The following is a 115,343-nucleotide window of genomic DNA, read 5'->3' on the forward strand; positions in this document are numbered from 1 at the left end:
TGATCGAGCCGACCAAGGGCCGAGTGATGTTCCAGGGCATCGACATCACGACCGCGGGCGAGAAGGAATTGCGCGAACTGCGCCGCCGCAAGATCTCGATGGTATTCCAGCACTTCGGCCTGCTGCCGCACCGGCGGGTGCTCGACAACGTCTCTTACGGTCTCGAGGTTCGCGGTGCCGACAAGAAGGACCGGATGAAACGCGCCGGCGAGGTCACCGAGCTGGTCGGGCTGGCCGGATACGAGCAGTCCTATCCCGATCAGCTGTCCGGCGGCATGAAGCAGCGCGTCGGGCTGGCCCGCGCGCTGGCAAGCGATCCGGACCTGCTGCTCTTCGACGAGCCGTTCTCCGCGCTGGACCCGCTGATCCGGCGCGACATGCAGAACGAGGTGATCCGCCTGCACCACGAGATGGGCAAGACGATGGTGTTCATCACCCATGATCTGTCCGAGGCGCTGCGGCTGGGCGACCGGATCCTGATCATGCGCAACGGCGAGGTCGTCCAGGTCGGCACCGGCGACGAGCTGGTCGGCGCGCCCGCGGATGACTACGTGCGCGAGTTTGTCAGCGACGTCCCCCGTTCCCGCGTGCTGACGCTGAAGTGGATCATGCGCGAGAAGCGCCCCGAAGACACGCTTGACGGACCAGAGATGTTGCCCAGCACCGTGATTCGTGACGCCGTCGACCCAGTACTGGCTGCCGACAGGCCCATCAAGGTGGTCTCGGACGGCAAGCTGCTGGGCATGGTCGGCCGCGACGAAATCCTCGCGGTGATCGGCAAGGTCGACGAAGGCGGTTGGTAATGGCCGCACCCGCAGTCAACGCAACCCGGTTGCCGTCGGCTCCGCGCCCCGCCCGCTCGTTCGGCGTGCGGTGGGCCGGACTCGGCTCCAAAGCATCGATCGCGGCCATCGTCGCGATCGCGGTCGTGTGGGCCGTGCTGTTCAGCGTGCTACGCGGCCGCGACACACACGCGCTCGGACCGGCCGACACCACAGCGCTGCAACGGTGGCTGTCGGCCCAGCAAACCTGGATCGCCGAGTCACGCGCCACCAATCCCCTGTTCACCTTCGTGCTCAACCCGATCCGGTCCGCGATCGACGCCTTCGGTTCCACGATCCAGGATCTGATCGCGCACCCGGTCGACGGCCGCCCTGTTCCCTATATCGGCTGGCTTGGCGTGGTCGTCGTGTTCACGTTCGTGGCCTGGATGGTCGGCAACGGAAAGACCGCGTTGCTCACGTGCGGCTCCCTGTTGTTCATGGGCCTGCAGGGTCTGTGGCAGGAGAGCATGCAGACGCTGGCGCTGACCATTGCCGCGGTTGCGATTTCACTGTTGATCGGGATCCCGCTGGGCATCTGGGCGGGGCTGTCGAATGCGTTCAACCGCGTGATCACGCCGGTGCTGGACTTCATGCAGATCCTGCCGTCGTTCGTCTACCTCACGCCACTGACGCTGGTGTTCCTGATCGGCCCGGCCGCGGCGATCATTGCCACGGTGATCTACGCCGCGCCCCCGGTCATCCGGCTCACAACGCACGGCATCCGGTCCGTGCCGCAGGAGTCACGCGAGGCCGTCGAGTCGCTGGGAGCGACCCGGCTTCAGGAGCTGTTCGGCGCGCTGTTGCCGATGGCCAAGCGCACCATCGTGCTCGGCGTCAACCAGACCATCATGGCGGCGCTGTCGATGGTGACGGTCGCGGCCCTGATCGCGGCGCCGGGCCTCGGGCAGGTGGTGGTCCAGGCGCTGGCCAGCCAAGACGTGGGCACCGCCTTCAACGCCGGCCTGGCCATCGTGCTGCTGGCCATCATCCTGGACCGGACGACGACGGCAGCGAGCGAACGCGTGGATGTCCATCGGCGAAGGTCGGCTGTTGTCAACAGGTTTCGGCGTCCACTGATCGCACTAGGGGCGGTTGTGACCGTCGTGGCGATCTGGCTGTCGTACACCTACCAGCTGGTTGCCATCTTCCCGTCGTCGCTGCAGATCGGTTCGGTCCACGTCGGGCTCGACATCGGCTCGCACATCGTCGCTGCCGCGAATTCCGTAACAAGTTGGGCGCAAACCAGTTTCGTCTCGGCGACCAGCGGGCTCAAGGACGCCGTCACAGCGTCGATGCTCAACCCGCTGCAGACGCTGCTGGACGGCTCCCGTGGTGGCTCAGCTTCGTCGCGCTCACCGCGATCGCGGCCGTCGTCGGAGGTCGCATGTCCGCGCTGATCTCGATGGCGTGTCTTGCCCTGATCATCATGATTGGCCTCTGGCAGGACACCATGGACACCCTGGCCGCGGTACTGGTGGCCACCGCGGTCGTCGTCGCGCTCGGGGTGGTGCTGGGCGTCTGGATGGGCCGTAATTCGCTGGCGGATAAGCTCATGCGGTCCTTCCTGGATGCCGCTCAGACCATCCCGACATTCGTGTACCTGGTTCCGTTCCTGTCCTTGTTCGCTGTGTCGCGATTCACCGGCATCGTCGCGGCGATCGTCTACGCCGCCCCTGGGTCGATCAAGATCGTCGCCGACGGGATTCGTTGTGTCCCACCTGAAATCGTCGAGGCGGCCCGCTCCGCGGGCTCCAACTCCTGGCAGATCATCACCAAGGTCCAGCTGCCGGGCGCGGCTCAGTCGTTGACGCTGGCCACCAATCAGGGCCTGATCTATGTGCTCGCGATGGTGGTCGTCGGCGGCCTGGCAGGTGGCGGGGCGCTGGGTTACCTTGTGGTCGCTGGCTTCTCGCAGGCAAGCCTGTTCGGCAAGGGCCTGGCCGCGGGTCTGGCCATCGTTCTGCTCGGCACGATTCTCGACCGCACGACGGCGGCCGCGTCGAAAAAGGTTGGGAGAACGGCCGAATGAAGCGGATCTTGAAGCTCGTCGCGGCACTCGGGCTAGCCACGCTGTTCCTGATCGTGCTTGTCGGTTGCAATGCGACCAAGGTGGCGGACCTGGGCCACGGACGCCTGCGGCCGGGCAGCAGACCGTGCGGCGCCTTCAACCTCGCCGTCTTCTCGTGGGTTGGGGCCGAAGCCAATGCCGCGGTGATCAGCTATGTCGCCGAGGAAATCCTGGGCTGCTCCGTCAAACAGAAACACCTCGCGGAGCAGGTGTCCTGGCAGGGCCTGTCCACCGGGCAGGTGGACGCGATCGTCGAGAACTGGGGCCACGACGACCTCAAGAAGCAGTACATCGACACCATGGGCGCCGCGCAGAGCGCCGGTTCCACCGGCATCAAGGGGCGGATCGGTTGGTACGTCCCGCCCGCGATGGTCGAGCGGTACCCGGACATCACCGACTGGCACAGCCTGAACAAGTACGCGGATCTGTTCAAAACGTCCGAGTCCGGCGACAAGGGGCAACTGCTGGACGGGGACCCTTCCTACGTCACCAACGACGCTGCCCTCATCGCGAATCTCGGCCTGAACTACAAGGTGGTCCAGGGTGGCAGCGAGTCAGCATTGATCTCCAGCATTCGCCGGGCGCAGCAGCAGCGGACTCCACTGCTCGCGTACTTCTTCTCGCCGCAGTGGCTGTTCAACGAGATCCCGATGGTCAAGGTAAACCTGCCGCCCTACACGCCGGGATGCGATGCCGATCCGGCCAAGATCGCCTGCGACTACCCGGTCTATGACCTGGACAAGATCGTCTCGAACACGTTCGCCAAGTCGGGCAGCCCGGCGTACACCCTGGTCAAACAGTTCCACTGGACGGAACAGGACCAGAACTCCGTCGCGCGCATGATCGTCGACGGGATGAGCGACTACCAGGCCGCCAAGAAGTTCGTCGACGCGCACCCCCAGCAGGTCGCCGCGTGGCTGGCCGGCACGGGAGCCGAACACCCCAAGGAGGGACAGCAATGACATCGACACGGTACGACTTCGTCATCGTCGGCGGCGGATCGGCCGGCTGCGCGCTGGCCAACCGCCTCTCGGCCGACCCGTCGAACAAGGTCCTGGTGCTCGAGGCGGGACGCAACGACTCGCTGTGGGACGTGTTCGTGCACATGCCGGCGGCGCTGCCGTTTCCCATCGGCAGCCGGTTCTACGACTGGAAGTACGAGTCCGAACCGGAGCCGCACATGCACGGCCGGCGCATTTACCACGCCCGGGGCAAGGTCCTCGGGGGCTCAAGCAGCATCAACGGGATGATTTTCCAGCGCGGCAACCCCATGGACTACGAGCGCTGGGGCGCCGACCCCGGCATGGGCGACTGGGACTTCGCGCACTGCCTGCCGTACTTCAACCGCATGGAGAACTGCCTGGCCGCGGCCCCCGAGGACCCGTTCCGCGGGCACGACGGGCCCCTGCACCTGGAACGGGGCCCATCGAAGAGCCCGCTGTTCGAGGCATTCTTCACCGCGGCCGAGCAGGCCGGCTACCCGCGCACCGACGACGTGAACGGTTACCGGCAGGAGGGTTTCGCGAGGTTCGACCGCAACATCCGTAACGGTCGGCGCCTCTCGGCGGCCCGCGCCTACCTGCACCCGGTCATGCGGCGCCTGAACCTGGATGTGATCACGAGGGCGTTCGCCGAGCGGGTCGTGTTCGACGGCGCCCGCGCGGTCGGCGTCGACTACCGGCGCGGGTCTGGCGCCACCCAGCGCGTCAGCGCCGGGCAGGTCATCCTGTGCGGCGGCGCCATCAACAGCCCCCAGCTGCTGCAGCTCTCCGGCATCGGCAACGCCACCGATCTCGGTGCGCTGGGGATCGACATGGTCCAGGATCTGCCGGGCGTGGGTGCGAACCTGCAGGATCACCTCGAGGTGTACATCCAGTACGCGTGCAAGCAGCCGGTAACCATGCAGAAGTACATGAAGTGGCGGTACCGGCCGTGGATCGGGGCAAACTGGCTGTTGCTGCGCCGCGGGCCGGGCGCGACGAACCACTTCGAGGGCGGCGGCTTCGTGCGCAGCAACGACACCGTCGCCTACCCCAACCTGATGTTTCACTTCCTGCCCATCGCGGTCCGCTACGACGGCTCGTCACCCGAGAGCGGCGAGGGGTATCAGGTCCACGTCGGCCCGATGTACTCCGATGCCCGCGGCACACTGAAAATCGTCAGCCGCGACCCGAAAGTGCACCCGGCGCTCCGGTTCAACTATTTGTCGACCGAACAGGACCGCCGGGAGTGGGTGGAATCGATTCGGGTGGCGCGCGACATCCTCAACCAGCCCGCCCTGGCGCCGTTCAACGGCGGCGAGATCTCACCGGGCCCCCGCGTGGAAACCGACGAACAGATTCTCGACTGGGTCGCGCGCGACGCCGAAACCGCCCTGCACCCGTCGTGTACCGCCAAGATGGGCATCGACGCGATGAGCGTGGTCGACCCGCAAACCATGGGCGTGCACGGTGTCGAGGGACTCAAGGTAGTCGACGCGTCCGTGATGCCGTACGCAACGAACGGCAACATCTACGCCCCGGTTATGATGGTCGCCGAGAAGGCGGCGGACCTAGTCCTCGGCAACCAGCCGTTGGCACCTGTCACGGTGCCGTTCTATCGGCACCGGCCCGAGGCTCCGCAGCCCGTCAGCTCGAAAGCGTTGGGCCGCAACTGAAAAGACGCCCGCGCCGGGTGCGGTGGTTCAGCCGTGAAAGCCGAGCCGGTGGCCGATTTCGATGGCGGCCGCGATCACCGGCGACATGATCTCCCGTTTGCGTTCCGCGGTAACGCGGAACGCGGGACCGGACACGCTCAGCGCGGCGATCACCACGCCCGCGTGGTCACGCACGGGGGCGGCGACGGCGTTGAGTCCGATCTCGAGCTCCTCGCAGGTGGTTGCATAGCCGTCCCGCTCGGCCACGGCGAGCTGGCGGTCGAGTTCCTCCATCGAGGTGATCGTCCGGTCGGTGAACCGCGACATCCCAGCCTCTCCGAGTAGGCGTTTGCGTTTGTCCGCGGACATGGACGCCAACAGGACCTTGCCGCTGGAGGTCGCGTGCAGGGGCGTCAGCTCCCCCACCCAGTTGTGCGTGCCGATTGCCGACGGGCCCCTTGCCTGCTCCACATTCACCGCAAAGTGCGAGCGCAGTACCGCGAGGTTGACCGTCTCGCCGACCTGCGCGGCCAGCCGCTCACAGACGTCGCGGGCCTGCTCAGTGAGGTCCAGACGGCCCGGCACCGCGTGGGCCAGCCGCAGGATTCCCAGACCGAGGTGGTACTTCCCCCGCCCGTGGAACTGTTCGACGAGGCCACGCTCCTCGAGTGAGCCGAGCAGCCGCGATGCCGTCGACTTGTGCACACCGATGGCAGCGGCCAGCTCCGTGACGCCGGCCTCGCCCTCACGCGCGAGAAGCTCGAGCATCTGCAGCGCGCGGTCGACCGACTGGACTCCGCCGATGCCGGTGTCGGAGCTCGCTTTGCTCATCCCTGCGACCCTACTCATTGCGAACGTGACCTATTGCCAACGTGTTCGGTCGTTGCCCCGCAGGTGATCGGTTGCGCCGCGCGGCGCCTCACACGACTGCCCGGATCGCTTTCTCGAACCCGATGACGTGATCTGCGGCCAGCGCAGCGGCCGCGTCGGAGTCGCCGTCGGCGATGGTCCGCAAGAGGGCCGCGTGCTCTCCGACGTGGCGGGCCACCGCGGGTAGCCGATCGAGGAAAATGCAGAAAATGCGGGTGGCGAGGTTGTCATAACGCACCAGGACGTCCTCGAGGTGCGGATTGCCCGCCGCGCGGTAGATCGCGCGGTGCGCCCGCAGGTCCCACCGCATTAGCTCGCTGCGGTCGATCGTCTCGACTTCTAGAGCACTCGTGCAGTCCGCGAGCTCGAGAAGGTGTGACCGCACCGCGGCCGAGGTGTTCTCGGCGGCGGCGCGCGCCGCGACGGGTTCGAGGTTGACGCGGATCTGCGAGATATGCCGCAGGTCGGCGACGTCGACGCCGGTAGCAAACGTGCCCCTGCGCGGGAACGACACCACCAGCCGGTCGGCCTCCAGCCGCTTGAGGGCCTCCCGTACGGGCGTCCGGCCCGTCTTAAGCTGGGCGGCAAGCTCGCTCTCGACGATGGCCTGGTTGGGCCGGATCTCGAGCATGATGAGCTTGTCCCTGATCACCAGGTAGGCCTGGTCGGCAAACGACATGTGCTCCGGGGCAATCTCCTCGAACGCATCCATCCCCGCCACGGTCATGGCCCGACGTTCCCTTCACGACTTTTGATGTTGCAGATAGACAACTGAACTTGCTATGTGGCGCCAATGATATATCGAATGGCCCTTTGGTCGGTCCAGCTTTGCTCCGTGGTGGGTGGGAGTCGCGCGACCACGGCCCCGGAGGGTTCAGAGAAGTGCGCGGTGCTCGCGGGCGTGGCCGGCCACGCCGGCGATCCGATCGAGAAACACGCACCAGATCCGGGTGGCGTGGGCGTCGAGGCCGACCAGGATCTGCTCTAGGTGCGGGTTGCCTGGCGCGCGGTAGATGTCGCCGTGCACCCGCACGTCGAAACGCAACACCTCGCGCGCGTCCTGGCCGTCCTCGATCCGTCCGATCTCGTCGGCCAGAGCGGCAAGTCGACCCCGCATGCCGGTGGTTGCCATGCGCGCGGCACGAGCGGCCGCCAACGGTTCGAGTTGTTTGCGGATCTCCGAGATGTCGGCGAGGTCGGTCATGTCAACCGGGGTAGCGAAGGTGCCGTGGCGCGGGTAGGCGACCACAAGGCGGTCGCGCTCCAGTCGCTTGAGCGCCTCGCGGACCGGCGTCCGGCCGACACCGAGTTCGGCGGCCAGACGGTCGTCGTTGATGGGTTCACCGGGCCGGACGTCGAGAATCGCGAGGCGCTCCCGCAAGATCTCGTATGCCCGGTCTGCGCTGGTTTCCGGACCAGCGCCGGGCAGCGATAGCTCGGTCAGCATGGTCGTGACATCCTTCCTCGCCCTTCCTGTCGACCGGCTTCCCCGGCTATTGACGTGGCCGCCGCCGGCCCTTACTATGCCGTACAGTTAATATATCAATAGCATTGTACTGGAATGTCAGGAGCGCGCATGACTCTGGACACACCGCAGCGGCTCACCGCGGCACCGGCCAACCCGGTCCTGGACGAGCCGCTGGTCAGCCTCGACCCTGAGGTTTACCGGGCGATCGCCGACGAAGTGGCGCGCCAGCAGGGCACCCTCGAAATGATCGCCAGCGAGAACTTCGCGCCGCTGGCGGCGATGCAGGCGCAGGGCTCGGTGCTGACCAACAAGTACGCCGAGGGCTACCCGGGCAAGCGCTACTACGGCGGCTGTGAACACGTCGACGTCATCGAACAGCTCGCGATCGACCGTGTCCGGAGTCTCTTCGGCGCCGGCTACGCGAACGTCCAGCCGCATTCCGGCGCGCAGGCCAACGCCGCGGCGATGGCGGCCCTGCTCTCCCCCGGCGACACGATCCTGGGCCTGGCGCTGGCCCACGGCGGCCATCTCACGCACGGGATGAAGCTCAACTTCTCCGGCAAGCTCTACGACGTCGCCGCCTATCACGTGTCCGAGGAGGACCACCGGGTGGACATGGCCGAAGTCGAGAGGCTGGCACGCGAGCGGCGGCCCAGGCTGATCCTGGCCGGTTGGTCGGCCTACCCGCGTCACCTCGACTTCGCCGCATTCCGGCGCATCGCCGACGAGGTGGGCGCCTACCTCATGGTCGACATGGCTCACTTTGCCGGCCTGGTCGCGGCCGGCCTGCATCCCTCGCCGGTACCGCACGCACACGTCGTGACGTCGACCACGCACAAGACCCTCGGGGGCCCCCGCGGCGGCTTCATCCTCACCGACGACGAGGCGCTGGCGAAGAAGTTCAACTCCTCGGTGTTCCCCGGCCAGCAGGGCGGCCCGCTGGAACACGTCATCGCCGCCAAGGCGGTGGCGTTCAAACTCGCCGCGCAGCCCGAGTTCCGCGAGCGGCAGCAACGGACGCTGGCCGGCGCGCGGATCCTCGCCGAGCGCCTCATGCGGGACGATTCGCGCAGCGCGCAGGTCAGCGTGGTGTCCGGCGGGACCGACGTGCATCTAGTTCTGGTGGACCTGCGCAATTCCGAACTCGACGGCAAGCATGCCGAGGACCGGTTGCACCGCGCCGGAGTCACGGTGTACCGCAACGCCGTTCCCTTCGACCCGCGGCCCCCAATGGTTAGCTCGGGAGCGCGGATCGGCACCGCCGCGCTGGCGACTCGCGGGTTCGACCTCGACTGCTTCCGGGAGGTCGCCGACATCATCAGTTTGACGCTGCGGCCCGACGCCGTCGACGACGCCACCCTCGACGCGCTCCGCGCCAGGGTCGATGTGCTCGCCAGCCGGTTCCCGCTCTACCCCGGCCTGACGGGACACGCACTGTGACGGCCGTCAGCCCACCCGGCGCCGAGCTACCGGATCATCCCGAATTCCTCTGGCGCACACCGGAACCGAAGAAATCCTACGATGTCGTCATCGTCGGCGGCGGCGGCCACGGGCTGGCCACGGCGCACTACCTGGCCAAGAACCACGGCATCACCAACGTGGCTGTGCTGGAAAGAGGCTGGCTGGCCGGCGGGAACATGGCCCGCAACACCACCCTGATCCGGTCCAACTACTTGTGGGACGAGAGCGCCCGCATCTACGAGCACTCGCTGAAGTTGTGGGAGGGCCTCGAGGAGGACCTGGACTACCCGATCCTGTTCAGTCAGCGCGGCGTGCTCAACCTCGCGCACAGCCTGCAGGACGTCCGCGACGGTGTCCGGCGGGTGGAAGCCAACCGGCTCAACGGCATTGACGCGCAGTGGGTCGATCCCGACGAGGTAAAGAAACTCTGCCCCATCGTCAACGTGTCGAGCGAATTGCGCTACCCCGTGCTCGGCGCCACCTATCAACCCCGGGCCGGCATCGCCAAGCACGACTACGTAGCGTGGGGATTTGCCCGACGCGCGGACGAGCGCGGCGTTGACATCATCCAGCACTGCGAGGTCACCGGGTTCGTCACGGACGGCGATCGGGTGACGGGCGTGTGCACCAGCCGCGGCGACATCGCGGCCGGACGCGTCGCGCTGTGCGCGGCCGGACACACATCCACGCTCACCGACATGCTGGGCATCCGCACGCCGCTGCAGAGTCACCCCTTGCAGGCGTTGGTCTCCGAGCTGCTCGAACCCGTCCATCCGACGATTGTGATGTCCAACGCCATCCACGTGTACGTCTCGCAGGCGCACAAGGGCGAACTGGTCATGGGCGCGGGTATCGACTCGTACAACGGCTATGGCCAGCGGGGAGCGTTTCACATTATCGAGCGCCAGATGGCCGCGGCCGTCGAGCTGTTCCCGATCTTTGCGCGGGCTCATCTGTTGCGCACCTGGGCCGGCATCGTGGACGTGTGCCCGGACGCCTCGCCGATCGTCGGGCGGACGCCCTACACCAACCTGTACCTCAACGCCGGTTGGGGCACCGGCGGATTCAAAGCCACACCGGGGCTCGGCTGGTGCTTTGCCGACACCATCGCCAACGACGAACCGCACGAGTTCATCGCGCCGTTCGGGCTGGACCGATTCGTCAGCGGCGCGCTGGTCGACGAACACGGCGCCGCCGCCGTCGCCCACTGAATCCGATCACCGGCGATACCGACCCATTCCGACCGCAGGAGCACGCCATGCAACTCATCGAATGCCCGTGGTGCGGGCCGCGTGAGGAGACCGAATTCCACTACGGCGGTGAGGCACACGTCCCCTACCCGCCGGACCCGCAGGCGCTCACCGACGAGCAGTGGGCGCATTACGTGTTTTTCCGCGCCAACACCAAAGGGCTCTTCGCCGAGCGGTGGAGTCACAGCGCCGGCTGCCGGCGCTGGTTCAACGCCATCCGCGACACCATCACCTACCGATTCCACGCCGTGTACCGCATCGACGAGCAGAGGCCAACGCTGCCATGAACGCTTCCTTCCGCACCCGGCACGGTGGTCGTATCGACCGGGAAGCGTTGCACACCTTCACCTTCAACGACCAGCAACTCACCGGCTACGCGGGCGACACGTTGGCATCGGCCCTGCTGGCCAACGGCATCCACCAGGTCACCACCAGCATCAAACTGGGCCGCCCCCGCGGATTCACCGCCGCGTGGGCCGAGGACACCGGCGGCCTGGTCCAGATCGAACATCCCTTCCCTGAGCCGATGCTGCTGGCCACCACCATCGAACTCTTCGAAGGCCTGGTGGCGCGCGGCATTCCGGGCCAGGGTCGGCTCGCCGACGTCGCCGACACCGCGCAGTACGACCAGATGCACTGCCACGCCGACGTTCTGGTGGTGGGGGCGGGGCCGGCGGGCATCGCCGCCGCGCTCACCGCCGCCCGTGCCGGGGCGCGGGTCGCGCTCATCGACGAACAGACGGAGGCCGGCGGATCGCTGCTCGGCACGGCCGAGACCATCGACGGCCGGCCCGCGCTGGAGTGGGTCGCCGCGGCCGTCAGCGAACTCCACGCCTGCCCCGACGTCCTCCACCTGCAACGCACGACCGCCTTCGGCCACTACGACGACGGCTTCGTCCTGGCCCTACAACGTCGCACCGACCACCTCGGCGCCGAAGCGCCCGCGTCGGTGAGCCGGCAACGGGTCTGGCGAATCCGGGCCCGGCGCTTGGTTTTTGCCACCGGCGCCCATGAGCGCCCAGTGGTATTCACCGACAACGACCGCCCCGGGATCATGCTCGCGCACGCCGCCCGGACGTTCCTGCACCGCTACGGCGTCAGGGTCGGCACCCGCGGCGTCGTCTTCACCACCAACGACAGCGCCTACCTGGCCGCGCAGGACCTGCACGACGCCGGGGTCGAGATCGCCGCGATCGTCGACGCCCGCGCCGCGGTCTCCGACGATCTGCGCCACGCCTGCGCGCAACGCGATATTCCGCTCCGCACAAGGGCTTCGATTGCCGGAACGCTCGGCGACGCCCGAGTTACGGCCGCACTGGTGTCTTGCGCCGAGGAAGCCACCGTGGAGGCGTTGCCCTGTGACGTACTGCTGGTCAGTGGGGGCTGGAATCCCGCCGTTCATCTGTTCAGCCAGGTGGGCGGCAAGCTGCGCTACGACGACATCCTCGGCGCGTTCGTACCGGGCGAAGAGCTCGAGAGAATCGACATGGCCGGTTCGGCCAACGGCGCCCTGGCCCTACCGGACTGCCTGCGTCAGGGACGCCGGTCCGGGGCTCGCGCCGTCACCGAACTGGGTTTTAAGGCCGCGTCGAAACCGCTTCCCGGCGAATCTGATTCGTTCCGCGAAGCGGCGACCGGCCTGGTGATGTGGCGGGTCGCCGACCCCGCCGGCGCGGCCCACCAGTTCGTCGACGTCCAGCGCGACGCCACGGTAGCCGACTTGAGCCGGGCCGTGAGAGCGGGGACACGCTCGATGGAACACATCAAGCGATACACCACGATCGGCACGGCACACGATCAGGGCAAGACGTCCGGCGTGGTGGCGTCGGGCATCACCGCCGAACTGCTCTCGGAACTGCAAGACGTGCCGATCCAGAGTCTCGCGGTAACCACCTTCCGCGCGCCCTACACGCCCGTGGCATTCGCCGCACTCGCCGGCCGCAACCGCGGGCACCTGTTCGACCCGGAACGCATCACCGCCGTGCACGACTGGCACGTTGAGCGCGGCGCCGTGTTCGAGGACGTCGGACAGTGGAAGCGACCGCGCTACTACCCGCGGCCCGGCGAAGACATGGAGACCGCGGTCCTGCGCGAATGTGCCGCTGTGCGAAGCGGAGTGGGCATCCTCGACGGCTCGACGCTGGGCAAGATCGACGTCCAGGGCCCGGACTGCGGCGCATTCCTCGATCTGCTCTACACCAACATGATGAGCACCCTCAAAGTCGGCATGATCCGCTACGGCGTCATGTGCGGTGTCGACGGCATGGTCATCGACGACGGCACGGTCATGCGACTGGCCGAGGACCGCTACCAGGTGTTCACCACCACCGGTGGCGCCGCCCGCATCCTCGACTGGATGGAGGAGTGGCTGCAGACCGAGTGGCCCCACCTGAGGGTACGGCTCACCTCGCTCACCGACCAGTGGCACACCTTCCCCGTGGCGGGACCTAAGTCACGCGCTGTCATCGGAGCCGTCTTCCCGGACCTGGACGTCAGCAATGACGCATTCCCGTTCATGGCATGGCGGGACACCGAGTTGGCCGGAGTGCACGTCCGCGTCGGCCGGGTCAGCTTCTCCGGGGAACTCGCCTACGAGGTCAACGTCGACGGTTGGCACGCACTTGCGGTGTGGGAGCGGCTTATCGCCGCCGGCGCGCCCCGCGGGATCACCCCGTACGGCACCGAGACCATGCACGTGCTGCGCGCCGAAAAGGGCTACCCGATCATCGGGCAGGACACCGACGGCACCGTGACCCCCCAGGACCTCGGCATGGGCTGGGCGGTGTCGAAGAAGAAATTCGATTTCGTAGGCAAACGCTCATTCACCCGCAGCGAGAACCTCAGCCCGAACCGCAAACAGTTCGTTGGCCTGCTGCCCGTGGACGCCGAAACAGTGTTGCCCGAGGGCGCCCAGATCATCGAGGCCGACAGCACAACGCTAGGACCCGTACCCGTCCCGATGCTCGGACATGTCACCTCCAGCTACCGCAGCGCCGAACTGGGCCGGCCGTTCGCCCTGGCGCTCGTGAAAGGCGGCCAGGCCCGCAGCGGCGACACCGTGCACGTTCCGGTGGGCGGCACCTTGGTGGCCGCGGAAATCACCAGCTGTGTCCTCGTTGACCCCGAAGGAGAACGCCGCGATGGCTGAAACCCTCACCCGCCGAGGCCCTCTGCACAGTTGGCAGCCCCGTCTCGCGTGCCTGCCCGAGACGGCAAGCGTCAGCGAGGAACCGTTAATCGCGATGGTCGACCTGTGGGCGGATCCGGCCGGCCTGTGCGGCACCGCCGCCGCGACCGTGCTCGGAATCGACTGCCTGCCCACCACCCCGTCGACTCTGCTCGCGGGCCCAAGCCTGGACGTAATCTGGGCGGGGCCGCAGGAGTGGTTGGTCATGTCGACCGATCGGACCGGCGAACAGCTTGAGACGCAACTACGTGCGGTGATCACCGAGCTCGGCGGCGCGGCAGTCGACGTTTCGGCACAGCGCACGGCAGTCCGGCTGCGCGGCGAGCACGCCCGCGACGTCCTCGCCAAGGGTTGCTCGCTGGACTTGCATCCCCGCGTGCTCGGACCCGGTGCGGCCGCACAAACCGTGCTGGGATTAGCCGCGGTGGTGCTGATCCCGTTGAGCGACAACGGAACCGACTACCGAATTCTGGTCCGCTCGACGTTCGCCGGCTATCTGGCCGACTGGCTGATCGACGCCGCCGCGGAATACGGCGCGGTACAGTAGCCGGCCCCTACCGGGTGGCACCGTGTTCGTGGACCCATCCGGCGGTGGCACGCAGACCGCCAAAAGTGTAGAAGTGCACCAGCACCTCGCCGAGGTCCGCGGTTGTGCTGCGTTGGGCCAGTTCGGTCACGAACGCCTCGGGCCCAACGGTACCCAGCAGGTTGGTGAGCGAAAACCCGAACTTTCTGGCGATTCCCGCGCTCGCGGATACGCCGAATCGTGTTGCGTAGGAAAGTAATCGGCGGATACCGGCAGGACCGGGCACGCCGATCCTAACGGGAAGATTGATGCCGCGCTGACGCAGCTGCGTTAGCCAGGCCACGACGCGATCCACATCGAACCCGAATTGCGTGGTGATGCTGCCGGCCAGGCCCTGCGCGGCGAGCGCGGCGGCCTTGTCGTCCAGGGCGGTCCACAGTCGCGCGGCGGGGATGCCCGGGTGACCGTCCGGGTACCCGCTGATGCCGACGCTGCGCACCCCGGCCCGGCCGAGCAGTCCGCTCTCGATGAGCGCCAGGGCGCTGTCGTAGGGACCCTCCGGAGTTGCCGGGTCGCCACCGACGACGAAGACGTGCGCACTTGCGTTGAGCCGCTGCAGGGCCGCCAGGTAACGTTCCAGCTCGGATCGAGACGTGAGTCGGCGTGCGGCAATGTGCGGAATAGGTTGGAAGCCAGCCTCTTTTACTGCCGCGGCCGCACGCAGCCTGACATCGAAGCCTTCGGTGCCCAGATAGGTGATGTTGACCTTCGTGCCCGCAGGGATGACGGGCCGGGCCTCGGCAAGTTCGGCGACGTCTTTGCCCGTCATCTCCAGCGAAAAGTCCTTGAGCAGCCGCGGCACCGCTTCGGCACTGATCACGAAAACGTTCCTCCCGGTCGATCGTTCAGAGCGCCGTTGCTCGGGTGTGGGTCAGTGACCGCGGGCGATCCAGGCGGCGAGGTAGGGAGCCTCAGCGCCGACGGAGGTGTGCCCGCCGTGGCCGGTGTGGACGAGCGTCTCCTCCGGCAGTGTCAGCACCGATGATCGGATCGAGTCGATGATCGTCGGGAAGTCGCTATAGCTGCGGCCCGTGGCCCCCGGTCCGCCCTCGAACAACGTGTCGCCGGAGAACAGCACGCCGGCCTCGGGCAGGTACAGACACACCGATCCCGGCGAATGGCCCGGCGTGGGGATGATCTCGATCTCGGTGCCAGCGAACCCGATTCGCACATCGGCGTCCAGGTCCCAGTATTTTTCCTCGGGATGACTTGCTTTCCAGAGCATGTCGTCTGCGGGATGCAGTAATACCGGCGCCTGCAACGTGATTGCCAACTCGGGCGCCACGGTGACGTGGTCGTCGTGACCGTGGGTGACCACCACGGCCACCACGTTGCGGCCGCCGACGGCCTCGACGATGGGCCGCGCGGTATGCGCGGCGTCGACGATTACTACCTCGCTGTCGTCGCCGACCACCCAGACGTTGTTGTCGACCTCCCAGGTCCCGCCGTCGAGGCTGAACGTGCCAGAGGTGACAACCCGATCGATGCGCAGCGGCCCGCTCACAAGACGACCACCGATCGCAACACGGCACCGCGATGCATCGTGTGGAACGCGTCTTCGACTTCGTCGAGCTTGATCCGTTCGGACACGAACCGTTCGAGCGGCAGGCGGCCCTGCTGGTACAGGTTCACGAGCATCGGGAAATCCCGCTCGGGCAGGCAGTCGCCGTACCAGGATGACTTCAAAACCCCTCCGCGAGAGAAGAAGTCGACCAGCGGCATCTGTAGCTGCATGTCCGGAGTCGGGACCCCGACCAGCACGACAGTTCCGGCCAGGTCGCGGGCGTAGAACGCCTGGCGCCAAGTCTCCGGACGCCCGACCGCGTCGATCACGACGTCCGCGCCGAACCCGCCGGTGAGTTCCTGTACGGCGGCTACCGGATCGGTCTCGGCCGCGTTGACGACATGGGTGGCGCCGAGTTCGCGCGCCCATTGAAGCTTCCGCGGGTCGCGGTCGACGGCGATGATGGTGCCCGCCCCCGCCATGCGCGCCCCCATGATGGCGGCATCGCCGACACCTCCGCACCCGATGACGGCGACCGAGTCGCCGCAGGGAGACGTTGCCGGTGTTGACCGCCGCGCCGAGGCCGGCCATGACACCGCAGCCGAGCAGCCCCACCACAGCCGGGTCAGCGCCGGGGTGCACCTTCGTGCACTGCCCGGAGTGGACGAGGGTCTTCTCGGCAAAGGCCCCGATGCCCAGCGCCGGCGTGAGCTCGGTGCCGTCCGCGAGGGTCATCTTCTGGGTGGCATTGAAGGTGTCGAAGCACAGGTGCGGCTTGCCGCGCTTGCACGCCCGGCACTGGCCACACACCGCGCGCCAGTTCAGGATCACGAAGTCACCCGGGGCGACCGACGTCATCCCCGGCCCGACCGCCTCGACCGTGCCCGCAGCCTCATGGCCGAGCAGGAAGGGGAACTCATCGTTGATCCCGCCCTCGCGGTAGGTGAGGTCGGTGTGGCACACCCCGCAGGCCTGCACCTCCACGACCACCTCGCCCGGTCCCGGGTCAGGGATCGTGATCGTGGTGACCTCGACCGGCGCTCCCTTGGAGCGGGCGACGACGCCCCGAACTTGCTGTGGCATAAGGACTCCTTCGTGATGCGACAGGTCCAGAACGAACCCAAAAACGTTGATTTACTGCGACTTACCGGGTCTAGATGACAACGCACAACCGGAACGCGTCGTAGATGGCGGCGTGGATGTTGCGGCTGGCGACGGCGTCGCCAATCCGGAACAACTGGTACCGGCCCTCGGGATTACTCGCGATGTGCTGGCTGCCCAGCCGCAGCAGGGCGTCCTGGTCGACCGCGCCGAGATTGGTTGAGCCCGGGACCAATTCGAAGTAGAGCTGATCCTGCGGCCGGGTCCCGTGCTCGACCACGACGTGGTCGACGAGCCGGTGCCGGGTGGCGCGCGCGTACTCGTTGTAGAGATCGACCTCGAAGCGGCCGTCCTTGCGCCGCACTGCGGTGAGTCGCTCGTTGAGGGTCACCCGGACGTCGTGCTCGGCGAACACCTTGAAGTAGCCGGGGTAGTTCACCCCACCGACGTCGGGCGCAAGAATCCGTTCCGGAGTGACGAACTCGACCTCGGCGGCACCGCTGCGGACCAGCACCTCGACCGCGTCCAGGCCCGGGTGACCGCCGTTGTCGTCGTAGAACAACACCTGCCCGCGCGGGTGTACCGCACCGCAGAGCACGTCCCACCCGTCGACCACCAAATGCGCTCCCTCGTTCAGAAATTCGCTGCTGGGTGCCCCGCCGGTGGCGATGATCACCACGTCGGGGTCCGCGGCGAGCACATCGTCGGCCTCGGCGTAGCAGTTGGTTCGGATGTCCACGCCCAGCAGCTTGCACTCGGCGAGCCGCCACTCGATGATGCTGATCAGGTCTCGCCGCCGCAGGGAGGACGCCGCGAGGCGGATCTGTCCGCCGGGCGCGTCGGCTGCCTCGAATACCGTCACCCGGTGTCCCCGCTCACCGAGCACCCGCGCGGCCTCCAGGCCGGCCGGTCCCCCGCCGACCACTACCGCCCTGCGCGGCGGGCCCGTGGTCGCCGGAATATGGTGTGGCATACGGTCTTCGCGGCCCGTCGACGCGTTGTGCACGCACTTGGCGTCGCGATTCTGGTAGATCTCGTCCAGACAGTAGCTGGCACCCGCACAGGGACGAATCCGGTCCTCTTGTCCCGCTTGAATTTTGGCGACGATGTGAGGGTCGGCTATATGGGCGCGGGTCATGCCGACGAGGTCGATGAGCCCGTCGCGAATGGCGTGGCGCGCGGTGGCGACGTCGTTGATACGGGCAGCATGCATGACCGGAATGGACAACGCCTGCTTGACCTTGCCGGCGAACTCGAGATGGGGCGCGACGGGAGTGCCCATCGGGGGAATGACTCGCGAGAGCGCCTCGTCGCTGGCCATGTATCCCTTGATCACGCTGATGAAATCGATGCCCTCGGCCACGATTCGCTGCGCGATCTGCATGCCCTCGTCGAGCTGCAGGCCGCCGGGCAGGTCCTCATCCAAGGACATCCGGATACCCACCGCGAAGTCGGGGCCGGCGGCCTGGCGAACCGCCCGAATCACCCTGAGCGGGAAGCGAAGTCGGTCTTCCAGGCTGCCCATGCCATACTGGTCGTCGCGGTGGTTGGTCAGCGGCGACCAGAACGAGTCCAGTAGGTGCGTGTAGGCCTCGATCTCGATGCCGTCGAGGCCCGCCACGCGGCAACGCTCGGCGGCGTCGGCGTACGCACGCACGATCCGGTCCATGTCCCATTCCTCGGCCACCTTGGGAAAGGCGCGGTGGGCGGGTTCACGAATCGCCGACGGCGCGATGACGGGCAGCCAGTCCCCGTCGTAGTTGCTGGTACGTCGGCCAAGGTGAGTGATCTGGCACATCACGGCCGCGCCGTTCTCGTGCACGCCGTAGGCGAGCTCGCGCAACCACGGGACGATCTCGTCCTTGTAGATGTGCAGGTTTCCGAATGCCGCGGGACTGTCCGGCGCCACCGCCGCCGAGCCGCCCATCATCGTCAGCCCGACGCCGCCCTTCGCCTTCTCCTCGTGGTAACGGCGGTAGCGACGCTTGGGCATGCCCTCTTCGGTGTAGGCCGGCTCGTGAGAGGTGCTCACCACGCGGTTGCGCAGCGTGCAGCGTTTGAGCACAAACGGCTGCAGGAGGGGATCGGTGAGCTGCATTGCCATCTTGGCAGATTAATATATTAGTGATTACTTGGCGATATATTAATACTCAGGGCTACGGGGATGAGCCTTGACCTCGGCGTACGTCGGGCCTAGCCTTCACAACGATTGATCTTTAATGCACGGTGCCGTGATGCCGTGACCCATTTTCGACCTCTGCTTCAGGATCGGTGATCGCATGAGCGTCAGCGTGTTCGACCTGTTCTCGGTGGGCATCGGCCCCTCGAGTTCCCACACCGTCGGGCCCATGCGGGCCGCCGCGAGATTTGTCGCCGACCTGGACACCATGAACGCACTGGGAGCCGTCGCCGACGTCCGCGTCGATTTGTACGGTTCGCTGGCCGCCACTGGGGCGGGACACGGGACAATGACGGCGATCCTGCTGGGCCTGGAGGGCTATCTGCCCGAACAGATCGACACCCAATGCATAGAATCGCGGATCGACGCGATGCGGCGCACCGGTCACATCGCTCTCGGCGGAGCCCAAACGATAGCGCTCACCGAACAAGACATGGTCCTGAGGCCGCTGACCGTGCTGCCGTTTCATCCCAACGGCATGCGACTGACCGCACTCGACGCCGATGGCGCCCAGCTACACAGCCAGACCTACTTCTCCATCGGCGGCGGCTTCGTCGTCACCGAGGCCGAGACCGTCGAGCAGGTTGCCCGGGCCGACACACCGAGCGGAACCGGATTCGGCTCGGCGAAGGAATTGCTGGAGATGTGCCGCCAATACCAATGCAGCATCAGCGATCTCATGCTGTACATCGAGAGCCGGAATCACCGAGCGGCGACGGAGATCCGCGAGAGTCTCCTGCACATCCGCGACGTGATGGTAGAAAGTGCGAATAGCGGCATCCGGCGCGAAGGCTTCCTGCCGGGCGTCCTACGGGTACGGCGCCGGGCGAAGGCATGGTACGACCGGCTCAACCAGGAGGACCCGGACCGGCGACCCGAATTCGCCCAGGACTGGGTCAATCTCGTGGCCCTGGCGGTCAACGAGGAGAACGCGTCGGGCGGACGCATCGTCACCGCGCCCACCAACGGGGCCGCGGGGATCGTGCCCGCCGTTCTGCACTACGCATTGCACTACACGCCGGCGGGACAACGCGATCCGGACGACACCGCGATCCGATTTCTGCTCGCCGCAGCCGCCATCGGGTCACTGTGCAAGGAACGTGCCTCGATATCGGGCGCGGAGGTCGGCTGCCAGGGCGAGGTCGGTTCCGCGGCGTCGATGGCCGCCGCCGGCCTTGCCGAAATCTGCGGCGGCACACCCGAACAGGTTGAGAATGCGGCCGAGATCGCCATGGAACACAGCCTCGGCCTCACCTGCGACCCGATCGCGGGCCTGGTACAGATTCCCTGCATCGAGCGCAACGCCATCTCGGCGGGCAAGGCGATCAACGCCGCCCGAATGGCGTTGCGAGGCGACGGCGCACATCACGTCACGCTGGACCAGGTGATCGAGACGATGCGGGCGACCGGCGCCGACATGCATTCCAAATACAAGGAGACCTCGACCGGCGGACTTGCCGTGAACGTCACCGTGAACTACGTGGAGTGCTGACCGCGCGCCGCAGTCCATGAAAAATGCCCCCGGAGGATCTCCGGGGGCATTCCTACTAGTAGCCCTGAGTCGGATCATTTTTAAACATAAAATTGACTGATGTGCAAGTCAATGTTTCTGTGAAAGATGCGACGTCACGGTACGTTTCCCCAGCCCGGAGGCGACAGCGGATCACAGCCCAGTTGTGCGACAAAGTGGTTGCAGCCTATGAGTCCGGGCAGACCAGCCGGCAAGTTGCCGAGGAACTAGCGCTAGGGTGGACGACTGTCCTGAAGATATTGAAGGCTGCCGGGGTGACGGTCCGGCCACAGGGGCGTAGGCATTATAAGGCGGTTGGAGCCGCGCCGAGCCGTGCCTCAAGAAGCCGGCCTTCCACGTAGCGATACAACCGCTCAAGTTCCAGTACGTAATTGGTCGGGTTACTGCGGGCCGATCCGAACGCGCGCTCAGACCTGGTCGTGCACTTGGCTGTAGACGTCGAGGCCGATACTCGGCGCTACCACAGCGATACGGCGGCCGCGCAGTCAATTCCGCGGTCAGACAATCCGCCTGCCTGTTCGTAGCACTTCACACAAAATACTCATCTGCGAGACCTGTCAGACGCTCTATCCATTTCCCCTGTTCTGACGCTGCACATTTGTGTCTCTAGTACCGCAATACGGTACGATCAGCGTACTATATATCCGTACGACAGAGGAGGTCAGATCCGCTCATGGCCATCAGTGCAAGTGAAGCTCGACAGCGCCTCTTCCCGCTCCTCGAACAGGTCAACAACGACCATGAACCTGTGCGCATCACCTCCAAGGCCGGCGAGGCGGTGCTCATGTCAGCCGCCGACTATGACTCGTGGCAAGAAACGGTCTATCTACTCCGTTCGCCCGAGAACGCACGCCGACTTATGGAGGCCGTGGCCCGAGACAAGACCAGCCTCCTTGCCCCAGCCAACTACACGAAGTCGATCGACGAACTTGAGGAGATGGCCGGCGGCCGGGAGTGAGAAGCATCAACTTCGATCCTGACGCCTGGGAGGACTTCTTGTACTGGTTGGCCTCCGACCGCAGGGTGGCCCGTCGGATCACCCGACTCATCGGAGAGATCCAACGCGACCCGTTCGCAGGAATCGGGAAACCGGAGCCGCTCAAGGGGGAGCTGTCGGGCTACTTGTCGCGGCGGATCGACGACGAACACCGTCTCGTGTACCGAACAGGCCACAACGAAGTCAAGATCCTGAAAGCCCGCTACCACTACTGATCGGCGCTTCTGCTCGTCGTCAGCCAGATCCGTTGAGAATGACCCCGATTCAGCGCGGATGGCCAGGGACTCGGCCGAAAATCGCTTCGACAGAAGGTGACTCGCGTCAGCAATGACCTGGCAACGTGTCCAGTCGGTCAAGCCAGGTAGGTCACGGTGAAGTAAGTGCCGGCGAATTGGGTGCAATCGCCAAGCGAGCAGGAGCCGCGACGCGAGCCAGCAGGCGAAGAAAAGTCCGGTTGACGGCCCTGCGGCGCTGTTGTGCGGATGCTGCCCGCTCAGCGCCATGACATGTATTGTGCAACCCTCAAAGCCAATTGAGGCTGTTTTATCCGAAATATACAGTGCAGAACATGTTCCGATAATGTAGGTAATGCGAATACGTCTGCGTATGATACTTCCCGCCTCGGACGGACTTGCCTTGTCTCCCAGTCTGATTCGCTCTAATAGAGCGGCATGTCGCCCGCCTAGTTGCATTGTCTTCAGCCGGCTTCTCTGGCTGAGCCTGGCGCACGCGGGTCAGCCGCCACGGAGCGACGACTATCCCGCGGTCACACCCCAGGTCGACGAGACCAGCACCGCCGACGACGCCGTACAGCGCCGCGTCGATGCCTTCCTGCTCGCCCTACCCGGCACCGCAACAGCCCTTGCAGCGTTGTGGCGCCGCACCATGGGAGTGCGCTGCGTGGCGGCCGGGTTACTGCTCATCGCAGTTTCTCTGGTCCCCGTCTGCGGTTTTGTCGCTTTGCTGTCGCTCAATTATTAAGGACATTTACGTCCTGTGTCGGCAATCTGCTCGTTTCGAGTTCACTCAGTCCGCCCCAAGCCTCCGAGACGTCGTCGCGCGACCCGTCAATCCTCGGATGGACTAGAACGTCGCGTTGCCTTACGTCCTGCGCCGTTGTGCTCGAGAGTCGATCTTGTAGCGCCGATCCAAGACCCACTGCCGACGCCAGAAAGGCACATGATTCGCCACGGAGACGATCTGCTCATCGGTGAGCCCCGCTGGGTTTCCGCGGAAATCATGTGCAGTCAGATGCTTCTCCGATCATCGGTGAAAGCGATTGTTGTGCAATGAAATTTCATATCACATATTGATATTCCTATCCCAGAGAATCTGAGAAGTGATTACCGTGGGAACAAGTGGTTAATTCGGCGGTGCATTTTAATTCTTTAATCCGCTGAAAATTTCGCAGCCCCGCCGTTGCATCGAGAGCGCTGTTCATTGGTGGAGTTGGTACCGGCGGAAAGTCCTCGCGGCGGATCGGATGATCGATAAACGGATTGACTACGCCGGACTCCTGTCAAGCTTTTAGAGAATTCTGCCCCGTCGTTGATGGTCGTAGAGCAGGAGCAGGCTCCTCCCATTTGTCAAATTCCGCCGTCAATAAATTTGCTGGCTTCAAACCGGCGACCACATCGAAATACAGTGATGTGAGCAATGTGCTACCGGCGATGGCAGCGGCAAAATCCCGCCGCTCATCCCAGCGCTCTGGAGCCGCGACCCGCAGAGTGCTCTCGTAGCCGGGCATCATCAACCCGTCACGGCCGCGCCAGTACTCGCGTAGACGTTCGTCGAGCGCCACGGGGTCATCGATGACTGGCGAAACCAGACCAACCAGCAGTTCGGCCTGAGCAATGGCATCCGTGATCCCACGCGCGGTTATCGAGTCCTTGTGATGACCACTGTCGCCCACCAGTGCCCATCCCGGCCCAGCCGCCTGGCGGAAGTAGTTCTGTTGATCGCCTGTGCCCCACATGCGCTCCACGCGGCACGCTGACGCCATCCGATCGGCCAGGTCAGGGGCATTGGTACACACCGCCTCCTCAAGGGCATGCACCGCGTCGCATTTGATTTCTTTGAATCGATCTTGTGAAAAATACGCGGCGACCAGCACAGCATCGTGAGTCGGCACCGCGCCCACCCATGCCCGCCGCCCGTCGTACAACTCATAACCCGCGTCAAGACCATTCCAAAACGAATAGTAAACACACGTGATCCGTGGGTCCGCGCGAGTTACCGGTGCATCAACGAGCCGTGCGACGGTCGACCGGATCCCATCAGCACCAACCAGTAGGGAAGTCCGTACCGAAAACCGGCGCGGGCCCTCACGTAAAACGATACCGATCGGGCGGTTATCATCGGCACGCACAATATCCTGGGCAATAACTCGGTGACGCACCTCCGCGCCGGCACGCTCAGCGGCAGCCGCCAGGAGCGTGTCCAAGACGTAACGCCGTGGAGCAAACGACTGCGTCTCATAGGAATCCGCCGACACGCTGCCCTTGATAACTACGTCACCAATCTGCAGGCGGGTGTGAGAAATCTCTGGGCACCCGCTGTTGACCAAGTCTTCCAGCACGCCCCACCGACGCAATCGCGCAATGCCCGGCTGATGAATGTAGTTCGTAGACAAGGTGTCAGAGGGAAAGTCCGCGCGATCAACAAGTAGGACGCTATGACCTTGGCGAGCTGCTAGAAGAGCTACTGAGGCTCCCGCCACGCGGGAACCCACTACAACGACGTCGTAGTGGTCCTCCAATGCAGGCCTCCTCAGCAACTCAAGTCCGCGATCCGTCTTAGCGAGACCCCGAGCGCCACAAATGATATGAACTCTGAGCTGCGGCGCCTGCGCAAGACTGCACATTCCGCTTCCATTTTTCGCGGCCCGACCCAGCTCGGTTAATCCACGTGATCTGGACCCGGGTTGTAAGGCTCCGCTCAGAGAGTCGATGGACCATGATCCCCCGAAGGGCATACGTCCCGCACGTAACCGGCGGCCGTGCGTCGGTAGATAGTTCAACGGCCACCATCGGACGAATCTGTCGCTACGGTTGCAGCCGAAACCGACATCGCTCCGGCGACCGGCCAGGCCTCGTCCAGGATTGTAGGCTTGACTTCCTCCCTCCGGCTGGAGCCGGGGATTCCAACTCGTTCATGCTGCGGGTGCAGTGTGGGCGGGTTGGGGCACTGATCCCTCGCGGTTTCCTGCTGGTTCTTGCGTCAATGTCTGCTCAGCGCGCGGGCGCGGAGGAGTCTCGGCAGGCGGTGACCGCAAGCCCTGCGGCCAATATGTTTGTGGCGGCGTTAACGTCCGCATGCCCAGTGAACGAGCAAGTGGTGCACCGGAATACCGCTTGGCTCAGGGGATTTCGGATCCACCTGCCACACTTCGAGCCGCGTTGCGACGTGTACGCACCACCACCACGGCGGTCCCGGTGTAGCGCCGCCGAGGCCAGCGCCAACGCGAACTGTGCCATCCCTTGGCGAGGATGGCACGGTTGAGCCCGGACTTGGCAGCCAGGTTGCGGCCCGGATCCTGCAGGGTTCCTTTCGCTGTCCGAGTCATGTTGCGATTCTTCAAATCTTCGAGCACCACCACGGCGTTGGCCGCGGTGAGCTGATGCGCGGTCTGGGCACAGAAATCCTGCCGGCGGCGCCGTTCGCGGGCCCGGACATCCGCCAACGCAGCCCGCACCTTGCCCCGGCTCGCCGACCCTTTCGCCGAGCGGGCCAGTCTGCGTTGCAGCGATACGATGCGGCGCTGTTAAACTGCCGCGCACACCTAGCCAAAGAGCTGGTGAGGAGCCGCTACCGGTTGAAATGGACACGCCTGATGGCAGAATCAACATCATGCCCCATCAAGCCATAGATCTTGGCCAGAAACTAGCGCAATTTTCCGAATATTGGTCACCGAAGATCGTGGCCCATCTCAACGACTATGAAGTCAAGGTCGTCAAGCTGCGCGGCGAGTTTGTATGGCACAAGCACGACGAAACCGATGAACTGTTCTTCGTCGTCGCGGGCGAACTGACCATTCAGCTACGCGACGGCGACGTGACAGTTCGGCCCGGACAACTGTTCATCGTTCCGCGCGGCGTCGAACACTGCCCCCGCGCTGATGGTGAGGTGCACGCCGTGCTCGTAGAACCCACCGGTGTGGTGAACACCGGTAGCGCTGGCGGCGACCTGACTGCCGCGTACGACGATTCTCTCGCCTAGGTCCCCGAGGCCAACCGCCCGTCCCCTCGACCGGTTTCAGCCGGTGTCTGGCTTTGGTGTGGGCGAGCCGGTAGCTGACAGTGCCGGTCTCGATGATGTTGCCGCCGAAGGTGAGTCGGTCAACGATGGCGGCGCAGAGCCGTGAGTCGGTGAAGGTTTAGTCCAGCCCGAGTAGCTGTCGTTCGATGCGATGCCACGGAGTTCTTCTCTTCGCGTTCGGTTAATACCTGGAACGGCAGCTCTGCTCCACGCTTATCGAGTTCCATATAGCCCAGCTCATCGATGCAGAGCAGATCGACGCGGTCGCAGCGGTTGATGGTCTTGGTGAGCTGTTTGTCGTCGGCGGCCTCGACGAGCTCGTCGACGAGCTTGCTAACCAGGGTGTATTTGACTTTGTCGCCGTGCATCGCCGCTTCGGTGCCCAGCACGATCAGCAGATGGGATTTGCCCGTGCCGCCCTGTCGCCCATCAAAACGCTACGGCAACGCCTTCTTAACCCAATCGCACTTCGCGAGCATGTAGATGATGGCGGGGTCGATGTTTGGGTTGGCGTCAAAGTCGGAGCGGCGCAGCGACTTATCACGGGAACACCCGCGGCGAATGCGGCGTTCGAGCGCCGACAGGCACGGTCGTCCCATTCGGCCATCAGCAGCTCCGCGAGAAACCGCGGTAGGACATCTGCTCGCGGGCGGCGTTGCTTGCGCGGGGCGCTGAGATCCGTGCAGATCATCGGGTTCGTAGCTGTTGGTGGGTTTGTTGGTCGTGTGGGACGGCATGGATTGTCGGTGGTGTGTGCCAGGGTGATTGTTGTGGGTTCGATGCGGCGGTGCGCTGTGGCCGGCTCAATGCCCGCAAGAAGCAGTTGACAGCCCAGTCGTCGGCGCGGTGTGCCAACGAGGTGATCGCCGGCAACGATGATCAATATTGGTTGGCCTGTGAGGCACAGTACCGCCACATCGTCGGGTTGAAGGCCGCGATCGCTGCTATCGACCCCCGCCTGGCCGCACGTACCACCGACATCCTGACCGTGGCGCAGCGCAAAACCCGCCGCACCGCCACAGCGGTGAAAGGCTATGCAACGCAAAAGAAGAACGATAACGCCGCCGCCAGCATCTGCAGGGCCAGCTCGCCGCCGCTGAACAGCAGCGCGCTAGCGGGATCGGCCGCGTGGTGGAGGGCGGTAAACACCTCGCCACAACGCGCCATCATCTCGATAAGGCCGGCCTGAGCACACCGCAGTGGCGGCGGCAATGGGTGGCGGCGCGGTGGCGGATCACCACCAACGGCTCGCCTGATGAGCCGTTCGGGAACCTCACAATCACGGTGAGCCCGGACGGGCAGGTCAGTATCCGGCTTCCGAAACAGTTGGAACAGTTGGCCAACGCCCCCGCGGCCGGTTCGCGCTCACCGGCACCGCGGTGTTCACCCACCGCGCTGGCGAATGGGCCCAACGGATCACCGGCGGCAACTCCTTCTCCTGCAGTGTCGCCTCCGACCTGGCCGTAATGGCGTCTACCTCACCGGGTCGTGGCCTATCCCCGCATTACCGTACTGGGCTCAGCGCGGCGGCTGCGGTCCCGGTGACGACGTGTTCGCGACAGGCCCGGTCATCGGGGTGGATCTCAACGATGGACGTATCGCCGCCCACCGCCTCGACGCGCGCCAACCCGGCCGGCACCACCCATCGCATCGAGATCGACCTGTCCGGCAGCGCATCGCGCAGGGATGCCGAAGGGCGCCATGCCATCACCCAACTCCTGTGCACTACCCCCGCCACCACAGCATCACCACGATCGCGGTCGAAGACCTCAACTTCGACGACGCCCGCTGCACCGGGCGCCAAAACGATGCCAGGGAGTGGATATGGCCGGACCCCGAGAACTGGTCCATGATCAATCGATCGGGGTCAGACCGACGCAGCTACTCAGCTCCGACTGCTAGTCATAGCATCTCACCTAAGCGCAGCTGCTAGCCGGATCGCTGACGGCGCCAAAGCCGAACAGTTCTGGAAGATACGCCCAAAAGTGAACTGGATCGGCGGTCAGTATTGAGCAGAATTAAGCGGTCTCGGGCGATGACAATATGTTGGTCCCGAAAATCCACGTTAGGGAGCGCTGTATGACGTCAATCCCGCTGATCACCGATCTATTGCGGGCGCGCGCGGCGCTTGAGCCTGAAGGTGTGGCCCTTCGGGTAGATGGCGGAGAGGATCTGCGTTTCGGAGAGTGGGAACGCCGCGCAAACTCAATAGCTCACGGGCTGCTCGATGCTGATGTGCGGCCAACTGACCGCGTCGGTCTGGTTTTCAGCGGAGCCGATTGGGCGGAATATGCTGCTAGTTACCTTGCCGTGCTCAACTCCGGGGCTACGGCGGTTCATTTAAGAAGTGGCATGGATCCGTCGGAATTCGACCGACGCATCACAGAGACCTCGACTAGCTTATTGATATGCGGAGCGGCCGCCACAGTGCCTGCCTACTCCAGTTTGCCTAAAACCTCGCCACGAGACCTCGCAAATAATCAGCCTTCGTCACCGGTGGATGTAGTAGTCGATCCGTCTTTCATCGCCGATATCCTATACACGTCTGGCACCACAGGTGCAGCGAAGGCATTTACCAACCCCCACGGAAATCTGGTGTTCGGCCGAGGACCAGAAGGGTTACGACAGTTTTCCACCGCTGCGCCCATTTTGGCGCCAATGCCGCTGGGCACGACCTCCAGCGCCACCATCGCGGGCATTATGGCCGTCACGTCGCAAACCCAGCTGGTTATTTGTTCGGTCTCCGATATCGAGCGCATGGGCGAGCTTATCTACGCCGAGGCGGTCGGCTTTGTGATGCTGACGCCTTGGATCGGCCAGCAGATGGTGACTGCCCGACTGCACGAGCGTCACGACCTAAGCACCGTGACTCGGCTGGCGACCGCTTCAGCGCCCTTGGCGCCCGCAACGAGCCGTCGACTGCTGGAGATGTTTCCGAATGCTGTGCTCAACAGTGCCTACGCGCAATCCGAAGCCGTTCCCGCGGTGATTACCAACACCTTCGATCCAGAGCGACCGACCACGCTGGGACTCCCCGCACCCGGAACGGAGGTTCAGATCGTCGATCAAGATGGAAATGCTTTGCCGGCGGGACAGCTCGGGGAAATTTGGATGCGATCGGCCGCGCCCAAACGGCGATACCTGGATGATTCTCGGGCGGAGGTGGTGCATGATGCCGATGACTGGATCCGCACCCGCGATCTTGGCCACCGAGATACAGAAGGCTTTCTTTATCTGTTTGACCGACCTGAAGATGTGATCGAGTTGAACGGTCATCTTCTGTCGTCGATCCAGATCGAGGCACAGCTTTATGAGCATCCCGCGGTACGCGAGGCGGCCGCGGTAGTCCTTCCTAGCGCCGATCTGGCTCCCGCGTTAGCCGCGTTTGTCGTTTTGTCTGATGCTGGGCAGCTTGACGACGTCTGCCGATTCGCCGAGAATCGGCTGCAGCCACCCGCCTTGCCGACACAGTGGCACGCCGTAGAGTCGCTGCCGCGAGGGGTTACTGGCAAGGTCCTCAAGCGCCTTCTACGAACTACAAACCCCGTATTGGGCGGAGCACATAGCAGCATCGGCGGGCAAGTCCGACCGCTTTGAGGGCTCACGGCGAGGACCTGGATCCGGTTTCAGCATTGTCTTTCGGCGCGAAAAAGTGGCTCAGCTGCAGGCGAGATGAAATGCGCTGCAGCACAGCATTTTTGGTTTTCCCCAGGCGCGAGAACATCAGCGTGTGATCTCCAGCGCTGTATTGGTCTGGGCTATCGAGTTGGCCCGTAATGGGTCATGGAGCACTAGATAGCTTGGGGTGCTGTCCTTTTCGCCAGTTCCTGCGATGCCCAGGAGCTTGCCTTGCTGGGGTCCAAAGCCACGTCCGCATGGCGTCCGCAAGTGTGTAATCGACTCGCGCGGTGCGCGGGCTGCGGCTTCGTAGGGCTTTCCCCGGGTTTCGCAGCCAAACAGACATCACCAGGGCTAGCGCCCGCCATTTCGTCGGCAAACGCCTGTCGCGCCAGCCCGCGCGCGGCAACGGTAGGCGATAGGGTCCCCGAGAACCAAGAACTCTTCAGCCGCAGATAATTCATCGCCCGAGCAACTCGCGGCCAGCTCCTCCACGTCGTATATCCAGCGTCCCCGATCTATCGGCGAACTTGACCGTGCCTCACACCCGACGGCAGCTAGCTCAACCATATAAGTGCGTCGAATACTGAGCGTTATACGGCAGTACGAGCGGCATCAGTGGCGTACATGTTCCAGTGCTGCGGGGTGAGGGCCAAGTCCCGCAGAGTGCCGTCGATAAACATCCGGCTCCAATCACCGCCACCCTTGCCTGGCGGGATCCACTCTTTCATATACACCTCGGCGACCTCAGGTTCCATGAATGCCCGCATGTCAATGAGTGAATAATACGCCGACAGGTCTTTCAAATGGATCAGCCAGTGAATGCGATCAGACAAGCCGAAGGCTTCCTCATACAAAAACACCGTTACCAAGCCCCTTTGATGGCTGTTGATGGTTTCGGCTACGGCTCGGGCAAATTGTCGCCCCTCTGCCCGGAACTCGTACTTCAGCTGGCCAACACGGTGGATCACGATCCCAGCGATCGCAGTATTCAAACAGTCCTGCGGTGACAGGGATGTCTGTGCCTGCGCAGGCGGCAATATCAACCCGCCACTACCGGTCTCCAACGGCTCACTCGGGTTTCCGTCGGTACTAGTTCCGTACATCCCTGAGAATTGCGGCAACAGCACCGTTTCTGTGATCGTCCCATCGATAAACAACCGATCCCAGGTTCCGCCACCCTTGTCCGCAGCGATTCGCTGCTTGAAAAAGATCTCCCTAAAGCCAGGGTCGCTGTTGCCCATCTTTACCATCGACTCGTAAACCTCAAGTGAGGGCAGATGCAAGATCCAATGGATTACGTCTTTGGTTCCGAACGTTTCCTCGTAGACGTATACCGAACAGACGCCACGCTGATTAGAAGTAATGTACTGGGCAAGCTCACGCGCGAACACCCTGGCCTCCGAGCGAAACTCGGACTTTGCCACCCCAGTCCGCTCCACAACCAAGCCGGCGTTTCCGGAGTGCAGGAGGCCCTCGTACTGAACGTCCGTCTGCGTCAAGGCTGTTGGGATACTCGGCGCGTCGGTCACAGCTGCCTCCAGTGATTGAGCTAGTTGTCGACGTTCCCACCACGCCGATCACGTTGAACGCTAGAAGCCCGCGCCCGGCCACGCTGGTCAGGACTGCGCACTTGCATGGAAAGTTGACCCGCAATGGGTCATGCACCGCCACTCAGATTGCGGGCTGGTGGTTTTCGGCCAATCCAGCGACCTCCAGGCATCGTGTCTTGTCTACCCAGGCTGAGCCGGATGCAACGTATTCAGGAGCGGCCACCGCGGGGCGGATGGTGTCGGCTGATTGACCACTCCCCCACCGTTGCAGACGGTCGCCCTGACCACGGTGTATGGCAGCTTGTTGTTGGCGGTGCTGGCCGATGCCGGCAAGACCGGCGCGGTATCTGGCGAGCAGACAGGTCTGGCAGGCGTCCGTAACTTATTGTGGCGGCTCGGTGATCGGTGCTACGCACCGATCACCGAACTGCGGATGCTGACCGCCCATCGCGCAAATCTGGTCGCCGATCGCACCCGCACCATCAACCGGCTGCGCCAACAACTCGTCGTGGTGTGTCCGGCGTTGGAGCGAGTCGCCCAACTGTCCCAGGACCGTGGCCGGGTGGTGCTGCTGCCGCGCTACCAGCGCCCGGAAGCCATTCGGCACAGTGATTTTGGGCTCGTGACTCGGGTCCTGACCGACGCTGGCGTACGCAACGCTGCCGCCGTCGCGGCGGCGGCTTGACTTCTTTATTGCGAGCTCTACCTTTCTTCGATGACTTGGTAGGTCTCGAAGCAGAATCTACTCCCCGCCATTTACACCGGCTTTTGGACGCATCCCCGAACACGTCATCGCCCGACTAAAAGATGGCACGCCCTGCGGGGATTCCGCCGGTGCGCCCACGCCATAAACCACAGCCTTCACATAGTTGCAGGGGTTTAGAACATGCAGACCCCCACTCAAGTACGGGGTCAACTCCTAGTGGCCGCTCCAGACGCGCACATTTGGGCTGTTTTCGCGAAAGCGGGCGCTAATACTTCAAACATGGCCAGAGCCAAGGAGGACCGCCATATGTCAACCCACGCTGAGAATCCCCCGGCCATCGCCGCTCGGCTTGCGGATCGGACTGTCGCGCCCAACTCCTTAAACTCGAGCATGATCGTTCACCGAGTGGGCACGGCGAACCCGGATTTTGTTGACGAGGCGCTGGTCTTCGGTCAGCAAATCGCCGACCGGATGAATTCGGTCCTTGGGACTGCGGCCAACACCACGGTCTACCGGGACCTTGGGTCAGCTTCGAAGATTCATTGGTTGGTGCACCTCTATTCCCCAGCCGACTACGGAAAATTAATCAGCATGGCTGATCACGACGAAGAGCTCCGACACGTCTACGAAGGCAATCGCTTGCCCGAGCGCGGAGGAGGTAACTGGGAGCGGATATTCGTTCAATCGTCCTTTCGTGAACTCGTAATAGTTCCCCAGCACGGACTGCTCGATAGCCAGGACCACCCTGGCCTGGGTGAGGACCTCTTCGCCGTCCCGGCGATCTTTCAGATGCCCGAAGTAGCGTCAACCTGGAGCAGCACAAACGCCCCAATGATATTACATCGACGCATACAGGGCCTCTACGCAAGTCGTGACCTCGCCCGCCTCTACCTGCAACAATGGCAAGGCGCCGTCAACCGCACCCTTCCAGGCGAGATCACCGTCGCCCAATACGAAGAAGTGTGGGGGCATCAGGACCGGCTGCATCTCCTCATCCATGCCAGCGGCCGTAACGCGCTCCAACGATTGAAAGATCTGGAAGATTCGCCATCTGGCGAATTTGCCGGCGTCATTTCACGATTGCGAGTCAAGCGCGCTGGCCAAATGTTCGACTGGAGAGGGCTGTTCGAAGACGGAACGCAGACCGATACCATCCTCGAACGGTATTGGCCATCGACCTAAGAGCGCTGGCGATCGGGACACGAGCAGCTTTCAGACATTTACAGTCACGCTGCGGCCGGCGATATGGATCCGAACCCGACCTGATGGCCAGGAGGAGGGGAAGGGGAAGGGTCGCCAGCGCTGGGGCATGCATTGCAGCGAAATGCGCCGGCAAGCCTAACGACGTCGATCTCGCAATTCGTCAAGCGTACGCCGGACTGGGGGCTGCGCGGCGCTTAATGGCATCTTGTTGGATAGACCAAAGTTCCTGCAGCCTCACGGGCTGGGTTTCTGCTGCTTTCCGGTTTCTCCCGCGTTACTAGCTGTTGCGACGCACAATATGGCGCGTGGACTCAATAAAACGCATGTGTAGTCATAACGAAGCGTTCACATGTTGACAAGCAGGGCAGACCACGCCAGTCGGAGTAGCTGCGTCGCCCCTAGCTGATGGCGCCAAAGCATTAAGACAGTCGCTCGAATTGAGATGTTGTGGCGGCCTCGTAACGATTCACGACCGTGGCTACGTATCGGCGCCGCCTGGCGTAGATATTTGTTGGCCACCAGAACCAGGAACCTAAGACTGTGGCAATGGCTGGTGTCATAAAAGATCTGACGATGAGTGTGTCCAGCAAGAGACCAAGGCCGATGGTGGCGCCGGCTTGGCCCATGATCCGTACGTCGCTCACCACCATGGAGCCCATAGTGAATGCGAAGACCAGACCAGCTGAAGTGACAACGCTACCGGTGCCGCCCATTGCGCGAATAATCCCTGTTTTAATTCCAGCTGGAATTTCTTCTTTGAATCGGGAGACTAACAAAAGGTTGTAGTCCGACCCGACTGCGAGGAGTATGGTCACCGACATCGGGAGGACCAACCAATGCAGTTCCATTCCAAGGGCGTATTGCCAAATAAGCACGGATAGTCCAAATGATGCGCCCAGCGAGAGCACTACGGTACCGACAATGACAAGCGCTGCGACTAAGGCACGCGTGACGATCAGCATGATGCTAAAAATCACACACAGCGAGGCGATTCCTGCGATCATGAGGTCATATTTGGAACCGTCCGCCATATCTTTGTAGACCGCCGCTGTGCCACCAAGTTCGATTTTGGCGTCTTCGAGCGGCGTGCCCTTGACGGCTTCGATCGCAGCGTTTTTGATGGGCTCGACCTCCGAGATGCCTTCCGGCGTGGCTGGATCACCGCGATGTGAGACGATCATGCGAACTGTCTTGCCGTCGGGAGACAGGAATGCCTTGAGGCCTCGTTTAAAGTCCGGGTTATCGAAAATCTCGGGGGGCAGATAAAAAGAGTCATCGTTCTTGGCGGCGTCGAACGCTTTCCCCATCGCCGTCGAGTCTTTACTGAGCTCTTCTGTCTGACTGTAAAAACCGGATATAGTACTGTACATCGTTTGAAACGTAGAGTACATGAGCTCCATGGTCGGTACGGTCGCTTTAAAATCGGCGATCATTTGCGGTAATAGGGCGTCCACTTGGCGCATCCCCGCGACCATTTTATCCATAGTCTCGGTCATTTGATCGATTCCATCAAGTGCGTCGAAAACGGATCTGATTGCCCAACATGACGGAATATCAAAGCAGTGTTTCTCCCAATAGAAATAGCTGCGAATTGGCCTAAACGTGTCGTCAAAATTCGCCATATCATCTCGCAGCCGATGAATGGTATTTTGAACATCGGTCATGTTATTGATGACCGAATGCATCACTCCGTTCAGATTGTCCATGATCGCAACCATGCTTTTCATAGTTTCAATCATCGTGCCGAGCTTGTTTGCCAAGGCCCCGATCTCGCCAATACGGTCTTTGATGAGCTTGAGGTTCTGCAATTGACCGACATTTTGTGTGCTGATCAGGAACGGAATCGAGCTATGCTCTATGGGAGTGCCTTGGGGTCGGGTGATGGCCTGAACGCGCGCAACGCCAGGTACTCGAAAGACGGCCTTGGCAACTTTGTCCACGACAAGGAAGTCCGCTGGATTACGCAAGTCGTGGTCAGATTCGATGAGCAGGATCTCTGGCTGCATACGCGCCTGAGAGAAGTGCCGATCAGCAGCGAGGAATCCTGCGTTCGCCGGAATATCTTTCGGAATGTAGCGGCGATCGTCGTAGCTAGTCCTGTACCCGGGGAGTGCGGCAAGCCCAATGATGGCTATCGCCACAGACACGGTGAGAATAGGCTTCGGCCAGCGGACGATAGTGGCTCCGATCTTTCGCCAAGTCCGAATCCGCATGGCCCGCTTGGGCTCGAAGAGCCCCAGGCGGCTACCGATCGTGATGATGGCGGGCCCGAGCGTTACCGCCACCAAAACGGCCACGATCATGCCAATGGCGCAAGGCGCGCCGAGCGTCTGATAATAGGGCAATCGAGTGAAGCTCAGACAATAGGTGGCTCCGGCGATGGTCAGGCCGGAGCCAGCGATGACATGGGCCGTGCCGTTAAACATCTCGTAATAAGCAGTTTCGGGATCAGCCCCCCCGGCGCGCGCCTCCTGGTACCGGCCGATAAGGAAGATTCCGTAGTCAGTCCCAGCCGCAATAGCAAGTGACATAAGCAGGTTGACAGCGAATGTTGACAGATTGATGAGATGGTGATGCCCGAGCATGGCGACCATTCCGCTGGCAGCGCCAATTTCTATTCCGACCGTGAGCATCAATACGATCACTGTGAGGATCGAACGGTAGAAAATTAACAGCATGGTGACGACGACCGCGACGGTGACGAGAGTAATCTTCGCCATGCTCTTGTCACCGGCATGGTTCAGGTCGGCTTGAAGGGCTTCCGCGCCGGTAACAAAGACCTTGACACCGGGTGGCGGTGGAGTCTTACTGGCGGCTTTGCGAACGCTTTCGATCGACTCGTTGGCCAGGGCGCCGCCCATGTTTCCGGCAAGGTTTATCTGAACGTAGGCGGCCTTGCCATCGTTGCTCTGCGCTCCGGCTGCGGTTAGGGGGTCTCCCCAAAAATCCTGAATGTGCTGAACGTGCTTGGCGTCCCCCCGCAGGCGATTCATTAAGTCGTCGTAGAACCTGTGCGCCTCGGCCCCGAGTGGCTGTTCACCTTCCACGACGACCATCGCTACGCTGTCGGAGTCGGACTCCTTAAACAGCTGGCCCATGTTCTTCATCGCCTGCATCGAGGGCGCATCCCTTGCGCTCAGCGATACAGAGTTTTGCTTTGCGACGTCCTGAACCGAAGGGGCGGTCGTACCGAGGACGACGACGATTGCCAACCAACCAAGAACAACGGGGATCGAGAGCCGCCGCACCCACCGGGCCATGAGCGTGTGCCGGCCCTGGCTGCCGCTCCGACGCCCGTTGCTCACGCCGACTTCACAAAGCAATAGACGTAGGCGTTTAGTTCATTCGATGACCTCTCGTCCTTTACGATTCCGTTTGCGGAGATTCGGCAACCGATTGTGTTGCTGTTCCCTTGCGCGAGAATGTTGCCCGTCATTGCGGGAGCCGTGGTAACGATTTCCAGCGACCAGGGCAACATCTGTCCGTTCAGTTGATGGGGTTCGCCTTCGGCATCTATATAATTGATATCGGTGATACTGCCCCGCGGACCAAAAATATCGTACCGCAAGTGTTTTGGGACGGAGTTGTTTTTATTGTCGGACATGCTCCCGGCATAAGTCGGCAAATGATATGAAACAAAGACGCCGCGGATCCTCCACACCGCGAATCCCCCCACACCGATTACCACTACCATCACAAGTGGTATCCACGCCCGTTTCAGAACCTCAACCATTAGTGGTACCTCGAAGATTGCCGATCGCTGACCAATCGATAATGTCAGAAGCTTCCGGCAACAAAGTGAGCAACTTTGCGCAGTTCTACGACCCGGCGGTCACTACTTCTTCGAAGGGTTGCGTGGCCTGGCCGTCGAACACGGGCGGTAAAACGGTGGGCGCCCGTCTGGAGGATGTTGCCGCCTGTGGGCTGCACCGTCAGCGCGACGCCTGTTAGTCGACTAACGAGGTTGTCGCGGCGCTGCTCGCGGAATGCGGCCGGATCGGCCCAGCGTCAAGAGCCGGGTCTGGCAGACTATCGCCGGGCATCGCCAGCGGATCCAGGTGTGCTTTGGCAGGTCTTGCCCTTGACGAAGATGCACCCGCTGTTGGCCGTGGTGTGACGCTATCGGATCGTGCCGTGTATCGGTGTGCCACATCGAATTTGGGACTGGGCGGCGACAGTCCACGGCGGTCGACTGCGAACCCAGCGTGGAAGTGCAGGTCGGCTTAGGGCCACTCAGGCTGTCACCAACACTGAGGGCGGCCACCAGCGGGCGGTGCAGAGCTTGATCTCAACACGCTGTCTTGGCGACACCCGGCCAGGGCGGCAGCACCGGTCTGTTAGCCGGCGCCGGGTCAGTCCTCCACGAAACGATTCAGTTCGGCTGCAACCACATTGAGTAGCCGCTTTGGTGGCGGTTGCAAGTAGAAGTGGCCGCCGTCGAACAGGTGGTGTGTGAACTTGCCGCGGGTGGCGTGAACCCACCCGTGAAGTTCCGGTTCAGTGAGTTGCGGATCGGATACCCCGTGAAATCCGATGATGTCGACATCTAGACGGGGACCTGGCAAAGGTTGATAGGTTTCGTTGAGTTCGAAGTCTGCGCGGATCGCCGGTACAAATATTTCGAGGAGGCTGCGGTCGTTGAGGAGTTCCTCGGATGTTCCTCCCAGACGGCGCAGCGCGTCTACCACGCCATCGTCATCGAGAGTGTGGACGTCGGAGAACCGCTTGGGCAGGTGGGGGGCGCGCCGTCCGGATACCATCAGAACTGATGGTCGACGTCCCAGCGAAGTAAGTTGGCGTGCGACCTCGTAAGCGATGATTGATCCGAGGCTGTGTCCAAACAGGGCTAGCGGCCTGTCGGTTAATTCCCAGAGTCCCTCGATGAGAGGGGGGATGAGTGTGTCAATCGTGCGGTAGGGCTTGGTCTTGAGTCTCGCTTCTCTTCCGGGAAGCACGACTGGGCATACGTCGATATCGGGTCCGAGTGAGGTGCGCCACGGGGCGTAGAGGCCACTTCCGCCGCCGGCGTGCGCGAAGCAGACTAGTCGGCGGGTGGCTTCAGGGTAGCGTTTGCCTGCGGCGATCCAAGGGTTTCGGCGGCGGTTGTCCATAGCCGTGTGATTGTCCTGACCTATGTTGGGGACCCGTAAAGACGGATCCGGCAGTGCGTTTCGTGTTGTCTGCTCTCGCTCTTGTCCTGCGGTCTGGGCGAGGTAGCGGAACCGGGCCGGGATGGGGCGCCTGTATCGAAGCAGGACGAACTGCCTCGAGACGAACGACCGCATACTTAACCGCCCAAAGATGAGGAACGGCGTTGCCGTCATGTCATGTGCTGCCTCCTGTCAATGAATGTTGCGCACGCGACGCGCGACCTATGACGGGGCCGGCTTCATCCGTAAATCGGATGGCAAGCGGACAACCCGAAGGCACCTGGCAGAGCTGAGTTAGCTTGTGCTGCGGTAGGTTTTGGGTCCTGCTGCGGCGCCGATGAGGATGGCTTTGGCTTCGTGGATGACGATGTGCTCGCTGATGGGGGCTGGCAGTTTTGCGCCCCGATGCGTCAAGCCGTGGTAATCGGCGCACGTCCAAGCCGCCTACCATCGTCATAGCGTCTGCCTGGGTTCCTGAATTTATAAGGCCGGAACATCCGCGTAGGCGGGCGTCTGATCCGAGGCGGTCCTCGCCACATGTCATCTTTCTGACTGGTTCTCGGTCAAGCCACGGTGAGAACAATGCTGGCGTACATTCCGCCGAACCCGAAACTATTAGAGAGGGCGCAGGCCCCGCTCCAAGTCTCTGCTTTTGGGCCGACCCACGATAGGTCGACGATGGGATTAGCGAGATGGGGGTTGGGATGTAGCCAACCTTGTTCGAGTTGAATCAAGGTTCCAACCGCTCCAATCATTCCAGCGGCGGTCAGGCAGTGACCGGTGAGCGCTTTTATTGCGTTGATGCGCGGTGTGGCTGCAGCTTTCGGGAATACCCTTGTGATGGCGTCGGCTTCGGCACGGTCTCCGACTCGGGAGGACGTTGCATGCGCATTGATCAGGTCAACGTCGTTGGGCGTAAGTTGAGCGGCATGGATGGCCGCGGTCATCACAGCAGCTTCAGTGTCCGCGTCAGGAGCGGGCGATCTGGTTGCGGACGAACGTAGGGCACTTCCGCGGATATAACCATGAATCGAGATGCCTCGCCCTGTGGCCGCTCGGGTTGACTCGAGGACAACCGCGGCAGCGGCTTCGCCATAGACAAAACCAGCAGCGTGTTGGTCGAATGGTCGACACCACGCCGAGGTTGCGAGGGTGCCGGCTTCAGGCACCGATCCGCGGTAGAGCGCACCGAGGGCGGCGAAGGCCGACAGGTCGGCATCGGTCAGCAGCGAAGGAGCGGCGACGACCACAACTGCGTCGAGCTCCCCAGTACGTATTGGGCGGCTTGCCAACGCAATCGCGTATGCGCTGCTCGCAGACGCAGCCCCAGCTGTCCAGGCTTCGCCGAATAGGCCGAGCGTTTCACACACGGATGCGGCAATATCGGAGTCAAACATTTGGACGGCGTGACGAGGCAGAACCCGTTGTCCAGCGCGGTACCGCAAGACAGCATTTTGTTCCAGTCGGTTCGTCAGATTGCTGCCGGCGACGACGACGCCGATTCTGCCTGGGTCGACCTCGGTGAGCTTTGCGTCGGTCGCGGCTTCCGCGGCGGCTACGACCGCCGCCGCGGCAGCTGACGGGGCCTGGTAGATGACTCTCTGCATTCGGGTGCGGCCCGCATCGTCCATTGTGTCGGCAATATGGTCAGTGTCGATCTGTGGAAGTGGCGACCGGACAGGGGTGATGGGGTTCGGAACCGTTCGGATCGCAGAGCGCCCCGCGCGCAGGTTGGCGGTAAACGAAGGAATTCCTGTTCCAAGTCCAGATACCACACCCAGGCCAGTGACGGCAACGACGTTTGCTGTCATCGGCTTCGGAGCTGATAGCATAGGGCGTCGGTGAGCTCGCGCAGGTTCGAGATCCGACTGAGTTCGCCAACGGGAATGTCGACGCCAAGGTCTTCCATACTGAGCGAAACGATGTCGGCTCGGTCGAGGCTGTTACAGCCGTAGTCGGATAGCGTTCGGGCGAAGTCGACATCTTGTGCACGCAAGTCGGGCATGACGCTAGCGACGACTCGGGCAATCACGTACCGGACGTGTTCTTCGGTTGTAGACATCGATGCTCCCCTATCGGAAGCCCCGGGATGCGCACCGGAGCGGGCTGTGGCTTGCTTCTAATCGCCGATCGCTGCGAGCTGTTAGGTGATCCATTCGTAGCGCCGGTGATATCCGGAGATTTTTTTCAGCGCCAGTAGTGGCCCGGTGTCGGACGGGACATACTGCGCGTAAGCGGCCCAGTCAATTTCGCGGTCTGCGACTGGATCGAGTACCGCGAGGTTATCGTCCAGGAGTTGCGTGTAGTCAGCAAAGCTGAGCTGTGTTCGTTGGTTGAGGCGGTGAGCCAGGCCCCATCCGGTCATTGCCTCTGCAGCCCCAGCGGAGACAATGCCGCTATAGAACTCGGCCGAGCAGCCTGAACCGTACGAGTAGAGTCCGACGCGGTAAGGACCGGTCAGATGAGTGTTTTCGATGAGGCTCTGCAGCGCCAGATACAACGAGGCCGAGCAAAGGTTGCCGACCCGACGAGGGAAGACCAATGACGGAGACAGCCGCCGATCGAAGTCGGCGTCGATGTCTTCTTGGCTGAGCCATCCCGATTCACGCATCAGCTTGCGGTGTGCTGCTTTCACGATGCCAGCGAACGGCGTGTGCATAGCGAGCTGATGAAATGACGATGTGAAGTCGGCCGCCTGGACCCTTTCGCAGTAGTCGGAGACAGTGTTGGTCAAACAGTCGAGGTAGGCGGCAAGCGAGCGATCAACATCGGCGATATCTGCTCGGGGGGTCGGACGGGCTGAATCGAGCGTTTCGTAGCTGTACGTACCGAAAGCACCGAGATCGACGCCCAGGATCAGGGGATCGCCGCCGAGAAGTATTGCCGTTGCACCGAATCCTGTGGATGGTTCGGCGTATTCGGCTCGGGCATCCACCAGCGCAATGTCAGTGCCAATTACGAGCACTTTCGCGCCCGGGGATAGTTCTGCAGCGAGGTAGCCGATGGCTAGCTGTAGCGCGCCGGTTGCGCCGTAACAAGCTTGTTTGACCTCGAGGAACCGACAGCGGCGACTCAGATTGAGGTAGTCGTGTACATAAGACGCCACGGACTTTGAGTAGTCGACGCCCGATTCGGTAGATGTAACGACCATTTCGATCCGGGCTCGTTCTTGGGGATCGAGTCGTTCCACGATGGGGCGCGCGGCGTTGACCGCGTTCGTTACGGGGTCCTCGAACCCCAAACCGATTGAGCGTTCATGCTGGCCAAGGTTTTGCATTCGGGCAATATCCAGTCCGCGGCCCTCGAACAGGTCGGCGACATCAATATAGCTAACCCCGGCATAGGTATTCAGGTCTTCAATTCCCACGGTCTTCATCGCGCGGTCTCCTTATGCCTGGCATCGAGGTACGCGATGAGGCTTCCGATGTTGGGGATGTCGTTGAACTCGGCTAGTTGCGCCGAGACCCCGGAACGCTGCAGAGCTTGGAGGAGGATTTCGACCCGATCAACTGAATCGGCTCCGAGGTCCCTAAGGTGCAGGCTTTCGTCAATATCATCGGGTGTGACAGAGGGCAAGATCTCGATGATTGCCCCGCGCACTGCCGCACGAGCGTTCATCGGCCGATCCCGGCGTTTGGTGTCGAGTTCGGTTCTAGCGCAGCGTATTCGATTGCGGCGATTGCGATGCGTCTGCCCTCTTCAGTAACCATCTCGATGTCGAACCGTTCACCGCCGGCTACGACATGTCGTACGACGGTGAGGCGAAGCGCTATCCCAGATTCGACATTGCCGAGGAGGCAGATCCTGGTCCGGATGGAGCGGCGCCCAAGGAAGGATCGATTGCTGCGGCCGAGTGCCCGCCACACATCGCCCAGTGCGCTGTCAACTAATGCGGAGTAGGAAGCGAAGTACAGCAGTCCGACGGCGTTGATGTCACGAGCGGGGTCAGTGACCCGGTCGATGACCCATACATCATCGGCGGTGGGTGCGGCTACTGACTGGTCGATGGAGAATCGACCGAGGCGCCGAGCAGTGTCGTAGGCAATCCGGGGTGAGAATTCGGTCGGCAGCTTGGGCAACGCAGTGTGGTTGAAGCCCCGCGGCGAGGTGAGCTCGAGGGAATTGTTGGTGTCACCTTCGCGCCGAATCCAGCGGTTGAAGTTATGAATGTAGAGGCAACGGGCTCGGCGACGCTGGAAAGGTTCGGCCGCCTCGAGGGTGTCGGGTAGTCCTGCATCTGTCGTGGCAATGCGGTGAATCGTTAGGACCGACTCCGGGCCATAGTCGAAGCATCGTGATACGACGTGGAGCCGGTCGCCAAAAGTGGGCGTCTGAAGGTGGAATTGGTTGTCACCGTGAGCATCTATGTAGAAGAAGGACAGGTAAGTCGGATCATCGGTGCGGGTTCGCGCCCTGAATGGGTCGATGCCGCACAATAACGCGACGGTTTCCCAGGTCCAGTCCCCTACTTGCGCTAGGAATAGGGCGTTGGCTCCGCACATACTGGGCCGAACGGTGACGGTACGCGTGATGGTTGCGTTGGAGCCGATGCTCACAGCATCGGTCAAGCACTCTTTGTCCGGTGCAGGTGGAGCCATTGCGGTCGTCGCGTGTTCGCCGCTCAGCATGTCGAACACTTTCTAATGAACTCTCTGATTAGGGTATTGACTTCGGCAGCCGCGGTAATGCTCGGGAAGTGCCCGGCGCCACGAATGGGTTGCCATTGGGCGCCCGCAATCGCCTCGGCCAGCCGTCTGCCGATGGCGATATCGATGACAGTGTCAAGCTCACCATGGATGATCAGCGTCGGGACCTGTAGCGTCCGCGATTTCTCTAGTAGGTCCGGGCGGGAAGCGAACATGTCGAGATAGCGAAGCCCGATCCGAGGGTTCATCGATTCGCAGCGCAATAGTTGCTGGCGCGCGTCTTCGTGGGCGGACTCGGCTCCTCCGCCAGCGGTTGCGATCGCGGCAAAATCCTCGGCCGAGACGTCTTCGAGGCGGTTGATCTCGCCGTGGCGGTTTCCAACTTTGTGCGACGATCCCAGCAGCACCAGCCCGCTCACGTCGTCCGGGTGCCGCGCCGCCAGGGCTTGTGCGGTGAGACCGCCGAAACTCGCGCCGCCGATAACGAATCGGCCTGTGACGCCAAGGGATCGGACCGATTCGACCACTGTGTCGGCGAGGGCTTCGAACGATAGGTCTGCGGGTCCGGTGCTCGCGCCGACGCCGGCGGCATGCACGCCGATAACCCGGTAGTCCGTGCTGAGATGTGCGAATTGTTTGGCGAAGAAACCTAACCCGATGTTGAACGGGTGAAGCAGAACGATGACCGGTCCGCTTCCTGCCTCGACAACTTCGATAGAGGTAGCGTCTTGCTCGATGAGGTGGCGTACGGCGTGAGGGCACTCATCGTGAATGGCAGCGATGTTGTCGCCGGTTGTGATGTTGGTCGATCGAATCGACAGGTCGACTGCGATGTCGTCGGGAACTTCTTCACGCAGGCGGTATTCCGGCGTTGGACCGGGTACGGCCAGCAGCGGGCGGGGTGGGTTTGCGTTGCGAAACGCCCCAGCGAGAGCAGTGCTGACACTTTCGATATCGGCGTTGGCGAGCCCGACCGGCACAGCCAGACGCACCCAGTCCTGGCCTGGCGCGAATCCACTTGCCAGGTGAGGAGCGGCCCGAACACCGCACTGTTCGTAGAGCCAGGCTAGATAGCCTGCCATTGTCTCTTGTCGGGTGGGACCCCGTTCGTCGGAGTTCCGTCTAGCGGCTGCAACGTCGAGAAACACAGCATGTGGGCCGCACGCGGCAAGGGGGGCACCGCAGCCGCGGAGCACCGATGCCAGCTGCGCCACCTGGCGGACCCGTGAACGCACAGCCTGCGCCCACCAGTAATGGTCAGCAAGAGCGGCGGCGATCGTGCGACGGCCAGCCAGTGATACGGGTTCGCCGCGGTCGGCCACGTGCCCTCGCAGGGCATCGACGAATGGGCCGTGGTCGGTGGCGACCACACCCCCTGAGCCCACACCCCACTCCTTGGGCAAAGAAATGGTGACTGCGTCGGCGAGCTCCAGCATCTGCCGCCACAGATCGTGCATGGCTTGGTCCGGCGTGTCTGAATCCGTGCCCAGCAACAACGCTGAATTTCCGCCGCCGCGCGTGGCATCTAGGACGAGAGGCACCCCCGCACTGCGGGCGATGTCGCGCACGCTGCGCACGACGTCCAGGGTCAGGGGCGTGCCACCGAACGCATTAGTCGCCAACTCAAGGGCGATTAGCCCAAGTCGGCTTCCTTCACGGTCGACAGCTTCAGCAAGCGCAGACAAGTCAGGTTCGGTTGTAGCTGCGACGGTAGGCACGGTATGGGTTTGCAGCCCAACATCGGCCAGATTGAACAGCCATGACGGGAACAGGTTCGCCTGAAAAATGCTGCGGTCACGCGGGATTCCGCGCAGCAGCGCCGCTTCGGCGGCCCGGCCGGAGGTGTCGGCATGAACGAATCCGAAGGGCAGCGTGGTTTGTGCGGCGAGTTCAGGGCATGCGGCTTCGACCAGATCAGCCAGGTCACGGGCGCGGGCGAAGATGTGCGCGTCGTCGCGTTCGGCCCATGAATCGGTCGTCATTTCCGCGGCGCCCTCTTGCGGGGCAATCGACAAAGTGTTGAACCCGCAGCGTCGTAACTGGGCACGGCGCGGGCTGTCTTGCGCGACAACGAGTTTGTCGGAATGGTCGCGTCTTCCGGTAGATGCCAAGGGGATCGACGCCTGGCTGTTGACGGCCAGTTCTGCCCGATCGGTAACGCTAGGATCAGCGATAAGCAATACCAATGGGGCTAGATCCGCGGCGGAGGATTCGGCGGGCTGACACAAGAAGATCGGCAGGTTTTGCGGACGGAATTTATTCTTGAACCGAAAGTTACCTTCGCCATCGAAGATCTTAGCCTTGCGCATTTGTTCAAGAGCTGTTTCGACATCGACGTGCGGATTAGCCGACGAGGCAATTTTCACCCCCAGGGTGGCTCCGAAACTGAACATTTGAACGCCTTCGCCACGCAAAATATTAATGATCTCTACGATGGCATACTCCATCGCGCCACCGGGCATGTCGTGCGCTCCAAACTCAAGATCGAGCAGGTACCCATTCTCTGAAGGTATTGCCGTGATGACGATCGCCGCGACTATGGTGGAGGCTACTGACGTCAGGAACAGTCGGTGACGTTCGGCCAGTTTGCCGCAAAGGAACTCGCGACGGACCGTCGTGACGTACGGATTGACCATGCTCTTGCGCTCGGCCCATTCGTCGATAAGCGCGACAACGCGGGCATCAACGCCGGAGTCACTCCCGAGGGTGTATTCGGTCAGTTTCACCGCGGGCGTGGATTTGAATCGTGAAATCTTGTGGCGTAGTCGCTGCATCGCGGTTCCAGACAGGGAAAATTCGGAGATGTCGGGGAGCCTTTGAACCGTTCCGAAAGGCGTCGCAGTGAACGGTTGGCCCGCAACAGTTTCTACCGCCTGCATAGCGAATAGGTTTGGCCGCATCCCGTTATCGCGAGCCCACGCTACCCACTCATCGATTAGATTCTGGAACCGGTCCTGTGCGCATACGCAGCTCCATGCCAAAAGCAGTCCGTCACGCTCGGTGAAATTCAAGTAGCCATCGCGGCTGCTGGACAAGAAGATCAGCGGCGCGATGTCCCGTCCAGGCAGGCCTCCTTCGCGGGCATGCTGCCGGTCAAGCTCGGCCACCAGTTTGACCATCTGCGGGTCGCCAACTAAGTCACTTTTACGCAGCACCGTTCCGTAGGCGGTGTGTCCTGTCTGGACAGCTGGCACTGCCGGGATCAGATTTTTTAGGTCGTTGACCAGACTGTGGACACCTCGTTCTGCGGCAAGCCATGTCGCCAATAATTCAGGTGTTTTTTCGTCGAACATGATGGATTTGGGAACGAATCCGACGGTCGATTCCAGAGCGGCTATTACCCTCAGCATGTCGAACGAGGAAAGGCCCGCGTCCTCAAAACTCTGCCCGGGCTGCACCGGGCGATTGGTGACGCGTGAAACAAGCGTGACCACCTCGCCGACAAGTGATTTCGCCGCTGTGACGCTTGCGCTCTCATCGTGGCCGCGGTTGCCTTCGCGTAGTGGAGGAGGTGTCGACGCCGATGGGGTTTCGGTTGCCGGCCGCTCGGGCGCCACCGGTGCCGGTGCCGGTGCCGAAGATGCACTGACGGATTGATTCGGACGGCACAGTGCCGTGATCAGCTCGTGCAAATTGCTGAACTCGTAAAGCTCAGCGGTTTTGATATCGGTACCGAGTTCGGCATTTAATGCGCGGACCAGATCCATACGGTAGATCGAGTCCAAGCCGAGTCGAGCGAAGTCGGCAGTGAGATCAATTGCCTCGTCAGGCAGCAGGAGAAGCTTCGATGTAGCGGCGACGACAACGCCGGTGACATGTGATCGTATGTGGACAGACGGATTATCGACGCAGGCTTTTACCGGCGCGGTGTGAGCCAACTGTGTCCGAACGGGCGCTGCCATATTGTTTGGCCGCATGACCGCCCTGTATGTGGGTTGGTTTTGGTTCACCGCGCTAAGCACGACCTGCGACCGGGCATGCGGTTCGGTGTCCCCCGGGTTCTTGTCCGTCAAGTTGTCTCGCGGCGGAGGCAGGTTGGGGCGAATCGTTGACAGCGGGGGTGCAGCGAGAGGCTGGGTGTTGCCAATCTGCGTTTCAATCGCTGACGTGAACCAGTGCCGCTGCCCAGCGAAGGGTATTGGGGGTAGGTGCACGCGGCGGCCGGTGGTCCTGGGCCAGGTCACCTTCTCCCCCGCGATCCAACGGGCCACCAGCTCAGATACTCCAGGTTCATGGACGTCGGAGATGTGGCAGCTGATCCCATCAGCGATTGCTTGCAGTCCAGCGGCGAGTTCGGCGGTATCGCTGGCCTGCACGCAGGCGCGTATCGGGTGATCGTCGCGGCCGGTGCGGAGCGTGAATGCGACGTCGCAAGCGGTGAGGCGGTCGGCGAGGATCCGGGTCGCCAAAGCGCTGCAGTATCGCCGTAGCTGATCGCTGCTAGGCGCAGATACCGGCACTATGACAGCGCCAGGGACAACGCTACGCTCGGCGGGTCCTCGGTCCGGGGCGGCGGCAAGGACCACATGCGCGTTAGTGCCTCCGAAACCGAACGAACTGACCCCAGCGATCCGTCGCTCATTCCATGGTTGGGCTTCGGTAAGCAGGCGCAGGGGGGTTTTGCTCAAATCGATCAGCGGGTTCTTTTCAGTAAAATGAACCAGCGGCGTCAATACGCCGTTACGAAGGCTTAGGGCCGTACGGATAAGCCCGGCCATACCCGCCGCGGCCTCCATATGCCCGACAACTGTTTTCACCGAACCGACAGCCACAGGCGTTGTCGCCTCGGCGAAAACCTGCTTGAGGCCTTCGATTTCCACGGGGTCACCGAGCTTCGTGCCAGTTCCGTGAGCCTCGATGTATCCAACCTGTCCTGGTTCGACGTGTGCGTCGGCCAGCGCCGCTTGCAGGACTTGAGCTTGCGATTGCGGCCTGGGCGCGGTCAGGGACGGACTGTGCCCATTGTGCCCGACCGCGCTGCCGAGGATCACGGCGTGGATGGCGTCGTTGTCGGCTTGGGCTGCTGACAGCGGTTTAACAAATAATGCGCCTACCCCTTCGCCGCGGACATAGCCGTCGGCAGCGGCGTCGAAGCTGGCGCATCTGCCGGCGGCACTGAGCATTCCTGAGGCGTCAAAAGCCTGAAATAGTCCCGAATCCAAAAGGGCGTTGACACCGCCCACAATCGCGGCCTCACATTCGCCGCGGCGTAGAGCGCTGATAGCGCGGTGCAAAGCTACCAGCGAGCTTGAGCAGGCCGTGTCGATTACTTCGCTAGGTCCACACCAGTCGAATTGGTAAGAGATTCGGTTCGCCAAGATTGCGTGGGCTACGCCAGTGGCAGCATGCGGGGGGACCCTGCCGCCGGCGCGGGTTATCAGTGTGCCGTAATCGTTGGTCGACACCCCAGCAAATAGCCCAATAGCGCGTCCCGCCAACGCCGGTGGCGGGTACCCAGCGTCTTGTAGTGTCTCGCTGACAACCTCGAGAAGAAGGCGGTGTTGTGGGTCCATGAGCGCAGCTTCACGGGGCGAAATGCCGAATGCGGCGGCGTCGAAACGTTCAATATCGGTCAGGTATCCGGCCGGCCAAATCTGGTCGAAGGACCTCCCGGCCAGCTGCATCCGACGATCATCGGGGTTGGACACTAGCGATCGTGATTCCGTGAGAGCGCCCCACAGTTGATCTAGATTCGCAGCCGAGGCGAACCTACCGGCCATGCCACAGATTGCTATCGGTTCAGGCCCGTCTGCTCGTAGCGGTTTGTCGTCCGGGAGGACGGCTCGCTGCCGGGTATCGGTGGCGCGCTGGACTGTAGTCGGCCGCATGGTCTGCGCTGCCGAAACCGCGGCATATTCTTCAGTCACCAGGTACCTGGCGATGGCGTTTAGGGTTGAGAATGAGAAAAAGGTCGCCGGTGTCAAGGTCGTTCCGTACAGGGCGTTGAGTCGATTCGCCAGGTCAGTCAGCGAGATTGAATCGAACCCAGTGTCAAGCAGTTCGATATTGGTGTCGACCTGTTCCGGTGCGACAAGCAGGAATTCGGAGGCGAGGGCGCGAAGCTGGTCCAGCACCGCGTCCAGCAGGTCATGCGCATTGCCGGGTACCGCGTGGTCACTGGGTCCGCTGGCGGGGGTTTGATCGGTCGGCCGGTGATCTGAAAAGTTCGAGCGCGCGTCGTCGTGACCGAGCCGCGGGCGCTGAACGACGGCGAAGGCTGCGTCGTGCCCCGACAATGCATATTCGAATGCGGCCAGGCCGGCTTCGTTAGGTAATGGCAGCATGCGGAACGTTTCGGCAAAGAGACGTTCGGTGGCGGGATCGACCCGCATCCCGCCGTTGGCCCACAGCGGCCAGGCGACACTCACAGTGTTTTTGCAGAGCGTCTCGCCGAGACGTGTGGCAAGTTCATCGGCACAGGCGTTGGCGGCAACATATGCGAATTGACCGGGGTTACCTGTATGGGTGGCCAGCGAAGAGCAAAGGATCAAGAAGTCCAGTGGCTTGGTGATTGCTGCATACAACGTCGTAAGGCCGCCGACTTTGGGCCGTACCACTGTATCGATGTGGTGGTAAGTGAGTTCGCTCAGCCGTGCATCCTGCCGCAACCCTGCGGCGTGGATGACCCCGTTCAACGGTCCGTGTTGTTCTTCAATGGTTTTGAGCGCGCGTGTAACAGCTTCGGGTTGGGTGATGTCTAGTTGGATGTAGTCCAAGCGGCGGTTGGCGTTGCTGCGCCCGGTCATCCACGCTGTTAGCTGCGCTCCGGGTACGCGACGGCCAGCCAATATGACCGTGACAGGCGCCAAGTCCAGGAGTCGTCCGGCGAATATTCGCCCCAGCTCCCCAGAACCGCCGGTGATGAGGTACGTGCCTCCAGGCCGCAGTAGAGGTGAGGTGGTCGCGGGAGTAAACGGCGCCAGTTGGTGGGTGAAAGCCCCATCGGGCGTGACGGTAAGCGAGGAATCCGCATGCAGATGTTCGGCAATGGCGCTGGGTCGTTGTGCGGGTGCTAACGCGGCGACATCAATGGTGACGGCGCTAAGGCTTGGTCGCTCCGCAACGACGGTGCGGATTGCGGCGCGGTATCCGGCATCGACAGCGCGTTGTTGGACGCTGCTACATCCGGTACCAAGGGCAACGATCAGGCGGCGAGGTCGGTTGGTATGTTGCGCATCGATTTTGTTCACCAACGCCAGAAGCCGGTTCAGACCGTCAGACAGGGTCTGCGCAACGTCTGCGTCATCGGCGCGAGCTGGGATGTGCACGACGGTATCTGCGGAACCGTCGTCGTGAACGGTGTGGCCGTGTGCTCGCAACGCGGCGATTATCGGTTCGGCTGCTACAGCGGATCCATCAAGAACGACCCGCTCGGGCGCCGCGCTGGCCACAGGTGGGGCCGCTACGGTCTGGACCCGGAGGTATTCAAGCTGCCCGCGGACCGTGGGGTGAGCCGACACCAGCGAGGCGGTGGGCCTTATGGTGATGCCGCGCATCTCGGCGACGACAGCACCCTCGTGGTCATAAAGAGTCAGTTCGTAGCTTTCCCCCTGTGCCGAACGAGTGGCGACCGCAACGGCTTCGGTCGGCAGGGGACTCAGCCACATGTAGCTGACGCCAGCCGGGACCGACGGGGTCTCGATGAGCCCGGTCAGCGTTTGAAGAGCACCATCCAGTAGGGCCGCTACCGCGGCGCGGCCGTCAAGGTGAGCTGGCACCTGTAGCCAGGCGATGGCTCTCGTAGCGGCTAACTGGACTCGGGTGATGGTCCGCAAGGAAACACCGACAGCAAGCCCCGAGGCCGCGAGGTCGTCATAGAACTGGGCAGCCGATATGGCGGGCTCGTCGACGGCAGACGGGTGCATCATCGCGTGGCCTGTCGGCGAGGTCACGCTGGGACCGACTCGGGCATCTGCCACCACAGTGCCTTCGATCGCCACGCAGCGGAACTGGCCGTCGCAGTCCAACTCGGCAGCCATGGCGTCAGCGGCTGGTATCGGGGCGTACCAATGAACGTCGCTGAGACAGATCTCTTCGTTCGGAACGTGTCCAAGCAGGGCCGCCACAAGGGCCATCCCAGGCACGATGGGCTTACCGGCGACGAGATGGTCGTCGGCCAGATCGCGCATCCACTCAAGGTCCTTTTCTTCCGGACTGAGGCTCCTATTAGGCGACGGTGCGTCAGTTGCCTGAACGGGGTGGCCGGCGGGGTGATCGCTCAGTGTCCGGGCTGCGCGGTGCGCGGGACTCGGCAGCGAGGTCTGGCCAGACTCCTTAGTGAACCAATAGCTTCGGCCTCGAAATGGGATCGTCGGGAAGGCACAACGAGGCGGCGGTGAGCTCCACAATTCCCGCCAGTCGATGTCCATCCCGCTGGTCCAGGCAGCCGCTAGGCCGGGCAGATCACGGTCGGCGAGTAGTAGCTGGGCGATCCGTGGCGCAAGTGTGGGATCGATAGGCGCCTTGGTGTCAATTGCACTGATGGAAACTGCGGATGACTCGCAGCCGTCGGCGACTAACTCCAAGGCCTTGGCTAACTCATCGACGCCGCCGTTAGTACTAACAGCCAAGCGCACTTCTAGTGCACGGCGGCCAACTTGGCTTGTCCACTCCACGCTCGGCAAGTCGACCGACCCTGCCGGCTGGGCACGCAGCCATCGCGCCACGGTACGTGCGTATTCACGCAGTTCGCTGTTGTGGCGAGCGGATAGCAGTAGCAGCGGCGCGTCGGACGATGATCGCCGTAGCCGCTGCAGATTCGGCGCCTCTGCGACGATAAGGTGCGTGTTGGCACCGCCGGCACCGAATGAGCTGACGCCAGCGATCCGCGGGCAGAGCGGATTGGCGGGCCACGGTTGGACTTGTCCGCTGGGCCTGAGCCGTTCCCCTAGATCAACGTCGGGGTTTACGTTTGACAGACCGGCGAGTGGGACAAGCTCTTCATGGCCTAGCTGCAGCAGGACGCTGGTCAGCCCTGCGATGCCGGCGGCTCCCTCGAGATGGCCGAGGTTGGCTTTGATGGAACCGACATGTACCGGGTGAGCGGCATCGAGTTCGCTAACCTCAAATTGTATGGCAGTGCGAAGCCCGGCGATCTCGATCGGGTCACCGAGTTTTGTCCCGGTGCCATGTAACTCGATGTAGCTGAGGTCGCTTCCCCGTAACCCGGCTCGGTTGAGAGCGGATGTGATGACAGCGGCCTGGGCTGGAGCGTTCGGCACCGTGTATCCCTGAGAACGTCCGCTGGCGTTCATCTCGCTGCCGCGTATGACGGCCAGGATCTGGTCACCATCAGCAATTGCGTCCGCCAGTGGGCGCAGAAGGACGGCGCCGACGCCCTCCCCGGGTACAAAGCCGTCCGCTCGGGCGTCAAGAGTGTGGCAAGCCCGCCCATCGCTGAGCATGTTCATCGCCGATAAAGCGATGTGGTGAGCGGGGTGAAGGATGAGGTTGACGCCGCCAGCTATGGCCTGCCGGCATGAGCCGGAACGAATCGCTTGGCAGGCCAAGTGAACTGCGGATAGCGACGAAGAGCACGCGGTATCGATGGCCATGCTGGGGCCGGTGAAGTCGAAGAATTGTGACACTCGGTTGGCGATCGACCAGTAGCTGCTGTGACCGAGTCCATAGTTGCCGTCCGGCCAGCCGTGCGCGGCGGCCATCTGCCCGTAAGAACCGTACATCACGCCAACGAACACTCCGGTGCTGCGTTCGCGGGTGTGCCGACCATTGTGCCCAGCACGCTCGAGCAGATCCCAGCAAGTCTGCAAGAACAGTCGCTCTTGGGGATCTATGCGCGCGGCATCGCGTGGAAGGATGTTAAAAAAACCGGCGTCGAAGTGATCGACGTCTTGCAGAAAACCGCCGAAGTGGTTGTAGGATCGGTCGGGTTCTTGGCGGGCGCCAGCGTAGCGGCGCCAGTCCCAGCGTTCGGACGGCACCTGTGTCAGGCAGGATTGGCCTGCGCGGAGTTTGTCCCATAATGCGTCCAGGTCGGGCGCCTGAGGGTATCGCCCGCTTACACCAACGATCGCGACGCTGGTGCTGTTGGTGGGGCTACTTTCGTTGGGTTGGGATATCGCACTGAGATTCGGCTTAAGCTGACCTATCTCACCAATGTGGTTGTGGGTCTTTCCAACTTGCGTTGAGTCGTTCAGCGCCGCTGGGGCAGGTACGGAATGCCTTGGCGCGAATGCTTCCCGCTTGGCCGTGCGAAGATAGTCCGCCACCTGTCCAACAGTTAGGTGCTCGTAGAACAAGGTAGTTGGTAGTTCCCCAAGCTGCGATTCCAGAGCGCGTAGCAATTCCATGGCCATCATCGAATCCACGCCGTAGGTCTGCAGCGGCTCCTCGAGTTCGACCGCGGCTGCGGGAAGTTTTAGGACCTTGGCAACGGTGTTGCGCACAAAATTTCGGGCAGCATTCAGCGGTGCCGCGTCGGCCGGGATTGCGCTGGTGGAGGGCATTGCGGTGTTCATGCCGTCGCTCCCATCGGGGTTGCGAATGACGTTCGGGGCTTGCCGATCTGCGGTTGTGAGACTTCGTGGGTGCGGTGCGATCGAGCTCACAAAGGTTGACGCGTCAGTCACCGCAATGTCGGTGTCGGCGACAATGGCTAACCCGAAGTCCGGGTAGCGGTTTGGGTCGGCGCGCAGGATGATGACCTGGGGAATATTGCTTGATAGAAGCCGCTCGAGGGCGCCGAAACCCTCGGTTGCGTCGATTGACCCTATCCCTTTGGCGGCCATCGCATCAGCCGTTCCAGAGCCAGCGACAGCGCCAATCGATCCCCAGTAACCCCAATTTACAACGGTCGTGGGTACTCCGCGGCGGACGCGAACTAGGCGTGCCCAGGCGTCGAGGTAACGGCTGGCGGCGGCGTAGTTGGCTTGTCCGGGCGAGTCTACAATGCTCGCGACCGACGAAAAGATCAGAAACTGATCCAAAGGCTCAGGTTCAAGGGCATCGGTGAGGTTGCGGATCCCAACGACTTTCGGTCCCAGGACGGCGGCCAGATCGTCGTCGGAGGTGGCATGCAGCGGTGCGTTGCGCAGCACCATCGCGGTGTGGACAGCCCGACTGATAGGGCCGAGTTCTCGCCTAATGCGGCGCACGGCCCGATCGAGTTCGGTGGCACACAGCAAGTCGGCTTGTTCGTAGGCGACCGTGGCCCCAGCTGTACGCAGTCGACCCAGTTCGGCAGTTAGCCGAGCGTCCAGAGGTCGGCGTCCGATCCAGCCCACCCGGGCGCCTGCACGCACGAGCCGTTCACTTAGGGCCCGTCCGAGTCCCCCGGCGCCGCCCACCAGAAGATAGGTGAGCCCTTCCGGCGGGGCGGGTGTGTGAGCTGTGTCGATCGGCGGTCTCTGATAGGCGCGTCGGAACCACCGCCCATCGGCGGCGCGCACCGCATCGGTGCCCTGGGGTGGGCGCATCGCGTCCAGCGGATCATCGATGCCGGCGTCGACATCGATGAGTCGGATCGAAGTTGTGCCCGCGAGCTCGGAGCGTCCGGCCGCAGCGAGGCCCTGGATAGCCGCTTGCGAAGGGCGCTGTTGGGCGCCTGATAGCTCCGAGGCGCCCGCGGTTACTACGGTAATCGTGGACGGTGGTGAAGTCGCATTGGGTCGGGCGGCAGAGGCGAGCAGGTTGCGCAAGTTCTGTAATCCGCCGTCAAGGCCATCGTCGCTAATCTGGCGGGCGTCGATGATGAGATGTTCGGCCGTCGTCGGTGCAGGCTTCGTGAGGTCAATGACCGCCGCGCCGTCGTTATCCGTAATGCTCGCTTGTTGCTGGGGAATGATCGGAAGCCAAGCAGGAAGCAGAATGTCGAGCGTGGTCCGTCCGCCCGAGCCGGCGCCTAGCGGTGCAAGGGTGAATCCTGTGACCGCCAGAATCGGCCGGTGTGCGCGGTCGCGGGCAAGAATGTCAAATTTGCCATCTGCGCGCCGGAGCGCACTGCAGGTCCGAGCGGTGAGCAGATCGCCGTAGATCGCAAGTGTCTCGGCGGAGCTGGGTACGGCCGGGGCGGCGTCTTTGTCGGAGCCGATAAGTGCGGCGACGAGCTGAAGAGCTGCGTCGATCACGTGAACTGGATGGGTCTCGGCCTTGATGCGCAGAGTGGCTTCCGCCTGATCGGCGGTACGGCGGATTTCGGCAAGGAGACGGTAGCTGGATCCGTATTCGATCCCAGCTGCCCAGAATCGTCGGTAGAGATTGGTGGCTCGGACGGTTTGTGCGGAGCCGAGGGGCGTTTGGATGTGGTCGGGATGGCTCGCACCGGTTTTGTTGTCGGTTGCCTGGGCGACGGGAGTCCCGTCGATTTCAAGGCACCACCGCCGCGTCCCGTCGGCGCTGGTTTGGGTCGTTAGCCCTAGCCGGTTGGCGTCGTCGGTATCTGCTGGCCGTAGCCATTGCAAGTTGGATAGTTCGACGGGTCGTTCGAGGCGGGCGGCGATGTAGGCGGGAAGGGCGGCCGCGGGGACAAGCGATCTACCGAGGACTCTGTGATCACGGAGCCAGGCGTTCTCGGTGTACTCGTGAGGTCTTGGGTCGTCGATCCAGTGCCGAGTGTCTCCGAGTGGGTATGGACGAAGTGCGATGCGGCGGCCCGAGCGAGGGGCGTCTGAAGACCAGTCGATGTCGGCGCCAGTGAGGTATGCCTGGGCACGTTCTTCGTGCGACGCCGAGAGCGTTCCGATCACGGTTGGTGGGAGCTCGCTGGCCAGCGCGCTACGGATTGCCTCGACGGCTTCTTCTGCGTCAGCGGCGCAGACGACGGCGCGGTGGGTCATCGCCGCGCGGCCTACACAAAGGGTGAACGCCACATCGGCCAACGGTGTCTCGTCGGCGAGGTCGTCGGCCAGCCGCGCCAGGCGCTCCGTTAGCGCAGGCGATGAGTGCGCCGAAACCGGCAGGATGAGGTCAGCATCGGTATCCAGCTCAGCCGCGGGACAGTTGGGGCTGGCGGACGTTGGCGCGTCAGCTAGCACAATGTAGGCGTTGGTCCCGGATACCCCGAAGCTACTGAGCGTCGCAACCCGGTTTTCAGCGGGCCAGGGTTGGAGTTTGGTCACCACGGCCAGCTGGCCGTTACTTGGTATGTTTTTGTTCAGTTCAGTGAAATGCAGGGTCGGCACGATGGTCTGGTGCCGCATGGACAGTACGACTTTCAACAGCCCAGCGATTCCGGCGGCCAAGGTGGTGTGGCCCAGATTTGATTTGACTGATCCGATTGGACAGGGACCTCGCTGCGGTGAGCGATCTCGGTGAACCTCGGCGAGGGCTTTCGCTTCGATCGGATCACCGAGTTGTGTTCCGGCAGCGTGCGACTCATGGTAGCTAATATCGTTGGCGCTGATTGCGGCGTCAGCATGGACGCGGTGCATGAGGCGCAGCTGCGATGCCGCCGACGGCGCGGCAATACCGTTCGTTTTACCGTCACCGTTGATCCCGCTGGCACGAATGACGGCATGGACTGTGTCACGGTCGCGTATGGCAGCAGATAGTGGCTTGACGACAACGACTCCGACACCCTCGCCGAGCGTGAACCCGTCGGCGCTGGCATCAAAGGATGCACACCGCCCACGCGCAGATAGCATCCCCGAGCGCGCGTTCCATGTGTGCATTTGGGCTGTCGTCATCAGTGCGACCCCGCCGGCGAGTGCCATGTCGCAGTCGCCGCTGCGAATGGCCTGGCAGGCCAAGTGAAGTGCCACAAGCGATGAGGAGCAGGCGGTGTCAAGTGACACTGTGGGTCCGTGCAAGTTCAGCATGTAGCCAATTCGGGCGGCGAGCACCGACGTGGAGTTGCCGAGGAAGGTTTGACCGGAGTCTGATTCATTTCGGGCGCGTAGGTACTGCAGATAGTCGCCCGACGCGCTGCCGACGAAAACACCGCAGTTGATCGGCGTCTCGGGGCCGACAGCATACCCGGCGTGGTCGAGGGCGAGGTAGGCATGTTCAAGGAACAGACGTTGCTGCGGATCCATGAGTTCGGCTTCACGGGGCGAGATTCCGAAGAATGCGGCGTCGAAGCGATCTATGTCTTCCAGGAGCGCCGCCTGCCCGATGATGGGTCCTGGCGCGTGGGCGGGGTCTGCGACTTCATCTCTTCGCTCCCAGGAGGCGGCAGTTACTGCGTGTGTGGCGCACTCGCCGTCGCGCAGTAGCGCCCACAGTTCGTCGAGGTTGCGGGCACCGGGGTATCGAGCCGACATTCCGACGATGGCAATCGGGTCGAACGATTTTTGTCGAGCGTCGTCCGGGACTGTGGAGCTTTGCCGACCCTTGGGGTCTGCTGATCTGCTCTCGTGCACCGCGGAGCTAGCGCGGGGACGGATGGACAGCAGTGTTGGTGAGTCCATCGGCCGTGTCTGGATGGATTGCGGATTCGGTAATGTGACCTGCGCACTACGGTTTTCGCCGCCTCGGGTGGACCGGGAGTGGTCGGGCTTATTGAGGCGGGTCGCGAGGAGTTGTCGAGTGAGTTGTTCGTCGGCATTGGCCGACGGCGCTGGGGTTGTGGGCGCACGGGGGGTTTCCGGGATGAATGTGGCAACCGCGTCAACGAGATCCTTCAGACGAGGGTGGTCGTAGATGAATACCGACTCCAAGTTGAGGTTGAAGGTTTTATTGAGTTGGGTAGCCAGTTCCACGGCTCCCAGCGAGTCGAGTCCCATCTCAGAGAAGGTGCTAGTGGGGTTTATTTCGTCGGGTTCAATGAACAGCTGTTGAGACAGGACCGTCTCGACGGTTTCTTGAATCGCTGCCAGCGTCTCGTTGTTAGCTGAAATGCCTCGGCTGGGCTTTCGGTCCTTCGGGGACTTAATGGCTCCGGAGGGGACGGTGCCGATGCTAGATGGTGCGGATCGGGGTGCTAAGCGTGCGCGAACCGCTGCGACGGCGCTGTCGCCAAGTACTTGGTCGTGGAGCACGATCTCGTTGTCGACGGCTTGGCGAATCTTCTCTAATTCATGTTGGCCGCGTTGAGCTTTCATTCCCCTGATCGGATCGGGGGGTAAGGCAGCGACCTGGCGCGCGATCGTTAGTGCCTGGTCCAATACGTCCTCGGACGGGACGCAGCGCACTGCTGCGCCTCGGTCGCGTAGTTCTCGTCCTGAGTAGGTGTCGGCAGTGAAGAACATTTCGGCGGCGAGCACGTCTCCGAGCTTGCCGGCGGTGGCGGCGGTGGCGCCCAGGCCTGGAGTGAACCCGTATTTGGCGAAGTTAGCCGTGTATGTCCCGTCGAGGTCAAGGATGACTATGTCGGCATGTAGGGCAAATGCGAACCCTCCGCCAGCGGCGTGGCCGCGTACGGCCGCGATGACCGGTACCGGACAGCGCTGTAGGCCCTCGAATAGGAAGGGCGCTGCGGTGAAGGTCGATTCCTTACGAGCCAGCTGTTCAAGGGTTTCGGGGGTGGCGCCCATGCTGAAGGTTCGTTCGGTACCGGTCAGGATGACGACACGCACGTCGTCACGGCTGGCGATGCACGCGAATTCATGCTCCAACCGTGCCAACAGTGCAGTGGTGAACATGTTGTGGTGACTTGAATCGATCATGGCCACGATAGCTATGCCGCCGGTCAACTCGGTGACGCTGACTAGGTCGGAGCCATCGGGCTCAGGGCCCTTATTCGGCACTGATTTCTCACTTTCGCCGATCGGGGGGCGGATGGGTGTTGATGGGTTGATCGTGGTTTCTTCCGTGGCCTGGTGTCGGGCTTGCCACTCCCCGACCCAATAGCGGCCGCTGCCTAGCGCGGGTACCGGCAAGTGGATGGTGTTAGGTCGATTGGTCCATAACGAGGCGAAGTCGATATCTTCGCCCGCTAGCCAGCGCCGCACCGTGGGCTCCCACTTGTTATCGACGATGTCGGTGGTGTCGCATTCAGATATCCCGCTAGCCAATGCGGTCAGTTTTTGGACGAGGTCGGTGCAGCTGTGGGCGATGAGGATGGTGCGTTCTTGCAGTCCAGTTCGGCAGCATTGCAAGGTGAATGCGACCGCCGCGAGCACGGGCGTTGCGCTGGCGCCGATCCATGATGAGATCGGCTCATCCAGAAGGGGTGTGCGCCCAAGGCGAGTGGCTAGAGAATGCGTCTCGCTGTGGCTCAGCCCGAGTGACTCCAACGTGTCGTCGAATCGGATTTCGGTGGCATCTACGCCCAGCAATTCTGAGACGAGTCTTTGGGGTTCGGTTCCGGGCTCTTCGAGTGCGCGGAGTCGCGCGGCGAGTCGCGCGGCGTACTCCCGTAGTCCTTGGATATCTCGCGCAGATATCGGGAACAAATCCTGCGGTCCTACGCTTTGGTTCAAGGGAGCTCGGGGCGGTTCCCGCAGGATCACGTGGGCGTTGGCGCCGCCTGCGCCGAAAGCCGATACACAGGCGCGGCGGGGCGTCTCCTCCGGTTTGGCCCAGGGAGCCAATTCGCGTTGGACGCTGAAAACTGAGGACGTGAAGTCGATACTGGGATTGAGGGTTTCCGCGTGCAGCGAGGGCAGAAGCTGCTTACGCCAGAATTGGAGCAGCACCTTTGTGACGCCGGCGATGCCTGCGGCGCCCTCGAGGTGGCCGATTATTGATTTGATCGAGCCGATCGGCACTGATGCGGGCTTCCGATGGTTGCCGAAGGCTCGCTGCAATCCGTCGATTTCGATTGGGTCGCCTAGCGCAGTGCCCGTTCCGTGGGCTTCTACGTAGCTGATGGTGTCGGGGTCAATGTGGTGGCGGTGCAGGGCCGTTGTGATCACTTCGGCCTGTCCGACGGGAGTAGGAACGGAGAATCCGCTGGAATGCCCCGAGTGGTTAATCGCTTCTGCTTCAAGTACTCCCCAGATGTGGTCGCCGTCGGCGAGTGCATCAGCAAGTGGGCGCAAGAGGACAACGCCGACGCCTTCGCCGGGGACGTAACCTGTTCCGCCGGAACCGAATGTCCGGCACCGGCCGTCGGCGGACAGAAATCCGCCTTCGGCGAGCTGAAGGTATTTGGCGGGATGGGTGGTGAGGTTGACGCCGCCGGCCAGTGCCATGTGACAGTGGCCGGCGGCGAGCGCGTTGGCGGCCAGGCTTATTGCTGTCAAGGACGACGAGCAGGCAGTGTCGACGGCGAGTGACGGTCCGGTGAGGTCGAGTGCGTATGACACTCGGTTGGCGATGGCGGCGTGCATGGCGGTCGGCGCTGCTTCCTTAACGGCGGCAAGCTGGTAGTGATTCCACATCACACCGACGAAAACCCCGACGTCTCGGCGCTTAAGGTTGGTTGCGGGATAACCCGCTTCTTCCATTGCGGTCCAACATGTTTCCAGAAATAGACGTTCCTGGGGGTCCATCCGCTCGGCGTCGCGACGAGAGATGCGGAACATGGCTGGGTCGAATCGGTCCCAGCTATCAACGAAGCTGCCGTGTCGCTGTCCGGCGGCATTCAGCGTGGTTGTCGGGACTCCCCTGCCGACCCAGCGTTGCACTGGTACCGGTTGGATGCTGTCTGTTCCGCTGGACAGGATTGCCCAGATTTCGTCGGGTGTCTCAGCGGTTCCGTAGCGTCCGGCCAGGCCGACAATGGCGAGTTCTAGCGGACCGCGGTAGATAGTTGGTTTACTTTGAAGCGACTGCGGGCGATCTTGGCCGGTGATCTGGGGCAGCGATGCATTGGTAGACAATGGCTCTGGTGTGGACGTTTCCAGCTCGTTGTCGGCGGTGGCCATGGCCGGTTGGACCCAGCCGGCTTGGTCCCGGTCCCCGTAGAGGACGGCGGCGACCCCTTCACGCAAGGAAGTCAACACCGCGTCGAAGCCGTTGATGGCGACCTCGGTAGGCAGCGGCAGTAAGCCAGTGCGGCGTGTGGCTTGACTTTGCTGCTCAGCGGACATCGCCATCGCCCCGTCGGCCCATAACGGCCAGGAAAGAGCCAGGGTGCGTCCTGGTCGGTCACTGCTGGCGGCGCGCTGCTCCGCCAGCGTTTCCAGGGCGGCTTCGGCAGCGGCGTATGCGCTTTGTCCGGCGTTGGGCAGCCACGCCGCCAAAGACGAGAAGGCAATAAACCACCGCAGTGGATCGTTGGTTGTGGCGCTATCGAGCAGCTGGAAACCGCGCACTCGGGCGGAGAAGGTCTCGGTAATGGCGTCGGCTGTGATCCTGTGGTGCAGCTGGTCATGGCGGGTGCCGGCCAGGTGGAAGACGGCTTCGATGGGTCCGTGGCACCGTCGAACGTCAGCTAGCGCGCGATGCACTTGAGCCGGGTCGGCCACGTCGCAGCGGTGATAGGTCACCGCCGCGGACTCCGCGCGATTAGCCCACCTCTGCAACAGGTGCTCCGAGGGGGTAGATCGGCCCAGAAGCGCGATTCGTGCACCGTGGCGGGCTATCAGATCTTCGGCGAGTAACTGGGCCAGCGCACCCGCCCCTCCGGAAATCACGCATACCGCGCCGGTCAGCGTCGAGGTGGCGTCGGCAGCACCAAAGTCGCCAAACTGCTTGCTGGTAGCGCATAAAGCTTCGACGGTTCGACGGCCCGGCGCCCACGTGATGACTCCGGCGGTTTCTGACAACGGTTGAGCACGTGCAAGCTCGTCGACGAGGGCATCGCCCACGGTTTCGGCGCTACAGCGAATGATCCGGCCATGAAGTCGAGGGGCTTCTTGCCGAACGGTGCGAAGCAAGGCTGCTGTGGCTCGCGTCGCGGCTTCGGTCTTGGCGTGCAGCTCGGTTAGGGAGGCGATGACGACGATATCAACGGGTCCGCTTGTGCCGGCGCTAATTTGACTTACCGCCCTCGCGAGGGTCTGGGTGACCTCTTCGGCGTCGCAGTCGGGCTGAATCGTCAGAACGACCGCGGGCGGGTTCGAGGCGGAGGAGACCAGGGGTAGCTCGCCGCTGAAGTCCATACCGGAGCAGATGTGAACGTTTGCGTTGTGACGTTTGAGGATTCGTACAGTATTGTCGTCGAGACCGCTGGCAACGATGTGGCGACCTACTAGGACTTCGTTTGCACAAGGCGAGAGCTGCGGGTCGCGGATCTGTACGGGCGCCGCCAGGAAAGCACAAACGGCGGATGGGTTACTGCCCGATTGGGCAGGGCTAATCGTGCCCAACCGCTGGTCGTGCGGCGAGGAGATGTCGGGCTGTTCTCCGGCACCGGTCATGGGCAGCGGTCCATGGACGCTGTCGAGGTAGTGGACTAACGAGTCTATGTCGGTGTACTCAAACAGCAATGTTGGATAGAGCTGAGTGTCCACGACCTGTTCAAGTCGTCCTGCGAGGTCGACCATGGCGGTCGAATCCAGACCGAGCTCGTAGAAGCCGGTGTTCGTGGTGATGTCGGCCGGCTCGGTATCGAACAGCTTGGCAATCCAGCTGCGCAGCAGCTGTGTATACGTTCGAGGTGTTTGTTCGAACGACTCGGCGGGGGCGCCATCGTGGCGGGCAATCGCCGGCCGGTTATTGGGTCCGGGGTCAGACGAATTGGTAACGAGTCGAGTGATGAGGTCTGGGGTCCGGATTCGTTTGCAGCTCAGCTTTTCAAATATTGCGCACAACCGACCATCAGGGCTGTAGAGGCAGTAGTCGTTCTCGATGATCTCTGTGCTATCGGCAAGAGTCCCGGCCTGCGGTGCAAAGAGCAGAAATTTGGCGGGTAAGGGCGCGGCGCAGACGAATCGGTCAATGTATATCGGGATGTATGGTTCGCGGGACGCAGCGTCCATCTGGCCGTAGGCGGCAATTGTGGAAGCGTCCAGCGCGGCGGGATGTAACAAGAATTGTTCTTGGCCAGGCTGCTCAAGGGCAAGTTCAGCGACTAGGGCTTGGCCCCTGACTCGCAGGTCGCCCGTGCATCGCATGCGGGAACCGTGCTGGATGCCTTCGGCGCGGGCACGTCGGTACAATTCGCTCATCGCAATTACACGGTCGCTTTTCTGCATCGTTGGAAGCGCGGGCGCGGCGACGGGCGGCGTACCGAGAACGAGTCTGGCCTCCATATTGGTAGCCGATGCCGTAGGGCTATCGCCAGGATGGACGGCTTGGCTCGATACCCTTATTCGACCGGATGCAGTGGCGGTAGGTAGTTCGATGACGACACTGACTTTTCTCGAGATATGTTCGGTTGTCGCTAACGGCTCGGAGAATAGAATCCGTTCGAGTGTCACAGTTTCTAGCGCGATGTTGTGGTGGACCAAACATCTCAGCACGACATCGAGGAGTGCAACGCCAGGCAGCACGGAAGTGTCGTGCACCCGGTGGTTCTGCATCACGAAATCGTCGTGGCGCAACGTGAAGGTCGCGTGGATCGGTGCAGCCTCACGCACGTTTCCGGCCTCCTGTGAGATCCCAAGTTTCGCCAACGGCTTCATCAGTACTCACTGTGGCTTGAGACTTGGCGAAGTTCTGCACTGAAGTGAACGTCGGGGGCGAGAAGTTCAAATCAAGCAACGACGACGTCCATTCGTCTGACGGGTTGTGGTGCATGTCGGCAGATGCTGACTTCGTGATTGCATCGAGAGCCTCGACCCAGAGCCGGCGACGACGGAAGACTGGCGCCGGTAGCGGGCTGATGCGGGCGTGATGATCGCCGGGGGCTTCGCTGACGATGAGATGCGCGTTTGCGCCGCCGAGGCCAAAGGCGCTTACCCCAGCTAGGCGAGGTCCATCTGGCCAGGCTAAGGCGGTGCGAGCCAAGGTAAATGGCGATGACTCGAACTGAAAACGTGGATTGGGACGATCGCAGAACAATGTCGCCGGGCGAAGGTCATTTTCGATAGACAAGATCGCCTTGAGTAACCCGGCGATACCCGCGGCACTCATCAAGTGTCCTATGTTGGATTTGACACTTCCGATCACGCAGTAGCCACTGCGTTCGGTCTGAGCGCGAAAAACATCAGTCAGTGCTCGGAGCTCAATAGGGTCGCCGATGGGTGTGGCGGTGCCGTGAGCCTCGAGCAGTCCTATCTGTGACGCGGTTACCCCAGCGCGTTCAAGGGCGAGGCTGACGACTTGCTTTTGGCCGTCAATACTTGGCGTAGTCAGACCCATCGTTCGGCCATCATTGTTGAGGGCGCTGCCTCTGATTACGGCATGAATCCGGTCGCCGTCACGCTGAGCTTGTTCAAGCGTCTTTAGCAGCAGCAGCCCGCATCCTTCGCCGGGCACAAACCCATTGGCCCCCTGGTCGAAGGTGCGGCATACACCGTCCGGCGATAGTGCGCCAGCTTGGGTGAACTGTACGTACACCGATTCGTCGAGAAGGATGTCCACGCCCCCAGCGATGGCGAGCTCGCTGTCACCAGCTCTGAGGCTTTGGCAGGCGACGTGCACCGCTGAGAGCGCCGAGGAGCAGGCGGAATCGATGACGAGGTTGGGGCCACGGGTATCTAGATGCTGCGCAAGTCGAGCAGCGATGAAGTTTTGGTCGCCACCTAACGCCGCGTCCCTGGCTGCTTTGGTGACGCGGCGGCGGTAATCACCCATTCGAGAGCCGATGAAGATGCCGACTTGAGCTCCCGCCAACTGCTCGCGATCTCGGCCCGCATCGGCGAGGCAGTGTTCGGCCTGCTCGAGCACAAGTCGGATCGCGGGATCTAGCGCCGCTGCCTCGGTTTCACTCATGCGGAAGTAGTCGGGGTCGAAGTCCTCGATTCCCGGGATGAATCCACCCCAACGCGAAACGGACCTACCGGCGCCGCCATTTCGATCATAAATTCTGGCGACGTTCCAACGCCCTGGGGGGACTTCGCAGACAGAGCAGGTCCCAGAGGCGAGGTTCCGCCAAAAGGTCTGATAGTCGGGCGCGCCGGGCATCCTCGCAGCCAAGCCAATGACGGCGATGGATTGCTGGTGGTCGGCGACAATGGGTGGGCGAGCGGGCGTAGTCAGTGATGATTTTTCCAGCTCGCTTGATACGGGGTGGGCGCCAGGCGCCGTGAGAACCGCCGCGAGGTCGGTGAGGTGCGGGAACTGCAGCAAAGTCCCAGGCTCAACCGGTCGTTTCAGGTGCTTTTCGATGTCGTCTGTCAGTCGGGCCAGCATGACCGATTCGACGCCCAGGTCACCGAGCTTCCATGTTGGATCAATCTGGTCGGCCGTCAATCCACAGTGTGACGCCACGATTTGGATGAGCCAGTCCACGTTTACGGGTTCTGTCGTTGTGTGCGGGCACAACTGGTCGACAGTGGGAAGGCCTGCTGGCAAAGGGGCTACGGGCTTGCCACTGCCGGAGGCGTGCAGGACGGCTACCGGAGCCACAGCCCACCGCCCGCCGCGATGGGCGACTGCTTCGGCGATGACCAACCTCAGCACAGCTAGCGCGGCGTGATCGTCAAGCAGATCCAACCCAGCACGGCGACATGCCGCACGCGCGGTTTCGTCGGCTCGGGAGCTTTCCCACACGGGCCAGGCGATAGTGGCCATACCGGGCAGTCCGTTGCGGCGGGCAGTGTCGGCCAGCAACTCGAGGGTCCGGTTGGCGGCGGCGTAGTCGCCGACGCCGGCACTTAACGCGGGTACGACTGCGGACAGCGAGCTGAAGCTGATAACAAAATCCAACGCGTGATGGTCGATCACGTCGAGCAGGGCGCGGATTCCGTCATTTTTCGGGGAACTGACCATGTCCAGCATGTCCCAGGTCGCGGAGGTGAGCGGACCGCCGACGCGCGAGGACACGCCCGCGCAGTGTACGACGCCACGGATCGGACCCCAACGACTACAAAGTTCGCCGACAAATGAATCGAGCGCACGACGGTCGGTGATGTCGGTGAGATAGACGGCCACCTCGACTCCCGCTGAGCGAAGCTCGGTGATAGCCGTATCGAATTCCATCGTTCTGGTACGACCGGCAAGTACCAGCCTCCGCGCCCCCCAGGCGGCGAGTTGGCGCGCCACCAGCAAACCAATACCCCGGGTGGCGCCGGTGACTAAGTAGGTGCCGTACGACGACAGGACTGCGCTGGCGGTGGTTGCGGTTACTTCGGTCCATTCGGGGACCAGCAGGCCCAGGCCCTGAGGTCCGCGAGAGCAACAGACCTCCCCACGCACTTTTGATCCGACCAGAATTCGCAGCGCACCTGCTAGCTCAGCTGCGTCGAGAAGCGCCGTCGTGGATAGATCCAGGATGGTGACATCCAGATTGCCATGTTCTGCCGCCAGAGCACCGAGCAGTCCGGCTAGCCTGGCGCCGCCGGGATCCGGTGGCGCCTCAGAGACCTCCAACAGGCCGTTCGCGACCTGGATGACATGCAACGCGGCATCGACCGGGCGTGCTGCAGCGTCCCTGACCAGCTCGTAAGCGTTCCGCCAGCCGTCGTCGGTCGGCGAAGACGAGGTCCGAACTCGCGGCAGGTCGTTAAGCAGAACGAGCGTGGCCGAGCCTGATGACGGCGCGAGTAGGGGTGCTGCCGCTTGCGCGGTAGCGACAACCGTCATGGGCTGTGTTTGCCCTTCAGACCGGTACCAGTGGTCGGCGAGGGACTGCACCAGATCCGAATCGGCGTCGCTAGCCACCACCACCAGCCGGCCAGCATCCGCTGGGGTTGACGTCAGTAGCCGCCGCCAAGTGCGGTGCGCACTATTGATGGTGTCATGACGGATCGGCCAAGGTGTTGCCGTATCTGCCCAGCACCGCATTCGCGCAAATGGATAGGAAGGTAAGCCGACAATGCGTCCAGGGGGTGTCTTCGGCGGCTGGTAGCCGGTGGGGCTCCATTGACCAGGATTTGAGATCCTGGCGTCCTGGTTTGCAGCGAATTCTCGCAGTCGGTCGATTGCGTCCAGACGATCGGTTGCCTCGCAGGTCCATAGTTCGCGAAGTCGCTCGCGACCGACCTGCAGGGTGAACGCGACATCGATGAGCCGTAGAGTCCCGTCACCCTCAAGCCGGTCTGCCAAGGCGGACGCTTGTTGCCGTACCTGATCCCGGGTTGCAGCGGACAACATCAACTGGACAGGTTGGTGCTCGACATCGACAGGATGGTTCTCGTCGGCGCCATCTGGGCCAGGCGGGGGGGACTGAAGAATGGCGTGGGCGTTGACGCCGCCGGCACCGAATGCGCTGACGCCCGCCAACAGGGGACGTCCAGATGGCGGAGCCCACGCCTCAAGGCTGTCGGCGACACGGCATGATCCCCATTCGATCTCGTGATTAGGGGGCCGTGAGTGCAATGAGGGCACCAGCTGGCGATGCCGGATCTGTAGCAGCACCTTGACCACCCCGGCGAGGCCGGCGGCGGCCTCAAGGTGCCCGATATTGGTCTTAATCGAGCCTATTGGTAGGGGCCGGTCGCGGTCGTGGTCTAGACACGCGCGAAGCGCAGCTATCTCGATCGGGTCACCTAGGGTCGTTCCCGTACCGTGCGCTTCGACATAGTCGATGTCTCGTGGAGCTATTCCGCCATCCGCGAGAGCCCCGTTAATTGCTGCCGTCTGGAAGGCAGGGTTGGGTACGGTGTAGCCGGCCGTCTTGCCTCCATGGGCGATCGCGATCCCTCGTAGTAGGCCGTGGACGCGGTCATCACTGCGGCGTGCGCTGATGGCGGTGCGCAGCACGAGCGCAACCGCCCCTTCGCCGGCGACGAAGCCGTCGGCTGCCGATGAGAACGTGGCGCATCGGCCTGCTGCTGACCGCATGCCCAGCCGTTCCTGTTGGACGGTCTTGTTTGAGTGGACGCTAATGTTAACTCCGACGACAATCGCGGCCTCAACAGTTCCGGATCGCAGCGCCCGGGTGGCCAAGTCGAGAGCCACGTGCGACGAGGCGCACATCGCGTCGACCGTGAAGCTAGGTCCATGCAGGTCAAAGTGGTACGAGATCCGGTTAGCGACCCCGGCGGGGGTACCTCCGATGTCAACGGCTTCGACAGCGTTAGATGCATCGGCACCCAGGAGCGGGTATTCGTTGTGCATAACGGCTGCGTAGACACCGACCCGGCCGCCAAGAGCTTCGGCGAGGCGACAGCGGGGATAACCAGCGTCCTCAAGCGCCTCCCACACCACTTCAAGGAGCAGCCGCTCTTGTGGATCCATCCGCGCTGCATCGACCGGCGCGATACCGAACAGTAACGGATCAAAACACGCGATGTCGTCCAGGTAGCCACCGCGGCGTAAGTGAGCTGGTAACGCTGCCAGCTCGGGCCTTTCGATGGCATCGGTTATCAGATCGCTTCCATCGCATAGCTTCTGCCATAGCTGCTCAACGGTGACGGCGCCGGGAAATCTGCCGGCCATTCCGATGATGGCAATCGCCGGCGCGACATCGGGCAAATGCTGCCCGTCCTGCTCGCTTGCCCCGCGCGGGGCCACGGATTCCTTCGATACCGATTTCGGTCCCTGGATGTGCGGCGGACCGTATTGACTCTGCAGCGCCGCAGCCGCCCCAGCGAGTGTGGGGTGCGTATAAAGCAGCGTGGCAGGTATCCGACCAGATTTGACGTATGCGTTAGCAGTGTGGGCGAAGCGGACCGCGGTGCGAGAGTCCAGTCCTAGGGCAGCAACCGGGATGTCAGTGGTGATCGTGGCGAGATCGTCGATCTCAGCGGCTTCGGCGTAGAGGCCGACCAGTACCGGCAACCAATCCGCGGTGCGCTGCTTCGTCAACTGCGGGACTACAGAGTCGCGACTGTGTTCAAACGGGTAAGTAGGCAGATCAGCAACGGCCGGTAACGCCGCCCACTGGGATGTCCAGTCGATGTCTTCGCCGTTAAGCCAACGCCGCAGAATGTTGCGCCAACGGCTGTCGGCGACGTCAGGGCCTGCCAGCATTTTGTGCAACGCGGGATGGGAGGCGTCAGTTGCGGCGCAGCGCAGCGCGCTGACGGATTCGTCGACGCTGCTGGCCACAATGGCCAGGCGGTGAGCCAGAGCGACCCGCCCAAGTTGAGTCGTGGCGCACACCGCCGTCCATTGAGTGTCAGCGCCGGCCGACTCCAGCGCGTCGGCGTACCGGTCCGCAAGAATCACTAGGGCGCTGGGCGTAGCTGCCGACAACAGCAGTATCGGCGGTCCGTCACCGTCGGGATGAGGATTGGGGTGCGGGTCAGCTAGCACAGCCTGAGCGAGAGATCCGGTCGCCCCAACAGCGTTGATGAGGATGCGCCGTGGATTGCTATGTCGCGGAAAGTTAGTCGGCCCGTTCGGCAGGTTCACCTTCATCGTGCCGGTGTCGATCAGATCGTCGCAATCGGCGGCCATCCGGGTAGCGGGTATTTGATCGTGTTTCAGGCATAGCAACGCCTTGACGAGTTGCGCTGCCGAGGATGCGGCCTCCAAGTGGCCGACAATGGGCTTGATCGTCCCGGCTAATATCCCGTCGGGAAATGTCGCGTCGATCGCCTCGAGTTCGGCCGCGTCGGACAGTATCGCTCCCGACGCTGCCAGTTCTACGTAGTCAATGTCAGCTGGTGCGCATCGAGCGCGTTCGAGTGTGGCTACTAGGGCTGTTCGCTGCGCTGCAGGTGCGGGGTCCCCGAAGCGACCGACGTCACCAACGAACGCGATACCCGTTGCCTGTAGTTCAGCATGCGCGACGGCCAACGGTCCAACGCCAAGATGTGTACCCAACAGTACCGCCGCTCCACCTTCACCAACGATCCAGCCGGGGTGCTTAGGGTCATATGCACCGTCCGGAACATCGGTGGCGACGAAACCGAGATCGGCGAGCGCGCGCACATGGCTTAAGTGGTCAAGGAGATTAGCTGAACAAACGATCGCCGCGGAACATTGACCATCCCGCAGTTGGGTGGCAGCACAGTCGAGCGCAGTCAAAAATGAAGTACATGAAGTGTCGACGGCGATGCTGGGGCCGCTGAAGCCGAAAGTATGCGACAGCCGGTTAGCGATCTGCGATGCCAGGCCAGAGCGCGGTTCGCCAGGCCACAGGTGACCGACGAAAACGCCCACCCGACCGCGGCTTTCGAGGGATTGTGGTGTCACCCCGGACCGCTCAAGACACTCCCAGATCAGCTCCAACAGCAGTTGTGCTTGCGGGTCCAAGTCATCCTTGTCGGCCCATGGGAACAGTGCCGTGTCGACACCACGCAAGTCGTGGTCTAGCGGTGCGGCCACGCTCAGTGACTCGGCCAACCAGTGATTTTCGGGGTCTAGGGCCTGGGCCTCGGTCTCGCCTTCAAAAATGGCTGTCCACAACTGATCCGCGTTCGCCAGGCTGGCGAACCGCGCTGCATACCCGTAAATCAGAACGCTTTCGAGGGATTCGCTAGGACCGCTGGTGAAGGTATCTGATGGTTGGTGAACCCGCGCGGTAGCGTCACCAATAGCTAGCGGCATGCGCACGTCTGTGTGAGCGCCGGGCCCGAACGCACCGAACAAAAGGGTGTGCAGCACTTTTTGGTCCTCATCGAGCTGGAGCGCTGACGCTACGTAGCGTTCGTCGATGCCGCCGATGGGGCAAAGTCCCACACCTGAGGTCGGCTGGGCAAGCATGAGAAGCTCAGATAGGTAGCCGGCCTCAAGCAACAGATATTTCTGGGCGTCGTCCCCGTACAACGGTGTGATGGCCCGTTGTTGACCGACCAGAAAGATCGCTCCAGCGGCCCCGTCGGCTAGTTGCCGGTTGTAGGCGATGTGAGCGCGCCGGTCAATCCCGGTAGTGTCGACTTGCCGGAGCACGCTATTTGCTGGATCAAGCCAGTATGTTCCGGCCCGAGCGGTTACTCGCTGGTCTTTGAGCCATACGTATACCTGGACGGCGTAGGTATCACCGGCCGATGGATACATTCGCCGATCCTCGCGTTGTGCGTCGGAATGAGTGCATGCCCACCCCAGCAACGCCCCGAGCTGGCCGAGGTCGACGGGAGCATCGGTGAATTCGCGATGAGTGCCTCGCCAGCCGGGCCACGCAGCGGGCACGGACAGACGCGGCAGTTCGATCGTGATATCGCTGGTGGTGGGGCGGGTGATCCGCGACGAAGCCAACGCTTGTTTGCCTACGACGTCATAGAGCAGGTCGCTGACGGCGATCTCCGATTGGCTGTCGGTGGTATGGCCACGAACGACCGCGGTGTCGGTCTGCACGCGCGCAGAAATGCACAGTGCCATGTCAGCGATCGTTGGACGGGCTACGAGCGCGTTTAGTGGGATACGAATCCCAAGGTGTTCGTGTAGACGGACGCTGAGTTGGACCACGGTGAACGACGTGGCACCTGCGTCCCACAGGTCCTCAGTAGGCTTGATTGAGCGGCCGAGAAGGTCTTCGGCAACCTCCGACAGCCAACCCACGTAGTCGGCGCCACCGGTGGAGTTTGCAAGGGCTGCAGTGGTGTCGTTCGTGGGAACCGGCGGCGGCCATGGAAGCTGGTTGCGGTCTAGCTTGCCGTTAGGGGTGGCCGGGAACCGGGCGAGGCTGACAAAGTGGCTGGGAACCATGTAGGTAGGGAGTCGATCTCGCAGCGCCGCGCGCAGCGTGGGGGTGTTTAGCCCGTCGGCAATAAGGTAGGCGACCAGCTGCTCGTCACCTGTTGGTCCGCGTCGAATGGCGACGACCGCGTCGCGCACCAGGCCCGTTCCGGCGATCGCATGCTCGATTTCTCCGAGTTCGATGCGGTGTCCACGGACCTTGACTTGTGCGTCCGCGCGTCCGCGGAATTCGATACTGCCGTCGAGGAAAAAGGACGCTCGGTCGCCGGTTCGATACATCCGCTGGTTCTCGTGGCCGATCTCGGCGACGAACCGTTCGGCGGTGAGTTCGGGCTGATTCACATAGCCATCGGCGAGGACAGCCCCAGCGATGTAGAGGTCGCCTTCCTGGCCGGGTCGGCAATGCTGCTGCTTGTCGTCAAGGATGTAATAACGGGCGTTGTCGATGGGTCGCCCGTAAGGGATGCTGCGCCAGGTGGGCTCTACACCGTGTACTTCGTGGTAGTTCGACCACACCGTCGCTTCGGTGGCGCCACCAAGGCACACCAGAGTTGCAGCAGGAAAGACGCCCATGAGGTCGACGGGCAGAGACAGAGGCGTGTAGTCGCCACTAAGGAAGAACAGCCGCATCCGCAACTGTGCGTCCCGTGTTATGCCGGGGAAGTAAGAGCGCAGGTGATCTAAAGCTGTTGGCGCCGAATTCCAGAATGTGATCGGTTCTCGATTGAGAACGCCGATCAGTTCTGCGGGATCGTGTTGTTCGGTGGTATCGGCGATATAGAGAGACGCTCCGACGCTGAGCAGACCGAAGATGTCAAAGACTGACAGGTCGAATCCCAGGGAGGTTACGCACAGTCCACAGTCGCTGGAATTAAAGTCGTACATTCGTTGACACCAGTTCAGCAAATTGTGGATGGGCCGGTGGGGCACAGCTACACCCTTGGGTTCGCCAGTGCTGCCCGAGGTAAAGATGATGTACGCCAAGTCATCGGCGTCGGTGATGGGTTCAGGCGGGCGGGGCCGCGAGGTGCTCTCATCGGCATAGATGACTCGCATCTGCCTCTGAATCTGTGGGTCAAGCCATGACGTTGTGTCCGTTGTGGTGACTACACGTTTGCAGCGGGCAGCTTCGAGCATCGAGTGGGCACGCAGCACTGGCTGGCTAAATTCAATGGGGACATAGGCGCCGCCCGCTTTCTGCACTCCGAGCGCCGCGGCAACCATCATCGGACCGCGGTGGACCACCACCGCGACACTCTCCCCCGCTGTGCATCCGTCGTTGCGAAGCTGCCAGGCAATGGCATTCGCTACATGGTCGAGGCGCCGATAAGTCCAGATGCCACCCCGCCATCGCAATGCGGTGGCTTCTGGAGTTCGCGCCGCTGTCTGCTCTATGCGCTGAAAGATTGGCCCAGGTGCCGCGAAAGGCTGTGCGGTGCAGTTCCATTGCGCGACGGCGGCGGCGAGTTCGGCTTGCGTGGCGCCGATGGTGACCACGGTATCGGTTTCAGCGACGGGACCGGGACGTGTGTTCGCGACGGCGACCGCAGGTGCCGATTCCCTGGCGAGGCGGCGCACGGTGGCAAGGTACCGGTTGAAGACCTGTTGTGGTGTGCCCGCGCTCAAGTCGTGGGCGGCGGCGTCGGCGCGCAATCGCAGGTACCCGCCAGCGATAGCACCGACCGCGTCGAAGCTGATATTCGGAGTTTCGGTAATCCACGCAAAATCAGCGGGGTCGGTGTCACCCCAGTCGGTGACGCTGGTATAGGCGATTGGATAGGTCCGGCCACTGCGGCGCAGCGCGCATATGGCGGCTTCGCTGCCCATAGTATGGTCGGCCGCCACAACCAGGCCGATTGCAGCGGCTTGATCCCACAGAGTCGTGTTTAGGTTGCGCGCCGAAGAAATCCATGCCAGTCGGCTTCGGTCCCGGGCTGTGACGGCGGTGTCCGGGCGGGCCCAGTCGACATACACCAGGCCGACCTCATGGCCGATGTGCTGGTGCCATGCGTCGGCGAGGGCGGCCGCAAGGAGCCAGTCGAGTTCGACATCACGGTCTACGCACGCTATCTGCAGGGTGTCGACGCCGGCCAGGATGCCTTCGCAGCGGACCCACCGCGTCGAAGATTGATGTGCTGCCGTGCGCATGGGATCGGGTGATAGCTCGGGCCCGGGGGTTAATTGCGCGAATTTGGCGGCCCAATAAGCCTCGGCGATCGAGGCTGAGGGAGCGCGACTCTCGGTGTGAGCTTCCGGCGGCGTGCTGTTCGGCAGGGATTGACCAGCTAATCCGCTCGCTAGGGCTCGGGTTGCTTCGTGGAGTCCGGGTGCATCAGACAGGAGCAGGTCGTAGCGCACGATGACGCAGGCTTGCTGGCTACCGTCCGGATCGTGACCTGTCAGGCACACCACTTCGGTGGATGGTGACCGGCCTAGCGGCTGCGGGGTGGCTGCGAGCTCCTCCGCAATGCGTCGCCGCGCATCATCGAAGCTCTCCTCGTGCCGAGGATGCTCGGCGGCGATCATTGCCTCGGACGGTGGCGTGAGTTGATGCTGGACCAGGTCGGGGGTGACAGCCTGCCGTAAGCTGGGGCGGGCCGCGACGACATCCCGCCAGACAGTCGGAATCCTTGCTACCGCTGCCGGTTTGATATTGACGGAGAACACCGCTGCGCAGTCGGGCGCCGTTCCGATAGTTCGTGTCAGACGATCCAGAGCGTAGCCGGTTTGTAGAACGCTGGGCACGTCGGCTTCTTGTTGATCGGCAGCCAAATAAGTCAGGCGGTTGCAAAGTCGGGCAAAGACTCGATCGGTTTGCAGCTTGGGGACCAGATCATCGGCGATCTCCCAGCGCAGAAATAGCGCATGGTCAACTTCCCATATCTGTTGTTCCAGAGCAATTCCGGATGTTTGGCAGGCACTTGACACAGGGGAAAGTGCGGCGTTGCTGCCGTCAGGGGTGGCGTCGAGCAGGCTAGTGAAAACAACAGGAAGTGCTGCGGCAATGGGTTCACCTGGAATGCGGCGAATCGCCTCGACGCCGGATACGCTGCTGTGACTCAGGTCTTTCCACAGCTCGCGGTGCAGCCGGATGGCGAAGTCGTCGGTTGTCTCGCCGGGATCCGGCCGAGCAGGTAAGACGAGGCTTGAGGCGAATGGACCGGCGACGTGGCGCGCCCAGCGCGGCAATCCGACGCGCTTGCTTGTCGTCATCACGACGCTGGCGCTGGTTTGGCCGGCGGCGGCGCATAGCGTTTCGACGAAGGCTGCTAGCACGAGCGCTGTGGGTGAAATATCGAGGCTCCGCGCTCGGCCCTTAAGGCGCTCCCACAACGCGGCCTCGAAGGTGTGCTGGACGGATCGTCGCGCGGGAGGTGCACTGTCTGGCGGGCGGGTAGGGGTGGCGTCGGCTAGCAATCCGAGGGGCGCACCCGCAAGTCGATTCTGCCAGTAGGTGATATCGGCGAGATCGGCTGGGGTGTGCAGCGTTTCGATCAGCGAGACTAGTTTTTGCGCCTGGGTCGGCGGAGTTGTTGGCGCCGTGCCGTCGGCGAAGTCCAGGAGTTCCTGGCTGATCAACAGCACGCCGAATCCGTCGGTGCTGATTGCATCGATGCTGAGGTGGATGGTGGCACGAGTGGTGTCGCCGACAATTTCAGCGCGAACGAGTTCAGTCAGGCGGTCGACGCGATTGGCAAGTCGGTCGCGCACGGCCGCGACCTCGGTGTCGTAGCGATCGTTGTCGACGCTGCGGACGTGCGCTTCGGGTGTGACATCAAAGGCCAGTCGACTGGTATCGGTGAGCCGCGCTTGTAAGCAGGGATGGCGTTGCACGACGGCTGTCCACGCGGAGGATAACCGGGCGATCGCACTGGCGCCAACGAGTTGGTACTCGCGGTACAGGTGACAGCCGACCGGGTCGTCAGTGAAGCTGGGGTCGGCGCCGACGCGATAGGCCTGTTGCAGCGGCAGCAGCCCAGCTGTCAGTTGCTCGGGAGCCGGGTGGGACATCGTCGGTGCATCGGCTAGAGATGTTGTGTGGGACTGTGATGTCTTGTTGATGGCGTGGGATTTGATGAGGTCGCACAGGCTGGTCACGGTGGCGCCGACGGCAAAGTCAGCCACCGTGACGTCGATACCGAATCGGGTTGACAGTTCAACGGCGAATCGGGTAGCGGCCAACGAACTTAGCCCCTGTCCCACGAGGCTCTCGCTGGGGTCGACCAGTTTGGCGGACCAACACTGGTCCAATAGAGCTAAGACCTCATCGCTGAGTAGTTCGCTCATCAATCCCCCCTTGATTCCAGTCCCTGGTGTTCGTGCCGATGAGGAAAGCCCTCCCGGGCATTAACGGGTGCTAGAAGCCGACACATGTTGGAGTTTGGAACGTGTTCACGGTGTCGACAATCACGAAACCGATTGTCCGCATACGAGTTTGGTATCTCCGCCAGCGAAGGGCGTGGCAGGGCCAACGCCGAATCGCGCATTGCCGCCTAACGACCGGTGGCAGAGCCGGAAGCCACTGGTTGGTGGGTAAGCCGCGAAGCTCAACTGTGTTCTCCTGCGCCTAGTCGGCAATGATCGGGTGAAATCCTTGGACATTGCGTTCAAGGGGACGTGTACTCGACTTCCTTGCGGTCGTCGTCGGTGATGGGTTGGCTAGGAATGCGAGTGCCAACGCCACGCAGTCATCGGGAGCATGGAAAATCCCGAGGTGATCGAGTCCGTTGATGTGAACCAACGGCGTGCTGAGACAACGAGATACGCATGCCGACCCGGCTGGATGCACTGTGGTGTCGCTAGCGCTGGCCACGATCTGCGCAGGAACGTTAATAAGAGCCAGGTGCGGTCGGCAGTCGGTGCCCATGACCGAGGAGTTCATACGGCAGTAGTCCCACAGCAGCGTCGAGTTGGCGTACGGATACACGGCGAGAGGCGCAAGTTCGGGATCGGATAGCGCAGTCATCGACGACACAATGTTCTGATGCAAAATCTCGACGGGCAGAGTGCCGTCGAGCACCATGTTCATGAGGGCCTGCAGATTTCGCTGATGCTCGCTTTTCGCGTCGCTAGAGCCGATCTCGTAATCCCCGAGCCACAAGCTGATCGCGTCTACGCGTTCTGGTGCGGCTGACGCCAGCGCAAGTGCAATGGTGGCGCCGCCGCAGAACCCAAGAACCCTGACGCGCGTCCAGCCTAGATAGTCCAAGACCGCCACCGCGTCTGCGACCTGGGCGGTCACGCTCAGGTCGGCCTCCGCAATGTTGGCCCGGTCACGTTCGAATAGCCCGCGTGTTGCGAATGCCGCTACCGGGGCGTGCGCGGCCAACGCCCCTGCCCAAGCATCCAGCAGCTCCAGCGGCAGGCCTGGAGCTCCCAGAAAAAGCACCGGAGTCGAGTCAGCCTCGCATAAGGCACTGCCTGTTACCACGATGCCGTCAGGTCGGGTGATCCGAAAGGATCGTCCCCGCAGCCAGGCCGAGCGGCACCGGGACTGAGCGATGGCTTCGGCGGCATCGGTACCAGGCGCGCTGGCTTGCGGGTCCAGTCGTCGCGCTGCGTCTAATGCCCGTGCCGCGATCCGATCGAAGGCGTGCGCCGGCGTATCGGTTCTTTGATCATCGATGGGCCGGCGCAGTCCTGCCGCGACAAACAGATCGAAGGTGGATTCTGACTCGCCGGGCAACGCCAGGGGGCAAATTAACTCCCGCGCTAGCGGAGCGATCCGCAGCACGGCATCGGCAATTGCGGTCATCGCACAGGGAACGGAAAGCCGCGGGTGGTTTGGGTGGCAAGGCGGTTGTGGCCGTAGGTGTCGCGACCGCTGACCACAATCGCTCCATACTTATCGAGGCTGATCGTTCCGCCATACTCGTCGACTACCTCGGTGTCGGGGTACACACGCACACAAGTTGGTACGTAGCGGCCGACATAACCTAGCCGCATTGGCCGTTCGCCTCCTAGGTGTGGGTGCGAAGCGTGCATGAGTGTCGACCAAAACATCACAGCTTCCCCGGCTTTGAGTTCGATGGAGACAGCGTTCTCAGCGGGCACTTGCCAGTCGGGATCCTTCTGCAAGTCCCGATAGTCATAACCGAAAAAGCCGCGCCGCGTACCGCCGTCCTTCACCAGGTTGGCGACGTCTGGGTCGTACTTCATGAATTTAGTCTCGTCGTAGAACATTTCGGCTTGCGTGCCAGGAATGAACTGCAGGCAACCCGTTTCGATAGTGGCGTCGGTGAAGGCAGTCCAAACGGTAATTGTCCCTCCGAATTCCTTAACTTCGTTAGGCCAGAGGATCTGGGGCGTTCCTGAGGCATTAGCGAATGTGTCGGCTTGATGCCAATCGGTTCCTTCGTCCCCGCCGTATTTGGGGAAAAATTCACTGCGCCAACATAAAACATCGGGACCCAACACAGATTTGACGCGGCTGACGATCTCGGGATGACAAATGTGCTCGGCCAGGAACGTAGAATCAAGGTGTCGATCGTAATTCGAGATGTTCGTCGATCCCGATAGCTGATCTTCGCTATAAACGGCGTGGCTTCGATCCATGAGCGCGAGCCGCTCGTGACGCCATCTGTCACGAATCACATCGGGCTCGTACACCTTGATTGGGTAGTGGAAACCGCGCTGCCGGAAGGCAGCGACTTCGTCGGCGCTCAGCCCAGCATCCACGCGTTGACCTGTCATAATGAAGCGCCTTTCCGTCGAGGAGGTTTAGTTGAAACTGCGCGCGCGAGAGGGGTTTCAGCCGGGGCGGCGAAGTTGCGACGCTCAGCGGCCACCCGAGCGATTCCGGACGGGCTGCTGTTATCGGCCAGATCTGCCGGTACTAGCTCAAGATCCAAAACTGCGTTAATTTCAGCCAGCAGCCGGACGACGGCCAGCGAGGTTGCGCCGGCGTCAAAGATGTCCCGATCGGGCTCAAATGGGTTTAACCGCAAGACGCGCTGGACGATCTCAAACACCGCGCCGGCGTCATCGGATCCATCCTGCTTGTTAGTGCTGGCCACGGCTGCACCAGCTCCGCCTGAAATCTTCGACAAATGGTCGCTGGCGCGAGCGGACAGGGACACCACATCAACTTTTCCGTTTGTACTACGAGGCAACTCATCGATAAAAAACACATGATTCGGGCACAAGTGCGCGGGCAACAACGCGCCCACGGCCTCGCGAATCTCCGTTTCACGCGCGGCTGGGCGCAAACAGGTGACTGCCTCATTCTGCAGTCTCCGTTGTACTGGCGAATGATCCACAACAAACGCAACCAGCCGATCGTCGCCGGGCCCGGCCTGCGCGGCGACGACCGCAGCAGCATTCACCCCATCGATGCTTATGAGCACCGTCTCGATTTCCTGAGGCTCGATCCGATATCCGCGGACCTTCAATTGCGCATCAGCACGACCGAGATACACCAAGTCGTCGCCGTCACGGCGCGCTATGTCCCCCGAACGGTAACAGCGCACGAGCGAACCGCAAAGCCCCAGCGGCAACGTGATAAATCGTTGTGTGTCCAGCTCAGGGCGATTGAGGTAGCCACGCGCCACACCGGGACCCGTCACTACGATCTCGCCCGCCTTGCCCTCTGGCACTGGCGCCAGGCTTGCGTCAAGTAAATGAATCCCTAGGCCGGGCAAGGGCCGGCCGATCGGGCTGCGGCCTGTGCGTTGCACATCGTTGATATCTAGACGCCGCTGCGTTGTGTGCACGGTGGTTTCGGTGATTCCGTACATGTTCACTAGCTCCGGTGAGCTGGTGCCACGGGCCAAGATCCAGTCGGCAAGCCCAGCCGGCTCTAAGCGTTCCCCTCCGAAGATCACTAGCCGTAGCGCGTCTAGGGGCGCTTTGGTCGCCAGTGCCTCGGTGCTGAAAGGTGCAAATGCTGTGGGGGTTTGACTGAGGATCGTGATCGCTTGCCGGTCAACGAGCTCAACGAACTGCTTAGGCGAGCGGGCTGTGTGTTCATCGACGATAACGATTCGGCCGCCATGCAGTAGTGCACCCCACATTTCCCAGACGGAGAAGTCGAAGCTCGATGAATGGAACATCGTCCAGACATCGGATTCACACAAGCTGAATTCTGTTGCGGTGGCGGCGAATAACGCCAGTACATTGCGGTGTTCCACCACAACACCTTTCGGCGTTCCGGTGGACCCAGAGGTGTAGATAATGTAAGCGGGATCGTTACTGGCGGCCGTACGTATGGCGGCGTCGCCAGCGTGGCGGCTTTCGTTGACTGCCTTGGTGAATGAAACAGTCTGCACATCCGATCCCGGCACATTGTCACCGATAAGCAGTGACGCGCCGCTATCGCGTAGGCAGTACTGCAGACGGCGCGTCGGATAGGCGGGGTCCAGCGGCAGATAGGCGCATCCCGCCATTGTTATTCCGACGATCGTGGCGATCAGTTCGAAACCGCGCCGCTGCGTAAGGGCCACGATAGCGTTGGCAGGTGCGCGCCGCTGAATTGCATGCGATATGGCAGTTGCATTACCTAGTAGGTCGGCGTAGGAGAGTTCTTGTTCGAGGTAGGACACAGCGATATTCGCTGGGTGCCGACCTACCGATCGAAGAAATTCTTCGGCCAAACATCTCATCGCTACTTCTCCGACGTGAGTAAGTTCGTTTGCGTTCATTAGTGCCTGATGACCAATTACAGACGCAGGAGCGCACCAGTCGCTGCTCAGATGTGCGCACCGAGCACTCTGCGGGCCCCGCTCAGCAAATGGTCAGCGACGACGTCCACGTTTCGTGTACGCCAGTTCTGAAGGTCGCTGTCGCGAAGATATGCGTTAAGAGCCCCCATCGCTGGGCCGCTGTGAATTTGAAAATCGGCGCGCTGGGTGATGTCGCCAACGAGGGCGGACTGCATACTGCGGGCAAAGTATGTTTTGAAAGTGCGGGCCATCCGTGCGCGTGGTTGGGTAGTCACCCTCGCCAGTTCTTTTGGGTTGGCGTGTTCCAGGCGAACCCGGGCCATGTCCCAAGCGTGGCCTAGGCTGCATCCCAGGTAACGCTCGACCATCTTGCGGGTGTCTCCGTCGAGATCGTCGAGTGATCTGTGGGCGCGGTAGACCTGATAGAGGTAGTTGGCTCTGGCGGGAAATAGGGTCGCTTTTCGAACCACTTGGACCCGGGCACCTAATTCGAACATGTCTCCGGCTGGTGCGTATGTCGTGTCGCCAACATCGATTTGAGCGAGCAGGTCTTTCACAGCATCGGATGTGCCGGCTTCAGGCGTGCACTGATTCACCGATCCGGTTACGACAAACTCTGCACCGAGCACGAACGCAGCAGCGATCGATTCGGGTGTGCCCAGCCCGCCCGCTGCGCCGATACGCACGACCTCGTCGAGGTTTTGCGACGCGTACTGGTCCCGCAGCCGAGTCATCGAGGGTATTAGGGCCAACGCGACGCCAGCGTCGGTATGCCCCCCAGAATCGGCCTCAACGCAGATGTCTGCGGCCACCGGAAGCCGTCGGGCCGCGGCCACCTCGTCGGCATTTAAGAGACCCTCGGCGCGAAGGTTGGCTAGCAGCTGCTCCGATGGTGGCTGCAAAAAGAGGGCGGCGACCTCGCGGCGCGACACTTTGGCGATGACACGGTGGGGTGCGACCGCGCGACCGCCGTCAATATGGGCTCCGCGGTACCGGAATCTCAAAAGAGGTTCTGTGAGTTGGGTGTAAGCGGCTGCTTCGACCATAGAAACGCCGTGACGAAGATAGAGCTCTACCCGGCGCTGTTCTTCTTCAGGTTGCTCGGGTGTGGCCAGTAGATTCACCGCGTATGGGATATCGGGCGCCAGGGCAGCGCTGATATGTGTCAGACCGCTTTCGATTTCAGGAAGGCCTAGTCCCCCAGTTCCCAGGACACCAAGAAGGCCAGCGCGACCCATCCGGACAACCAGCGCCGGTGAGGCGATGCCTCGATACATTGCACCGGCAACATAGGGCTCGCGTACTCCGTGAGCTTTACAGAAGTTGCGGCCGGGCGTGTAGATGTCAATTGCCGATATGAGCGTAGCCGTCAACCGTTTTCCGTTGCTTTGAGATGGAGCGATCCGGTTTGGCTCGCGATCTTCATCACAGCCGGGAGCGGGTGCCGTGGTGGCTGCCAACCAGAAGTCCATCAGCGTTCGGCCGGGGCCGAGCTGACGGGCGTGGTTGACCCCCTGGCTACGCAGGTACTGAAGACAGTCCCACCAGCGCACTTGTGAACGCATCTGCCGTCCGAGAAGACGACGGATTTCACCGGGTGGGTAGGGCCGTCCAGTGACGTTTGAGATGACCACACGATCGGGGTCGCGAAACGCTACACCATTCAGCACCATAGCGAAGCGGTCAGCGGCCGCTTCCATATGGCTAGAGTGGAACGCCGCGCTGACTGCCAGCGGCACCGCCCGGGCGGCACGCGTCGTTCGGCAGTGCGCGACAAGGCGGTCAATGACATCCTTAGCGCCGGCCAGCACCACCTGTGACGGCGTGTTGAGGTTGGCGATTTCTAGAGCATTCGCGGCGGCGTCGCGCAGCAACGCGTCGAGGTCGACTTCACCGACGACTGCGGCCATAGCGCCGCCGCGGGCTTGGCCCATGAGCAGAGCGCGCTCATTGACCAAAGTGAATGCGTCATCGAATTCCAGCGCCCCCGCGAATTCAAGGGCGTTGTATTCGCCGAGACTGTGTCCAAGAACAATGGACGGCGGGGTGTTCTCTTTCAGTGCATGTCGTGCTGATAACGCGTTGACGAGAAACAGCGCAGGTTGCGCCCATCGAGTTTCACTGAGACGTCGTTCTGGATCCTGTAGACACAATTGTCGCATGTCAGTTCCAACGATAGCGTCGCAACGAGCGACGAGATCAGGGTATTCGTCGAACAGTCCTTCGCCCATTCCACGATGTTGTGAACCCTGACCGGGAAACATCCAGGCTGTGGTCACGACACCATGCGTTCTGACAACGCAGCCGAAGCAGCCATGACCGGTTCGGGTATAAATCGTTCCCAGAGGCCATCGAGCACTCGGCCTGGTCCGACCTGTGTGAGACTATCGACACCCTGGTCGCGCAGAAATTGCATGGTTTCCACCCACCGAACGGGGCTACGCATTTGTCGAGCGAGTACATCGCGGACCGTGCCGGGCTCATAAGGGAGGGCGGTGACGTTGGCAACCGTGGGAACCCACGGGTCACCAATATCCGCCTGGGACAGATCGCAAGCGAATTTCTCAGCGGCAGGTTGGGTGTGCCGGGAATGGAAGCCACCCGAAAGGCGAAGGTGAACACTGCTACCTTTTTGGTGACGATCAATCTCACAATGCAAGGCCCGTAGTTGAGCCATATCGCCGGAAACGACGGTTTGATCAGGCAGGTTGTAGTTAGCGATTTCGATTTGTGGACCGATTTGTTCGATGAGGTCAGTCAGTTCGAGCAGACTGAGTCCGACGACGGCAAGCATGCCACCCTGAGCGACCTCGGACATCAGTTGAGCACGACGAGCGACCAGCTCCAGGCCTGTATCAAAATCGATGCTGCCAGAAGCACACAGGGCGTTGTATTCACCAAGGCTGTGTCCGGCAAAGAAGTCTGGCCAACCGTGGAGCCTTCGCCGATGTAAAAATGTTAGATGATTTACATAAAATAGTGCAGGTTGGCAATACAACGTGTTGCTCAGAATCCCGTTAGGGTCTTCTAGACAAATTCGGCGGATCGAGTAACCGAGGACGTCGTCAGCACGACGCTCCAGACCGGGGTACAAGTCGATGAGCTCCTCGCCCATGCCCTGTCGCTGAGTTCCTTGCCCGGGGAACACCCACGCTGAGGTCATCGCCCATTCCCCTTCATGTTGGTTGCCACGGCAGCTGCTGGTTGTCAGCGAATTGTTGGAGTCGATTCACCATGCCGGGGTCAATGAGAAAGCCCTCAAGGGAGTCGATAGCGTTTTGTAGAGTTCGGTCATCGAGAGGCCAAAGTGTCCGAAAGTAACGTTTGGCGGCGCCGATACTGCCCGGTTGCGTCCTCCGTAGACGATTGAGCAGGAGCTGCATCGAACGCTGAGGCTGGTCTTCTACGGTGTCTACAAGTCCTGCAGCCTTGGCGCTGTCGACATCGATGGGGATCGTGGAAAGCGCCATTTGTTGACATAGCCGATAGCCGGCACGCCGAATGAGGAACGGGGCGACCAGGCATGGCACTAAGCCCCATAACGCTTCCGGTAAACAGAACGAGCTTCGCGGGGTGGCGAACACAAAGTCGCAGGCAGCGGCCAGGCCCACGCCGCCGCCGGTGGCCCGCCCGTCGACGACACAAATCACAGCAACGTCGGCGGTAGTGAAGCGATCAAGCAGATGCACGAAGGCTTCGCCTCCAGCGCCACGAACCTGCGAGTTCTGTGCCGCCGCCGCTAAGTCCATCCCGTCACAGAAGACGCTTCCACTACTTTCGATGACGAAGGCTCTTGCCGCAAGGTCGTTTTCACAATCAGTGATTGCGCGGCCCAACGCGTCGATGAGTTGGGGGGTCAGGACGTTGCGACGGTCGGGGCGTGAAAGCTGGGCGCGGTGCCACGCGGCGCCGTATTCAACGATTAGATCCGCGGATATATTGGTCATGCCCATCGGTACACGCGGTGGTAGTTCTTAATACTTTCCAAAACGAGCAGGCTCTTGCCGTCGATTGCCGAGTTGAGTAGGTGCCCATAAGGCCGGGTGTCGGGCTCGGAGTTCTCGACGCCCGCCATCCGCTCGAGCGCGAGATCAGCAATTATCTCGTAGTCGTCCATCTCCAGCTCGTGGCGGTCGGCGATCTGTTCGGGGATGCGAAGCGCGGAGACAGCAGCGGCCGATTCGGGCGTGACAACGCCACTATAGAACTCTGATGAGCAGCCGGACCCGTATGAAAACAGTCCTATCCGTTGAGGTTCCACGACAGTGGCATAGGTCAGATAGGAGCAGATCGCCAGGTACAGCGCGGCTGAGTAGAAGTTGCCGACGTCTTGACAAAATCGGATTGACGGTTCGACTCGGCGGATAAAATCGCCATCAATTTCTTCGAGTGACATTGTCGCAACACGACGCAACAAACGGCGGTGCGCGCTCTTAACCATTCCAGCAAACGGCGTGTGCAGGACGAGGCCGCCGAACGTATCACAGATATCGGCATTCTCCACGACCTCGGCGTAGTGGGCGAACGATGCTTCCAGGCAGCTCATGTAGGACATAAGGGATAGGTCGCTATCGCCGGCCTCGACGTCCGGGCGGGGGCGAAACGTGTCACTCACTTCGTAGCTGTGGTAACCATTGGCGCCATGGTCCAGACTTAGGATGTGTCCTTCGCGACCAATGAGCATGGCGACCGCACCGGCACCCTGCGATGGTTCCCAATAAGTGGAGCGCGCTGCGACGCTAGCGGCGTCGGCCGCGATTACCAGAGCCCTAACCTCTCGGGAGCTGCTCCGTATAAATCCGCTGGCCATTTGTAGCGCGGCAGTGCCTCCGTAGCAGGCGTGTTTAGTTTCAAAGGTACGGCAGCGGCGGCTTAGATTTAGATAGTCCAGTACGTATGTGCTTAACGCCTTGCCGAAATCAATACCTGACTCAGTGCCGACGATGACCAACTCGATCGTCTCACGTTCCTCATCGGTCATTGCGCGGACGATGGGAGCCGCAGCGTTCACTGCATTCGTGACTGCGTCCTCAATCGGTAGGTTCACCGACTTACGGCGCATTAAAAGATTCTGCATTCGCGTTCTGTCCAACCCGCGCGCATTGAACAATGTCGCCACATCCAGACTGAACCTGCCAACGTATGGATTGATGGCCTCGATACCAACATCACTTCCCGCACCCAATGGTCCGCACCTCCCGCAACGGATTCAAACATCGCCGAGGTCCGCGGCGATGCTCACTTCTGGCCAGCTCCGAAACACGTTGCCCGATTTACTAATTAGCCATGCGGTTCGCGTCAATGCTTCGGGGTATCAATGTGAGCGGACACCGCAAGGTCTCTATGGCTGACCTTGTCGGCGTTTGCGAGGATCTCGGCTACCGAGATGTACGCAGCTATGCGCAAAGCGGAAATCTTGTCTTTGACGCAGGTCGCGTGACAGCACCGCGAGTCGCCAAGTCCCTCAAAGCGGCGATCCGCGACACCTTCAACTACGACGACGTTGACGCGCTGATTAGGACGGGAGCCGATTTGGCTGCCTTAGTTCAGGCCAACCCCTATCTAGCCGACGGGGCAGACCCAAAAACGCTGCATCTGACAATGTTCTCGGCCGCGCCAGTAAGGCCCCTCGCCGATGACGGCGCTTGGCGTCCAGACGGTTTCACAATCGCCAATCTGGAGGCATATGTGGTGTGCCCCAATGGCTACGGTCGCACCAAGCTGAATAATTCCTTCTTCGAGAACAAGCTTGGCGTACGCGCAACAACCCGAAATTGGCGAACCATCACCGCACTCGCACAAATGACTGAGGAGCTGCGGTAGGGGTGCGCGCGGCCCGCAGCTCCTCAGCCCGAAAAGGGTCAGTACAGCTCAGTCCCCGAAATCGCAGTCAAGCTGGAACACCTCGCCCGACGGCCCCTGCACGATCTCGCCCCGACCAGTCAGCGCCGCAAAGTCCCCATCTCCCGCGTGCGGAACCACGATCCATTCGCCCGACCGCCCTTCGGCGGGCGTCATCAGAGCGCTGTGCCGAACGACAAAGGTTCCTTTGCGGTCCCCTATCGTGCCCGTAATGTGCTCGAATGCAACGTAAGCCATCGCATTCTCTACGGGTGTCTTTATAGCAATTAGCTGCACAACACTGGTACCTTCAAGGTCGCCAGTGAACGTCTTATCAAAGATCGTGTGACTCAGCTGACCAGAAAATCCTTCGGCCGGCTGTTCTTCGCGCGAAATCACAGTGAAATCAGCATTTATACGCTCGGTCATCTTCGACTGTCCTTTCGATGATCAACTTTTCCGAAGTACCTACGCCTCCGACGGCGAGAAATTTACCCTAGTCGCGTACCCCATACTGAGCACATCTGCGCATTCTCCCGCTTTGGGGCCCATAAATCACAGAGACAACCGAGCAAATCTCACCAGAGGCTTTGAGAACTTTCGACCCACATAACAATCTAGGCTTTTTTACTGTTCTACTTTTGGAGGACAGAGACAGAACGGGTGGCCGTCCGGGTCGAGCATGACTCGATAAGAATTGCCTCCCGGTTGTTCGGAGGCCACAGTGGCGCCCAAGCCCGTAGCACGAGATATTCCAGCGTTCAGATCATCTACTCGGAAGTCTAGATGGAATTGCTGAGGCTGGTTCTGACTCGGCCATTCAGGGGCTTTGTAGTCTTCGACCCCCTGGAAGTTGATGGTATGAGAGCCGACCTGTATCGCGGCAACTCCGTACTCGGGGTAGTTCCCGACGACCTCACCGCCGGACAGGTCGGCGTAGAACCGAGCCAACCCGGCGGCGTCGGAGCAGTCGATAGTAAAGGCCAGTAAGTTGATCTCCGGAAGCGTCACCGCTCAAGACTAGGGCCGAACCGTGAGGGGTGTCTTGGATGAATGCGACAGATCCGCCACTGAGAGCTAACCATGATCCGTGGCGGTCGGTAGTGCGGCGCGACGGACTAAAACAGCTGGTCCAGCGAGTACTGCTGCCTGGTAGTGGAACCCTCGCTGGCTGGGTCGATCACACATGGGCGCTGTCGTGGTCTGAACCGGTGCCGGCTGCGCTGTCGGCCGTCATTGGCTCACCGTGTGTGCACCTCACGATCGAGGACGGTCCGCCGGGGGCTTTTCGACACGGGCACGAGCTGCCGGCTGCCCTGCTCCATGGTGTCGTCACCGAGCGATTCGCTACCGACCTGCCAGCTCCCGGATGGACGGTTGGACTGCGGCTGACACCCGGTGCCGCGTTTGATCTGATAGGCGTTCCGGTAAGCACGTGGACTGGGCGGGTTTTGTCATGGAGCCAGGCTTGGCCGGGATGGGACTTGTCAGAAGTTCGTGCGGCTCAAGACAATCACACTCGCGCCAAGGCGCTGGAAGCGGCCGCAATAGAGATGATCGGCAGCCGAAATCCTTCGCCCGGTGGGCATCGCGCACGGAGCGTTGTACGCCTTGCCGTGACCGATCGGACTGTGCATTCAGTAACCGATTTAGCGGCGCGCCTTTCCGTCTCGCGGCGAACACTGGAGCGGTTGTGCAACGACCACATCGGCGTTTCCCCGGGCTGGATACTACGGCGGGAGCGGATAATCCAAGTTCATCAACTATTTCGCGAGACAGACCTGACAGTCGGGGAGGCTGCCGACCTCCTAGGGTGGTGCGACCAGGCGCATCTAACCAATGCATACTCAAGGATCGCCGGTGTTACGCCGGCCCGCTTACAACAACACCTTCGCGCCGATCAAGCGAAGCTCCACTAGCTAAGTCGATTGACGTTCTCTCTGCACTTCCAAATGCCGGGATGCCTCGTTCCAGCTGGCGATCCCGACAGTAGCTAATGACGCTATCGCCGTAGGCCGACTGCCGCCGGAAATTTGCGCCGAACAACTCTGTCAGTAACCTCCGCGAGGGCGTATGTCTGCGGCCTTCAGATGAGACTCGTCAGCCGCGAGCTATTCTAGAGAATTACCGGACCTGATACAAACAAGCACTTTACATCCCGACCCTGGCGTTTCCGGATGATACACGGGATGGTCGAGGGTCAAACGTTGTGCGCCAGGTAGCGCATGAGGGATTCCCGGTGTATCCGGAGAGCGCCTCCACGTTCCCGGATTACAGCGCCATTATCGATAAAGTTACGAAGAAAAAGCCCAATTCGTGAACGAGTAGTTCCCACCATGGAAGCAAATTCTTCTTGAGTGATTCGGAGCCGTAGATAAGAAAAATCCCCGGAGTGAGCAGCGATTGTGTTTGCAAGATCCAGAAGTATCGCTCCGAACCGGTACTCACAGTCAGCCGTCACAAAATCAATGATCATCTTCCGCTGGCTAATGATCCGACGCGATAAGTAACGAATGAAGTCCGCACGCCAGTCCTCGTCTTCTAAGTTGGCGTGCAATTGTGAGACACCAAAGCGGTACAGCCTAGTCCGCGTCATGGCAACCGCGAATTCATACATAGATGGGCCCCCGAAGAACAGATCACCAATCAGGTCCCCTCGAGTGTATATTCCAAGTAGACAACTCTTTCCCTCCCGAGACGTCGCTACAATCTTGACAAAGCCTCGTTCGATACAATAGACCCATTGGTTTGAATTGTGCGTATTATAAATCATGTCGCCGCGATTGGCATCAATAACCACCGGCGGAACCGGGTCCGAATTAGCTAGATGAACTAGAGCAGCAACCGGAAATGAATCGCGTACGGCTACCCCCGGCTTTCCTGAGTACCTCATCTGGGCATCGGACACCCGACATGACCGCGGGCCTGTTGCGTGTCCATGATGGTTAACTAGCCGGGCTGGCTCACGGTCGCATATCGCGTCGGTATGCGATTCAGTTGCCCCACTCATATTTTTCCCAGTCATATTTTCCCCATTCATATTATCGGTCCACAGCAATACAGCGAAACGGACCAGAGCGTCGATTGCATGAATTCTGGGTCTTCAACTAAATCCACAACAACATAATTCTCGCAAGAGGCACGTATCGCCATCGCGCACGATTGGGCAATTCTCGCTCTCGAAACCCATCCGATACTGGTTTCAAGTGTGAATTCCTTATCCTTGTGTTGCAATACCGTAGCGGCAATCGGACGTCGTTCGGGCTCATAGGTTTCCAACAACAAGGTTTGGGAGACTTCGCCATTCTCGCCTTGTGCCAGCTTCCATCCCAGATTCACCCTATCGCCAATTCCAAGATTGAATCTCTCTCCTTCGGCCGGATTATGAATGCGGCCGGGATCGCCGGCCAGTAACGCGCTTCCGATCCGGAAGCGGCTGGCGATCCGGCTGGGGAAGCGAAAAATGGTCACCCAGTCGATATCTGACAATTGCGCATCGGCATCAAAGTAGAACTCAAACCGGCACCGAAGATGACTGCCGTCAATTAGCGAAAGAAACCCAACAAACCCCATCATTACGTCGGCAAGCAACCCGCACTGCAAATAGTTCTGACCACCGAACTCGGTGTCAAGTAGTCGACTAACGGTACTGCTCGCCCTGTCCGCGCCGATCAGCCAGCCGGTGAATAGCATTTTGCCTCCTGCGCCGCTGCGTACCAGGACACGAACGCCAGCGCACTCTTCGACCGGATCCACAAGGGAGCAACGCCATTCGATATCGACGCCGTACCGCCCGAGCGCGGCGATGAGTAGGCGTTCGGTCTAAGATTGCTGCAGAGACAGCGCAAAAGAATGTCGGATCCATCTCTACATCTCTGCACCGAAGATCTCCTGTCATGAGTAGGAGGCGCTGCCGGGAACCGCTTTATCGACAGTGGCGGGGCCCATTCCTCGTCGGTGCGCACAAACTAAGGCCGACATCGTCGACATACCGGGCCCGCCCTGCGAGCAAAATCCCTCACCTTTCCGGGACTGCCGCCTTCGACAAGGCGTCTGCACACCACGGCAAGTCCGTTTGGCCGGTCGCGCCCGTTGCGTAGGAGGCTCGTTGGTCCTCGCGCTCTGATCGCTCCATCGGTCCACGCGCGGGTCAGCGTTCGCGATGTCGGCTTCGGCAAACTTATATACGAAATGAAGGCTCATATATGATTCTCATAATCAAATGTAACATCGGCTCTCATATATAGGTCAACGTGACATAGATCACACCAACTTGCCTAGGCCCGATCGCTAAACCGTTGGCAACTAACCGATTTGATCAGATCAGTGCGATTCCTCGCTTCTCTTGTTAGAACAGATGAACGCATTCCAGCGAGCTCTGCTAGCCGTCGCCATCCAACCGACCCTGTTCTTCGTCGTAGCTCTAGCTACCATCGCGCTATGCCACGATGCGACCCCATGACGACCGCACACGCGTAGAAGAGGGGACAGCGAACTGGTGGCGCTGCTCGGTGCCGCACACATACGTGGTCTGATCAGTTCCACTCCGGCGCAGTTGGAAGGCTAGCCCAACTCGGGTGCTCAATGGCGATCGATCTGGCGCGACACGGCCTGTTAACCATCCGAGAAGGTGCTTGGATCCCGAAATCATCTGCGCAGAAACACTGTCGTCCCCGATTCCCCGCGTGAAGTCGCCATCTTGCGCGAGTGCACGATATCCCCCAGCGTGGGCGCGATGGATACTGAACGACGTCCTTGATGCATTTACGTGTCGCGGCCTTGCGGAGCACGGGGCGTCAGAAGTGGCAACCGACTCTAGCGATTGGACGGCAGGAGTGGGCTACCGCCATAGCGTGCTCGACAGCAATGTCGAGCGCGTTGTGCGGCAAGAACTTCGGTTGAGATTCGTCGACCCCCACGAGGGTTTCGCAGCGGGACCCCTCAAACCCTCCATGTGAACCCCAAACCAAACCAGGCACCGCTGCCCTACGCATCCTGCGCGCACTCCCCTGGAAGCTCGACTCAACGGGCGAAACGTACCTCGCGCTCACGGTTGACGACGCGCTATCTTCCGGTTGGACGCCTAGCAGCCTTATAGCGCATCTTTCGCAGCGCCCAGACGGTGTTCGTTATCCGGCGCGGGTACTGGCTCGACGTCTCGCAGAACTCCCCGAGCCGTGAGCCGGTATGCGGCGGCGCGGCTAATACCTAGCAAAGTTGCTGCACGAGGGACCGTAAGCAATAGAGGAATGTCGTTAAATACGTTGTCGTGCGATGTAACTCACCTCCTTTCTGTTGGATCTGTGGACGTTTGTTGTTCCTTCAGCGCTCCCTGAGGGCTGCAGCGCGGGCAGAAGGCAGCTGCTTCGGTTCCGTCCGACACGGTGACTGTGATGGTGCGTGATTGCGGGTCCTCGCATCACCGCACCAAGGCGCAGTCAAGGGGGTTCGTCTGGGCCAAGGACAAAGCAGGCGACAAAACCAAGAACTCCGACCAGACAATCTCGATCGATCGCGGCAAGGTTGCAGCGTTACACGAATGGCGCAGAGCCCAGAACCGCGAGCGTGAGTTCTTCGCGCCGACTACGACTCCGGCGATTATGTCTTCACCTTCGAGGACGAGCGCCCACCGCACCCCGACACCATCAGACAACGTTTCGACCGTCTCGCGGCAGCCGCAGGACTATCGCGGATCACCTTCCACGATCTGCGGCACTCCTACGCGACCGGCGCGCTTAAAGCCACCATAAGCCCGAAGGTGATAAGCGAGCGCATCGGCCATCCTAACGTTGGATTCTTCCCGCAGACCTATGCGCATGTTCTGCGAAAGGATGACCGCGACGCCGCAGAGCGGGCGGCCGCATTCCTCATCGGCAACGGACGGCATCCGACCGACGAATACGACTCCTAGATAGCCCCCGGAGGATTGGCCAGCGGAGTGATGCGTCCCGGCGACGAGGTGGTGGTGCTCCCGGTCGGCAAGATCAGCCGGATCACCGCGATCGAGGGCCCGAACGGTCCTGTGGAGGAAGCGTTTCCGCCGATGGCCAGGGTCCGGCGCTGCTCTCGCACCTCGAAGAGGTCCCGCTGAGCAGGGCTGAGCCGGCGACGAGCAGGACTGCGAGGCCCCCCCAAATCGGCGCATTACCGAACAGTACAACGGTGAAGGTCCAACGGAAGAGAAGCTCTCTAATACTTTAGAGATTTGCATTGCCATCGGTTTGGCGCGAGTGCCACCGGCCCGAACCGGCCATCGCGATAGCGAGTGAGGCCAGCGGGTAGGCCGCAGACTTCGCCGGCACAATCGTCGACCTCATGCTGGGCGACCGCACTCCCACTCGCTTATCGACTTCTACACCCCTCGCTATTTCCGGTACCACGCTGCGCCGCAATCGCTTTCACTGTCCTGTCTAAATAGATCTCGCGGCTTTCGCCTCAGACCTGGCGATTGGCCGACCGCCTGGCGTTCCGGAGCGGGGGTCCCGATGCCGGTAGCACTTGTTTACCGGCAAGCGTCAATAACGCGTACTACATCTTCTCGTAACCACGTAGCTGACGTGACCCTCAGGGGCACCGGTTCAAGCTCGCTCGTTGGTTATCGAGCACGAAACGCGTTGCAAAAGCGATTATTTCAATGCAAGCGTTAGATCCGTCGATAAACGGCGATTCGTCACCGTGACGGTTGAACGCCTAATGCGGTTGCACGCCAGCATCATCCAGTCCATGAAACAGTCTGTTCGGTCGGCTTGTGCACCGACGATATTTTGGTGCCGACGTGGCGGTGCCCGGTCGGCTTCGCGGGCAAAGGGGGCGCGGTAGTCGGCATCAGCCGATATGTGTGCCGACAACGTTCGAACAGGCCTTCCGCCAACGTATCCCGGTGATGCTTACCGGCCCCCTACCGGCGGGCTGGTTCGCCGGGTTGCGCAATAGAGCGTGCAGGTAAATCACCCCCGCCAGAGCCGGTCACCAAGTCCGTGAATTTGGTAGCGTGCGCATTGTTGACCAGCCCCTGTCCGATCCCGCCCCATCCGCTGCAGCGCATCGTGTGCAATATGGCGGCATCGAATATGGCGGGTTTCCAGTAAACGCCGCTAGCAGCCCGCCATGCCGTGGCCGCCAGCATGACCCGAGTCATAAATGGTCTGACCACTTGACGTCTGGCCAATTATCCGGCATGTTGGGCCGTATGGCTCTGCGACCCGTGACTCGACAGTCGATACCCGAGGGTGTCTTCGAACAGATCATGTCTGATGTTCTCAGCGGTGAGATGGCGCCCGGAGAGCTGCTGCCCAGTGAGCGCAGGCTCGCGGAGGTGCTGGGTGTGTCCCGGCCGGCGGTTCGTGAGGCGCTCAAACGCCTCATCGCTGCCGGCCTGGTCGAGGTTCGGCAAGGGGATGCCACGACTGTGCGGGACTATCGCCGTCACGCAGGGCTGGACCTGCTGCCTCGCTTGTTGCTCCGCGGTGGCGATCGCGCTGACGAGCTGGATCTTGAGGTGGTGCGCAGCATTTTGGAGACCCGGCTGCACAACGGACCCAAAGTTGCGGAGCTGGCTGCGGAACGCGGGAGCCCGGACGCGGCCGGCCTGATCGACGGCGCCGTGGGTGCGCTGGCCGCCGAAGAGGATCCAGTGGAACGTCAGCGCGCCGCGCTGACGTTCTGGGACCACGTCGTCGATGCCGCCGACTCCATCGTCTTCCGCCTAATGTTTAACACCCTTCGCGCCACCTACGAGCCGGCGCTGCCGGCCCTTGCCACGGTGATGGCCGCCGAGGTCAGTCACCCGGAGCGGTACCGGGAGGTCGCGCGGATGATCGCCGCCGGTGATCCCGCGGGCGCGAAGCGTGCCGCGACCGAACTGCTCGAGCCGGCCACCCACGGCCTGCTCACCGCCCTGTCTGACTGGGATGAACTGCGATGACGACACAGGTACGCGGCAACTTCACGTTGTCCGAGGCCGGCCGGGAGTTTTGGCGCCACCCTTCCCCCTTGGTCATCGCGCTGGCGTTCGCCGGGGCGCTCACGGCCCGCGTCGGCGACTGGCGACTCAGCGACGCCGTCCTGCCGGCACTCATGGTCGCCGCTTTTCCGATTTTCGAGTGGAGCATCCACGTCGCCATCCTGCACTGGCGGCCGCGCAGCCTTGGCCGCTTCGCCGTGGATCCTTTGTTGGCGCGCAAGCATCGCGAGCATCACTGCGATCCGCGGCAAATCGAGCTCATCTTCATCCCGTGGCAGACGCTGGTCTGGGTGATCCCGATGGCCGTCGCCATAGCGTTGACGGCATTCCCCCGACTCGGCCTCGGACTGACGTACCTGGTCTCGTTGACCGCACTCGGACTGGTCTACGAGTGGACGCATTACCTCATCCACACCGACTACAAGGCGAAAACTGGTGTGTACCGGTCGATTTGGCGTAATCACCGACGGCACCACTTCAAGAACGAACATTACTGGTTCACCGTCACCTCCACCGGAACTGCGGACCGGCTGCTCGGAACGTACCCGAATCAGTCGACGGTACCGACCTCGCCGACAGCCAAGGATCTGCATGGCTGCACCGCAGGCCGTGTGGTCGCTGATTAGTGATGTGACGCAAGCCAAGGGTGCATCGCAAACCGTGAGCGGCGCGATCGGGGAGCGAGGTGACGTTTCCGCGGCGACCACATGAGCAGGAGCACGGCGAATTCAAATATGGCGGGTTACCGGTAAACTGGGCTGTATTATCAAATGTGCTGTTGCACAACCCTATTCATCTATTTTGGATTGATGGCCACCGCGAACCGTCTTTTATGGTTAATCCGCGGCCGTTGACCGGCGACGCTGTTGGCTCCTGTCCCCTGCCATGGCGCGGTAGCCCTCCCACACCCCTGGAGTACTGGGGCTTCCATGAAGTGATCACCCGGAATCGCGTGTTGCTGACACGCAGCGATCGGGTTACCGATGCGGTGCGCTAGCCGAGCAAGGACGCGGCGCGGGAGCTCGGAGCCACCTGTTGGTTCCGACGGCGGCGGCCTTGGCTTGGCCGTTGCCGCGTGCGGTGACGGGTTGGTCGTCAGCCACGTTGTAAGTGCCGGAAGGCGCTTCGAGTGCGGCGCCGCGCTGACGGCATCGGCGACGTGGATCGAGGAGGCGTAGCTGTCAGAGCGGCGCCTGAGCGTGTCGGTCAACACCATTCACCGCCACCTGCGCGCCGCAGGCAAAGTGACACCCACACCACAGCGACGTCCCAAGTCCTCCTACATCCGCTTTGCCGCCGAACAGCCCAACGAGCGCCGGCAGGCCGACTTCACCCACTGGTGGCTGGCCGACCACACCCACGTCGATGGCAGAATTCCGCAAAGCCATTGCCATTCATGGCGTTCCAGCCTCCACATTGACCGACAACGGCATGGTCTTCACCACCCGCCTATCCGGAGGCAAAGGCGGACGCAACGGTTTTGAAAACGAACTACGCCGCCTCGCCGTCACCCAGATCAACTCCACCCCCAACCACCCCACCACCTGCGGGAAAGTCGAAAGATTCCATCAGACCCTCAAAAAAATGGCTCACCCATCAACCCCGCCCCACAACCCTGGCCCAACTGCAAAACCAGCTCGACGCCTTCGTCGAGGCCTACAACCACCGCCGCCCACACCGCGCCCTGGCCCACCACACCACCCCAGCAGTCGCCTACACCGCCCGCCCCAAAGCCGACCCAGCAAACCGCACCGACAGCCACAACCGCGTCCGCCGCGACCGCATCGACCAAGCCGGCGTCATCACCCTGCGCGTCAACGGACGCCTGCACCACATCGGCGTCGGACGAACCTACACGGGCACCCGAGTCCTGGTCCTCGTCCAAGACCTACACATCAGAATCATCCACGCCAGCACCGGACAACTCCTCCGCGAGCTAACCCTCAACCCCGCAACCGACTACCAACCCACCGGCGCCCCAAAGGCCCCACAAAGAAAAAGGCCTGAACCTAACGCAGGTTCAGACCTATTCCGATGTCCTGAGACATCACATAGTAGCGGGGACAGGATTCGAACCTGCGACCTCTGGGTTATGAGCCCAGCGAGCTACCGAGCTGCTCCACCCCGCGTCGGTAAATACCAGGTTACCGAACTGGTGTCGAGCCGACCAAATCGCGCGCTCAGCGGGGGTATTAGGTGCTCACCTCAGTGTGAAGGCGGCTTCAGCCCGTACCGTTGCGCGATGTCGTCCATCCAGGCCGGCGACCCGTAGGTCAGCCCGTACTTGTCGGCGAGTTCGCCGAACTGGGGCAGCTCGTGCAGCGGTTTGCCCGTCGGGTCGTCCGCGTGCTCGACGAGCAGCTCGCCGAGTTCACGGAAGTAGTTCTCGAACCCGCCCGGAGTGATGATCTCGACGATGCGGCCCGGCACGGTGCCGGCGTTCCACATGGCGTGCATCTGCCCGCGCGGCTTGGTGATATCGCCGCCCGGACCGAGCACCACCTCGCTGTCCTCGGAGCGGAAGCCGATCTCACCCGCCAGCACAATTGAGTGCTCGTCCTCGCGGGTGTGCCGGTGCGCCGCGGTCAGCAAGCCGACCTCGAACGGATGCTCGACGATGGAGACCTCGCCGCCGTTGGTCTTGCCGGACAGCTTGAACACCGCCCCGAAGCCCGGCAGCGCCACCACCTCGCCCTCCCCCGGCTGCACGACACTGACCCCGATTTGATTTCCCTCGGCCATTTGAACTGCCTCCCGGTTCGGTGTTCCTGAATGGCTTAGGCGATGCCGTTCTCGGACTTGAGCAGCCACGCCTCTTTTTCCAGTCGATCAATGATCGCTTGCAACAGGTCGGCGGTCGAGGGATCGACGGCGTCAACACCGTCGTGCACGGCGCGCATCGTGCTCACGACGGCATAGATCCGATTGCTGATCATGTCGGCCGCCTCGGTGGCGTCGAGCAAGCCCGCCGGTATGGCGGGCACGGACGTCGTCGCGGCGACCGTGTCGGAGCGGGCGTCGGGAACCGCGTCCAGCGCGCGCACGCGTTCGGCGATCGCGTCGCTGGCCGCGCGCGCCGCGTCGACGATGGTGTCCAGCTGCAGATGCAGATCGCGGAAGTTGGTCCCGACGACGTTCCAGTGCGCTTGCTTGGCTTGCAGCTGCAGTTCGATCAAGTCGACCAGGACGGTCTGCAGATCGTCGTAGAAGCCGACCGGACCGTGAAACACGTTGACCTCGTGGGTATTACGACGTTGGGTAGCCAGCGAAGTGGTCATGGGTGGTTCCCTTCGTTTTGCGGGCGATGCTTCAGTTCGCCACGGTCTGAGGCGTGCCAGAGCGGCTGTGGCACTTCGATTCCGAACGGCTTGCCCCAGCCGTTGCGAGATGAAACCTCGTGCACGGGATGGCGATTGGCCGCGACTCCCCACTTGCCCAACGGGTACCCGAGGGTCAGCATGGCCGACATCTTCCAGCCCTGCTCCACCGGAACCCCCAACAGCTCGTTCACCCGGTCCTCGAAATTGCGAAGCACCATCGTCATCACGCCGCCGACGCCCTCAGCGCGGGCGGCGAGCAACACACTCCAGATCGCCGGGTAGATGTTGGCGCCGCCGAGGTCGTCGATGGCGAAAACGAACAGCAGCAGCGGAATTTCTTCGAAATGGTCTGCCAGGTAATCCCCCGAGCCCTTCATTCGGCGCATCGTGTCGGCGTGAGCGGCCGGGTCCGCTCCCGGCGCCGTTGCCACCATCGGTCCCGTCCCGGACTTGAATTTGTCGTATTCGATCGCGCGGACTTGCCGGTACAGTTGCGCGAACTCGCGGATGAGTTCCCGATCGTCGACGGCCACGAAGTGCCACCGTTGCGTGTTGCCCCCGTTGGGAGCGCGAACGGCCGCGTCGAGAATCCGCGCCTGCGTCTCCAACGGAATCGGATCCGGCCGCAATCGCCGCATCATCCGGGTGGTGTAAAGCCCTTCGTAGATGTTCATTTCGCTGTTCCTTTCCGCTACTCGGGCAGGGTGTTGTTGAGAATGAGGTCGACCATGTTCCCCCGCTCGAACGTGGGGTCAAAGAACGCCAGCACGTCGTCGTTCATGGTCCCGAACGTGGTGGCCGGCCGATGCTTCATGCCGTCGTTGAACGCGGCCAGGATGCGGTTCTTGAAGTCCGGACGTGGGTGGGCGACGGTCACCGCGGCGATGTCCTCCGCGGTGAGTTGCTCGCGGCCGACGCCGACCACGTCGGTCTTGACACCGGCTGCCAGCAGCGCGGTTTCCGGGTCGAGGCGGGCGGGCACCTCGGGGGTTGTATGCAGCGCGATGCCGAGCCAGACCTTGTCGGCATCGGCTTGTCCGACACCGTGTTCCAGCAGGAAATCGCGCGCGGCGTCGGCACCGTCGATCTCAAAGCGCTGGGTCGATGCGCGGTAGCGGGTGGCCAGACCGAGGTCGTGGAACATCGCCGCGATGTAGAGCAGCTCCGGGTCCGGTTGCAGGCCCAGGCGGCGACCGTGCAGCGCGCCGAATAGGAACACGCGACGGGAGTGGTGATAGAGCACGTCTTCTTCGGCGCCGCGAATGAACTCGGTTGCCTCGCGGACGAGTTCGGTGTCGGGGATCACGATGGCGGCGATGGTCTGCATCGATTGAATGGCCATGATTGCTTCTCCTCCATTGTCTTTTGCTCAGTTTGTGGTGTTGTCGAGGATCGCGTTGGCCACCTCGTCGGGATGGGTCAGCAATCCGTTGTGCGTGCCCGGAACGACGATGGGCTGCACGCCAATCCGGGCGGCGGATTCGGCCGCGGGCCGCGGCATCGCCAGGTCGTCGGCGCCGGTGATGTAGGCCATCGGGATCCCGAGATCGAGCGGATGGATGTCGAGGGCGCCGAGAAAGTAGCCACCGGGCTGAAGCGTCAACAGATTGGCCACGAACCGCTGCAGGTCGGGACAGACGCCTTGCATCAACTCCTGCTCGACGTATTGCAGGGTCGCCGGAACGGCGCCAAGCGGGGATTGCGTGATCCACCGCAACGCGGAAAGCCGTTTATCGGGTGGATTCTCGTCGATCAGCGACCTGCCGGGCAGTGGCACGTGCCCGTTGTAGTAGACGAGTTGCTCGACACGGCCGGCAAGCAGCGCAGCGGCGCCGGCGGCGGGGAAGCCACCTCAGCTGTGCGCGACCAACACCGCGCCGGATTCCAGGTGCCGCACCCGTTCGGCGATGTACTCGATCGCATCCCGCAGTTGGTATCTCCGCGAAAGGTCGTCGCCGTCGTTCATCCCCGGCAGCGTCAACGTGATCGCCCGATGACCCGCCGCACGGAGCCGCTCGGCGACCAGTCGCCACGACCATGCTCCATGCCAGGCGCCCGGAATCAGTACGTACGTCGACACCCGACTCACCCCACCATGCGCAGCAGCGTCGAAGGGCGGATCAACTCCGCACGCGGACCAACCATGTTCATCAGGCGCAGGAATCGTTGGGCCATCATCGGATCGGTTCGGGCAGCAGACACCATGCGGTCCACAAGAGCGTTCCGCACCAGCACCGACATGGTGCGCCTCCCGGCTATTTGCGGTAACGCCAGGTCCGAACTCACCGCCGTCTGCCAAGCAACGCCAATCGCATTGGCACACAGACCGAAAACCCGCCGCGGTAGGTTACCGTCGCCCTGCGCAAGGCAATCACGCAGGATCAGCGCTTCGCTGGCCGCAACCGACATACCCTGGCCGTAAAGAGGATTGAAACTGCACACGGCGTCGCCCATCACGATCAGACCGTCGGGTGTGCGCACCATCTTGTCGTAACGCCGCCACCGGTTGGCGGGAAACTTGTACTGCACGACGTCCGCGAGTGGTTCCGCGGACCGCGCTACGGCCAGTACATGTGGGGGTGCGATGCCGTCCAGGCAATCGAACACAGCGGCGCGATCTTTGGGCGCCGGCTGTCCGGCGAGCGTCTGCACCGCGAGCATGTGGACGTCGTTCTCCCCCGCCGTCATCGCGAATGCCACTGGGCGGCTGGGTCGTGCCGCGGTGAGCGTCGAGTTCTCCCGCAGCTTGCCCGGCTCTACATAAACGGGCAGGCCCGCGTACGTGACGTGCACCTTCAACTGGTCTACCCGCGGCCGACCATAGCCGAGTTCCTCGAGAAATAGCGGTGTCCGCGAGCCCCGCCCGGTGGCGTCGACGACAAGGTCTGCCTCCCATGTGGTTTCGATGCCAGAGTCGCGCTGCGCCAAGACGACACCGGTCACGCGGTCGCGCTCCCGGGTCGACGTCAGCCGCACCGCATCGCGGCCCTGCAGCAACTCCACGTTGGCTATGGCATGCACGCGGCGACGCAGACTCCACTCGAGAAACGGCCGGTGCGCGTAGTGGATGACGATGGACCCGGGATCGGGAACATGGCCCGAACGCAGTAGCTGATCTCCGCCGAAAGTGATGCACAGCCGCGACAGGTCGCCGTCGTTCCACACGCGCGCGCCACCGGCGACCAGCTCGTCGAGGAATCCGGGAAGCAGTTCGTCCAGAATCCGGGTCAGCCGGGCGGGAGGAATGTGCGGCATGCCGCCCTGCGGCACCCCGCGACGCGTCTGCGGTCCGTCCGGGAGGACGTCACGCTCCACAACCAGCACGGTGCTGTAAAAGTCGGCCAGCACCCGCGCGGCCAGCAATCCAGCGATGCTGGCCCCGAGAACTATTGCGGTATCCCGAGATTGGGACACATTCGTGCTCACATCGACTCCTCTGATGATCCCCGCGACACACGCGCCGGCAGTGTCGCGAGACGCCGGCTCGTCGCCGGCGGCGCCTACTCGGGCCAGGTGTTGGTCAAGATGATGTCGACGAAGTTGTCGCGAGCGAACGTCGGGTCGAAATGCGCCAACACATCGTCGTTGACCGTGCCGAAGGTGCTCTGCGGGCGGTGCTCCATCCCATCGTTGAACGCAGCCAGGATGCGCCGCTTGAAATCCGGACGCGGATGCGCAGCGGTGACCGCGTCCAGCGCCTCGGGTGAAAGCTCGTCGCGGTCGATGCCCAGCACGTCGGTTTCGACGCCCGCAGTCACCAGGGCAACTTCGGGTGCCAGAAACTCCGGGATGCCGGGAGTGGTGTGCAACGCGATGCTGAGCCACACCTTGTCGGCGTCGGCCTCGTCGACGTCGTGCTCGAGCAGGAACGTGCGTGCTGCGTTGGCGCTGTCGACCTCGAAGCGCAGCTGCGAGGTGCGGTAGCGCTCGGTGAGGCCCAGGTCGTGGAACATCGCCCCGGCGTAGAGCAGCTCCAGGTTGGGTTCCAACCCGCGGCGACGTCCCTGCAGTGCTCCGAACAGGAACACCCGGCGAGAGTGGTCGAAGAGCAGGTCGTCTTCGGCTTCGCGGATGTGGGCGGTGATCTCGCGCACCAGAGCGGTGTCGGGTATCGCGATATCGGCAATGGTGTCCATCAATTGAATATCCATGATCTCGCCTCCTCGTTGGTGTTGATGCAAGTTTGCGGGGGTACCGGCACATCGACCCTCGTCGTTCCAGCCGTCTTCTCCACAGAAAGCGACACAATGGTTTGGTGGCCGGATCGCGAGTGGTGGTAATCGTCGTCTACGACGGGGTGACGCTGTTGGACGTCGCGGGGGCGGGTGAAGTCTTCGTCGAGGCGAACCGGTTCGGCGCCGACTACCAAGTCAAGGTCGCATCGGTGGACGGGAACGACGTGACGAGCTCGATCGGGACCCGATTGGGTGTCACGGACCGCATTTCGGCAATCGATTCCGCCGATACCGTGATGGTCGCCGGCAGCGACAATCTGCCCGCGCAACCGGTCGACCCCGCGCTCGTCGACGCCGTCAGATCGCTGGCGGCACGGACTCGGCGCCTCGCGTCGATTTGCACGGGATCGTTCATCCTCGGGCAGGCCGGATTGCTCAGCGGGCGGCGCGCCACCACACACTGGCACGAGACGCGACGATTGGCCCGGGCCTTCCGCGACGTCACCGTCGAGCCGGACGCGATCTTCGTCCGCGACGGCGACGTGTTCACCTCCGCCGGAGTCTCGTCGGGCATCGACCTGACGCTGGCATTGGTCGAAATGGACTACGGGACAGAGCTGGTCCGTGAAGTGGCCCGGTGGTTGGTCGTCTATCTCAAACGCGCGGGCGGCCAATCACAGTTCTCGGTGCTGGTCGAGGCTGATCCGCCGGCGGGCTCACCGCTGCGCTCGGTCATCGATGCGATCGCGGCCGACCCCGCCCACGACCACAGCGTGTCGAACCTCGCGGCGAAGGCGTCGTTGAGTACCCGCCAGCTGACCCGGCTGTTTCAGTCCGAGCTGGGGATGACGCCGGCGCGCTACGTCGAGTTGGTCCGAATCGACTTCGCCCGCGCCGGACTCGAGGCGGGCCGGACCGTCACGAAGACAGCGCATCTCGCGGGTTTCGGCAGCATCGAGACGCTGCGCCGGGTATTCGTCAACCACCTGGGCATCAGCCCGAAGGCCTACCGGGACAGGTTCCGCACCGCCTGCGCGTGAAAGTGGCTGTGCCGTCCTGGCATTCAGTACGGCCCCGGGTAACGTGCCCCGTAGCGGCCTACTTCGTGTTGTTGTACTTGGTGATCGCGTCGTCGAGTCGCTGCAGCGCCGCGCCGTAGCCGGCGAAATCGCCCTTCTTCTGCGCGTCCCGCGCGGCGTTGATCGCGGTTTGAATATCCTGCAGCGCAGCGGCTTTCGCCGGCGACAAGGTTGTCGACCCATCCGGAGGCGGGGGCACCGCCGTGGGCGGCGTCCCAGGGCCGGGTGCCACGGCCGGCGTCGGCGGAGCCGCGGGCGGGGTCGCGGGTGCACCCGAATCGGTCGGAACGATCCCCGTCGCGGCCGCACCTGCGCCGGGCCCGAAGAGCCCGGTCAGCGCGTCGCCGACAGTAGGGCCGTAGCCGATCTTGTCGTTGTACATCATCGCCACCCGGATCAACCGCGGATACGACGAGGCGGCATCGCTGGCCCCCGGCGACGCGTACACGGGTTCGACGTAAAGCAGTCCGCCCTGAGCAACCGGCAGGGTCAACAGGTTGCCCCACCGTATTCGGTTCTGGTTGTCGCGTCCGATCACGCCGAGGTCTTGGGACACCGCGGGATCGGTGGTGATCGCGTTGTTGGCCAGCTTGGGACCATTGACCTGACCCGGGATCGTCAACACGGTGATCTTGCCGTATGTCGCGGGATCGGAGCTGGCGCTGATGTAGGCGGCCAGATAGTCGCGTTTGAACCTGTTCATCGCGCTGGTCAACTGATACGACGACGTATTGTCGTTCTTCGCAATGTTTTTCGCGACGATATAATACGGCGGCTGGTAGCTGCTAGCCGTCGGATTCGGGTCCAGCGGCACATCCCAGAAGTCAGAGGTGGAGAAGAACGTCACGGGGTCGTTGACGTGATACTTCGCCAGCAGCATCCGCTGCACCTTGAACAGGTCCTCGGGGTAGCGCAAATGCTCGGCAAGCTCGGGGGTGATGTCGCTCTTGGGTTTGACCGTGCCTGGGAAGACCTGCATCCAGGCCTTCAGAACCGGGTCCTGCTCGTCCTGCTGGTAAAGCGTCACGGTCCCGTCGTAGGCGTCGACCGTGGCCTTCACCGAGTTACGGATGTAGGAGACCTGCTTGTCGGGACCCAGCTTGTTGAACGCCACCTCGGTGGAGTCGGCGGTCGCGGACTCCAGCGACGTGAGCTCGGAGTACGGGTAGTTGTCCAACGTGGTGTAGCCGTCGATGATCCACACCAGGCGCTTGTTGACGATCGCCGGATACACCGCGCTGTCGGTAGTCAGCCACGGGGCCACCGCCTCTACCCGCGCGGCTGGATCGCGGTTGAAAAGAATCTTGCTGTTAGAGCCGATCACGCTGGAAAACAAGAAGTTTCGCTCGGCGAACTTGGCGGCGAACACGCTGCGGGATAGCCAGTCACCGATCGGGACGCCCCCCACCCCGGTGTAGGTGTAGTTCTTGGTTTCGGTGTTGGTCTCGTAGTCGTATTCGCGGTCGGCGCCGTTTTTTCCGACGATCGCGTAGTCGGCCGAGGTGTTGGAGATGACCGGCCCGTAGTAGATGCGCGGCTGGTCCAGCGGCGCCGGCCCGTCCGACACCACACCGCCGTTGGCGCCGACGACGTTGGCGAGAAACTCCGGGTAGCCACCGTTCTGGGTGGGGTCGTTGGCGATGCCGCGCACCGTGTTGGCCGGCGAAGCGATGAATCCGTTGCCGTGGGTGTAGACGGTATGCCGGTTGATCCAGTCACGCTGGTTGTCGATCAGCCTGTCCGGGTTGAGTTCTCGGGCCGCGACCACGTAGTCACGCAGGGCGCCGTTGCGGTCCAGGTAGCGGTCGATCGACAGCTGGTCGGGGAAGTAGTAGAAGTTCTTGCCCTGCTGGAATTGGGTGAACGCAGGGCTGATGATGGTCGGGTCGAGCAACCGGATGTTCGAGGTCGTCGCGCGGTCGGCCGCGACCTGCTGGGCGGTGGCGGCGCCGTCGCCGCTGTAGTTGCGATAGGTCACCTGGTCGGCCGTCAGCCCGTACGCTTGCCGCGTCGCGGTGATGCTTCGGCCGATGTATTCGCTTTCTTTTTGCGCGGCATTGGGCCGCACGCTGATCTGCTCGACGATCAACGGCCAGCCGGCGCCCACGATCAACGACGACAGCAGCAACAGGACCAGGCCGATCGCCGGAATCCGCAAGTCCTTCAGCACGATCGCCGAAAAGACCGCGCCCGCACAGATCAACGCGATCGCCATCAGAATCAGCTTGGCCGGCAACACGGCGTTGATGTCGGTGTAGCCGGCACCGGTGAACGGCTTGCCGCCGCGGGTGTGTGACAGCAACTCGTAGCGGTCCAGCCAGTAGGCGATGGCCTTGAGCACCACCAGCGTGCCGATCAGGCTGATCAACTGAATCCGCGCCGAACGGCTCAGGGCGCCGGTACGGCCGGACAGCCGAATGCCGCCGAAGATGTAGTGCGCCAGCAGATTCGCGATGAATGCCAGGAACACCGATACGAACAGGTAGCTCAGCACCAGCCGGTAGAACGGCAGCTCGAATGCGTAGAAGCCGAGATCCTTGCCGAACTGCGGATCCCTGATCCCGAAGCTCTGGCCGTGCAGGAACAGCTGGATGCGCACCCAATAGCTCTGCGCGATAACGCCGGCCAGCAGTCCGATGGCCGTCGGGATACCGATAGCCACCAGCCGAAGCCGGGACATCACCAGGGTGCGATACCGCGCGACGGGATCGTTGTCGTTACTGGGGACGAAGACCGGGCGGGTGCGGTAGGCCAGCGCGAGCCCGGCGAACACGATGCAGCCGACCAATACGCCCGCGATCAGGAACACGACGATGCGGGTCATCAGCACGGTGGTGAACACCGAGCGGTAGCCGAGCTCGCCGAACCACAACCAGTCGACGTAGGCGTCGATGAGGCGCGGGCCGGCGAGCAGCAACGCGATCACACCGAGCGCGATCAAAATTAGAATCCGGCTGCGCCGAGTTAGCTTCGGCATCCTTGCGGTGGGCCGCATCCCCACTAGCTACGCTCCCTGATCAATGTGAGCTGGACGTCACAACTGTACGCAGAATTGCGGGCTAGCAACTCGGCGCCTGACCCCCCTGTTGGATCGCGTGCAACGCATCCACGGCTTGCCCCAGGGTCTCGACCTTGACCAGCCGCAAACCGTGCGGATTGTCCGAGGTCGCCTCGTAGCAATTCTTCGCCGGCACCAGGAACACCGTGGCGCCGGCCTCCTGGGCGGCAACCATCTTGTGCGTAATGCCACCGATCTGCCCGACCTTGCCGTCGGACGAGATCGTGCCGGTCCCCGCGATGAACGTCGAACCGGCCAGATCGCCGGTGGTGAGCTTGTCGACGACGGCGAGGCTGAACATCAGGCCGGCCGAAGGCCCACCGATGTTGGCCAGGTTGAAGTCCACCGCGAACGGCGCCCACGGCGCATCGAGAACCGCGACACCCATAAAGCCGTAGTCGCGGTCTTTGTTGGTGCCCAGCGTGATTTGCGCGACGCCGGCCGGCTCGTTCTTGCGGCGGAAGTCGATCGTCACCACTTGGCCCGGCTTGGTGGCCTTTAGCAGTCCGGTGAACTGCTCGACGTTAACCACGGGAGTGCCGTTGACCGCGTCGATCGCATCGCCGGCCTTCAGCTTGTCCGTCGACGGTCCGGCGTCGCTGACGGTCGCGACGGTGACGGCGGGCGCGTATTTCAGATAGCCCAGCGCGGCATACGCGGCGCTGTCCTCGGACTCTTTGAAGTCGGCGTTGTTGGCCTTGTCGACGTCCTCACGGGATCTGCCGGGCGGGTAGATCAGGTCGCGCGGGACCAGCTGTTCGGTTCCGGAGAACCACAGCGTCAGGGCTTCGCCCAGGGTCAGATCGTCACGCTGGGACACCGTCGTCATGTTGAGATGTCCGGTTGTCGGGTGAGTTTGGGTGCCTTCGATCGAGACCACTTGCTCACCGTCGACCTCGCCAAGCGTGTCGAAGGTCGGGCCGGGGCCCAGCGAGACGAACGGCACCGTGACCACCGCGAGCAACACGCCGAAGACCAGGATGGGCACCAGCGCGACCATCAAGGTCAGAATCCGCCTGTTCACGCCGCTTACCCTAACCGGACACCGCGCCGGCTTGTTCAGCTACAAGCTGACGCCGGATGGCACCTTCTGATCCGGCGGTGGGTACCGTTGAGGTTATGGCTGACCTGCCTTTCGGCTTCTCCTCGGGAGAAGACCCCGAGCGCGACAAGCACGGGAAGAAGAATCCCGAGTCCGGCTCGGGACCTTCGGACCCGCTCGGCGCGTTCGGCATGGACAGCGATTTCAGCATGGGCGACCTGGGCCAAATCTTCACCCAGCTGGGTCAGATGTTCAGCAACGCCGGCACCGGTCCGGCCGGCGGCACACCGTCGGGACCCGTCAACTACGACCTGGCCCGGCAGGTCGCTTCCAGCTCGATCGGATTCGTCGCGCCGATCCCGGCCACGACGAGCTCGGCGATCGCCGACGCGGTCCACCTCGCCGAGACCTGGCTCGACGGCGTCACCGCGCTGCCCGCCGGCACCACGAAGTCGGTCGCCTGGAGCCCCAACGACTGGGTGGACAACACCCTGCAGACGTGGAAGCGGCTGTGCGACCCGATGGCACAACAGATCTCGACGGTCTGGGCGTCCTCGTTACCCGAAGAGGCCAAGGGCATGGCCGGCCCGCTCATGGCGATGATGTCGCAGATGGGCGGCATGGCGTTTGGTTCGCAGCTGGGTCAGGCGCTGGGCCGGTTGTCCCGCGAGGTGCTGACATCGACCGACATCGGCTTGCCGCTGGGGCCCAAGGGCGTGGCGGCGATCATGCCGGACGCGGTGGAGACGTTCGCCGCCGGGCTCGAGCAGCCCCGCAGCGAGATCATGACGTTCCTGGCCGCCCGCGAAGCGGCCCACCACCGGCTGTTCAGTCACGTGCCGTGGTTGGCCAGCCAGCTGCTGGGCGCCGTCGAGGCCTACGCGGCGGGCATGAAGATCGACATGAGCGGCATCGAGGAGCTTGCGCGCGACTTCAACCCCGCCTCGTTGTCCGATCCGGCGGCGATCGAGAACCTGCTCGGCCAGGGCGTCTTCGAACCCAAGGCCACCCCGGCGCAGACCCACGCGCTGGAACGGCTGGAGACGCTGCTGGCCCTGATCGAGGGCTGGGTGCAGGTCGTGGTGACCGCGGCCCTGGGCGAGCGGATTCCCGGCGCGGCCGCGCTCAGCGAGACGCTGCGCCGGCGTCGGGCGAGCGGCGGCCCGGCCGAGCAGACGTTTGCCACGCTGGTCGGCCTGGAGTTGCGCCCACGCAAAATGCGGGAGGCCGCGGCGCTGTGGGAGCGCCTGACGGAAGCCGGGGGCATAGATGCCCGTGACGGCGTCTGGCAACATCCTGATTTGTTGCCGGGCATCGAGGATCTCGATGAGCCGGCTGGCTTCATTGATCGCGTCATCGGCGGCGATACCAGTGGAATCGATGAGGCAATCGCGCGACTTGAGCAAGAAGAGCCCGGTTCTGACGGCGGCTCAGCCGACAGCTGACGTGTCGCGTGGCTGCAGGCGGGCGCCGCCCAAGCCGCCCAGACCTCCGCGCAGGCCTACGCCGCGGCCGCGGCCTTTGAGGCGGCGTTCGCGATGACGGTGCCGCCGCCGGTGATCGCGGCCAACCGCGCGCGATTGCTGGCGCTGATCGCCACCGACTTCTTCGGGCAGAACACCGCCGCGATCGCGGTGACCGAAGCCGAGTACGCCGACTTTTGGGTGCAAGACGCCACCGCCATGTACGCCTACGCCGCCGATTCCTCGGCCGCGAGCACGCTGACGTCGTACACCGAGCCGCCCCGCACCACCGACGACTCCGGGCAGCCGAGCCAGGCCCGCGCGCTGGCTCACACCACCGCCAACACCACCAACGCCCAGACCCAGGCGGTGGATCAGCAGCTGAGCTCGACCAACGCCGAAATCCCGGCCGGGGGCACCGCCGATGTCCCGGCTGGCAGCACGGTCACCATCGGCACCTACACCCAGCTGGTCGTCGACGCCGGCTCGGTCACCATCGCCATCCCGGATGGCGATGGCGTCAACGTCTTTGCGCTCTCCCCCGTCACCGTCTACCCCGGCAGCACATTCTTCGCGGTGTCCGGGTGGGTGGGAATTCCGCCCAATACGATCGTCGCGCCCACTTCCGGCGCGCTCACCCTCACTCCCGTGGGCGGCACCACCGGCGTGGGCGTCGGCTTCCTGCTCGGCGGTGGTTCCGTCACGATCGGCGCCCAGTCCGGCGTCATGACCTTGGGCAACACCGCGACCGGCCTCGTCGGCTCCGCCGGCGCGACCATCACCGACCTGGCCGGCACGGTCGCCTACACCACCCCGAGCGCCGGCATGCCCGCAGCGGTGGCAGCCCTGGGCGGTTCCCCCGGCCTGGCGGGAACCGCGGGAATCCAACCCCAGCTCGGCGCGGAAGGGCTCGGGCAATGGGCCCGGGCCCTCGCGGGCAGCGATCTGGCGGACCGCTCGGCCGGACTCGGGGCGCCGTGACAATCGTTGGCAGAGAAGGTAATCAGCCTAGCTGACGACCTTGGCGATCTGGGCGTCGGACAACGTCCGCACCGCGTCCGGCAGCGGCCGAAGATAGATGTGCACCGCGTCGAGGAACTTGGGGCCGCTGCCGTCGGTCACCACCCAGTGCAGGAAGGCCTGCATCGTCTGCGCGACGGCGGCGTCCTTCTGCTTGCTGTAGACGATCGCGTATTCGTAGTTGACGATCGGGTATCCGTCCGCGGCCGGCCCGTTGACCAACGAGATCACCTGGTTTGCCGGCGTTTGCGAGGCGGACCCGGCGGCCTCGGCCTCCACGCTCTCGGCGTCGGGCAGCACGTAATTGCCTGAGGCATTGCCTAATTGGGCTTCGATCAACCCCTTCTGCGCGGCCTCCGCCTGATAGCGGGTGCCGAGGTAGGCGATGCAGCCCGGGGTCTGGGCGCAGGTGGTCACCACGGCCACCATGCCGTTCTGACCCGACGCGCCGGGCACCGCGGGAAAGTCGATGGAAGTCGCGAAGCCGGGCCACTTTCCCCACCCGTTGGGGTCCTGCTTGGACAGATACTGGGTGAACAGGAAGGTGTCGTTGCTCCCGCTGTCCGTGCGGTGCAGCGGAACCACCGCGATGGCCGGCAGGATCACCCCCGGATTGAGGTCGGCAATCTGCGGGTCGTTCCAGGTCTTGATGGTGCCGTTGTACATGCCGGCCAGCACTTTGCCGTTCAGCCTCAGGTTTGCCCTGACACCGGGCACGTTGTAGTTGACGTGCAGGGAAGAAACGGCCAACGCGATGTTCAGCAGGCCCGGGTGTGCGGACATTTCGCCATCGGTCAGCGACAGTCCGGATGCGCCGATATCGACCTTCCCGCCGGCGGCTTCGGAGATCCCGTTGCCGGAGACGTCACTGTCCACGGCGATCGTGACGTTGGGATATTTCGAGTGATAGGCCGCGGCCCACGCATCCATCAGCGGGTAGAGATTGTTGGAGCCGGTCTCGGTCAACGTCACGTTCGAGGCGGCCGGCGCGGCGGCGACGCGCACGGCAGGGCCAGCCGTCGGCGGCGAAGCGCAGGCCGCCGCGACCAGCAGCACCGGCACCGCGGGTCGCAGCCCACACAGACGAATTTTCATCGACCGACCTCACCCTTTAATCCGGTTTGGTTCTGTGGGCCACTACGGCGCCGAGGAGCCCGCGATCACTATTGCAGTTCCGTCTTTGCACCGCAGGAACAAACGGATGACGGTTTCCTTGGATAACTGCGCGGGGGGGGTGTCCAACCGGGTCGCTATTGTTTGCTGGAGGTGTTACTTTGTGGTTGATCAATTCTCCGACTGGCCTTGGCGGCAACATGTTTAACTCCCGAATGGCGACCGCAGTGCGCATCACTTTGGTTTGCGAATGTGTCGGTATGGCCACCGTTTCGTTGGTAGCGGCGTGCGGCTCGGCGCCGTCGTCGACGAGCGCCGCGAAGACTTCACCCGTCGCCGCGACCGCCAGCACGAACAGCAGCGCGGCGGCGAAGCCGACGGCGGCCCGAGGCGTGTACGGCGACCCGCAGGCGGCCGCCAAGTATTGGGTGCAGCAGTCCACGGAGGAGGACACCTGCGGTCTCGCTTCGGTCGCCGACGTGGTCGGTGAGGTCACCGGCAAGGCCGTGACGGAGGACGAGATCATCAAGCTGGCGCAGAACACGCCGTCGGTGATCCGCGACGGTCCGATCTACCTCCCCACCGGCGACCCAGGCCACGACACGGAGAAAGGCGGCATCGATGCCGGCGACACCGTCGTGCTGCTCGATCACTACGGCATCAAATCGCGGATGATGTGGGACAAGAATCCCGACGAAGTAACCCTGCCCGCGCTGGAGCAGTACCTCGGCGCCGGCCGCAAGGTCATCGCGTGGGTCAACGGCGGGGCGATCCTGGACAGCAACGATCAGCGCAAGACGGCCGATCACCTGCTCGTCGTCACCGGGGTCGACACCAACAACGACACCGTTCACCTCAACGACCCGTACGCCGATAACGGCGACACCAAGGTCAGCATCACCAGATTCATGACCGCGTGGAAAACCGGCCAGCAAACGATCGTCGTCACGGCGTAACCCGACCTGTGCAGTTACGCCCCGCCGTCGCGGTCAGCGGAACAACGAAACGCTAACGCGCACAACATAATTTGCGCGCTGTTCACAGCATCGTTGCAAAGTCCACTGGCAGCGTGGGTAAGCGTCCGGAGAGGTCGACCGCGTCGGCCCGACGCACTAAGCCGAGAACGCGACGCTGCCCACGGACGATAGATCGAGGTGAAGGAAATGCGCAGACGACCAATCATCGCTGCGGGATCGGCGTTACTGGCCCTGGCATTCGGTGCTGGAATCGCGCACGCTGATCCGGTACCCGGACGATCCCGGCGAAACGAAAAACTGGCCCCGCGGATACACGTTCGGACCGGTCAATACGCACGCACAGTTTGGGACGATCATGGCATGGCGTTACACACATCCGTGTCCAGCGCCGCCACCCGGACCGGCTGAATAACACACGGTCACGGCCAGCCACCGGCGGGATCGGCGAGGCGATCGCCGAGTTCGAGCACGCCGCCGGTAGCGGGCCCCGCTGCGGCGGCCCCAACCAACAGTTGACGGCAGGTACTGTTTCTGCTGTGTCGAGTCCGAGGTTCTGGCGCGGACGATGGGGCCGCGTCGGCTGCATGGTCGTTCTCGCGGTGCTGAGCGTCGACGGCTGCGAGCGCGACGACTCCAAGCCGTCGCCCACCTACCAGCACGGCTACAACGCCGGCCGGAGCGACCAAGTGAAACGCCTGATCAAACAGGGCGAACTCCCCATCAAGGCGTGTGACGACAGCCTGAGGGCGGACAAGTCGGCGCAGGGCTACAGCTTGGACGACGAGGCCGTATACAAGCAGGCCTGTCTCGACGCCCTTCGTGCGGAAGGGATTTCGCCCGACGCCGGCTTCTGAGCCGCCCAATCGTCGACGACTCGCCGGCGGTCCTGTGGATAACTGATCGGGCGTGCGCGCCCGGCATGGCACAGTCTGGATCCATGCCGGGGGCCGCTGTGTATGCGCTGGACCCGGCGATGCCGGTGCTGTTGCGCCCCGACGGTGCGGTGCAAGTGGGCTGGGATCCGCGCCGTGCGGTGCTGGTCCGGCCACCCCGCGGCCTGGCCGCGGCCGCGCTGGCCGCGCTGCTGCGCGCGATGCGATCACCCCTGCCGATCACCGAGCTGCAGCGTGAAGCGGTCGAGCGGGGGTTGACCGACACCGACGGCCTGACCAACCTGGTCGCGCAACTGGTCAGCGCCGGCGTGGTGAACCGCGGGTTCCGCCAGGCCGGCGGCCGGGCGGCCTCGATCCGCGTGCACGGCCGCGGGCCGCTATCGGACCTGCTGATGGAGTCGCTGCGGTGCTCGGGCGCGCGGATCGCGCACAGCAGCCAGCCGCATGCCGCGGTGTCGCGCGCGGCCGTCGATCTGGTGGTGCTGGCCGACTATCTGGTCGCCGACCCACGCCTGGTGCGCGATCTACACAGCCAGGGCGTCGCGCACCTCGCGGTCCGGGTGCGCGACGGCACCGGCCTGGTGGGCCCTCTGGTCATCCCCGGCGTAACCAGCTGCCTGGGCTGCGCCGACCTCCATCGCAGCGACCGCGACGCCGCGTGGCCGGCGGTCGCGGCCCAGCTGCGCGAGACCGTCGGCGTGGCCGATCGCGCCACCCTGCTGGCGACCGCGGCGCTGGCGCTCAGCCAGGTCAATCGCGTGATCGCCGCGGTGCGTGGCGACGATGCCGGACCCGATCCCGGGCCGCCTCAGGCCCTGAACGCCACGCTGGAATTCGACCTGCACGCCAGCGCCATCGTGGCGCGGCAGTGGACCAAGCATCCGTTGTGTTCGTGCTGATAGGGCTTTTGTCGGGGCGGCCGGACAGTCCGGTCCGGCGTGACGAGCGGTCGTCCTGACACCTCACTGTTGCCTAGATCAAGCACGGCACTGACGATTCGTCATGGATGATGGGTGTGTGTCTGAGATCAAACGGGGGCGTGCTGCGCGCAACGCGAAGTTGGCCACTATTCCGGTCGGCTTTGCTGCGCGTTCCGCACTGGGCCTCGGCAAGCGGCTGACCGGCAAGTCGAAGGACGAAGTGCAGGCCGAGCTGCTGGAGAAGGCCGCCAACCAGCTCTTTCAGGTGCTGGGCGAGCTCAAGGGCGGGGCGATGAAGGTCGGCCAGGCCCTGTCGGTGATGGAAGCCGCGATTCCCGAGGAGTTCGGCGAGCCCTACCGCGAGGCGCTGACCAAGCTGCAGAAGGACGCCCCGCCGTTGCCGGCCGACAAGGTGCACCGGGTGCTCGACGCGCAGCTGGGCACCAAGTGGCGCGACCGGTTCAGCTCCTTCGACGACACCCCGGTGGCCTCGGCCAGCATCGGCCAGGTGCACAAGGCGGTGTGGTCCGACGGTCGCGAGGTGGCCGTCAAGATCCAATACCCCGGCGCCGACGAAGCACTGCGAGCCGACCTCAAGACCATGCAGCGGATGGTCGGGGTCGTCAAACAGCTCGCGCCCGGCGCCGACGTCCAGGGCGTGGTCGACGAGCTGATCGAGCGCACCGAGATGGAGCTCGACTACCGGCTCGAGGCCGACAACCAGCGCGCCTTCGCCAAGGCGTATCACGAGCACCCGCACTTCGCGGTGCCCCGCGTGGTGGCCAGCGCGCCCAAGGTGGTGGTCCAGGAGTGGATCCAGGGCGTGCCGATGGCCGAGATCATCCGCAACGGCACCCCCGAGCAACGCGACCTGATCGGCACCCGGCTTCTCGAGCTCACCTTCGACGCGCCACGCCGGCTGGAGTTGCTGCATGGTGATGCGCACCCGGGCAACTTCATGCTCTTGCCCGACGGCCGGATGGCCGTCATCGACTTCGGTGCCGTCGCGCCCATGCCCGGCGGCTTTCCGATCGAGCTCGGCATGACCATTCGGTTGGCCCGCGAGAAGAACTACGACCTGCTGTTGCCGACGATGGAGAAGGCCGGCTTCATCCAGAAGGGCCAACAGGTGTCGGTCCGCGACATCGACAACATGCTGCGCCAGTACGTCGAGCCGGTCGAGGTCGAGGTGTTCCACTACACCCGTAAATGGCTGCAGAAGATGTCCGCCGTCGAGATCGACCGGTCGGTGTCGCAGATCAGGACCGCCCGGCAGATGGACCTGCCGCCCAAGCTGGTGATCCCGATGCGGGTGATCATGTCGGTGGCCGCGATTCTTTGTCAGCTCGATGCGCACGTGCCGATCAAGGGGTTGTCCGAAGAGCTGATCCCCGGATTCGCCAAACCCGACACCGCGGCCGTCTAGGCAGCGACCGCGTCTTTGCGGGGACGCCCGCGCGGGCGTTTGAAGCCCACGATCGCTCCCCGCTCGAATATCTCGCCGCCCCACACACCCCACGGATCGGCACGGTCCAGCGCCGCGGCCAGGCACTGACGCCGGACGGGGCAGTCCGTCCAGAGGGTCTTGGCGCGCTCCAGGTCCGCCGGGGTCTCGGCGAACCATAGGTCGGGATTGCCGGCGTGACACGGCAACGCCGGCTGCGGCTGTCTGGGGACTGTCTGTGCCGACATGTCCTGCTCACCTGCTTCCTGGTTGGGTTTCGGTGATCCGGACCAGGTTGCGGGTTGCCGACCCAAAACTATGGCCACGGATCCTGGTGACTTCGGGTCCGTGGCCATGTGGTGAAAACGGGGCGGTTAGGTAAGACCCCAATCCACGGACGCGTGAGTCGCGGCGGCGGCGCGATGCTTAAGCGCAGCCGCCGGCGTAGCGGCGGCGTGGGAGGTCCACGCGGACAGCACCGCGCCGGCCACGGTTACCTCGAACGTGTCGTTGATCATCGTGGCCACCTCCTCTCACCTAGACGCGCGCCGGCCTTGCGCCGACAGCGGATTGCGTTTCCGAGAGTAGATGATAGCCGACGGTGCTGACAACCGATTTTCTGACCTGCGCATTTGCAGCTCGAACGACGCCGCACTCGGTCAGGAGCGGCCGCGCACCATGTCCAAAACGTCGGACCCGTACTGCTCGAGTTTGCGTGCGCCGATACCGGGGATCGCGATCAGGGCGGCTTCGTCGTCGGGCAGCAGCTCGGCGATCGCGATCAGGGTGTTGTCGGTGAAGACGACATACGCGGGCACCTTCTGCTCCTTGGCGACGTCCAACCGCCACTCCTTGAGTCGCAACAGCAATGCCTCGTCGATGTCCGCCGAGCACGTCTCGCAGCGCCGCAGCATGACGGCCGCCGGCGTAGTCAGGGTGTTGTTGCAGATCCGGCACCGCGAAGCACCTTGCTTGCGCCGGGATTTGCCCGGCGCCGGATCGGCGCGCGTCTGCGGCGCGATTCCGTTGAGAAACCGCGACGGCTTGCGGGTCTGCCGGCCGCCCGGGCTGCGCGACAGCGCCCAGCTGAGCGCCAAACGCACTCGCGCCCTGGTGATTCCGACATAAAGCAGGCGACGTTCCTCTTCGACCGGCTCGCTCTCGGCGCCGTGCGCCAAGGCGTGCGAGATCGGTAGAGTGCGGTCGGCCAATCCGACCAGGA

At 62.7% G+C, this 115,343-nt stretch carries 76 protein-coding genes, 1 tRNA gene and 6 pseudogenes (2 of these 83 only partly in view); 33 read left to right on the forward strand and 50 right to left on the reverse strand.

Annotated elements, in window-relative coordinates; genetic code table 11:
* The 5 genes in view from G6N54_RS11460 to betA are tightly spaced (each overlapping or abutting the next) and all read left to right on the forward strand, a layout consistent with a single transcriptional unit that may run on beyond the window.
* Positions 1-803: the 3' portion of a quaternary amine ABC transporter ATP-binding protein gene (locus tag G6N54_RS11460; RefSeq protein ID WP_179969197.1), read on the forward strand. Its footprint begins 289 nt before the window's first position; 803 of the gene's 1,092 nt are visible here — the last part of the coding sequence; the start codon falls outside the window, past its left edge; its stop codon occupies positions 801-803.
* Entirely contained in the window at positions 803-2,221 is a 1,419-nt protein-coding gene (locus G6N54_RS11465; protein ID WP_197939592.1) for an ABC transporter permease, read from the forward strand. The genes G6N54_RS11460 and G6N54_RS11465 overlap by 1 nt, the downstream gene beginning before the upstream one ends.
* Entirely contained in the window at positions 2,209-2,853 is a 645-nt protein-coding gene (locus G6N54_RS29885) for an ABC transporter permease subunit (protein ID WP_197939593.1), read from the forward strand. The genes G6N54_RS11465 and G6N54_RS29885 overlap by 13 nt, the downstream gene beginning before the upstream one ends.
* Entirely contained in the window at positions 2,850-3,854 is a 1,005-nt protein-coding gene (locus G6N54_RS11470; protein ID WP_163790266.1) for an ABC transporter substrate-binding protein, read from the forward strand. The genes G6N54_RS29885 and G6N54_RS11470 overlap by 4 nt, the downstream gene beginning before the upstream one ends.
* Entirely contained in the window at positions 3,851-5,548 is a 1,698-nt protein-coding gene (betA, locus tag G6N54_RS11475; protein ID WP_163790267.1) for a choline dehydrogenase, read from the forward strand. Before G6N54_RS11470 ends, betA begins: the two co-directional genes overlap by 4 nt.
* Positions 5,549-5,575: 27 nt before the next feature.
* Here the strand turns inward: betA and G6N54_RS11480 are convergent, their stop codons facing one another.
* The 3 genes from G6N54_RS11480 to G6N54_RS11490 all read right to left on the reverse strand — a co-directional run bounded on the left by G6N54_RS11480 (position 5,576) and on the right by G6N54_RS11490 (position 7,844).
* On the reverse strand, positions 5,576-6,358 hold the full coding sequence (locus tag G6N54_RS11480) for an IclR family transcriptional regulator (protein WP_163790268.1): 783 nt from the start codon (positions 6,356-6,358) through the stop codon (positions 5,576-5,578).
* 88 nt (positions 6,359-6,446) lie between these two features.
* The gene (locus G6N54_RS11485; RefSeq protein ID WP_163790269.1) at positions 6,447-7,124 is read right to left on the reverse strand and encodes a GntR family transcriptional regulator; all 678 of its coding nucleotides are present in this window, start codon (positions 7,122-7,124) and stop codon (positions 6,447-6,449) included.
* Between the two features lie 147 nt (positions 7,125-7,271).
* On the reverse strand, positions 7,272-7,844 hold the full coding sequence (locus tag G6N54_RS11490) for a GntR family transcriptional regulator (RefSeq protein ID WP_163790270.1): 573 nt from the start codon (positions 7,842-7,844) through the stop codon (positions 7,272-7,274).
* A gap of 129 nt (positions 7,845-7,973) precedes the next feature.
* Here G6N54_RS11490 and glyA point away from each other — a divergent pair, with 129 nt between their 5' ends.
* From glyA to G6N54_RS11515, 5 genes are read left to right on the forward strand one after another with little or no spacing between them, the layout of a single operon-like run.
* Positions 7,974-9,305, forward strand: coding sequence for a serine hydroxymethyltransferase (gene glyA / locus G6N54_RS11495; protein ID WP_163790271.1), 1,332 nt, complete (start codon positions 7,974-7,976; stop codon positions 9,303-9,305).
* Positions 9,302-10,537, forward strand: coding sequence for a sarcosine oxidase subunit beta family protein (locus G6N54_RS11500; protein ID WP_163790272.1), 1,236 nt, complete (start codon positions 9,302-9,304; stop codon positions 10,535-10,537). The genes glyA and G6N54_RS11500 overlap by 4 nt, the downstream gene beginning before the upstream one ends.
* 47 nt (positions 10,538-10,584) lie before the next feature.
* Positions 10,585-10,863, forward strand: coding sequence for a sarcosine oxidase subunit delta (locus tag G6N54_RS11505; RefSeq protein WP_163790273.1), 279 nt, complete (start codon positions 10,585-10,587; stop codon positions 10,861-10,863).
* Entirely contained in the window at positions 10,860-13,724 is a 2,865-nt protein-coding gene (locus tag G6N54_RS11510; protein ID WP_163790274.1) for a 2Fe-2S iron-sulfur cluster-binding protein, read from the forward strand. Before G6N54_RS11505 ends, G6N54_RS11510 begins: the two co-directional genes overlap by 4 nt.
* Positions 13,717-14,310, forward strand: a complete 594-nt coding sequence (locus G6N54_RS11515; RefSeq protein ID WP_163790275.1) for a sarcosine oxidase subunit gamma — start codon at positions 13,717-13,719, stop codon at positions 14,308-14,310. The genes G6N54_RS11510 and G6N54_RS11515 overlap by 8 nt, the downstream gene beginning before the upstream one ends.
* A gap of 7 nt (positions 14,311-14,317) precedes the next feature.
* Here G6N54_RS11515 and G6N54_RS11520 read toward each other — a convergent pair whose 3' ends face one another.
* The 4 genes and pseudogenes from G6N54_RS11520 to G6N54_RS11535 form a co-directional block, all read right to left on the reverse strand.
* On the reverse strand, positions 14,318-15,169 hold the full coding sequence (locus G6N54_RS11520) for a methylenetetrahydrofolate reductase (RefSeq protein ID WP_197939594.1): 852 nt from the start codon (positions 15,167-15,169) through the stop codon (positions 14,318-14,320).
* Between the two features lie 51 nt (positions 15,170-15,220).
* On the reverse strand, positions 15,221-15,853 hold the full coding sequence (locus G6N54_RS11525) for an MBL fold metallo-hydrolase (protein WP_163790276.1): 633 nt from the start codon (positions 15,851-15,853) through the stop codon (positions 15,221-15,223).
* Positions 15,850-16,936, reverse strand: a pseudogene (locus tag G6N54_RS11530) (S-(hydroxymethyl)mycothiol dehydrogenase). The gene G6N54_RS11525 and the pseudogene G6N54_RS11530 overlap by 4 nt, the downstream one beginning before the upstream one ends.
* A 70-nt stretch (positions 16,937-17,006) precedes the next feature.
* Complete coding sequence (locus G6N54_RS11535) at positions 17,007-19,058, reverse strand: NADH:flavin oxidoreductase (protein ID WP_163790277.1); 2,052 nt, start codon at positions 19,056-19,058, stop codon at positions 17,007-17,009.
* A 175-nt stretch (positions 19,059-19,233) separates the two neighbouring features.
* Here G6N54_RS11535 and G6N54_RS11540 point away from each other — a divergent pair, with 175 nt between their 5' ends.
* From G6N54_RS11540 to G6N54_RS11555, 4 genes are all read left to right on the forward strand, one after another.
* Positions 19,234-20,625 carry an L-serine ammonia-lyase gene (locus tag G6N54_RS11540; RefSeq protein ID WP_163790278.1) on the forward strand — a complete coding sequence of 464 codons (1,392 nt, stop codon included), beginning with the start codon at positions 19,234-19,236 and terminating at the stop codon, positions 20,623-20,625.
* Positions 20,626-20,744: 119 nt separating this feature from the next.
* The gene (locus G6N54_RS31540; RefSeq protein WP_372513150.1) at positions 20,745-21,005 is read left to right on the forward strand and encodes a helix-turn-helix domain-containing protein; all 261 of its coding nucleotides are present in this window, start codon (positions 20,745-20,747) and stop codon (positions 21,003-21,005) included.
* A 332-nt stretch (positions 21,006-21,337) separates the two neighbouring features.
* Complete coding sequence (locus G6N54_RS11550; RefSeq protein WP_163790280.1) at positions 21,338-21,622, forward strand: type II toxin-antitoxin system Phd/YefM family antitoxin; 285 nt, start codon at positions 21,338-21,340, stop codon at positions 21,620-21,622.
* Positions 21,619-21,876: a Txe/YoeB family addiction module toxin gene (locus G6N54_RS11555; RefSeq protein ID WP_163790281.1), complete on the forward strand. Its 258-nt coding sequence runs from the start codon at positions 21,619-21,621 to the stop codon at positions 21,874-21,876. Before G6N54_RS11550 ends, G6N54_RS11555 begins: the two co-directional genes overlap by 4 nt.
* A 1,304-nt stretch (positions 21,877-23,180) precedes the next feature.
* Here the strand turns inward: G6N54_RS11555 and G6N54_RS11560 are convergent.
* The 3 genes from G6N54_RS11560 to G6N54_RS11570 form a co-directional block, all read right to left on the reverse strand.
* Positions 23,181-24,635: an NAD(P)/FAD-dependent oxidoreductase gene (locus G6N54_RS11560; RefSeq protein ID WP_170313043.1), complete on the reverse strand. Its 1,455-nt coding sequence runs from the start codon at positions 24,633-24,635 to the stop codon at positions 23,181-23,183.
* Between the two features lie 256 nt (positions 24,636-24,891).
* Positions 24,892-25,137 carry a zinc ribbon domain-containing protein gene (locus G6N54_RS11565; protein ID WP_163790283.1) on the reverse strand — a complete coding sequence of 82 codons (246 nt, stop codon included), beginning with the start codon at positions 25,135-25,137 and terminating at the stop codon, positions 24,892-24,894.
* Entirely contained in the window at positions 25,020-25,355 is a 336-nt protein-coding gene (locus G6N54_RS11570; protein ID WP_163787993.1) for a hypothetical protein, read from the reverse strand. Before G6N54_RS11570 ends, G6N54_RS11565 begins: the two co-directional genes overlap by 118 nt.
* A 155-nt stretch (positions 25,356-25,510) precedes the next feature.
* Here G6N54_RS11570 and G6N54_RS11575 point away from each other — a divergent pair, with 155 nt between their 5' ends.
* Complete coding sequence (locus G6N54_RS11575) at positions 25,511-25,879, forward strand: cupin domain-containing protein (protein WP_276056173.1); 369 nt, start codon at positions 25,511-25,513, stop codon at positions 25,877-25,879.
* Between the two features lie 46 nt (positions 25,880-25,925).
* On the opposite strand, the pseudogene G6N54_RS31545 reads toward G6N54_RS11575, so the two are convergent.
* Positions 25,926-26,581, reverse strand: a pseudogene (locus G6N54_RS31545) (ATP-binding protein); the annotation flags it as partial.
* Between the two features lie 124 nt (positions 26,582-26,705).
* Here G6N54_RS31545 and G6N54_RS11585 point away from each other — a divergent pair.
* Positions 26,706-27,107 carry a hypothetical protein gene (locus G6N54_RS11585; protein WP_163790284.1) on the forward strand — a complete coding sequence of 134 codons (402 nt, stop codon included), beginning with the start codon at positions 26,706-26,708 and terminating at the stop codon, positions 27,105-27,107.
* Between the two features lie 315 nt (positions 27,108-27,422).
* Here G6N54_RS11585 and G6N54_RS11590 read toward each other — a convergent pair whose 3' ends face one another.
* Entirely contained in the window at positions 27,423-27,626 is a 204-nt protein-coding gene (locus tag G6N54_RS11590) for a hypothetical protein (RefSeq protein ID WP_163790285.1), read from the reverse strand.
* A gap of 371 nt (positions 27,627-27,997) precedes the next feature.
* On the opposite strand from G6N54_RS11590, the gene G6N54_RS11595 reads away from it, so the two are divergent.
* Positions 27,998-29,515, forward strand: a complete 1,518-nt coding sequence (locus G6N54_RS11595) for a class I adenylate-forming enzyme family protein (protein ID WP_163790286.1) — start codon at positions 27,998-28,000, stop codon at positions 29,513-29,515.
* A 614-nt stretch (positions 29,516-30,129) separates the two neighbouring features.
* Here G6N54_RS11595 and G6N54_RS11600 read toward each other — a convergent pair.
* Positions 30,130-31,068 (reverse strand): DUF6039 family protein, encoded by a 939-nt coding sequence (locus G6N54_RS11600; protein ID WP_179969198.1) that lies wholly within the window; start codon positions 31,066-31,068, stop codon positions 30,130-30,132.
* Between the two features lie 292 nt (positions 31,069-31,360).
* Here G6N54_RS11600 and G6N54_RS11605 point away from each other — a divergent pair.
* A pseudogene (locus G6N54_RS11605) lies at positions 31,361-31,771 on the forward strand (IS110 family transposase); the annotation flags it as partial.
* A gap of 303 nt (positions 31,772-32,074) precedes the next feature.
* Positions 32,075-32,977 carry a DUF6039 family protein gene (locus tag G6N54_RS11610; RefSeq protein WP_163790287.1) on the forward strand — a complete coding sequence of 301 codons (903 nt, stop codon included), beginning with the start codon at positions 32,075-32,077 and terminating at the stop codon, positions 32,975-32,977.
* Between the two features lie 440 nt (positions 32,978-33,417).
* Here the strand turns inward: G6N54_RS11610 and G6N54_RS11615 are convergent, their stop codons facing one another.
* From G6N54_RS11615 to G6N54_RS11695, 17 genes are all read right to left on the reverse strand, one after another.
* Positions 33,418-36,258 carry an MMPL/RND family transporter gene (locus G6N54_RS11615; RefSeq protein ID WP_163794677.1) on the reverse strand — a complete coding sequence of 947 codons (2,841 nt, stop codon included), beginning with the start codon at positions 36,256-36,258 and terminating at the stop codon, positions 33,418-33,420.
* Positions 36,259-36,299: 41 nt separating this feature from the next.
* A complete protein-coding gene (locus tag G6N54_RS11620; protein ID WP_163790288.1) occupies positions 36,300-36,731 on the reverse strand; it encodes an MmpS family transport accessory protein in 432 nt (143 codons plus the stop codon).
* A 619-nt stretch (positions 36,732-37,350) separates the two neighbouring features.
* The gene (locus tag G6N54_RS11625; protein ID WP_163790289.1) at positions 37,351-38,109 is read right to left on the reverse strand and encodes a thioesterase II family protein; all 759 of its coding nucleotides are present in this window, start codon (positions 38,107-38,109) and stop codon (positions 37,351-37,353) included.
* Between the two features lie 602 nt (positions 38,110-38,711).
* Positions 38,712-39,980: a beta-ketoacyl synthase N-terminal-like domain-containing protein gene (locus tag G6N54_RS11630; RefSeq protein WP_163790290.1), complete on the reverse strand. Its 1,269-nt coding sequence runs from the start codon at positions 39,978-39,980 to the stop codon at positions 38,712-38,714.
* Entirely contained in the window at positions 39,956-40,210 is a 255-nt protein-coding gene (locus G6N54_RS31550; protein ID WP_163790291.1) for a phosphopantetheine-binding protein, read from the reverse strand. The genes G6N54_RS11630 and G6N54_RS31550 overlap by 25 nt, the downstream gene beginning before the upstream one ends.
* Positions 40,211-40,291: 81 nt before the next feature.
* Positions 40,292-41,524: a hydroxymethylglutaryl-CoA synthase family protein gene (locus G6N54_RS11640; RefSeq protein WP_163790292.1), complete on the reverse strand. Its 1,233-nt coding sequence runs from the start codon at positions 41,522-41,524 to the stop codon at positions 40,292-40,294.
* Positions 41,521-41,766: a phosphopantetheine-binding protein gene (locus G6N54_RS11645; RefSeq protein WP_163790293.1), complete on the reverse strand. Its 246-nt coding sequence runs from the start codon at positions 41,764-41,766 to the stop codon at positions 41,521-41,523. Before G6N54_RS11645 ends, G6N54_RS11640 begins: the two co-directional genes overlap by 4 nt.
* Positions 41,763-42,776, reverse strand: a complete 1,014-nt coding sequence (locus tag G6N54_RS11650) for an LnmK family bifunctional acyltransferase/decarboxylase (protein WP_232073765.1) — start codon at positions 42,774-42,776, stop codon at positions 41,763-41,765. The genes G6N54_RS11645 and G6N54_RS11650 overlap by 4 nt, the downstream gene beginning before the upstream one ends.
* Entirely contained in the window at positions 42,770-63,145 is a 20,376-nt protein-coding gene (locus tag G6N54_RS11655) for an SDR family NAD(P)-dependent oxidoreductase (protein ID WP_163790295.1), read from the reverse strand. Before G6N54_RS11655 ends, G6N54_RS11650 begins: the two co-directional genes overlap by 7 nt.
* Positions 63,093-75,440 (reverse strand): non-ribosomal peptide synthetase, encoded by a 12,348-nt coding sequence (locus G6N54_RS11660; protein ID WP_163790296.1) that lies wholly within the window; start codon positions 75,438-75,440, stop codon positions 63,093-63,095. The genes G6N54_RS11655 and G6N54_RS11660 overlap by 53 nt, the downstream gene beginning before the upstream one ends.
* A 280-nt stretch (positions 75,441-75,720) precedes the next feature.
* Positions 75,721-76,908 (reverse strand): alpha/beta fold hydrolase, encoded by a 1,188-nt coding sequence (locus tag G6N54_RS11665; protein ID WP_163790297.1) that lies wholly within the window; start codon positions 76,906-76,908, stop codon positions 75,721-75,723.
* The gene (locus G6N54_RS11670) at positions 76,905-77,846 is read right to left on the reverse strand and encodes a chlorinating enzyme (RefSeq protein ID WP_163790298.1); all 942 of its coding nucleotides are present in this window, start codon (positions 77,844-77,846) and stop codon (positions 76,905-76,907) included. Before G6N54_RS11670 ends, G6N54_RS11665 begins: the two co-directional genes overlap by 4 nt.
* A complete protein-coding gene (locus tag G6N54_RS11675) occupies positions 77,843-79,744 on the reverse strand; it encodes a non-ribosomal peptide synthetase (RefSeq protein WP_163790299.1) in 1,902 nt (633 codons plus the stop codon). The genes G6N54_RS11670 and G6N54_RS11675 overlap by 4 nt, the downstream gene beginning before the upstream one ends.
* A gap of 95 nt (positions 79,745-79,839) precedes the next feature.
* Complete coding sequence (locus G6N54_RS11680; protein WP_163794678.1) at positions 79,840-82,077, reverse strand: PfaD family polyunsaturated fatty acid/polyketide biosynthesis protein; 2,238 nt, start codon at positions 82,075-82,077, stop codon at positions 79,840-79,842.
* A gap of 11 nt (positions 82,078-82,088) precedes the next feature.
* On the reverse strand, positions 82,089-82,976 hold the full coding sequence (locus tag G6N54_RS11685) for an ACP S-malonyltransferase (protein ID WP_264078170.1): 888 nt from the start codon (positions 82,974-82,976) through the stop codon (positions 82,089-82,091).
* A 13-nt stretch (positions 82,977-82,989) separates the two neighbouring features.
* Positions 82,990-83,766 (reverse strand): enoyl-CoA hydratase-related protein, encoded by a 777-nt coding sequence (locus G6N54_RS11690; protein ID WP_163790301.1) that lies wholly within the window; start codon positions 83,764-83,766, stop codon positions 82,990-82,992.
* Positions 83,757-84,998, reverse strand: a complete 1,242-nt coding sequence (locus G6N54_RS11695; RefSeq protein WP_163790302.1) for a hydroxymethylglutaryl-CoA synthase family protein — start codon at positions 84,996-84,998, stop codon at positions 83,757-83,759. The genes G6N54_RS11690 and G6N54_RS11695 overlap by 10 nt, the downstream gene beginning before the upstream one ends.
* A gap of 116 nt (positions 84,999-85,114) precedes the next feature.
* Between G6N54_RS11695 and G6N54_RS11700 the strand changes: the two genes are divergently transcribed.
* Positions 85,115-85,636: a DUF1697 domain-containing protein gene (locus G6N54_RS11700; RefSeq protein ID WP_264078172.1), complete on the forward strand. Its 522-nt coding sequence runs from the start codon at positions 85,115-85,117 to the stop codon at positions 85,634-85,636.
* Between the two features lie 48 nt (positions 85,637-85,684).
* Here the strand turns inward: G6N54_RS11700 and G6N54_RS11705 are convergent, their stop codons facing one another.
* Together G6N54_RS11705 and G6N54_RS11710 are read right to left on the reverse strand one after the other, a co-directional pair.
* Positions 85,685-86,083 carry a DUF3224 domain-containing protein gene (locus tag G6N54_RS11705; RefSeq protein WP_163790304.1) on the reverse strand — a complete coding sequence of 133 codons (399 nt, stop codon included), beginning with the start codon at positions 86,081-86,083 and terminating at the stop codon, positions 85,685-85,687.
* Between the two features lie 198 nt (positions 86,084-86,281).
* Positions 86,282-86,665, reverse strand: coding sequence for a VOC family protein (locus G6N54_RS11710; protein ID WP_163790305.1), 384 nt, complete (start codon positions 86,663-86,665; stop codon positions 86,282-86,284).
* Between the two features lie 38 nt (positions 86,666-86,703).
* Between G6N54_RS11710 and G6N54_RS31335 the strand changes: the two genes are divergently transcribed.
* Positions 86,704-87,573, forward strand: a complete 870-nt coding sequence (locus G6N54_RS31335; protein WP_308207225.1) for a helix-turn-helix domain-containing protein — start codon at positions 86,704-86,706, stop codon at positions 87,571-87,573.
* A 281-nt stretch (positions 87,574-87,854) separates the two neighbouring features.
* On the opposite strand, the gene G6N54_RS31555 is transcribed toward G6N54_RS31335, so the two are convergent.
* A complete protein-coding gene (locus G6N54_RS31555; RefSeq protein ID WP_372513146.1) occupies positions 87,855-88,694 on the reverse strand; it encodes a Crp/Fnr family transcriptional regulator in 840 nt (279 codons plus the stop codon).
* The gene (locus G6N54_RS11725) at positions 88,691-89,347 is read right to left on the reverse strand and encodes an FAD-dependent monooxygenase (RefSeq protein ID WP_163790307.1); all 657 of its coding nucleotides are present in this window, start codon (positions 89,345-89,347) and stop codon (positions 88,691-88,693) included. Before G6N54_RS11725 ends, G6N54_RS31555 begins: the two co-directional genes overlap by 4 nt.
* 1,951 nt (positions 89,348-91,298) lie before the next feature.
* Between G6N54_RS11725 and G6N54_RS30475 the strand changes: the two genes are divergently transcribed.
* From G6N54_RS30475 to G6N54_RS31560, 5 genes and pseudogenes are all read left to right on the forward strand, one after another.
* Complete coding sequence (locus tag G6N54_RS30475) at positions 91,299-91,565, forward strand: tyrosine-type recombinase/integrase (protein ID WP_232073768.1); 267 nt, start codon at positions 91,299-91,301, stop codon at positions 91,563-91,565.
* A 9-nt stretch (positions 91,566-91,574) separates the two neighbouring features.
* Positions 91,575-91,703: pseudogene (locus tag G6N54_RS11735) on the forward strand (hypothetical protein); the annotation flags it as partial.
* Positions 91,704-92,843: 1,140 nt separating this feature from the next.
* Entirely contained in the window at positions 92,844-93,578 is a 735-nt protein-coding gene (locus tag G6N54_RS11740) for a FadR/GntR family transcriptional regulator (RefSeq protein WP_163790309.1), read from the forward strand.
* Positions 93,575-94,243, forward strand: coding sequence for a sterol desaturase family protein (locus tag G6N54_RS11745; protein ID WP_163790310.1), 669 nt, complete (start codon positions 93,575-93,577; stop codon positions 94,241-94,243). The genes G6N54_RS11740 and G6N54_RS11745 overlap by 4 nt, the downstream gene beginning before the upstream one ends.
* A gap of 854 nt (positions 94,244-95,097) precedes the next feature.
* Positions 95,098-95,259, forward strand: a pseudogene (locus G6N54_RS31560) (hypothetical protein); the annotation flags it as partial.
* Here G6N54_RS31560 and G6N54_RS30480 read toward each other — a convergent pair.
* The 10 genes from G6N54_RS30480 to G6N54_RS11795 form a co-directional block, all read right to left on the reverse strand.
* Complete coding sequence (locus G6N54_RS30480) at positions 95,194-95,502, reverse strand: hypothetical protein (RefSeq protein WP_232073675.1); 309 nt, start codon at positions 95,500-95,502, stop codon at positions 95,194-95,196. The pseudogene G6N54_RS31560 and the gene G6N54_RS30480 overlap by 66 nt on opposite strands.
* A gap of 170 nt (positions 95,503-95,672) precedes the next feature.
* Positions 95,673-95,746: transfer RNA gene (locus tag G6N54_RS11755), tRNA-Met, on the reverse strand.
* 76 nt (positions 95,747-95,822) lie between these two features.
* On the reverse strand, positions 95,823-96,359 hold the full coding sequence (locus G6N54_RS11760; protein WP_163790312.1) for a cupin domain-containing protein: 537 nt from the start codon (positions 96,357-96,359) through the stop codon (positions 95,823-95,825).
* Between the two features lie 35 nt (positions 96,360-96,394).
* Positions 96,395-96,895 carry a Dps family protein gene (locus G6N54_RS11765; RefSeq protein WP_163790313.1) on the reverse strand — a complete coding sequence of 167 codons (501 nt, stop codon included), beginning with the start codon at positions 96,893-96,895 and terminating at the stop codon, positions 96,395-96,397.
* Positions 96,892-97,611 carry a nitroreductase family protein gene (locus G6N54_RS11770; RefSeq protein ID WP_163790314.1) on the reverse strand — a complete coding sequence of 240 codons (720 nt, stop codon included), beginning with the start codon at positions 97,609-97,611 and terminating at the stop codon, positions 96,892-96,894. Before G6N54_RS11770 ends, G6N54_RS11765 begins: the two co-directional genes overlap by 4 nt.
* A gap of 17 nt (positions 97,612-97,628) precedes the next feature.
* A complete protein-coding gene (locus G6N54_RS11775; RefSeq protein ID WP_163790315.1) occupies positions 97,629-98,279 on the reverse strand; it encodes an HD domain-containing protein in 651 nt (216 codons plus the stop codon).
* 27 nt (positions 98,280-98,306) lie between these two features.
* Positions 98,307-98,714, reverse strand: a complete 408-nt coding sequence (locus G6N54_RS30485) for an alpha/beta fold hydrolase (RefSeq protein WP_163790316.1) — start codon at positions 98,712-98,714, stop codon at positions 98,307-98,309.
* A 75-nt stretch (positions 98,715-98,789) separates the two neighbouring features.
* Positions 98,790-99,017, reverse strand: a complete 228-nt coding sequence (locus G6N54_RS30490; RefSeq protein ID WP_163790317.1) for an alpha/beta fold hydrolase — start codon at positions 99,015-99,017, stop codon at positions 98,790-98,792.
* 5 nt (positions 99,018-99,022) lie between these two features.
* Positions 99,023-100,363, reverse strand: coding sequence for an FAD-dependent oxidoreductase (locus G6N54_RS11790; protein ID WP_163790318.1), 1,341 nt, complete (start codon positions 100,361-100,363; stop codon positions 99,023-99,025).
* Between the two features lie 74 nt (positions 100,364-100,437).
* Complete coding sequence (locus tag G6N54_RS11795; RefSeq protein ID WP_163790319.1) at positions 100,438-101,088, reverse strand: HD domain-containing protein; 651 nt, start codon at positions 101,086-101,088, stop codon at positions 100,438-100,440.
* Between the two features lie 104 nt (positions 101,089-101,192).
* Between G6N54_RS11795 and G6N54_RS11800 the strand changes: the two genes are divergently transcribed.
* On the forward strand, positions 101,193-102,152 hold the full coding sequence (locus G6N54_RS11800) for a GlxA family transcriptional regulator (RefSeq protein WP_372513148.1): 960 nt from the start codon (positions 101,193-101,195) through the stop codon (positions 102,150-102,152).
* Positions 102,153-102,210: 58 nt separating this feature from the next.
* Here the strand turns inward: G6N54_RS11800 and G6N54_RS11805 are convergent, their stop codons facing one another.
* Both G6N54_RS11805 and G6N54_RS11810 read right to left on the reverse strand, forming a co-directional pair.
* Complete coding sequence (locus G6N54_RS11805) at positions 102,211-105,192, reverse strand: UPF0182 family protein (protein ID WP_163790320.1); 2,982 nt, start codon at positions 105,190-105,192, stop codon at positions 102,211-102,213.
* A 58-nt stretch (positions 105,193-105,250) separates the two neighbouring features.
* Positions 105,251-106,273: a YlbL family protein gene (locus tag G6N54_RS11810; protein ID WP_163790321.1), complete on the reverse strand. Its 1,023-nt coding sequence runs from the start codon at positions 106,271-106,273 to the stop codon at positions 105,251-105,253.
* A gap of 77 nt (positions 106,274-106,350) precedes the next feature.
* Here G6N54_RS11810 and G6N54_RS11815 point away from each other — a divergent pair, with 77 nt between their 5' ends.
* Both G6N54_RS11815 and G6N54_RS31565 read left to right on the forward strand, forming a co-directional pair.
* The gene (locus tag G6N54_RS11815; protein ID WP_163794681.1) at positions 106,351-107,736 is read left to right on the forward strand and encodes a zinc-dependent metalloprotease; all 1,386 of its coding nucleotides are present in this window, start codon (positions 106,351-106,353) and stop codon (positions 107,734-107,736) included.
* Positions 107,737-107,739: 3 nt separating this feature from the next.
* Positions 107,740-108,114 (forward strand): annotated as a pseudogene (locus G6N54_RS31565) (PPE domain-containing protein); the annotation flags it as partial.
* Between the two features lie 648 nt (positions 108,115-108,762).
* Here G6N54_RS31565 and pstS read toward each other — a convergent pair.
* Complete coding sequence (gene pstS / locus G6N54_RS11825) at positions 108,763-109,869, reverse strand: phosphate ABC transporter substrate-binding protein PstS (protein ID WP_163790322.1); 1,107 nt, start codon at positions 109,867-109,869, stop codon at positions 108,763-108,765.
* A 278-nt stretch (positions 109,870-110,147) separates the two neighbouring features.
* On the opposite strand from pstS, the gene G6N54_RS11830 reads away from it, so the two are divergent.
* The 4 genes from G6N54_RS11830 to G6N54_RS11845 all read left to right on the forward strand — a co-directional run bounded on the left by G6N54_RS11830 (position 110,148) and on the right by G6N54_RS11845 (position 114,103).
* The gene (locus tag G6N54_RS11830) at positions 110,148-110,843 is read left to right on the forward strand and encodes a C39 family peptidase (protein ID WP_232073677.1); all 696 of its coding nucleotides are present in this window, start codon (positions 110,148-110,150) and stop codon (positions 110,841-110,843) included.
* A 557-nt stretch (positions 110,844-111,400) separates the two neighbouring features.
* The gene (locus tag G6N54_RS11835) at positions 111,401-111,718 is read left to right on the forward strand and encodes a hypothetical protein (RefSeq protein ID WP_163790324.1); all 318 of its coding nucleotides are present in this window, start codon (positions 111,401-111,403) and stop codon (positions 111,716-111,718) included.
* 83 nt (positions 111,719-111,801) lie between these two features.
* Positions 111,802-112,656: a cyclodehydratase gene (locus G6N54_RS11840; RefSeq protein ID WP_163790325.1), complete on the forward strand. Its 855-nt coding sequence runs from the start codon at positions 111,802-111,804 to the stop codon at positions 112,654-112,656.
* A 103-nt stretch (positions 112,657-112,759) separates the two neighbouring features.
* A complete protein-coding gene (locus G6N54_RS11845; protein WP_163790326.1) occupies positions 112,760-114,103 on the forward strand; it encodes a macrolide-binding ATPase MABP-1 in 1,344 nt (447 codons plus the stop codon).
* Here the strand turns inward: G6N54_RS11845 and G6N54_RS11850 are convergent.
* The 3 genes from G6N54_RS11850 to G6N54_RS11855 all read right to left on the reverse strand — a co-directional run.
* Positions 114,100-114,369 carry a WhiB family transcriptional regulator gene (locus tag G6N54_RS11850; protein WP_163790327.1) on the reverse strand — a complete coding sequence of 90 codons (270 nt, stop codon included), beginning with the start codon at positions 114,367-114,369 and terminating at the stop codon, positions 114,100-114,102. The genes G6N54_RS11845 and G6N54_RS11850 overlap by 4 nt on opposite strands.
* A gap of 126 nt (positions 114,370-114,495) precedes the next feature.
* A complete protein-coding gene (locus tag G6N54_RS29465) occupies positions 114,496-114,648 on the reverse strand; it encodes a hypothetical protein (RefSeq protein ID WP_170313044.1) in 153 nt (50 codons plus the stop codon).
* Positions 114,649-114,780: 132 nt separating this feature from the next.
* A protein-coding gene (locus tag G6N54_RS11855) for an ATP-dependent DNA helicase UvrD2 (RefSeq protein ID WP_163794683.1) crosses the window boundary here: on the reverse strand, positions 114,781-115,343 show its final stretch. 1,537 nt of this gene lie beyond the right edge of the window; only the last 563 of its 2,100 coding nucleotides appear in the window; its start codon lies beyond the right edge, outside the window; its stop codon occupies positions 114,781-114,783.

The organism is Mycobacterium stomatepiae (genome assembly GCF_010731715.1).
In the GTDB taxonomy this organism is placed as follows: domain Bacteria; phylum Actinomycetota; class Actinomycetes; order Mycobacteriales; family Mycobacteriaceae; genus Mycobacterium; species Mycobacterium stomatepiae.

Bases quoted from the DNA above. Each gene is read 5' to 3' on its own strand.
- G6N54_RS11620 (WP_163790288.1), bottom strand. From the start codon at position 36,731: ATGGTTGAGGTTCTGAAACGGGCGTGGATACCACTTGTGATGGTAGTG.
- G6N54_RS11830 (WP_232073677.1), top strand. From the start codon at position 110,148: ATGGCCACCGTTTCGTTGGTAGCGGCGTGCGGCTCGGCGCCGTCGTCG.
- G6N54_RS11740 (WP_163790309.1), top strand. From the start codon at position 92,844: ATGGCTCTGCGACCCGTGACTCGACAGTCGATACCCGAGGGTGTCTTC.
- G6N54_RS11485 (WP_163790269.1), bottom strand. From the start codon at position 7,124: ATGACCGTGGCGGGGATGGATGCGTTCGAGGAGATTGCCCCGGAGCAC.
- G6N54_RS11550 (WP_163790280.1), top strand. From the start codon at position 21,338: ATGGCCATCAGTGCAAGTGAAGCTCGACAGCGCCTCTTCCCGCTCCTC.
- G6N54_RS11505 (WP_163790273.1), top strand. From the start codon at position 10,585: ATGCAACTCATCGAATGCCCGTGGTGCGGGCCGCGTGAGGAGACCGAA.
- G6N54_RS11465 (WP_197939592.1), top strand. From the start codon at position 803: ATGGCCGCACCCGCAGTCAACGCAACCCGGTTGCCGTCGGCTCCGCGC.
- G6N54_RS11625 (WP_163790289.1), bottom strand. From the start codon at position 38,109: ATGGACAACCGCCGCCGAAACCCTTGGATCGCCGCAGGCAAACGCTAC.
- G6N54_RS31335 (WP_308207225.1), top strand. From the start codon at position 86,704: ATGAATGCGACAGATCCGCCACTGAGAGCTAACCATGATCCGTGGCGG.
- G6N54_RS11685 (WP_264078170.1), bottom strand. From the start codon at position 82,976: ATGACCTCAGCGTGGGTGTTCCCCGGGCAAGGAACTCAGCGACAGGGC.
- G6N54_RS11610 (WP_163790287.1), top strand. From the start codon at position 32,075: ATGGCCAGAGCCAAGGAGGACCGCCATATGTCAACCCACGCTGAGAAT.
- G6N54_RS11535 (WP_163790277.1), bottom strand. From the start codon at position 19,058: ATGGCAATGCAGCTCACCGATCCCCTCCTGCAGCCGTTTGTGCTCAAA.
- G6N54_RS11690 (WP_163790301.1), bottom strand. From the start codon at position 83,766: ATGGGCATGACCAATATATCCGCGGATCTAATCGTTGAATACGGCGCC.
- G6N54_RS11655 (WP_163790295.1), bottom strand. From the start codon at position 63,145: ATGAAGCCGTTGGCGAAACTTGGGATCTCACAGGAGGCCGGAAACGTG.
- G6N54_RS11565 (WP_163790283.1), bottom strand. From the start codon at position 25,137: ATGGCACAGTTCGCGTTGGCGCTGGCCTCGGCGGCGCTACACCGGGAC.
- G6N54_RS11515 (WP_163790275.1), top strand. From the start codon at position 13,717: ATGGCTGAAACCCTCACCCGCCGAGGCCCTCTGCACAGTTGGCAGCCC.
- G6N54_RS11560 (WP_170313043.1), bottom strand. From the start codon at position 24,635: ATGCCCTTCGGGGGATCATGGTCCATCGACTCTCTGAGCGGAGCCTTA.
- G6N54_RS11595 (WP_163790286.1), top strand. From the start codon at position 27,998: ATGACGTCAATCCCGCTGATCACCGATCTATTGCGGGCGCGCGCGGCG.
- G6N54_RS11590 (WP_163790285.1), bottom strand. From the start codon at position 27,626: ATGGCATGGCGCCCTTCGGCATCCCTGCGCGATGCGCTGCCGGACAGG.
- G6N54_RS11630 (WP_163790290.1), bottom strand. From the start codon at position 39,980: ATGCTATCAGCTCCGAAGCCGATGACAGCAAACGTCGTTGCCGTCACT.
- G6N54_RS11660 (WP_163790296.1), bottom strand. From the start codon at position 75,440: ATGAGCGAACTACTCAGCGATGAGGTCTTAGCTCTATTGGACCAGTGT.
- G6N54_RS11665 (WP_163790297.1), bottom strand. From the start codon at position 76,908: ATGACCGCAATTGCCGATGCCGTGCTGCGGATCGCTCCGCTAGCGCGG.
- G6N54_RS11850 (WP_163790327.1), bottom strand. From the start codon at position 114,369: ATGTCGGCACAGACAGTCCCCAGACAGCCGCAGCCGGCGTTGCCGTGT.
- G6N54_RS29885 (WP_197939593.1), top strand. From the start codon at position 2,209: ATGTCCGCGCTGATCTCGATGGCGTGTCTTGCCCTGATCATCATGATT.
- G6N54_RS11725 (WP_163790307.1), bottom strand. From the start codon at position 89,347: ATGCTATTCACCGGCTGGCTGATCGGCGCGGACAGGGCGAGCAGTACC.
- G6N54_RS11645 (WP_163790293.1), bottom strand. From the start codon at position 41,766: ATGAACGCTCGTGCGGCAGTGCGCGGGGCAATCATCGAGATCTTGCCC.
- G6N54_RS11705 (WP_163790304.1), bottom strand. From the start codon at position 86,083: ATGACCGAGCGTATAAATGCTGATTTCACTGTGATTTCGCGCGAAGAA.
- G6N54_RS11510 (WP_163790274.1), top strand. From the start codon at position 10,860: ATGAACGCTTCCTTCCGCACCCGGCACGGTGGTCGTATCGACCGGGAA.
- pstS (WP_163790322.1), bottom strand. From the start codon at position 109,869: ATGAAAATTCGTCTGTGTGGGCTGCGACCCGCGGTGCCGGTGCTGCTG.
- G6N54_RS11670 (WP_163790298.1), bottom strand. From the start codon at position 77,846: ATGACAGGTCAACGCGTGGATGCTGGGCTGAGCGCCGACGAAGTCGCT.
- G6N54_RS31555 (WP_372513146.1), bottom strand. From the start codon at position 88,694: ATGAATGGGGAAAATATGACTGGGAAAAATATGAGTGGGGCAACTGAA.
- G6N54_RS11840 (WP_163790325.1), top strand. From the start codon at position 111,802: ATGCCGGGGGCCGCTGTGTATGCGCTGGACCCGGCGATGCCGGTGCTG.
- G6N54_RS11640 (WP_163790292.1), bottom strand. From the start codon at position 41,524: ATGAAGACCGTGGGAATTGAAGACCTGAATACCTATGCCGGGGTTAGC.
- G6N54_RS31550 (WP_163790291.1), bottom strand. From the start codon at position 40,210: ATGTCTACAACCGAAGAACACGTCCGGTACGTGATTGCCCGAGTCGTC.
- G6N54_RS11615 (WP_163794677.1), bottom strand. From the start codon at position 36,258: ATGGCCCGGTGGGTGCGGCGGCTCTCGATCCCCGTTGTTCTTGGTTGG.
- G6N54_RS11700 (WP_264078172.1), top strand. From the start codon at position 85,115: ATGCTTCGGGGTATCAATGTGAGCGGACACCGCAAGGTCTCTATGGCT.
- G6N54_RS11490 (WP_163790270.1), bottom strand. From the start codon at position 7,844: ATGCTGACCGAGCTATCGCTGCCCGGCGCTGGTCCGGAAACCAGCGCA.
- G6N54_RS11775 (WP_163790315.1), bottom strand. From the start codon at position 98,279: ATGGCCATTCAATCGATGCAGACCATCGCCGCCATCGTGATCCCCGAC.
- G6N54_RS11795 (WP_163790319.1), bottom strand. From the start codon at position 101,088: ATGGATATTCAATTGATGGACACCATTGCCGATATCGCGATACCCGAC.
- G6N54_RS11650 (WP_232073765.1), bottom strand. From the start codon at position 42,776: ATGCTGAGCGGCGAACACGCGACGACCGCAATGGCTCCACCTGCACCG.
- G6N54_RS11760 (WP_163790312.1), bottom strand. From the start codon at position 96,359: ATGGCCGAGGGAAATCAAATCGGGGTCAGTGTCGTGCAGCCGGGGGAG.
- glyA (WP_163790271.1), top strand. From the start codon at position 7,974: ATGACTCTGGACACACCGCAGCGGCTCACCGCGGCACCGGCCAACCCG.
- G6N54_RS11770 (WP_163790314.1), bottom strand. From the start codon at position 97,611: ATGAACATCTACGAAGGGCTTTACACCACCCGGATGATGCGGCGATTG.
- G6N54_RS11745 (WP_163790310.1), top strand. From the start codon at position 93,575: ATGACGACACAGGTACGCGGCAACTTCACGTTGTCCGAGGCCGGCCGG.
- betA (WP_163790267.1), top strand. From the start codon at position 3,851: ATGACATCGACACGGTACGACTTCGTCATCGTCGGCGGCGGATCGGCC.
- G6N54_RS11765 (WP_163790313.1), bottom strand. From the start codon at position 96,895: ATGACCACTTCGCTGGCTACCCAACGTCGTAATACCCACGAGGTCAAC.
- G6N54_RS11480 (WP_163790268.1), bottom strand. From the start codon at position 6,358: ATGAGCAAAGCGAGCTCCGACACCGGCATCGGCGGAGTCCAGTCGGTC.
- G6N54_RS11470 (WP_163790266.1), top strand. From the start codon at position 2,850: ATGAAGCGGATCTTGAAGCTCGTCGCGGCACTCGGGCTAGCCACGCTG.
- G6N54_RS11575 (WP_276056173.1), top strand. From the start codon at position 25,511: ATGCCCCATCAAGCCATAGATCTTGGCCAGAAACTAGCGCAATTTTCC.
- G6N54_RS11845 (WP_163790326.1), top strand. From the start codon at position 112,760: ATGGATGATGGGTGTGTGTCTGAGATCAAACGGGGGCGTGCTGCGCGC.
- G6N54_RS11680 (WP_163794678.1), bottom strand. From the start codon at position 82,077: ATGTTTCCCGGTCAGGGTTCACAACATCGTGGAATGGGCGAAGGACTG.
- G6N54_RS11540 (WP_163790278.1), top strand. From the start codon at position 19,234: ATGAGCGTCAGCGTGTTCGACCTGTTCTCGGTGGGCATCGGCCCCTCG.